Source organism: Wenzhouxiangella indolica, from assembly GCF_042310355.1.
Classification (GTDB): Bacteria; Pseudomonadota; Gammaproteobacteria; order Xanthomonadales; family Wenzhouxiangellaceae; genus Wenzhouxiangella.
In genome coordinates this window covers 115,344-199,743 of the sequence record NZ_JBHJMR010000006.1, presented here as the reverse complement: position 1 = coordinate 199,743, position 84,400 = coordinate 115,344, and the positions used below count along the sequence as shown (strand labels likewise).

Annotated in this window: 71 protein-coding genes and 1 tRNA gene (1 of these 72 running past the window's edge); 28 read left to right on the top strand and 44 right to left on the bottom strand. The window is 62.8% G+C overall.

Annotated features, from left to right (window positions below):
* Positions 1–218 precede the first annotated feature (218 nt).
* The 5 genes from ACDC67_RS09245 to ACDC67_RS09225 all read right to left on the bottom strand — a co-directional run bounded on the left by ACDC67_RS09245 (position 219) and on the right by ACDC67_RS09225 (position 2,439).
* A tRNA-Gln gene (locus tag ACDC67_RS09245) sits at positions 219–292 on the bottom strand.
* A 164-nt stretch (positions 293–456) separates the two neighbouring features.
* On the bottom strand, positions 457–849 hold the full coding sequence (gene rpsI, locus ACDC67_RS09240) for a 30S ribosomal protein S9 (RefSeq protein ID WP_376692515.1): 393 nt from the start codon (positions 847–849) through the stop codon (positions 457–459).
* 22 nt (positions 850–871) lie between these two features.
* Positions 872–1,300, bottom strand: a complete 429-nt coding sequence (gene rplM, locus ACDC67_RS09235; protein WP_376692514.1) for a 50S ribosomal protein L13 — start codon at positions 1,298–1,300, stop codon at positions 872–874.
* A gap of 82 nt (positions 1,301–1,382) precedes the next feature.
* Complete coding sequence (locus ACDC67_RS09230) at positions 1,383–1,721, bottom strand: (2Fe-2S) ferredoxin domain-containing protein (RefSeq protein WP_376692512.1); 339 nt, start codon at positions 1,719–1,721, stop codon at positions 1,383–1,385.
* A 7-nt stretch (positions 1,722–1,728) separates the two neighbouring features.
* Entirely contained in the window at positions 1,729–2,439 is a 711-nt protein-coding gene (locus tag ACDC67_RS09225; RefSeq protein ID WP_376692510.1) for a DUF481 domain-containing protein, read from the bottom strand.
* 159 nt (positions 2,440–2,598) lie between these two features.
* Here ACDC67_RS09225 and coq7 point away from each other — a divergent pair, with 159 nt between their 5' ends.
* On the top strand, positions 2,599–3,237 hold the full coding sequence (gene coq7 / locus ACDC67_RS09220; RefSeq protein WP_376692508.1) for a 2-polyprenyl-3-methyl-6-methoxy-1,4-benzoquinone monooxygenase: 639 nt from the start codon (positions 2,599–2,601) through the stop codon (positions 3,235–3,237).
* Positions 3,238–3,435: 198 nt separating this feature from the next.
* Here the strand turns inward: coq7 and phnE (ACDC67_RS09215) are convergent, their stop codons facing one another.
* The 8 genes from phnE (ACDC67_RS09215) to ACDC67_RS09180 all read right to left on the bottom strand — a co-directional run bounded on the left by phnE (ACDC67_RS09215) (position 3,436) and on the right by ACDC67_RS09180 (position 11,047).
* Positions 3,436–4,221, bottom strand: coding sequence for a phosphonate ABC transporter, permease protein PhnE (phnE, locus tag ACDC67_RS09215; protein WP_376692507.1), 786 nt, complete (start codon positions 4,219–4,221; stop codon positions 3,436–3,438).
* Positions 4,218–4,994 carry a phosphonate ABC transporter, permease protein PhnE gene (gene phnE / locus ACDC67_RS09210; RefSeq protein ID WP_376692506.1) on the bottom strand — a complete coding sequence of 259 codons (777 nt, stop codon included), beginning with the start codon at positions 4,992–4,994 and terminating at the stop codon, positions 4,218–4,220. Before phnE (ACDC67_RS09210) ends, phnE (ACDC67_RS09215) begins: the two co-directional genes overlap by 4 nt.
* Positions 4,995–5,183: 189 nt before the next feature.
* Positions 5,184–5,975 carry a phosphonate ABC transporter ATP-binding protein gene (gene phnC, locus ACDC67_RS09205; RefSeq protein WP_376692504.1) on the bottom strand — a complete coding sequence of 264 codons (792 nt, stop codon included), beginning with the start codon at positions 5,973–5,975 and terminating at the stop codon, positions 5,184–5,186.
* 44 nt (positions 5,976–6,019) lie between these two features.
* Positions 6,020–6,937, bottom strand: a complete 918-nt coding sequence (locus tag ACDC67_RS09200; RefSeq protein WP_376692502.1) for a phosphate/phosphite/phosphonate ABC transporter substrate-binding protein — start codon at positions 6,935–6,937, stop codon at positions 6,020–6,022.
* A 73-nt stretch (positions 6,938–7,010) separates the two neighbouring features.
* Positions 7,011–8,975 (bottom strand): tetratricopeptide repeat protein, encoded by a 1,965-nt coding sequence (locus tag ACDC67_RS09195; protein WP_376692501.1) that lies wholly within the window; start codon positions 8,973–8,975, stop codon positions 7,011–7,013.
* Entirely contained in the window at positions 8,954–9,892 is a 939-nt protein-coding gene (locus tag ACDC67_RS09190) for a YheT family hydrolase (RefSeq protein ID WP_376692499.1), read from the bottom strand. The genes ACDC67_RS09195 and ACDC67_RS09190 overlap by 22 nt, the downstream gene beginning before the upstream one ends.
* Before the next feature lie 49 nt (positions 9,893–9,941).
* On the bottom strand, positions 9,942–10,727 hold the full coding sequence (locus ACDC67_RS09185) for a lysophospholipid acyltransferase family protein (protein ID WP_376692497.1): 786 nt from the start codon (positions 10,725–10,727) through the stop codon (positions 9,942–9,944).
* The gene (locus ACDC67_RS09180) at positions 10,724–11,047 is read right to left on the bottom strand and encodes a putative signal transducing protein (protein WP_376692496.1); all 324 of its coding nucleotides are present in this window, start codon (positions 11,045–11,047) and stop codon (positions 10,724–10,726) included. Before ACDC67_RS09180 ends, ACDC67_RS09185 begins: the two co-directional genes overlap by 4 nt.
* A 118-nt stretch (positions 11,048–11,165) precedes the next feature.
* On the opposite strand from ACDC67_RS09180, the gene ACDC67_RS09175 reads away from it, so the two are divergent.
* Positions 11,166–12,206 carry a CDP-6-deoxy-delta-3,4-glucoseen reductase gene (locus ACDC67_RS09175; protein ID WP_376692495.1) on the top strand — a complete coding sequence of 347 codons (1,041 nt, stop codon included), beginning with the start codon at positions 11,166–11,168 and terminating at the stop codon, positions 12,204–12,206.
* A gap of 55 nt (positions 12,207–12,261) precedes the next feature.
* Here ACDC67_RS09175 and ACDC67_RS09170 read toward each other — a convergent pair whose 3' ends face one another.
* From ACDC67_RS09170 to ACDC67_RS09155, 4 genes are all read right to left on the bottom strand, one after another.
* Positions 12,262–13,161: a DUF6923 family protein gene (locus tag ACDC67_RS09170; protein WP_376692493.1), complete on the bottom strand. Its 900-nt coding sequence runs from the start codon at positions 13,159–13,161 to the stop codon at positions 12,262–12,264.
* Between the two features lie 163 nt (positions 13,162–13,324).
* Positions 13,325–14,152, bottom strand: a complete 828-nt coding sequence (locus ACDC67_RS09165; protein WP_376692491.1) for an SDR family oxidoreductase — start codon at positions 14,150–14,152, stop codon at positions 13,325–13,327.
* 72 nt (positions 14,153–14,224) lie between these two features.
* Positions 14,225–15,550, bottom strand: coding sequence for an MFS transporter (locus ACDC67_RS09160; protein WP_376692490.1), 1,326 nt, complete (start codon positions 15,548–15,550; stop codon positions 14,225–14,227).
* Positions 15,551–15,835: 285 nt separating this feature from the next.
* A complete protein-coding gene (locus tag ACDC67_RS09155; RefSeq protein WP_376692488.1) occupies positions 15,836–16,186 on the bottom strand; it encodes a hypothetical protein in 351 nt (116 codons plus the stop codon).
* Between the two features lie 531 nt (positions 16,187–16,717).
* Here ACDC67_RS09155 and ACDC67_RS09150 point away from each other — a divergent pair.
* Complete coding sequence (locus tag ACDC67_RS09150) at positions 16,718–17,218, top strand: DUF2062 domain-containing protein (RefSeq protein ID WP_376692486.1); 501 nt, start codon at positions 16,718–16,720, stop codon at positions 17,216–17,218.
* Between the two features lie 10 nt (positions 17,219–17,228).
* Here the strand turns inward: ACDC67_RS09150 and ACDC67_RS09145 are convergent, their stop codons facing one another.
* Positions 17,229–19,157 carry a DEAD/DEAH box helicase gene (locus ACDC67_RS09145; protein WP_376692484.1) on the bottom strand — a complete coding sequence of 643 codons (1,929 nt, stop codon included), beginning with the start codon at positions 19,155–19,157 and terminating at the stop codon, positions 17,229–17,231.
* Positions 19,158–19,316: 159 nt separating this feature from the next.
* On the opposite strand from ACDC67_RS09145, the gene ACDC67_RS09140 reads away from it, so the two are divergent.
* Complete coding sequence (locus ACDC67_RS09140) at positions 19,317–21,578, top strand: hypothetical protein (protein WP_376692482.1); 2,262 nt, start codon at positions 19,317–19,319, stop codon at positions 21,576–21,578.
* 76 nt (positions 21,579–21,654) lie between these two features.
* Complete coding sequence (locus ACDC67_RS09135; protein WP_376692481.1) at positions 21,655–22,593, top strand: hypothetical protein; 939 nt, start codon at positions 21,655–21,657, stop codon at positions 22,591–22,593.
* A 32-nt stretch (positions 22,594–22,625) separates the two neighbouring features.
* Here the strand turns inward: ACDC67_RS09135 and ACDC67_RS09130 are convergent, their stop codons facing one another.
* Complete coding sequence (locus tag ACDC67_RS09130; RefSeq protein ID WP_376692479.1) at positions 22,626–23,663, bottom strand: TauD/TfdA dioxygenase family protein; 1,038 nt, start codon at positions 23,661–23,663, stop codon at positions 22,626–22,628.
* Between the two features lie 76 nt (positions 23,664–23,739).
* Positions 23,740–24,381, bottom strand: coding sequence for a methyltransferase (locus tag ACDC67_RS09125; protein WP_376692477.1), 642 nt, complete (start codon positions 24,379–24,381; stop codon positions 23,740–23,742).
* A gap of 187 nt (positions 24,382–24,568) precedes the next feature.
* Here ACDC67_RS09125 and ACDC67_RS09120 point away from each other — a divergent pair, with 187 nt between their 5' ends.
* The 4 genes from ACDC67_RS09120 (at position 24,569) to hflC (ending at position 28,221) form a co-directional block, all read left to right on the top strand.
* Positions 24,569–25,138, top strand: coding sequence for a DUF1415 domain-containing protein (locus ACDC67_RS09120; protein ID WP_376692475.1), 570 nt, complete (start codon positions 24,569–24,571; stop codon positions 25,136–25,138).
* A 91-nt stretch (positions 25,139–25,229) separates the two neighbouring features.
* Complete coding sequence (locus ACDC67_RS09115; RefSeq protein ID WP_376692474.1) at positions 25,230–26,117, top strand: hypothetical protein; 888 nt, start codon at positions 25,230–25,232, stop codon at positions 26,115–26,117.
* Between the two features lie 119 nt (positions 26,118–26,236).
* Positions 26,237–27,283, top strand: a complete 1,047-nt coding sequence (hflK, locus tag ACDC67_RS09110) for an FtsH protease activity modulator HflK (RefSeq protein WP_376692472.1) — start codon at positions 26,237–26,239, stop codon at positions 27,281–27,283.
* Entirely contained in the window at positions 27,280–28,221 is a 942-nt protein-coding gene (gene hflC / locus ACDC67_RS09105) for a protease modulator HflC (RefSeq protein ID WP_376692470.1), read from the top strand. Before hflK ends, hflC begins: the two co-directional genes overlap by 4 nt.
* Before the next feature lie 71 nt (positions 28,222–28,292).
* On the opposite strand, the gene ACDC67_RS09100 is transcribed toward hflC, so the two are convergent.
* Positions 28,293–28,595, bottom strand: coding sequence for a 2OG-Fe(II) oxygenase (locus ACDC67_RS09100; RefSeq protein WP_376692468.1), 303 nt, complete (start codon positions 28,593–28,595; stop codon positions 28,293–28,295).
* Positions 28,596–28,750: 155 nt separating this feature from the next.
* Here ACDC67_RS09100 and ACDC67_RS09095 point away from each other — a divergent pair, with 155 nt between their 5' ends.
* Positions 28,751–30,478 carry a collagen-like triple helix repeat-containing protein gene (locus tag ACDC67_RS09095; protein ID WP_376692467.1) on the top strand — a complete coding sequence of 576 codons (1,728 nt, stop codon included), beginning with the start codon at positions 28,751–28,753 and terminating at the stop codon, positions 30,476–30,478.
* 42 nt (positions 30,479–30,520) lie between these two features.
* Here ACDC67_RS09095 and ACDC67_RS09090 read toward each other — a convergent pair whose 3' ends face one another.
* Positions 30,521–31,015, bottom strand: a complete 495-nt coding sequence (locus tag ACDC67_RS09090) for a hypothetical protein (RefSeq protein WP_376692466.1) — start codon at positions 31,013–31,015, stop codon at positions 30,521–30,523.
* Between the two features lie 150 nt (positions 31,016–31,165).
* On the opposite strand from ACDC67_RS09090, the gene ACDC67_RS09085 reads away from it, so the two are divergent.
* Positions 31,166–32,047 (top strand): hypothetical protein, encoded by an 882-nt coding sequence (locus tag ACDC67_RS09085; protein WP_376692465.1) that lies wholly within the window; start codon positions 31,166–31,168, stop codon positions 32,045–32,047.
* 188 nt (positions 32,048–32,235) lie between these two features.
* On the opposite strand, the gene ACDC67_RS09080 is transcribed toward ACDC67_RS09085, so the two are convergent.
* On the bottom strand, positions 32,236–32,691 hold the full coding sequence (locus tag ACDC67_RS09080; protein WP_376692464.1) for a hypothetical protein: 456 nt from the start codon (positions 32,689–32,691) through the stop codon (positions 32,236–32,238).
* 268 nt (positions 32,692–32,959) lie between these two features.
* Entirely contained in the window at positions 32,960–34,756 is a 1,797-nt protein-coding gene (locus tag ACDC67_RS09075) for an acyl-CoA dehydrogenase (protein WP_376692462.1), read from the bottom strand.
* Positions 34,757–34,926: 170 nt separating this feature from the next.
* On the opposite strand from ACDC67_RS09075, the gene ACDC67_RS09070 reads away from it, so the two are divergent.
* Complete coding sequence (locus ACDC67_RS09070; RefSeq protein ID WP_376692460.1) at positions 34,927–36,297, top strand: hypothetical protein; 1,371 nt, start codon at positions 34,927–34,929, stop codon at positions 36,295–36,297.
* Between the two features lie 282 nt (positions 36,298–36,579).
* Here the strand turns inward: ACDC67_RS09070 and ACDC67_RS09065 are convergent, their stop codons facing one another.
* The 4 genes from ACDC67_RS09065 to ACDC67_RS09050 all read right to left on the bottom strand — a co-directional run bounded on the left by ACDC67_RS09065 (position 36,580) and on the right by ACDC67_RS09050 (position 42,568).
* Positions 36,580–37,734 (bottom strand): ankyrin repeat domain-containing protein, encoded by a 1,155-nt coding sequence (locus tag ACDC67_RS09065; RefSeq protein WP_376692459.1) that lies wholly within the window; start codon positions 37,732–37,734, stop codon positions 36,580–36,582.
* A gap of 254 nt (positions 37,735–37,988) precedes the next feature.
* Positions 37,989–38,870 (bottom strand): hypothetical protein, encoded by an 882-nt coding sequence (locus ACDC67_RS09060; protein WP_376692457.1) that lies wholly within the window; start codon positions 38,868–38,870, stop codon positions 37,989–37,991.
* A 202-nt stretch (positions 38,871–39,072) separates the two neighbouring features.
* On the bottom strand, positions 39,073–41,361 hold the full coding sequence (locus ACDC67_RS09055; protein ID WP_376692455.1) for a choice-of-anchor Q domain-containing protein: 2,289 nt from the start codon (positions 41,359–41,361) through the stop codon (positions 39,073–39,075).
* A 307-nt stretch (positions 41,362–41,668) separates the two neighbouring features.
* Positions 41,669–42,568: an MBL fold metallo-hydrolase gene (locus ACDC67_RS09050; RefSeq protein WP_376692454.1), complete on the bottom strand. Its 900-nt coding sequence runs from the start codon at positions 42,566–42,568 to the stop codon at positions 41,669–41,671.
* Between the two features lie 300 nt (positions 42,569–42,868).
* On the opposite strand from ACDC67_RS09050, the gene ACDC67_RS09045 reads away from it, so the two are divergent.
* On the top strand, positions 42,869–44,548 hold the full coding sequence (locus tag ACDC67_RS09045; RefSeq protein ID WP_376692452.1) for a right-handed parallel beta-helix repeat-containing protein: 1,680 nt from the start codon (positions 42,869–42,871) through the stop codon (positions 44,546–44,548).
* 113 nt (positions 44,549–44,661) lie between these two features.
* Here the strand turns inward: ACDC67_RS09045 and ACDC67_RS09040 are convergent, their stop codons facing one another.
* The 5 genes from ACDC67_RS09040 to ACDC67_RS09020 all read right to left on the bottom strand — a co-directional run bounded on the left by ACDC67_RS09040 (position 44,662) and on the right by ACDC67_RS09020 (position 47,375).
* Complete coding sequence (locus tag ACDC67_RS09040; protein WP_376692450.1) at positions 44,662–45,024, bottom strand: hypothetical protein; 363 nt, start codon at positions 45,022–45,024, stop codon at positions 44,662–44,664.
* 436 nt (positions 45,025–45,460) lie between these two features.
* Positions 45,461–46,225, bottom strand: coding sequence for a S1/P1 nuclease (locus ACDC67_RS09035; protein WP_376692448.1), 765 nt, complete (start codon positions 46,223–46,225; stop codon positions 45,461–45,463).
* Between the two features lie 93 nt (positions 46,226–46,318).
* Positions 46,319–46,813, bottom strand: coding sequence for a DUF2141 domain-containing protein (locus tag ACDC67_RS09030; protein ID WP_376692447.1), 495 nt, complete (start codon positions 46,811–46,813; stop codon positions 46,319–46,321).
* Positions 46,797–47,201: a DUF4112 domain-containing protein gene (locus ACDC67_RS09025; RefSeq protein WP_376692446.1), complete on the bottom strand. Its 405-nt coding sequence runs from the start codon at positions 47,199–47,201 to the stop codon at positions 46,797–46,799. Before ACDC67_RS09025 ends, ACDC67_RS09030 begins: the two co-directional genes overlap by 17 nt.
* A gap of 9 nt (positions 47,202–47,210) precedes the next feature.
* Entirely contained in the window at positions 47,211–47,375 is a 165-nt protein-coding gene (locus tag ACDC67_RS09020; RefSeq protein ID WP_376692524.1) for a YqaE/Pmp3 family membrane protein, read from the bottom strand.
* 577 nt (positions 47,376–47,952) lie between these two features.
* Between ACDC67_RS09020 and ACDC67_RS09015 the strand changes: the two genes are divergently transcribed.
* From ACDC67_RS09015 to ACDC67_RS09000, 4 genes are all read left to right on the top strand, one after another.
* Complete coding sequence (locus ACDC67_RS09015; protein WP_376692444.1) at positions 47,953–48,198, top strand: hypothetical protein; 246 nt, start codon at positions 47,953–47,955, stop codon at positions 48,196–48,198.
* A 382-nt stretch (positions 48,199–48,580) separates the two neighbouring features.
* A complete protein-coding gene (locus tag ACDC67_RS09010) occupies positions 48,581–49,075 on the top strand; it encodes a hypothetical protein (RefSeq protein ID WP_376692522.1) in 495 nt (164 codons plus the stop codon).
* A 357-nt stretch (positions 49,076–49,432) separates the two neighbouring features.
* Positions 49,433–50,707 carry an OmpA family protein gene (locus tag ACDC67_RS09005; RefSeq protein ID WP_376692442.1) on the top strand — a complete coding sequence of 425 codons (1,275 nt, stop codon included), beginning with the start codon at positions 49,433–49,435 and terminating at the stop codon, positions 50,705–50,707.
* A 425-nt stretch (positions 50,708–51,132) separates the two neighbouring features.
* A complete protein-coding gene (locus ACDC67_RS09000) occupies positions 51,133–51,420 on the top strand; it encodes a hypothetical protein (protein ID WP_376692441.1) in 288 nt (95 codons plus the stop codon).
* A gap of 164 nt (positions 51,421–51,584) precedes the next feature.
* Here ACDC67_RS09000 and ACDC67_RS08995 read toward each other — a convergent pair whose 3' ends face one another.
* Positions 51,585–51,968 (bottom strand): PAS domain-containing protein, encoded by a 384-nt coding sequence (locus ACDC67_RS08995; protein ID WP_376692439.1) that lies wholly within the window; start codon positions 51,966–51,968, stop codon positions 51,585–51,587.
* 171 nt (positions 51,969–52,139) lie between these two features.
* The gene (locus tag ACDC67_RS08990; protein WP_376692521.1) at positions 52,140–52,883 is read right to left on the bottom strand and encodes a BCCT family transporter; all 744 of its coding nucleotides are present in this window, start codon (positions 52,881–52,883) and stop codon (positions 52,140–52,142) included.
* A gap of 232 nt (positions 52,884–53,115) precedes the next feature.
* Here ACDC67_RS08990 and fusA point away from each other — a divergent pair, with 232 nt between their 5' ends.
* The gene (fusA, locus tag ACDC67_RS08985; protein WP_376692437.1) at positions 53,116–55,206 is read left to right on the top strand and encodes an elongation factor G; all 2,091 of its coding nucleotides are present in this window, start codon (positions 53,116–53,118) and stop codon (positions 55,204–55,206) included.
* Positions 55,207–55,469: 263 nt separating this feature from the next.
* Here the strand turns inward: fusA and ACDC67_RS08980 are convergent, their stop codons facing one another.
* From ACDC67_RS08980 to ACDC67_RS08970, 3 genes are all read right to left on the bottom strand, one after another.
* Positions 55,470–56,570, bottom strand: a complete 1,101-nt coding sequence (locus ACDC67_RS08980; protein ID WP_376692435.1) for a DUF2855 family protein — start codon at positions 56,568–56,570, stop codon at positions 55,470–55,472.
* Between the two features lie 373 nt (positions 56,571–56,943).
* Complete coding sequence (locus ACDC67_RS08975; RefSeq protein ID WP_376692434.1) at positions 56,944–57,630, bottom strand: LolA family protein; 687 nt, start codon at positions 57,628–57,630, stop codon at positions 56,944–56,946.
* A gap of 113 nt (positions 57,631–57,743) precedes the next feature.
* The gene (locus tag ACDC67_RS08970; protein ID WP_376692432.1) at positions 57,744–58,268 is read right to left on the bottom strand and encodes an RNA polymerase sigma factor; all 525 of its coding nucleotides are present in this window, start codon (positions 58,266–58,268) and stop codon (positions 57,744–57,746) included.
* 297 nt (positions 58,269–58,565) lie between these two features.
* On the opposite strand from ACDC67_RS08970, the gene ACDC67_RS08965 reads away from it, so the two are divergent.
* On the top strand, positions 58,566–59,000 hold the full coding sequence (locus tag ACDC67_RS08965; protein ID WP_376692431.1) for an acyl-CoA thioesterase: 435 nt from the start codon (positions 58,566–58,568) through the stop codon (positions 58,998–59,000).
* Between the two features lie 76 nt (positions 59,001–59,076).
* On the top strand, positions 59,077–60,408 hold the full coding sequence (locus ACDC67_RS08960; RefSeq protein WP_376692429.1) for a hydroxyacid-oxoacid transhydrogenase: 1,332 nt from the start codon (positions 59,077–59,079) through the stop codon (positions 60,406–60,408).
* 148 nt (positions 60,409–60,556) lie between these two features.
* Here ACDC67_RS08960 and ACDC67_RS08955 read toward each other — a convergent pair whose 3' ends face one another.
* The 3 genes from ACDC67_RS08955 to ACDC67_RS08945 form a co-directional block, all read right to left on the bottom strand.
* Positions 60,557–62,353, bottom strand: coding sequence for a right-handed parallel beta-helix repeat-containing protein (locus ACDC67_RS08955; protein WP_376692428.1), 1,797 nt, complete (start codon positions 62,351–62,353; stop codon positions 60,557–60,559).
* A 276-nt stretch (positions 62,354–62,629) separates the two neighbouring features.
* On the bottom strand, positions 62,630–63,874 hold the full coding sequence (locus tag ACDC67_RS08950; protein WP_376692426.1) for a hypothetical protein: 1,245 nt from the start codon (positions 63,872–63,874) through the stop codon (positions 62,630–62,632).
* Between the two features lie 212 nt (positions 63,875–64,086).
* Complete coding sequence (locus ACDC67_RS08945; protein ID WP_376692425.1) at positions 64,087–65,937, bottom strand: winged helix-turn-helix domain-containing tetratricopeptide repeat protein; 1,851 nt, start codon at positions 65,935–65,937, stop codon at positions 64,087–64,089.
* Positions 65,938–66,114: 177 nt separating this feature from the next.
* Between ACDC67_RS08945 and ACDC67_RS08940 the strand changes: the two genes are divergently transcribed.
* On the top strand, positions 66,115–67,569 hold the full coding sequence (locus ACDC67_RS08940; RefSeq protein ID WP_376692424.1) for a hypothetical protein: 1,455 nt from the start codon (positions 66,115–66,117) through the stop codon (positions 67,567–67,569).
* A 190-nt stretch (positions 67,570–67,759) separates the two neighbouring features.
* Here ACDC67_RS08940 and ACDC67_RS08935 read toward each other — a convergent pair whose 3' ends face one another.
* The gene (locus tag ACDC67_RS08935; RefSeq protein WP_376692422.1) at positions 67,760–68,683 is read right to left on the bottom strand and encodes a DUF808 domain-containing protein; all 924 of its coding nucleotides are present in this window, start codon (positions 68,681–68,683) and stop codon (positions 67,760–67,762) included.
* A gap of 274 nt (positions 68,684–68,957) precedes the next feature.
* Here ACDC67_RS08935 and ACDC67_RS08930 point away from each other — a divergent pair, with 274 nt between their 5' ends.
* From ACDC67_RS08930 to ACDC67_RS08915, 4 genes are all read left to right on the top strand, one after another.
* Positions 68,958–73,040 carry a choice-of-anchor Q domain-containing protein gene (locus ACDC67_RS08930; protein ID WP_376692420.1) on the top strand — a complete coding sequence of 1,361 codons (4,083 nt, stop codon included), beginning with the start codon at positions 68,958–68,960 and terminating at the stop codon, positions 73,038–73,040.
* Positions 73,041–73,424: 384 nt separating this feature from the next.
* Positions 73,425–74,105, top strand: coding sequence for an OmpA family protein (locus tag ACDC67_RS08925; protein ID WP_376692418.1), 681 nt, complete (start codon positions 73,425–73,427; stop codon positions 74,103–74,105).
* A 446-nt stretch (positions 74,106–74,551) separates the two neighbouring features.
* The gene (locus ACDC67_RS08920) at positions 74,552–74,737 is read left to right on the top strand and encodes a hypothetical protein (protein WP_376692417.1); all 186 of its coding nucleotides are present in this window, start codon (positions 74,552–74,554) and stop codon (positions 74,735–74,737) included.
* Between the two features lie 23 nt (positions 74,738–74,760).
* A complete protein-coding gene (locus ACDC67_RS08915) occupies positions 74,761–75,261 on the top strand; it encodes a hypothetical protein (RefSeq protein WP_376692415.1) in 501 nt (166 codons plus the stop codon).
* 296 nt (positions 75,262–75,557) lie between these two features.
* On the opposite strand, the gene ACDC67_RS08910 is transcribed toward ACDC67_RS08915, so the two are convergent.
* On the bottom strand, positions 75,558–76,169 hold the full coding sequence (locus ACDC67_RS08910; RefSeq protein WP_376692413.1) for a hypothetical protein: 612 nt from the start codon (positions 76,167–76,169) through the stop codon (positions 75,558–75,560).
* On the bottom strand, positions 76,166–78,025 hold the full coding sequence (locus ACDC67_RS08905; RefSeq protein ID WP_376692411.1) for a Kelch repeat-containing protein: 1,860 nt from the start codon (positions 78,023–78,025) through the stop codon (positions 76,166–76,168). The genes ACDC67_RS08910 and ACDC67_RS08905 overlap by 4 nt, the downstream gene beginning before the upstream one ends.
* Positions 78,026–79,001: 976 nt before the next feature.
* Between ACDC67_RS08905 and ACDC67_RS08900 the strand changes: the two genes are divergently transcribed.
* The 3 genes in view from ACDC67_RS08900 to ACDC67_RS08890 are tightly spaced (at most 33 nt apart) and all read left to right on the top strand, a layout consistent with a single transcriptional unit that may run on beyond the window.
* Positions 79,002–80,108, top strand: a complete 1,107-nt coding sequence (locus tag ACDC67_RS08900) for a tail fiber domain-containing protein (RefSeq protein WP_376692409.1) — start codon at positions 79,002–79,004, stop codon at positions 80,106–80,108.
* Positions 80,044–80,406, top strand: coding sequence for a HipA domain-containing protein (locus ACDC67_RS08895; protein WP_376692407.1), 363 nt, complete (start codon positions 80,044–80,046; stop codon positions 80,404–80,406). The genes ACDC67_RS08900 and ACDC67_RS08895 overlap by 65 nt, the downstream gene beginning before the upstream one ends.
* A gap of 33 nt (positions 80,407–80,439) precedes the next feature.
* A protein-coding gene (locus ACDC67_RS08890; RefSeq protein ID WP_376692405.1) for a vWA domain-containing protein crosses the window boundary here: on the top strand, positions 80,440–84,400 show its 5' portion. It continues 1,370 nt past the right edge of the window; only the first 3,961 of its 5,331 coding nucleotides appear in the window; it begins with the start codon at positions 80,440–80,442; its stop codon lies off the right edge, out of view.

Here is an 84,400-nt window from a genome sequence, read left to right as displayed (position 1 = left end):
CCCCCAGCCATATACGAAAAAACCCGGCCATTGGCCCGGACCAGGGGCCTCGGGATAGGCCAATGATCGCTGAGGACTAACGGGATGGACTGCGCGCCTTCGGCGCTTGCCCTCCGCTCCGCTCCGGGTTGCTACGGCCGCTTTGCGGCCTGCGCATCGATCCCTCTCCCCCAGCCAAACACGAAAAAACCCGGCGCGAGGCCGGGCTTTTTCGTGTTTGGCTGGGGGAGAGGGATTCGAACCCCCGCTGACGGAGTCAGAGTCCGTAGTCCTACCACTAGACGATCCCCCAAGAGACCGTTTGTTGCACCTCCGACCTCGATCGAAGGGATTCGGGACGTGAATTGGTGTCCCAGGTGGTGACGGACAGCGCGCAGAAACCGGAGTGTACTTGATCGTACATGAGGATTTCGAGCACTGCCCGGCGCCGCCTGGGGCGCCAAGGCGCGTTCCGAATCAGCGCTTGGAGTACTGGGTGGCCTTCCGGGCCTTGTGCAGACCAATCTTCTTGCGCTCGACCGCACGGGCGTCGCGAGTGCAGAAGCCGGCCTTGCGCAGCGGGCTGCGAAGTTCTTCGTCGTACTCCATCAGGGCACGCGCCACGCCCAGGCGAATCGCGCCGGCCTGGCCGGTCGTGCCGCCACCGCTGACGGTGACGTTGACGTCGAAGCGGTCCATCAGTTCGACCAGCTCGAGCGGCTGGCGCACGATCATCTGGGCGGTCTTGCGGCCGAAGAATTCCTCGAGCGGCTTGCGATTGACGGTGATCTGACCGTTGCCGCGGCTCAGGAAAACCCGGGCGCTGGAGGTCTTGCGTCGGCCGGTGCCGTAATACTGTTCGGTAGCCATGTCGTTTCGTGATTCCTGTTCGTTACAGTTCCAGCGGCTGCGGCTGCTGCGCGGCGTGCGGATGCTCGGTGCCGGCGTAGACCTTCAGCTTCTTGAACATCGCCCGTCCCAGCGGGCCACGCGGCATCATGCCCTTGACCGCCATCTCGATGACCGTCTGGGGCCGCTTGTCGAGCTGCTTTTCCAGGGTGATCGACTTCATGTTGCCGATGTAGCCGGTGTGGTGGTAATAGATCTTGTCGGACCGCTTGCGGCCGGTGACGTGGATCTTCTCGGCATTGACCACGACGACGTAGTCGCCGGTGTCCACGTGCGGGGTGTATTCCGGCTTGTGCTTGCCTCGCAGGCGGCGGGCCACTTCGGTGGCCAGGCGACCCAGCGTTTTGCCTTCGGCGTCGATCAGGTGCCACTGGCGGCGCACATCTTGTGCCCTGGCGCTGTAGGTTTTCATGATTCCGGTTCGCTCGCAGATATGAACGTTGCAGTAAAGAGCGGGAATTCTACAGCAAGCCTTGGCGGCCTGCAACAGGCTTTCAGGTCCCGTCCGGCGGCTCCGCGGGCAGCATCAGGCGCGTCACGGGCCGGCCCTCGACCAGGTGGGACTGGATGATCTCGTCGAGGTCGGCTTCGTCGATATAGGTGTACCAGACGCCCTCGGGGTAGACCACCAGACAGGGCCCCTCCTCGCAGCGATCCAGGCACCCGGCCGTGTTGGCACGAGCCCCGCCCGCCCCGGCCAGGCCCAGCGCCTTGAGCCGGGATTTGGCGTAGGCGCGCAGGCGGGCCGAGTCGCAGCGCCCGCAGGACGGCCGCTCGGCCCCGTCCGGGCGTTCGTTGGTGCAGAAGAACAGATGATGCTGGTAATAGCTCACGGCCGGATCAATGTTCGCCGAACTTGTAGACCAGGTTGGCGGTCGTCAGCGTATCGGTCTTCTCGACACCCGGATCCACGTCGGTGTTGTGACGCACCGCGCCGGACAACTTCAGCGCGAACCGCGAGTTGATGGCCACATTCAGCGCCAGTTCGTTCTCCGCGAAGGTATTGTCGCTTCCGGCCTCGACCAGCAGGTTGTTCGACAGGCTGGCGGTCTCCGAGATGGTCCAGGCATAGTCGCCGGAAAGGCGACCGATCACATTGGTGTCGGTCGACTGGAGCGGGTCCTTCGGTTCGGTTCGGCGCACACCCGGACCGATTTCGTAGGACAGTTCATGGGCATCCGAATCCAGCACCTGGCGGCCGTAGCCCAGCGACAGGCTGGCCTGGTAGTCGTTGCTGGAGAATTCATCCTGGTCATAGCGCAGCGCGCCGTACAGGTAGGACTTGTCGTTGAAATTGTACCCGGACTTGTAGCCCAGCGTGTAGCGCTCGGCATTGGTCTCCCCGTCGTCGGAGGTCCGCAACGCGCTCATCCGCAGGCTGTTGCGCCATTTTTCGGATTCGCGATCGAACTGCAACCCGAGGTTCAGGGTCTCGGTCTCGGAATTGCCCCGGGCGATCACCAGGCCGAACTCGCCCTTGCCGGACCACTCGGACGCTTCCGCCGGGCAAACCAGCCAGCCGCACATCAGCATCATCGCGAAGGATTGCATGGAAAAGGCTTTATTCTTGTTTTTATGTCTGCACTCGGCAGGGACTGACACTTCGATCACGCCAAAGTTCTCCGGTTCAAGGAATTATTTCAACACGGCGCGCAGTATAGACGGTGTAGCATTTGCAGTTTGTCAAGCACCCAACAGCAAGGCGGAACCATGCGAGAACTCACCTTCATCGACCGCGCCTTCGGCCAGCTCGACGGCGGCCTGCGCGCGGCCTTCGGACCGCCGCCCGGTGGCACCCGTCCCTCGCCGGCCGCTGACCTGGAAGACACGGCGCTCGACGAGACCGAACGCCGCATGGCCGCCGGCCTGATGCGCATCAATCACAGCGGCGAGGTCTGCGCCCAGGCGCTCTACGCCGGGCAGGCCGCCACCGCCCGAACCGACGAGGTGCGCGGGAAAATGGCGGAGGCGGCGCGCGAGGAGGAGGATCACCTGGCCTGGTGCGCCGAAAGGCTCGAGGAACTGTCCAGCCGCCCCAGCCTGCTCAACCCGTTCTGGTACGCCGGCTCATACTCCATCGGCGCCGCCGCCGGCCTGGCCGGCGACCCCTGGAGCCTGGGCTTTGTCGAGGCGACCGAACGCCAGGTCGAGGCCCATCTCGACGAACACCTCGAGCGCCTGCCGCCGCAGGACCAGCGCTCGCGCGCCATCGTGGCCCAGATGAAAGAAGACGAGGCCCGCCACGCCCAGATGGCCCTCGACAACGGCGCGACCATCCTGCCGGCGCCGGTGCAGCGGCTGATGTCGCTGACGGCGGGGATCATGAAGGCGGTGGCGTTTCGGTTCTGACGGGTTCCGGGTTCCGGGTTCCGGGTTCCGGGTTCCGGGTTCCGAGTTCGGGGTTCGGGATTGAGGGTCAACGCTTCGGGTCGCCCGCTCCCCTCGATCATACTTCGGTGGGCACGGCGAAAGGCTTTTCGGCAACACACGCTCAGCCTCTGCAGGCGCTCCTGAAACCTGAAACCTGAAACCTGAACCCTTTCTTTTCTATCCCCTGATAATCCGCCTCCGAATCTCCCCGGAGACCATGTCGATCACCAGCACGATTGCAATCGTGAGCAGCAGCACGGCCGCGGCCTTGTCGAAGTTGCGGTAGCGGAGGGTGTTGAGCAGCACGCCCCCGACCCCGCCGGCGCCGACCACGCCGAGCACCGCCGAGGCGCGGATATTGAGCTCGAAGCGAAACAGCCAGTGGGCGATGATCTCGGGCAGCACCTGGGGCAGGACGGCGAAGCGCAGCGCCAGCACGCGCGAGCCACCGGCGGCCTCGACCGCCTCGATCGGGCCGTAGTCGATGGAATCGACCACCTCCGAGCCCAGCTTGGTGAGCATGCCGATCGATGAAATACCGATCGCCAGCGCACCGGCGAAGGGTCCGAGCCCGACGATGGGCACGAAGTAGATCGCCAGCAGGATCTCGGGAAAGGCGCGCGTGGTCGCCGAGATCAGCTTGACCAGCCGGGCAAATTTGGGAAACAGGGTCCGCGCGCCCAGCAGCGCCAGCGGCAGCGAGAAGATCGCCCCGATGATGGTCCCGATCCAGGCGATCTGGATCGACTCGGCGATGGCCGGCAGCACCTTGTCCCAGCCGTAGGCCATGTCGGCCGGCCAGAAGAAGGAGAGCACCTCGGCCATCTGCGCCGGCAGCTTGCCCAGGCGCTCGGGCGAGAAGCCGATCGCCCACATCGACCAGAAGAACAATGCGGCGATGATGAACGTCGCCCAGGTCGCCCCGCCGATACGATTCTGGCCCTGTAGCGGTTGTGAACTCATGCCAGCCGATTCCTGATCGCCTCGGAAATCTCCTCGATGATCAGCACGGCCACCAGCACGACGAGCACGATCATGGCCACGCGCTCGTACTCGAAATTGGCGCGCTGGGTCTCGAGGATCATGCCGATGCCACCCGCGCCCACCAGGCCGAGCACCATCGAGGCGCGCACGTTCAGCTCGAAGGCGTAGAGCGCATAGGACACGTAGGTCTGCATGGCCTGCGGGATGGCGCCGAACTTGAGCATCTGCAGCCAGGTGCCGCCGACGGCGCGCACCGCCTCGGGCAGGCCCATGTCAATCGACTCGAGCGATTCGGACCACAGCTTGGAGATCACCGCGATGGTGAACACCGACAGCGCCAGCGCCCCGGCCACCGGCCCGAAACCGACCGCGGTGGCGAACAGCATGGCCCAGAACAGGTCGGGCAGCGTGCGCAGCACGTTCATGAAATTGCGGTCGGTGAACCAGATCACCCGGCCGAGGGTGAGGTTGCGCGCGGCCAGCACCGCCACCGGCACCGAAAGGATCCCGCCGATGACCGTACCGACAATGGCAATGTTGAGCGTTTCCATGAACGGCTCGGCCAGGCGCGGCAGGTAACCGAAGTCCGGCGGCCAGGACTCGGCCAGCAGCCGGCCGCCGCCGGCGATGTTGCACATCAGCTCGATCAGGGAAAAACCGATGCCGTGGGCAGACCACCAGGTCATGGCGATAAGGAAGGCCGTGACGCCGCCGATCAAGGGCCAGTTGCGGCCAGGACGATCAGGGAGCACCGATTTGCTCCGGGTTCAGGAATGACCAAGTACCAAATTCCAATTTACAAACAAGGACCGAATGATCAATGACCGAATGACCCAAACAGTCGTGCCACATGGCTACCCGCTGCCATCCGTTTTGGTCATTGAAAATTCGATCATTGGTCCTTGTTTGCAAATTGGTGCTTGGTACTTGGAAATTGACTTTCATGACGACCCTTCTTCCAACAGATCCTCCTCCGTAAACTCCCTCCCGTAGATATCCCGAAAGTCCTCATCCGTCACCGTCTTGGCCGATCCGTCATAGACCAGCTCGCCGTGCTTGAGCCCGATGATGCGGTTGCCGTACTCGCGCGCCAGGTCCAGGAAGTGCAGGTTGACCAGGGTGGTGATGCCCAGTTCGCGGTTGATGCGCACCAGGTCGCGCATGATCTGGTGGGTGGTCACCGGGTCGAGCGAGGCGACCGGCTCGTCGGCCAGGATGATGGCCGGCTCCTGGGCAAGCGCGCGGGCGATTCCGACGCGCTGCTGCTGTCCGCCCGACAGCGAGCTGGCGCGGGTCCAGGCTTTTTCGGGAATGCCCACGCGTTCGAGCGCCTTGATCGCGATATCCCGGTCGTGCTGGGGCCAGAGGTTGAACATGGCGCGCCAGCCGGGCACGTGCGCCAGGCGGCCGATGAGCACGTTGTTGATCACGCTCAGGCGCTTGACCAGTCGAAAATCCTGGAAAATCATGCCCACGCGCTTTCTCAGCGCGCGCAGCTCGCGGCCCTCGCGCTGGGCCACCGCCTGGCCGTCGACCTCGACCGTGCCGGCACTGAGGCGATTGAGCCCGTTGATGGCGCGCAGCAGGGTCGACTTGCCGGCTCCGGACGAACCGACGATGACCACGAACTCGCCCGGCTCGATCTCGAGGTCGAGATTCTTCATCCCGACCGTGCCGTTGGGATAGGTCACGCCGGCATCGACAAAGCGGATGCGCCCGCGCTGCTCAGTCATCGGTCATTCCCTCGTTGGCTTTCGCTTGTCATGGCTCGGTCGGATCATTCGCGCAGCAGTTCGTAGGCATCGCGCACCGGGTCGTAGAGCCCCTCGGTGGCCGGCACGAAACCGTCGATCTCGTAAAGCACCCATAGCACCTTTTCTTCCCGCGGCAGGTCGGCCTGCGTCTCGGTCAGCTTGATGAAGGCCTCGCGAATGGCCTTTTGCAGATCGTCGGGCAGGCCCGGGCGCACCTGTACCCCGTCGTTGGGGATCATTTCGGTATGGGCGAAGGTGATCACCTTCTGCCCGATGTCGGGGTACTGTTCCTCGATGAACATGCGCACGTCGTCGTAGGCCACGGCAAAACGCACGTCGCCGGCGTAGACCGCCACCGCGGCCGAGTCGTGACCGCCGACGAACAGGCCCTCCACGTCCTTCTGGGGGTCGATCCCCCGGTTCATCAGGTGCACGGATGGAAAGAGGTAGCCGGAAGTGCTGTTGGGGTCGGTAAAGGCCACGGTCTCGCCCTCGAGTACGCCGACATCGCCCTCGCAGGTCAGGTAACCGCGCTCGTCCTCGACCACGGGCGTGTCGCAGACCGACGGATCATTGGTCATGAACTGCGAGCGGTAGCCGGTCTCGCCCTCGCGCACCGAGATCAGGATGGTTTCGATGTCGTAGCGACGTTTTCCGAGCATGGCGGCGAACGGCGGCAGCATGCCGATATCAGCCCGCCCGGTGCCCAGCGCCTCGACCAGGCCGGTGTAATCCTGCGGCACGAAACTGGTCACCGGCAGGCCCAGCTCCTCGCTGAGGAAATCGGCCAGCGGCTCGAGGTTGTCGACCATGGCCTCGGCCTCCAGCGAAGGCACCAGGCCCAGCACCAGTTCATTGGGCCAGCCGCGCTCGTCGACCTGGTCGCCCGGGCAGCACCCGGCCAGGACCAGCGCCAGCAGTATCAGGAGTGCATGTCGCAACGGGGCCGCCCCTAGAAGACTGACGTCATGTTAGCGGATTCGCCGAAACCGAACATGACAGCGCTGTTACACCTCAGTCGGCCTTCGCCCCGGCGAAAAGCTTGTCGTAGTGGCGCCAGTGCCCGGTCGGCGGCAAGGCGCGGAACTGGCGATCGATGGCCTCGGCCAGGGCGGAGGCATCCCGCAGTCCCGTCACGCGGGCGAGCTCGGCGGCTACTTCGCTGGCGTCGCGCTCGAGATCACCGCGCGAGAACACCATGAAGTCCAGCGGCAGGCGCTCCAGCAGGGTTTCGAGCAGCGACTGTTCCCGCTCGCACAGGCTGCGCATGGCCTCGATCCCCCGGTAGCCTGCCAGGCGCCAGTCAAGCTCCAGATCGCGCGTATCGGCATCGGCCAGCACGACCGTGGCATTGGGGAAAAGTCGCGCGATGGCCGGCAGCGCCGCAAGCGGCAGCCACATCGGCTCGAGCACCGGGCCGTCGCCACCGACGGCATGGCGCAGGTAGCGCTTGCGGGCCAGGCGCACGCGTCCGTCGTCGAGGGCGTCCAGGTCCTGCGGCCAGGCCGGCAGCCCCAGGATCTCGCGCCGCTGCACCGCCCCTTCACGATCGAGCACTCGGGTATCCCATTGCTCGGCCAGCGCGGCCAGCAACTGATCGCGACCGCTGCCCGGCCAGCCCAGGATGAAAACCGGCTGCACTCGCCCGTCCTCGGGCGGCCGGGTCGGCCAGCCCTCGGCCTGGAAGGAATCCAGCGCCTGGTAAAGCTCGTCCGGCATCTGCGCCTCGGCGGCCTGCAGCAGGGGCGGCAGGCGCCAACCGCTGCGCGGCAGATGCCCGGCCGCTTCCTCGTGCCGCCCGGCCCGGTCGAGCGCCCGGGCCAGCATCCAGTGCACGTAAGGATCGTCGTCACCCTCGGCCGCCAGGGGCTCAAGCGCCTCGATGCAGGGTTGGGGCTGATCGCCGGCCAGGGCCAGGCGGGCGCTCAGAAGCCTCGACTGGCGCCGGATTCGTGCGCTGGTGTCGTCATGCAGGGCAGCCGCCAGCTCGGCGGATCGGGCGCGCTCGCCCTCGAGTTCGGCCAGTTGCGCACGCACCAGCTGCGCGGCTTGCGGCCAATCGCCCTCGATCTGTTCGAGCAATTCCTTGACGCCCCCGACATCGCCGTCAGACAGTCGCAGCTCGGCCAGCATCAGAAGGCTTGCGGCATCGAGTAGCTGGTGTCGAGACAAGGCCTCGAGGCGCCGGCGCGCCTCGGGTAGGTGGCCGAGATGTCGCAGCCCCTGGATTTCGAGCAGGGCCAGGCGATGGTCGCTGGCGCCGCAGCGCCGCGCCTCGGCCGCCGCGGCCAGCGATTCCTCGGCGCGCCCGCGCTGCAGCAGCAGCTGCGCCATGACCCGATGCAGCTCGGCGTTGTTGGGCGCGGCCGAAAGCGCGTTGTTGAGACAGCGCTCGGCGAAATCCGGATGACCGCGCCGCATGAAAACGCGGGCGGCGGCCAGCTGCGCCTCGATGCTGCCCGGTCTCAACTGAATGGCCCGGGTCGACAGTTCATAGGCTTGATCGACCTCACCGGTGTCGAGCAGGCGCTCGGACAGGCCCACCAGGGCCGGCACGCAGTCGGGCTGAGCGCGAAGGGCCGTGCGGTAGTGCGCCTGTGCGCGTTCACCGTCCCCGGCCGCAAGCGCCTGGTGACCCAGCTCCACCCGCGCCAGGGCGTGGTTGGGATCGAGCAGGATCGCCTTATCGAGTGCTTCGGTCGCGCCCTTCTCGTCGCCGGCCTGGCGGCGGGCGCGACCGAGCTGGAACCAGGACTCGGCGCGCGAATCATCCCTGGCAACGGCCTGCTCAAGGGTTTCCAGGGCGTCGTCGTCGCGACCCTGCGCCTGCTGGCACGCACCGACAATCAACATCACGTCGACGCGCTTGTCGGCGGGCAGTTGCTCGAGCAGCTCGCGATAGGCCTGCTCGGCGGCGGCGAAATCGCCCTTCTCGAACAGCTCCCGGGCGTGCCGGATCAGTTCTGCGTCAGTCTGCATAATTCACTCTTCAGTCGTTGTTCGATCCAGCTTTCCAGGCGCCAGTTGGCCAGGAAGCCGCAGTGGCCGCCGCGCTCGAGCACCTCGATGTCCAGCGCCGCCGGCCTGGGCAGCGCCCGGACATCTTCGATCGGGATGATCGGGTCGTCTGCGGCGGTGATGATCAAGGTCGAAGTTTCCAGCCCGGCCAGGTAATCCCCGGCCACCGAGTACCCCTCAAGGTAATGATCCAGGCTCTCGAAGTCCGTGAGGTGGTCGACCAGCCATTCGGTCTGGGCCCGGATCCGGCCCAGCCGGAACCAGGGCTGCAAATTGTACCGCTCGGGGTAGAGCGACTGCTTGTGCTTGAGCGATCGGCGCCACTTGTGCACGAAGTAGCGCTCATAGATCGGCAGGCCGCGCTCCATGGCATCGAGCACGTGGCGCGGCTTGATCACCGGACTGACCGCGATGGCGCGCTCGAGTTCGAGCCCGCGCTTGGGCGCATGGCGGGCGATGCGCAGGGTGAAGTTGCCGCCCAGCGAAAAACCCGCGAGGAAAACCGGGCCATCATACTCGTCGGCTACCGTCGCCACCGCGTCGAGCACCTCCTCGAGCAGGCAGGAATGGAAAAGGCCTTCGTTCAGGTGATGCGAGTCGCCGTGATCGCGGAAATTGAGCCGGAACGTGTCGAAACCGGCCTGGTCGAGGGTGACGGCCGTCGACAGCAGGTAGTTCGAATCGACGCTGCCCTCCCAGCCGTGGAGCATGATCACCAGGGCATCGCGCCGGTCGACCCCGGCCCGGTTGGCGAATCCGAGCAGGCGCGTGCCGTCGCGGGCGGTGATGACGCGCTCCTCGCGCCGGGACAGATACGCCTCCGCACGCTTTCTCACCTTGCGCCGGCGCCACGGGCCGGAGGTAAGGATCGATTGCACGTGCCGGTTCCCAAGCAGGCCAGCGGGCGCGAATTCGTAAGGGGACGATTCAGGCATTGTCATAAAAGTCCTTGACCACGGCGCCGGCCGTCTCGGCCAGGCGGCGACGCCCGTTGTCGTAATCCAGTATCGGCTCGCCGATCATGATGCGCCCGATCAGCGGCGGTTCGGCCATCAGCCGGAAAAAATTGCGTAGAAAGCTCTCGTTGGGGCCGAAGACGAACTCCTCGTGCAGATCGTCTTCGCGCTCGTAGCGAATGGCCACCGGCACCACCGGCATGCGGGTGCGAATCGCCGGGGCGAACAGCGGCGCGTGAAAGCGCCCGACGCCGCGGTCGGGGCGGATGCCGCCTTCGGGAAAAATGCCGACGCGGTCGCCCCGGCGCATCAGCGCAGCCATCCGCCGCGCGATCTTCTGGCGCGACTCGAGCTTGCCGCGCACGATGAACAGCGTGCCGCCGACCTCCGCCAGCCAGCCGATCAGCGGCCAAGCGCGGATCTCGGCCTTGGCCACCAGCCACATCGGCCACAGCGCCTGCAACAGAACGATGTCGAGCCAGCTGATGTGATTGGCCACGATCAGGGCCGGCCCGTCCGGCAGGCGCCCGGAGATGTCCATGCGCACACCGAACAGACGCAGGGTGATGCGCTGCCAGGTCCGGTGCGCGCGCTTTCGAAGCGGCAGGCCGGCAACCGGAATGCGATTGATGCCGGGCAGGAAGCACAACAGGGTCAGCGGCAGGCCGATGAAGACGTGCAGTGCGAACAGGGGTGCGCGCCAGGCCAGGCGCCAGGGCGTTCTGAACGGCGGCTGGTGCTCTACGGGGTCGATCATCCAGCCGCCTCGCGCGCGTGACCGCATTGCCAGCAGGTCGTGAACTGCCCTTCCAGGCGCTCGCCGCAATCCGGGCAGGTCCAGGGCAGCCCGTCGCCGGCCTCGTCGCGCCGGGCCAGAACGCGCCGGGCCGACTGAACGTCGCGCCTGCGCACCCAGAGCGAGGGACGCGCACCCTCCGAGTAGTAGATCTCAACCGCCACGCCCCACAGTTCCATGCCCCGTAGTTGCACCTCGATGCCGGCCGATTCCAGCAGGCCATGCAGAAATCCGGCCTCGATCGGGTCGTCGGCCGTGGTCAATTGGATCCAGTCGGTCAAGTTTCTTTGCCCTCGGCGGGCGGATTCGGTGCGGCCGCAGGTTAGCACAGGGCAAGGCCGCCGATTCACCCGCAATCTGGCATCATGTAGCGCTTGTTGAAAACCAATCCCGTTTACCGTGCCCACCTTGACCAACAACCGTATCCGAATCGCCTCGACCGGCCGCCAGTTCAGCGCGCGAGCGGATGAAACCATCCTGACGGCCGCCCTGCGCCAGGGCATCGTGCTGCCCTACTCCTGCCGCAACGGCACCTGCGCGAGCTGCAAGTGCCGCCTGATCGAGGGCGAGATCCACTACCCCTTCAACCCGCCGACGGCCCTGGCGCAGGCCGAGCTGCACGACGGCCAGATGCTCAGCTGCCAGGCGGTTGCCACTGGCGACGTCGTGATCGAATCGCGCGAGATCGAGCAGGTCGAGGACATCCCGGTGCGCCTGCTGCCGGGTCGCGTCGAAACCATGGACCGCTTCACCGAAGACACCATGCGCCTGCGCCTGAAACTGCCCGCGGCCGCGCGGCTGCAGTTCCTGGCCGGTCAGTACATCGACATTCTGCTGCCCGACGGCAAGCGCCGCGCGTTCTCGATCGCCTCGCCCCCCTCGGAAAGGGATTTCATCGAACTGCACGTCAAGCACGTCGACGGCGGCGGTTTTACCGGCCACGTCTTCGACGGCATGCGGCCGAAGGAGATTGTCCGCTTCGAAGGTCCGCTGGGCACATTCTTCTTTCGCCGCAGTTCCGAACGCCCTGCCGTCCTGGCCGGCGGCGGCACCGGCTTTGCGCCCCTGAAGGCCATGATCGAGGAGCTGATGCACGCCGGCGACGAGCGTCCGCTGGAACTGTTCTGGGGTACGCGAACGGCCGACGATCTCTACGCCGCCGAGCTGATTCGCGATTGGCAGAAGGAGCACCCGGCCCTGAACTTCGTCCCGGTCGTCTCCGAGCCCGACGGATCATGGGACGGCGAAACGGGCTTCGTCCACGAGGCGGTGCTGCGCCACCACCCCGATCTGTCCGGATGGGACGTCTACATGTCCGGACCGCCGGCGATGATCCACGCCGCCCGCCCGGCCTTCATTTCCGCGGGCGTGCCGGAAGACCGGCTGTTCTACGATTCTTTCGACTTCGCGCCCGACGTGCCGCCGGCGAAGGACCAATAAAAAACCCGCCCCGGCGTCATGCCGGGGCGGGTCGATTCGGGTTGAACCGGCGGGATCAGAACCGGCGGACGATGACCAGCCCGAACAGCGCGATCAGCATCATCAGGACCAGCGATGCCGATCCGGAGAATGCCGGAACCGCCAGGGCCGGAGCCTGCGGCGGCTGCCCCCGGAATGCCAGGCCCATCAGGACACGATCCTCGGTTGTACCGATGTTGACGATCGTGCCGTCGGAAGGATCAATCGTCGACAGCGTCCTTTCGCTATTCGACCAATCGTATCCGGCATAGAGCAGGTTCTCCGACGGGTGCCAGGCCAGTCCGGTGAAGGCCCTGTCTTCCGAAAGCGCGATGGACGAGGCGACGGTTCCGTCGGCAATATCCAGGATGTGCAGCTCCTGCGAACTTTCCCAGGCCGGAGAGAAATAGAGCGTACCGTCGGGTGCGAAGGCGATACCGCCCGATACATTATCAAACGATGGATCCCGCCCGATGATGGTGTACTCGGTCGTGGCGAGGTCGATCGTGGCAAGGTAGCCGCCCGAGCCGCCACCGACCCCGCAGCGGGTACCGATGGCGGAGTTGTTGGCCACCATGGCATACAATTCGCCCGTGTTCGGGTGGAAGCTGATGTCCATGAAGGCGCAGCCGTTGCCGCTATCGTCGAACAGATCGCCCACGACGCTGATGAGATCGCCGGTCGCCGGATCGAGTTCCAGCAGCTGCGCGGTATCGACCTCGCCATTGTTGACGCCGGTGACCGCGTAGAGCCGGCCATCGTTGGCGAAGGCGATGCCGGGCATGCCGGTGCCGTTGTACGGTGTCGACAGGACGGTTCCGCTGGCGTCACCGGTATCGACCAGCACGATCGATCCCGCATCGACGGAGCCGCCTCCGCCCCCACCCGTGGAGGCCAGAAGTTCCTGGGCCATGGCGGAGCCGGATACCAGGCTCATGAAGGCAAAACAGCCCGCGATGATCACTCCCGAAGCGTGATCAAGTCCAGTTGATCGCATATTGATTCCCTCTTGCAGAAGACTTCCCCGGAAAGCCACGAGCGGCCTCCTTGTAGCTGGAGATAATACACCATCCGTGCGGACTGAATCGCCTCGCCGCGGCCTAGTCCGGCGCCAGTTCGCCGTACCAATGGGCCGCGGTGACGCCGCCGTCCATGAGGAAATCGCTGCCGGAGATGAACTGGCCTTCCGGGCCCATCAGGAGGGCCCCAACCGAGCCGACTTCATCCGGGGTGCCAGCGCGTCTGGCCGCGCACACCTCGATCATGCGGTCGTATTGCTGCCTGTGCGGGCCACTCAGTTCCCGCCTCGAAAGCGGCGTGACCACGATCCCGGGACTGATGGCATTGACCCGCGCGCCGCGCCGCGCCCACCGAACGGCCTCGGCCTGCACGCGCAGCGAGCTACCCCGTTTCGCGATCTGGTAGGCCCGGAGCGAATCCGTCACGCGATCAGGCTGGAGCATGTCGAGGTCGAGCAGCTCGTCAGCCGGCGTCGTCGCCAATGCCCTGGTCTGCTCCTGCGGCAGCGCTTCGAGACGATGCCCCGCCTGGGAGGAAACGACCAGACCGGATCCGCCACGCGCGATCGCGTCACCGAAAGCCTCGAGCACCACCGCCGTGCCGTAAAGATCCACCTTGAAGATCAGCGCCGGGGAGGCGCTCGAGGGTGAGACGCCGGCGGAATGGATGACCCCGGTGATGTCACCGAGCCCCCTGGCCTCCTGGACCAGCGCTTCGACCGATGCCCGGGAGCTGACGTCGACGGTTGTCGGATGCACCTCGAACCCGGCATCGCCCATCACTTGCGCGACCGATTCGGCGTTGTCACGCTGCAGGTCGGCCAGCAGCACCTTCTTGCCGGCACTCACACGACGGGCGATGGCCTGCCCGATCGATCCCGACCCGATAACGACGATAAGACCCGACATGGGCACTTCCTTCAGGTGTGTAAGCGAGAGGACACCAGTTTCTCGCCCGCGTTGCAAGGGCCCGATCGCACATCACGAGGCCTTGCCTTCCACCGCCTCGGATTCACTGCCCGCTTCCATTTCGGCTTCCGTCTCGACTGCTGCCGCGGCGTAGCTGAACGGCTCGCCTTCCTCGTCGAGGAGCTGGTTGTCGTACGCCGCCTGAAGGCCGGTATCGTCCTCCGGCTCCTCTTCCTCGGCCTCGTGCTCGATATAGCGCGGATAGAAGGGAGACAACAGCGCCACCACGATCCCGATCGCGGCGAACATGGCGAATGCATCGGCATAGCCGAATTCGTCCACCAGCACGCCGACGATCGGCGAGCCGGCCGCCTGCCCCAGCGCGCAGGCCAGAAACGGGAGCACCGGCCCCATCGACAGCCGCCCCGGCAAGAGCCGGATGCCGGTCATCAGGTAAAGCCCCGTCAGACTCATGTAGGCCAGCCCGAAGACCAGGGCGGAAAACGACGCCAGCACGATCTGGCCGGGGCTTGCCGCGAGCAAGGCCAGGCTCGCGGCCAGCATCATCAGCATCAGCGCATGCGTGATGGGCGGATTGTTGCGATCGGCCAGGTCGGCCACCACGGCACCGCCGAGGCCGGCGACACCGACTGCCAGCCACAGCCAACCGGTTGCACCCGGTGGCAGGGCGCCGAGGGTGATGGCCAGATCGGGGGCAAAGATCCAGTACGCCGCGGACACGAAACCCATCGCGAAACCGAACAGGGACAGCCGGAACAGACGCGACCATTGCAACGCGCTGATCGGTGTCGGCGGCGCGGCGCTCGCCGGCACGACGCGCGAGACCGAGGGAATGAAATACCAGGCGGCAACGACACCGATGCCCGCCACCACCGCAAAGGAGCCGTACGCCAAACGCCAGGCGCCGGCCAGGAACAGGACCGTCGGCACGGCGAAGATGACACCGATGCTGGTGCCCGCGTTCATGACCGAACTCACCCGCCCATGCACCGCGCGCCCGACGAGCGCCTGCATGGCGGCCGTCAGCGCGGGCATCATCAAGCCGGTGCAGATTCCGCAGGCGAACACGCCCGCTCCAAGCGAGAGCGGGCCACCGGCCAGGCTGATCAGCGCCAGCCCGAAAACACCGAAACATCCGGAGAGCACCGCCGTGTTGCGCGCACCGAAACGGTCCGCCACGAACGGCGCAACCAGCGTGGCCAGCACGAAACTGATCAGCGGAAGCGCGCCGATCGTCCCGATGACTTGCGGCGTCAGCTCGAGCTCGGCGCGGATGGGGGGCACGAAGAGCCCGAACGCGAAGCGGGCCAGGCCGTAGCTGATCGCGATCAGCGCCGCCCCGAACAGGGCGAACGCCGTGCTGGAAATGGACTTCACGGCGCCATCCGGTCAATGCAAACGAGCGGCTTCAGCCTGGCGTGCGCCCGGCGCATCGGCTGCCGCATGACGACCGCCCGCTGATGCTCGATTGTCGCGCTTGCCATGATTGCCATGCCGCCCTCACGCAAGTGGAAAAGCCCCTGCCCGGCCCTCGGCGGCGGCGTGCTCACCGAGAAGCAAACACTAAGATTTCCACTGCCCGAGTTCAAGCGTTTTCGTGCTCAACACGATTCGCTTCGGGCCAGAAAGAAACGGCTGCGACGCAACGGTCGCGGGGCGAACTCAGCCGGGGCAGTCCAGAATTTCTTCTTCCCCACATTCAATTGCCACGCAGACCCTGGCCTGCCAGCTCGGGCCGCGGGTCCGCAGCCGCAGCAGGCCGGACTGGCCTTCCTCGCAGCGGACACTGGCCATCGGGCCGGAAGCGAGGTTGAGGGCCAGGTCTCCGGAAACGGACCACTCGTGTTGCAGCTCGTCTTCCTCGGCCTCGGATCGGGCCTGGCACAGATGGTAGCCGGGTCGGGCCTCGCATTCGATGGCGGGCGCAATGGCGTCGGACGCGTTCAGGTGGGCCGCCCAGGCGGCGGATAGAGCCATGGTCCAGACCACGGCGATATGGCGGCGCTTGCACATGGCAGACTCCCGTTGCGCAATTCCAGCCCCTTGATCGGATTTCCCACCCGGATGGATGGGTTTTGGATGCGGAGCAAGCTAGTGTGCCCCGTCACTCATTCTGTAACTTAGAGCGAGTCGGAAAGCGTTTAGCTGCAAGGCCTGTCTCGCAGGGAATGGTGGTGCCATTTTCAAGAGACAGAACGCCGCAGATGAATGCTTTCCGGCTCGCCCTTCGGGAGCGCGCCTGAACCGACATTGCGGCGTTGCGCCCCTTGTAAAGGGCCCCACCATTCACTGCGGGTCGCGCCTTGCACTGTCGGCTCAGGCGCACTCCATAAGCTACAGAATGAGTGACGGGGCACACTAGGGCGAGACCGGCCTGGTGTCAAGACAAACGACCCGTCTGACCAAGGCCGCAAGCGATCGGCTCGAGCGCACTTTATAAGTTACAAACCGAGGGACGGGGTACACTAGAACGCTTCGCGTCGCGGTAAGCCGTGTCCCTGGCAGCCAGTGTTCAAGAAATTCCTCCTCAGTCACCGTCGCCAAATGGCCACCGGAGAAGGCCCGGGCCGCACCAGCCGGCGCGTGCGCCAATGGCTGCGACGCTCCGGTTGCCTGACTTTCAAGCGCGAACCCATCGCGCGCGGCATCGGCATCGGCCTGCTGGTCGGCCTGACCCCGACGGTCGGGCTGCAGACGATCATGATGCTGGCCGGCTGCTTGCTGGTGCGCGGCAATTTTCCGGCCGCGTTCGCCATCTCCTGGGTCAGCAACCCCTTCACCCTTCCGCCGATGGTCTTTGCCTACCACGAGCTGGGCGAATGGCTGTTCGGATCCTGGGTGCGGGAGCTGTTCCAGAGCAGCGACCTGGTGGGCGACGCGCTGATCAGGCTGCTGAACACGGCCCTGGGCACGGCCCTGATCGCCCTCCCGATCGCCCTGCTCGGCTATTTCGCGTCGCTGGGCATCTCCGAAGTCTGGCACCGCCGCCGACACCGGGCTCGCGAAAAGCGCCGCGAAGCCGCCCGCCGCGAGCGTGAAGCCTGAGCGGATCCCGCTACGGCTTTTTGCGGGACTTGAACTTGGCCTTGCGTTCGGCGCGCGTCCGGGCCGGTCGCGTCATGCGGGGCCCCGCCGGTGCATCGGCATCGGATCGCGTCGCGCTGCCCTTGTCTTCCTCCTCGCGCGGTTTATTCTTCCCGAAGGTCTTGTGCGCTCCGCCCGACTTGCCCTTTGCCTTCCGGTCGAACTTGTCGAACGAACGCTTCGGCTCCGAAGGGGGTCGCCCCGCCCCTTCCGAACGGGGCGCGGATCCACCGGGCTCGCCGGAATCGAGCCGGATCCGCAGCGGCTGGCTGGCGACCCGCACGCCACGTAGATGCTCGAGCGTCTCCGGGGCGAGGTTGGCGGGAAGGTCGACAATGCTGAAATCGGGGCGAATGTCGATCCGTCCGATCTGGCTGGCATCCAGCCCCGCCTCGTTGGCGACCGCGCCGACGATATTCCCGGGCTTCACGCCGTGGCGGGCGCCGACCTCGATGCGGTAGCTGACCAGGCCGTCGTCGCCGGCCGAGCGTGGCCCGGCGTCGCGGCGCCCGGGCGCCCCGCGGCCGCGGTCCGCGCGCCGTCCCGGATCCGGATCGTCGAAGGTGACGGGCGCGGGGTCTTCACCCGGCTTGTGGGATTTCTCGCGAGCGATCAGCGCCAGCGCGGCCGCCAGGTCTTCGATGGATGCATCCATGGCTTCGAGGCTTTGCTGCACGGTCTCGCGGCCGGAATCCAGCTCGTCGCTTTCCAGCGCGGCCTTGACCCGCGCCTGGAAGCGAACCAGGCGCCGCGCTTCGACGTCGCCGACCGTCGGCAGCGTCATGGCCTCGATCGGCTGGCGCGTGGCGCGTTCGATGGCGCGCAGCATGCCGCGCTCGCGCGGTGCCACGAACAGGATCGCCTGTCCCGAGCGGCCGGCCCGTCCGGTGCGCCCGATGCGGTGAACGTAGGCTTCCGTGTCGTGGGGAATGTCGTAGTTGACGACGTGGCTGATGCGCTCGACGTCGAGACCGCGGGCGGCGACGTCGGTGGCTGCCAGGATGTCGATCTCGCCGCGCTTGAGGCGATCGACGATCTGCTCGCGCTGCTTCTGCGGCACGTCGCCGTTGAGTGCCGCTGCCGAGAAACCGCGCGCCTCCAGGCGCTGCGCGAGCTGCTCGGTGGCGACCCGCGTGCGGGCGAACACGATCATGGCGTCGAATTCCTCGACTTCCAGAATGCGCGTCAGCGCATCGAGCTTGTGCAGGCCGCTGACGACCCAGTAGCGCTGCCGGATATTGGCCGCCGTCGTGGTCTTCGAGCGGATCGTGATGTGCTCGGCATCGCTCATGTGGCGCTCGGCGATGCGCCGGATCGGATTCGGCATGGTTGCCGAAAACAGCGCTTTCTGACAGGTCGCCGGGATTCGCTCCATGACCTCGCGCACGTCATCGATGAAGCCCATGCGCAGCATTTCATCGGCCTCGTCGAGAACCAGGGTCTGCAGCTGGTCGATCCTGAGCGTGCCCTTGCCCAGGTGGTCGATGATGCGTCCCGGCGTGCCGACGACCACATCGGGTCCGCGCTTGAGCCCGTTGAGCTGCGGCGCATAAGCCTGACCCCCGTAGATCGGCAGGACGTGGAAGCCGCGCAATCCGCTGGCGTAACGATGAAAAGCCTCCGCGACCTGGATGGCCAGCTCGCGGGTCGGTGCCAGCACCAGCGCGGCCGGGCGCGCCTCACCGGGCTTCAACCGGGCGAGGATGGGCAGCGCAAAAGCGGCCGTCTTGCCGGTCCCGGTCTGGGCCTGACCGAGCACATCGCGCCCGGACAACAGCGCCGGAATCGTCGCGGCCTGGATCGGCGACGGCGCCTCGTAACCGAGCTCCGAGAGCGTGGCCAGCAGTGCCGCGGGAAGGCCCAGCGCGTCGAAACTATCGGAGTCGTGGGAATCAGACATGGTTCGGAACTCGTCAGTAATTCGCTCATGATACCGGTTTAACTGTCGTCACCCCCACCCGCTCTTCCACATCGCTTGCCGGTCTGTCATCCGGGCAAATTGCCGGGTATCGCGGTTTTTGCCTATACTGATTCGCGGGGACACATACAGATTGCCAACATGCCATCCACTGTCAGACTCATCGCGCTGGCCAGCCTGTTGCTGGCCGGCTGCAGCACCCTGCCGCAGCGACACGATGCCCGGGTATCAAAAGGTGAACATCTCTGGAACGGCCTGACGCCGGCCGCATCGGTCGAGCAGGTTCCCGACGAGGAGATCCACTTGAGCCAGCTGCTCGAGCACGAGGAACCGAACGCGGCGGCCTGCCGAAAGCATCGCGCGGGCCTGGCGCACTACCTCGAACGCGTGCCGGTGGACCTTGGCATGTGGCGCATGGCCGAACACTGCGCCGGCCTGACCGGTGATACGGCCGGGCGGAACCGGGCTCGCGAGAATATCGATGCCCTGGTGGCTTACGCATTTCGCGACGGTCAGAGCACGGAGCCCTGGTGGCCGGCCAGCGTGCTTCACGCCTGGGACATTCCGGAACTGGCCGCGGAGCGAGGCTTCGAGATCAAGTGGATGCGCGTACTCAGCCTCGACAGCCTGCGTCACCTGCTGGTCGAGGCATCCATGGTCGACGCGCAAGGGCGGGAGAACCGCTACTACTTCGACCTGCTCGACGCCATCCTGCGCCTGAGCGTCGACGACCCCGCGCAGGTTTACCCGGCGGATCGGCGCAACCTCGCGTTCGCCGCCCTTGAAGCCGACGCGATCGCCGGCGACCCACTGGCGCTGACCGGCTATCTGTACATGGACCTGGAATCCGGCGAACTCCACCCGGTGCCGGCGCGTCGAGCCCTGCAGCACGCCTGGGAAGGCGGTGAGGCCGGAGGCGGCCTGATGCTCATGGAGATGTGCCTGACCAACGACGAGCTCGCCTGCGACCCGGCACTGATGCAAGCGGTCACCGACGATCTCATCGAGCGCGATATTGCCGAGGGTCACGTGTTCGAGGCCGCCATGCTGATCCGCGCGGGGCGGTCGCACGAGGACTCGGACGTCCTGGCCGCCATGGATCGGGCCGCAGCGCTCAGTGATCGTGGTCGCATGCTGTACTACCTGGCCGACGTGCTGAGCGAGGCGCATGGGCCGCTGCCAGGCGAGCGCGCCGCCCTGGTGAAAGAACTTTTCCAGCACTCGGCCAGCCTCGACAACGGCGCGGCCGCCCTGCGGCTGGCGACGAACGCCATTGCGGCAAGCGCGGACGATACGCCGCTGGACGCGTCGGTCGAAGCCCATCTCGAGCATGCCGCGCGCCAGGGCCTGCCCCTTGCGCTGCACTTGAAGGGCCGCTTGCTCGCCGATGATCCGCAGCAGCGCATGAGCCTGCTTTACCGGGCCGCCGAGCTCGGCCTGCCCGAAGCCCAGTTCCTGCTGGGCCTTTTCCTGGCTTCCGGCGACAACACCGAGCAAGAACAGAAGGCCGAAGCCTGGCTGAACGAAGCCGCCGACGGCGGCTCGCTGATCGCCATGCGCGCCCTGGCGCAGCGCCGCTTGCGCGGCATCGCCGGCGACATCGATCCCGCGGCGGCCGCCGCCTGGCTGTTCAGCGCCTGGAACTTCGGAGATACCGAAGCGGCGGCCTGGATGATCGCCTTGTACGCGCTTCATCCCGAGCTCAACCCCGAATCGGACACGCCCGCCCTCGAACTGGCCGGCCTCGTCGGACCTGAAGTCGATAGAGAGCAGATCGCCATGCAGATCGATCGGGTCTTCCGCCAGGTGCCCCCGTTCGACGATCACCCCGAGACGGCTGGCAGCCTGCTCGAGGGCTTGAGCGCGGAAGGCTGGGCGGCGGCCAGCCTGATCCTGGGCGAGCGCGCGCTGGAAGGGTCGGATGAAGACGAGGGGTTCGAGGAAGCCCGACGCTGGTACCGGCAGGCCATCACCCAGGGGAGCGTGGAAGCCCATTACCAGCTGGCCAACCACCTTCTCCGGGACATCGGTGATGTCCCCGCGGCCATCGAAGCCCTGAGCAACGGCGCCGAGTCCGGTCATGTTTCGGCCGCAAACGACCTGGCTTACCTGTTGTGCACCGGGGAGCAGGGCGCTGAGCGAGACCCGGCCGACGGCCTGACGATCATCGAGCGCCTGTTCGAGCGGACCGATCAGCAGCATCCCTATCACTACAGCACGCTGGCGGCCTGCCAGGCGGCCAACGGTGACTTCGAGGCAGCGCTGCGAAACCACGATATCGCGTTGACACGGACCCGGCAGGAACAGCCCGACGCCGTCGACGTGCACGATCAGATGCGCCACCGCCTGGAGCTCTACCAGGCCGGCCGACCCTACATCTGGAGCGAAATGACCGACGGGTAGCCGGCCCGGACTACCCTATTGACAGGGCAGCGCTTCGGAGCAATGCTTTCCCGCGTCCAATTCGAAATCCCGGCCCATGTACAGTCCGCGCCACCTGTTCCGCATCGCCCGGCGCGGTCTTGCCGACATGCTGCCGGCGCTGCAGCAAGCGTTCAACCAGCGCGACGATGACGACCGCCTCGATCGTGTATTCGGCCCCTGGCCGCGGCTGGCCATTCTGGCCGTCACCACCGTCGGCCTTGTGCTCGGCTACGGGCTGCAGGGCATACTCGAGCGCTTTGCCATCTTCGAATTTGTCAACGTGGCAGCCGTGCTGTTCGGCGCGGGCTACGCACTGGTCTACCGCCAATACCTGTTCAACGATCCAACGGCGAGCCGGGAGGACTTTCCCTGGCTGGCGGCCGCACTGATCCCGCCAGCAACCGCGCTCGTCCTGGTTTCCTTCGCAGGCCGCTGGCTTGACGGGTTCGAGACGCTATCGGGCGCACCGGCATGGACATCGATAGGCGGCATCCTCGATGCGCTGGCCGACTCCCTGGCGGTCGCGGCCGGCCTGGCGATCGCGGTGGCGGCGCTGTGCTATAGCGAAGCCTGGCCCGAAGCGTTCAAGGCGCTGGTTCGACGGCTGGTCGTTTTCAAGATCATGGTCTGGGTCATGGTGCTGGTATTCGTCGAAATCGGCATTATCGGACCGGTACTTGGTGCCTTGGTCGAGCGCTTCCTCGGAATCGATCTGCCCCACTGGCTGGGCGACTTTGTCGACCAGTTGACCTACGCCGCGCTGATGACGACGATCTACCTGGCCATCATCGGCGGTACCTGGACGGCCTGCCGAAGGAGTTTCGGAAAGCTGCTGCGCGATGGAGAAGTCGACGTACTCGAAACCCTGCACGCCATGGCCGAACCACCGGAGAAGCGGCGCCGCGCCGCAAGAAAGGCGCGTCAACAGGCGGCGAAGAATGCGACCGAGGAATCCGGTGGCAGCTCGAGGAACGCCCCGCCGGAGCATCGTTGAACATCAGCCCAAGCCAGCTAAGGAAACTCTGATCAATTCTGCATGGGGATGCCGTCGTCCCATCGGAAACCGATGCCACCCGCCTGCCAGACGCCGTCGCCGAGCGGACTCGGCCCGCGAATATTGAGACGCAGCGGCAAACCAAAGCGCGGACCGAGATCGTTGACGCCGCGGACGGTGCTTCGGTGCATGATCCGCAAGCCCTGTTCCTCGGCGGGCAGATGCGCCTCGGGGGAAGCGCGGTGCGCAACGGCCAGGTTGTCGACAAAAATGCAGTCGTGCTCCTGGTACTCGTAAGCGATGGTGTACCCGTCCTCGAGGCCCGCATTGAGAATATCGTTGTATTCATGGCACAGCTGCTTGAGTTCTGCGGCATCGAGCAGGCGAAAGCCATCCTCGTCACGAAGCTTCTCGATCACCGCACCGGTCATGCCAAGATGCAACCACAGGCTTTCTCGCCCGGAAATCGGGTGTTCGTGCACCGCCGGATGAACGACGCCCGAAGTCGAGTTGACCGAGGACAGACGGCGCCAGAATTCCTGTCGCGGCTTCGGGAGCGCGTCGAAAGCGGCCCCCTGGTGCGCAAACCAGGTTCCGCCACCGCGTTCGGCCGGCCGGATGATGTGATAGCCCGCGTGCGAAAAGGTGTCCGTGTTGAAGCTCCCGTCGTTGTGCCATTGCGGGCCCACGCCGGGAATGCCGTGACGCGGGTCGTTCGACAGACGGAAAATGTGCGGGTTGCCCCCGGGAGTGGCCGGATGGACGCCATGGGTGCTGTGCAGCTCCTTGCCGCCCCACCATCCGCTGGCGCGCAGGAAGTCATCGGGTGTCAACTGCGTCTCGCTCTTGAAGACGAGAAATCCGCGCTGCGCCATTTCCTGCTCGAGCGCGTCGAGAACCTCGGGCGGCGGCGGCGTCTTCGAGGACAGGTCGAGCCCGCGAACCTCGGCGCCAACCGGATCGAGCGGAAGGATCTCGCCGCCGAATTGCTCGACGATGCCCACGCGCACGGGATCGAGGATCGGAACTTTCGGCTGCCGGGCGGTCGATGTATCGCTTCGTTCAGTCATGCGCCCGACCCTAACGCACACGAAATGAATGCGAAAGAAACGGATCCGGACGGCCGGGCATCATCGCGGACCGCGTTCAGTCGAGGCGGGAAAAATACGCGGTCTGGGTTGGATGGCCGAACTCGGCATCTTCTTCCCCAACGCCGTCCATGCTCACGCGGTAACCATTGCGCTGGGCGACACCGCGCGCCCATTGGCCGAAGCGGGCGCGATCCCATTCGAACTTGTGATCGGCTTCGCGCACTTCGCCGGGACGCAGACCGAACAACGGGTTGTATTCGCGGTTGGGCGTGGTCACGAAAACCACTCGCGGGCGCATCTGCCCGAACACGACCCGCTCCATCGCCGAGAGCTGTCCCGGCTTGATGTGTTCGATCGTCTCCACCATGGCGGCGGCATCGAAGCCCTCCAGGGTCGGCTGCGGCTCGGTGTAGGACCCCTTGACCAGGCGTAGCTGGGGAAACGGTGCCCCGGGATGATCGGCAAGCAGCTCCCGGGCCGCTGCCAGGGAACGCGGGCATGTTTCGAGGCCGACCACCTGCTCGAACTGCGGCTCGGTCGCCAGGCGGTGCAACAGAAAGCCCGAACCGCAGCCGAGGTCGACCACACGGCGCGCACCGCTGGCCTTCAGGCGCTGCAATGCCCGATCGAGGCGCTCTTCGTGCAATACCGACAGACCCGCCATCATGGAGGGCGCTGTGGTGGAATCGTCGTACATGCTCAGGGTCAATTCCTGCTGTGGCCGATGCGGCTTCACGGTGCAGCGGAGAAATGAATTCAGGCGGCTTCGCCACGAATTCCCTTAAAAAACGCCCTTCAGCATAAACGTTTCTCTCAGGGGCGGCAGTTGCCCTAACCCGATTGCCCTGGCGGATTGCACTGGTGGATTGCCCTAGAATGCAGTCATGACGATGTCACCGGAGAACGAACGGGTCGCCGAGGCCACGCGCCAGTGGCTCGAGAATATCGTGATCGGGCTGAAACTGTGCCCGTTCGCCGGCTCGCCCTGGCGCCAGGGCCGGGTTCGGATCAGGGTCAGCGAGGCAACCGGCCGCCAACAACTGGCCCGGGACCTGGTCGACGAATTGCTGGCGTTGCAGGCTTCCGATCCGGCCACCTGCGAAACCACGCTGCTGGTTCACCCCCGTGTGCTGGGCGACTTTCTGGACTACAACGACTTCCTCGACCTCGCCGACCGGCTGCTTGAGGAACTCGCCCTGGACGGACAGATCCAGGTTGCCAGTTTCCATCCCGACTACCAGTTCGCCGACAGCGAGCCGGACGACCCGGCCAACTGCAGCAATCGATCGCCCCACCCCATGCTGCACCTGCTGCGCGAAGCGAGCATCGAGGCGGCCACCGCGAACATGCCCGATCCAGGGGTGATTTTCGAGCGCAATATCGAGACGCTGCGGACCCTGGGCATGGACGGCTGGCAGGAACTGATGGCGCGCCCGAGGAAGGACCGGTCGTAATAGAGCACGCGCTTCGCGATTCGCCGGTCGTCTTGCTCCGTTATTGACAACAGGGCGCTACACTCGGGTCCTACTACAAAGGAAATCGCCAATGTTGCGCTGTCGGCCTTCGGCAATCGCGAGCCTGCTCGCCCTGATCGTGCTCGTTTCCGGCTGCGCAAGTTTCCCGCAGCCGCGCGAGAATCTCCGCTTCGACGACGAACTGAGCGCCGAACAGTGGTTCGAGCGCCTGATGCAGGCCCACGGCGGCGATCTGTCGGCGGAGGCGCGCGACTTCAACCTGGCCATGACCGGCCAGTGGTATTCGCTGATCCAGCGCATCCAGCCGCTGGTCAGCGACGCCGACTACCGGGTTTCGGCCGAGGAACGCTACCGCCCGTCGGAGAATCTCTACGTGGTCCGCCACCAGGGTCCGGCGGGCACGAAGACGGTTTGGCGCCAGGGCGCGGATATCAAGGTCTGGTACGACGGCGAGCCCGTCGAAGACCCGGACGTGCTGGCCGCGACCGCGATGACGACCGACGCCTTCGAACTGTTCCACTTCGGCCCCTCCTTCCTGGCCCGCCGCGGCACCGGTATGACACGCCTGAGCGCCGGCCGCGAGGACGGTCGGCCCTATCCGCGGCTGCTGTTTACCATCGAACCCGGTTTCGGTCAGGCCGAGCGCGACCAGGTGGTTGCCTGGATCGACCCCGACAGCCACCGCCTGTTTCGCGTGCACATCACGCTCAACGGCTTCGAAACCACGCGCAACGCCCACGTCGACACCACGTTCTCGGACTACACGGAACACGGCGGCTACTGGTTCCCGAACGCTTTCGAGGAGCGGGTGCGCGGCCCCATCCGCATCGACGCCCACGACTGGCACATCACCGGTCGGGACATCGATCGCGGCTGGACGCGCGAAGACGTCGCGGGACCGGTATTCAGCGGCGCAGCCGAGCCGTCGGCGGCTTCAAAGTCTGCCGAACCGGACTGACCGACATCGCGGACGAATCCGACACCATCAGGCGACGGGCAGCCCGGAGTCGATTCCGAAGCGATTGAAGGGATGAAGCCAGTTACACTGGCGAGATCAGTCTCAGGGAGCAGACCATCATGATTCAATCCGTCAAATCCAGTGGCGGCGGCCAGCAAGGGCCGCCCGATCTGACCGCCATATTGGAAAAGTTCACCGGCGGTGGCGGGCCGTCGGGCAAGATCATAATCGGCATCGCCATCGTGATCGCCTTGATCTGGGGTGCGTTCAGCGCCTTCTACACCGTCCAGCCCGAAGAGCGGGCGGTAATCAAACGCTTCGGCGCGGTCATCGGCATTACCGATCCGGGCCTGCACTTCAAGATCCCCTTCGGCATCGACCAGGTTCAGCGCGTGGCCACCGAGCGCGTGCTCAAGCAGGAGTTCGGTTTCCGCACCCAGGGCACGCGCCAGGGCGGGCGCTCAACATACAGCAGCCAGGATTTCGAGGCCGAATCGCTGATGCTCACCGGCGACTTGAACATGATCGACGTCGAGTGGGTGGTGCAGTACCGGATCGCCGACCCGATCCAGTTTCTCTACGAGATGCGCGAGCCCACGCGCACGCTGCGCGATATTTCCGAGTCGGTGATGCGCCGGATCGTCGGCAACATGCTCGGCTCCGAAGTGCTCACGATCGGGCGCGTCGAGATCCAGCAGAAGGCGCAGGTAGAAATCCAGGAAATCATGGATGGCTATGACTCCGGCATCCGGATCAACACGGTCGAAATGCAGGACGTCGTCCCGCCGCCGGCGGTGCAGCCGGCCTTCAACGAGGTCAACGAAGCCCGGCAGGAACGCGAACGCATGATCAACGAGGCGCAAAAACGCGTCAACCAGGAGATCCCCAACGCCGAGGGCGCGGCGCTTCGTACCGTGGCGGAAGCCGAGGGCTACGCCACCGAGCGCATCAACCGGGCGATGGGCGAAAGCACGCGCTTCTCGGCGGTGTTGAACGAATACCTCCAGGCACCCGAGGTCACCCGTTCCAGGCTGTACCTGGAAACGCTCAACGAGGTACTGCCCAACATCGGACAGGTCCTGGTCGTCCAGGACGGTCAGATCTCACCGCTGCCATTGCTCGATGTCAATCGCGACGCAGCGCGGCGCACCGGAGGTGACCAATGAAGATGATCTTCATCGCGATCGCCGCGATCATCGTGATCGCCGGCAGCAATTTCGTGTTCTACACCGTCGACGAGGCCGAACAGGCCATCATCGTCCAGTTCGGCGAACCCATGGGTGATGTGATCAGCGAGCCGGGGCTGAAGATGAAGCTTCCCTGGCAGAACGTGCGTCGCTTCGACAAACGACTGCTGGTCTGGGACGGCGACGTCACGCAGATTCCGACGCTGGGCCGGGAGTTCATCCTGGTCGACACCACGGCGCGCTGGCGCATCGCCGATCCGCTGCTGTTCTTGACCAGCGTGCGCGACGAAGCCGGCGCCCGGACCCGCCTCGACGATATCGTCGACTCGGTGGTGCGCGACATGGTGTCGTCGACCGAGCTGGAGGAAATCGTGCGCTCCAAGGACTGGGAAGTCGATGTCGACGACCTGGCCGACCCGGCAATGGCCGACCGCGGCGACATCAACCTCGAGAAGCAGCCCAAGCTCGGGCGCGAACTGCTGGAGACCGAGATCCTCGAACGGGCCCGCGATTCCATGCCCACCCTGGGCATCGAACTCGATGACGTGCGCGTCAAACGGGTCAACTACATCAACTCGGTGCGCAAGCAGGTCGAAAACCGGATGATCGCCGAACGCCAGTCGATCGCCGAACGCTTCCGCTCCGAGGGCCAGGGCCGCAGCCAGGAAATCCTCGGCAACATGGAACGCGATCTTCGCCGTATCCGCTCCGAAGCCGAACGCGAGGCCGAGGAGATTCGCGGTGAGGCCGATGCCGAAGCCACCCGGATCTACGGCGAGGCCTTTGGCGCCGAGCCGGAGTTCTACTCGTTCTTCCGTACGCTGGAGAGCTACCGGGCGCTCGGGCCCAACGCGACCATCATGCTAAAAGCCGATTCCGACTTCTTCCGCTATCTCGAAGCGTCACAGGTGCAGTAGGCCGGGTTGCCGCCCCGCCTTCCCCCGCCGCGGGGGAAGGCGAGTGTTTCTCGGGCAGGATTGGCCAACAATCAGTTCGGAGTCAGGGCGAAGCTGAGCAGCCAGCGGCGGCCGCGTTCGATCTTCGAAACCCGGTGCCGGTAGAGGTCGGGGCGAAACAGGATCACTCGCCCGAACAGGTTGAAAATGTTCTTCTCGCAGATGAACTCGCCCCCGTCCCCGGGTTTGACCAGAACGAAGTTGAGCTTGTACAGCCGCCCCTCGGATACCATGTCCACGTGAGGGACAATCTCGTGGCCCGCCGAATAGCGGACCAGGTAGACATTCAGGCGTTTTGACTGGAACAGAATCCGGTTCTTGACCTTTCCAGGCATTGCGTTCGGTTTCGCTCACAAGCAAATGGGCCTCCCATTCTGAACGACAGGCCGGCTGATTTAAAGCTGGCCCACCTGGGAGTTCATCACCACCAGTGCGCAGCGGTCCCGACCGCTTCGGCGCGACCCACACACCAGCAAAAAGGGGAATCCCGATGTTGTTCCGACTTCTGATCGCTGTCGCATTTGCCGCGGCAGCCGGCCTGGCTGCGGCCGCCGGCAGCTTTACCTACCAGGGCCAGCTACAGAATGCCGGCGGTTCCTTCGACGGCGAGGTCGATCTGGAGTTTCGCCTCTATGACGCCTCCAGCGGCGGTAGCCAGGTTGGTGAAACCGAGATCCGAAGCTCCGTCGAAGTCGTCGATGGCCTGTTCCAGGTCACCCTGGATTTCGGCAGCGACGCGTTTTCCGGCGGAGAGCGATTTCTGCAGATCAGCGTTGACGATCAGGACCTGGCGACCCGCCAGCGCGTCACGCCGGCACCGGTGGCCCTCAGTGTTCTGAACCCGCCGGAAGTCGAGCTGATCTGGGGCCAGGTCGGCAACCAGGCCGTTTACCTGGACGGCGCAGTCGGCATCGGCACATCCAGCCCCGAGGACACGCTGCACGTCGCCGGCATCATCCAGGCCGGAGCGGGCCTTCGACTTCCCGACGGCGTGCTGGTGACCGAGATCAACGAGTTGATCGGACCCGAAGGCCCGCAAGGCGCTCCGGGGCCGCAGGGCGATCCCGGGCCGCAGGGCGACGCTGGCCCTCAGGGCGACCCCGGGCCTCAGGGCGACCCCGGGCCTCAGGGCGATGCCGGTCCGCGCGGCCCCGCTGGCTTGATCGACCACCGCGCCCCGCGCGACAACGCCATTCGGCAGATCGATTCCCAGGGCACCTATCCGGTCATCACGGTTGGGCCGGATGGCCATCCGCTCATCGTTTATCACCATCCCGGCGAGGGCCAAGTCAAGCTGGCGGTCTGCGGCGACCCGAACTGTTCTGCCGCGACCGTTTCAACGCTGGCAGCAACCGACGCTACCCGCGATCACGATGTGACCATCGGCGCCGACGGCCTGCCGATCATCGCCTGGGTCAACTCGGCCAACAACACATTGCAAGTAATGATGTGTGCAGATGCCGCGTGTTCGACCGGAGACGTTCAGACGCTTGCCGGGGGCATCGGTAGTGACAACGGCATATCCCTGATCGTCGGCCCTGAAGGCCTGCCGCTCATCAGCCATCGGGGCGGCGGCGAGCTCATCGTGACCTACTGCATCTTCCCGGATTGTTCGGTGGCGAGCAGTTCCAGCATCTACTCTTCAGGCAAGTACTCTTCCATGGTCATCGCCCCCTCGCCCGGTGGCCAGGGCACCCCGCTGATCAGCTTTGTCGACGATAGCGGAGCAATGTTGGTCGCTCGCTGCAACCAACCGGACTGCAGTTCGGTCTCGATCACCGACTTCCTCGCTCTCGGCGATCAGGTGGAGTCGACGAACATCACGCTCAACCGGCTGGGTCAACCCCAGGTTTTTTACACCCGGGGCAATCCGTCTCCAGGTTCATTTCTGCTGACTTGCACGACCAACTGCGCCGGGCAGGAATCCAACGCCACGCTCTCGGGCAGTCGTCTCGACGCTATGGCCATGGGCGCCCGGGCCCTGCCCCAGGTCACGAGCTCGAGCGCCGGCGGGCTGAGCTTGACCCAATGCGACAACACCTCGTGCTCGGAGCGCCATACCATCAACGAGTTCGGCGGCAACCCGGCCCAGTCCAGCGCCATCAGCCTGCGACCGGACGGTCGACCGATCATCGCCTACAGCAACACCGACGATCAGTCGCTCGAGGTTCTCGACTGCGCCAATGCATTGTGCGCGCCCTATTTCCGACGACGTTGAACGGAACGCCGCTCACCCAGGCGCGTCGCCGAAACGCTCGCGCTATAGGCCCGGGAGATGGGCCGGAAGTAGCGGAACGGCCGGCAATGCCGGCCCTTGGGCGGTCTCCGGCTGGACGACCGGCTCGTAGACACTAGCGTCCCAGTCATTCGGATCCAGATCGGAAGCGCGCTGGAGTCGCACTTCGATACGGGATTGGTCGGGGAAGTGGACGACGACGCTAGCATCGCGATCGAGCGGCCCCTGCGTGAGGAAACGGCGGATTTCGCGAACGCGTGGATCGTTCCGGTCCGCAGCCGGGCAACTTTCGACCCCGTCGATCCAGCACCGCATGCGCTGAACCAGCGAAGCGCGATTCCGGGCGGCCGGACTCTCCTCGGGCCCGACCATGTCGAGCGCCGATGGAATCTGCGTCTCCAGCCCGAAGTCGGCTATGTGGACTGTGTCCTGCGGCAATTCGACCGTGTCTTGAGCGGCCAGTAGGGAATACCAGGAACCGATGGAAAGGACAAAAAGCGCCTTGATCAATCGATCCATGCTCGAACTCCCTTCACGAATGGCCGTGCAGATCAAGCTAGCGGCGTTTTCTAGAGCGCTGACTCTAGGGAAAGCAGAAATCCGGTGGCAGATTCTCCGCTTCCCCTACGTTCAGGTGGCCAGTCACCCAATCCACGGAGCCAATTTCATATGCGTTTCATTGCAATCCTGCTGCTGTCGGCCGTCCTCGCACTGCCCGCGAGCGCTTCAGACACGACCATTACCTACCAGGGCCAGCTTCAGAACAACGGCACGCCGCACGATGGTACGGTCAACCTCGACATTCGCCTCTTTGACGATGCCGACGCGGGACAGCAGATCGGCGCCACACAGGAGTTCCTGGGGCATCCCGTGGTTGACGGGCTGTTTCGAGTCGACCTGGATTTCGGACCGGGCGCCTTCGACGGCGGCGAGCGCTGGCTGGAGATCCGGGTCGACGGCACCCCGCTGGACGAACGCCAGCCCGTCGCAACGGCGCCGGTAGCCCAGTTCGCCCTCGACGCGCCGGATGTCCTGACCGAGCTGTCCTGCAATTCCGGGGAAGTGCCCAAGTGGAACGGAACGGACTGGCAGTGCGCGATTGACGAATTCGAACCCGCCGTATGGTCCCTCGACAACTCCGTCGCCGTATTTGCCGGAGACGCGGTCACCGACGGCAACCACGAAGTTACCGGACAGCTTGACGTCGGCGAAGAACTGGCCTTCAACGATCAAACCCCTCAACGGACGGCCGGCCCCATCGCCAAGGGATCGATCAATTCCGACGGCAGCGTCGAAAACGCCGTGAACGTCAGCAACGTGACCTGGAACGAGAACAGTGAGCGCTACGAGATCAGTATCTCAGGAGAGCCTTACTACTTCGACGAGTACGTCACTTCGGTGACGATTACCGAACTCGACGTGGTCCGGACCAGGTTGGGCAGCGGGCTTAATCGAATGTACGTGTACCTCTACGATGAGTCCGGCAATCTGGTTCAGGGAAAGTTTCAGTTCGTGACCTACAAACTGCCGGAAGGGTCCGTGGAGAATTGATGCCTGCGGCCGGCGCGGCTGCTTCGATGAGGGTCAGCGCGGGCGTGTGGATCGACGCATCCAGCTCCGGGGCCTCTCATTCCAGATCACCAACGACGCTCCGGCAGCCCCCTGGCGCAGATGCAGCCCGAAGCAAAGGGCTTCGGGCTGCGGGTTGAGGAGATTATTGAACGGGTACTGCTACGTCGTTACTCGACGACCTGCGTAACCACGACTGCCTCGGATGTACAGGGAGTCAGTGCGGCACCAATCTCGCTTTCGGGTACATACAGGCTGACCCGGTGGCTCTTCGAAAGTCGGCCGAATGCAATCGGACGTCCGTCGATGATGGCAACCTGACCTGCCTGCGGCGCGACCCTGATCTGCTTGACGAAGCGACCGCGATGATCACGCACGTTGAATATCGCCTTCCCCCTGGCACCGAGTCGAACGAACTCGGCAGTGAATCGTGCCCATCGTTCACCATTGACTGAAACGACCTCCTGGCAGGCATTGATCATACGTGCATGATGACGGGCCATCTTCCCGTTCCAGGAAAGCGTTTTACAAGTGTCCGGCGAGACGGTCTCCTCAGGAAACACCTGCGTTGAGTTCTGTGCCAAAACGGCCGTGGCCAGCAACAGTGCCGGCAATGCAGTGAGCATCCTCATTGTCCTGGTGGTGTTCATACGCTTACCTCGCGAACTAGTCTTGGGACGCCAACACGCGCCCACCTCCCGAGACTGCGCCGGTGGCCAGGTAGATTTCTGTTCGCTGACCCACACTCGGAACGAAGGTACGTGGAGCCGTCTGTCAGTTACCGTACATAACGTCGTTTCGACAGGGCAGCACTAAAGATCTCTACGCGGGCTATGCAGGTTCGCACTTGCTCGAGCAAGCGAAGTGGCAATGCCCTCGCCAGCCCAAGGGCATTCAGAACCATTCATCCTTCATGGCAAGACAGGTGTCGTCCATGCGCGCGAGAATCTCGAGGTCGCGGCCGACAACGGGCAGTTCCCAGCCGAAGAAATAGCGGGCCGCCTGCATCTTGCCGAGATAGAAATTGCGATCCGCCTGGCCGATGTCGGCTTCGAGCCGGGCTGCGGCAGCATTCGCCTGCCTGAGCCACATCCAGGCCACCGCGACGTGGCCGAATGCATGCAGATAAACCGAGGCGTTGGCCAGGACCTCATCCGGCCCCTTCTCGCCCAGCGCGCCGCCGAGCCCGCGCGTCACCGCGCCGAGTCGCTCAACGGTTTCATCCAGCGACTGCGCCCATTGCCGGCACTGCGCGTCGGCGGCCGCCGCCATGTCGGCCTTGATCGCGCCCAAGAGCAGTTCGAGCCCCTTTCCCTGCCAGACCTTGCGGCCGAGCAAGTCCAGGGCCTGGATGCCGTTGGTGCCTTCGTGGATGGGGTTGAGGCGATTGTCGCGCCAGCACTGCTCGACCGGATACTCGCGGGTGTAGCCCGCACCCCCGTAGACCTGGATGGCCAGGTCGTTGGCACGTGTGCCGTATTCCGACGGCCAGGCCTTGATGATCGGCGTGAGGAGATCAAGCAGTTGCCGGGCCCGATCGCGTCCATCGGGATCTGGATGGGTCTGGCTGTCGTCGACCAGCCTGGCGCCGTAAAGGCACAGGGCGAGCGCGCCCTCCACCCAGGACTTCTGCGCCAGAAGCATCCGGCGAACGTCGACATGATCGATGAGGGGGACCGGCGCGCTGGCCGGGTCCTTGTTCGAGGGCGGCCGCCCCTGGAGCCGTTCCCGGGCGTAGCCCAGGCTGTGCAGGTAGCCGCGATAGCCGATGGCCGTCGCACCGAAACCGACGCCCAGGCGCGCCTCGTTCATCATCTGGAACATGTACTTCAGGCCCTGGTGCGGCTCTCCCACCAGGTACCCGTGGCACGGCGCATCATCGCCGAAGCTCAGGGCGGTGGACGTGGTTCCGCGGTAGCCGAGCTTGTGAATCAGCCCGGCCAGGGCAATCCCGTTGCGTTCGGCCGGGTTCCCGTCCACGTCGAGGCGGTACTTGGGAACAATGAACATCGAAATGCCCTTCACGCCGGCGGGCGCGCCCTCAATGCGGGCGAGCACCAGGTGGACGATATTGTCGGCCAGCTCGTGTTCACCGCCTGAAATGTAGAGCTTGGCGCCCCGGATCAGGTAGTGCCCGTTCTCGGTGGGCGTGGCCGAGGTGGTCAGGTCGGCCAGCGACGAGCCGGCCTGGGGTTCGGTCAGCGCCATGGTGCCGGTAAACCGGCCCTCGAGCATCGGCGAAAGGTAAGTTGAGCGCTGCGACTCGGACCCGAACAGCCGGATCACGTTGGCCGCCGCCATGGTCAGGAAGGGGTAGCCGGCGGTGCCGGGATTGGCGGCGACGAAAAAGCCGCTGCAGGCGGTCATGACGCTTTCGGGCAACTGCATGCCGCCGAGGGCCTCGTCGTAGCGCCCGGCGATGAAACCGGCCTCGGCATAGGCGTCGATCGCTTCCTTGACCTCGGGCCGCATCTCGACCTGCCCGTCGATAAAGCGCGGCTCCTCGCGGTCGGCCAACGCATTGTGCGGTGCGAACTTCTCGCGCGCGAGGCGATCGGCCGATTCGATCACCGCGTCGAAGGTATCGCGATCGTGCTCGCGGAACCGCTCCCGCTCGCATAGCCCTGCCGTATCCAGCACCTCGTAGAGCTGGAACTCGAGATCCCGCCGGTCGAGCAGCGCTTCGGTCATGAACAATCTCCCGTGTCAGTCATAAAGTCCGGACACTCCCGAAGTGCTCAGTGATGATCAGCACCGACCGTCGGGATGTCAGGGCTCGATCTTACCGGTTTTCCTCGACGCTCATTCTCCGCTATCCTCGGGCCTTCGATTCAAGCGTTCAATCATTCCCGGGGAAGCTCATGAAGCGGTTGCTGCTGTTCATCGTTATTGGCCTGGTCGTGGTGCTCGTCGGCGCCAACTGGTACTACACCGGCCAGATTCGCGACCAGCTCGACCGCATGGCCAGTGGGCTCAGCATGTTCGGCACGCTCTCCTACGACAACGTGCGGCTGTCGCCGGGCGGCGCGATCAACATCAACGACCTGTCATTTCGTCTCCACCAGGGGCGAGGCGGGATCGACGTCGGCCAGATCTCGCTGCAGACCGCCAACCTGCTGGCGCTGCTCACACTCGAGAGCAATCTCGAACGCGGCCAGATTCCCGAAACGCTGAGCCTGCGCGTCGACAACCTGCAGTTCCCGCTCGACGGCGAGCTTGCAACCATGGCCCGCCAGGCCTCGGGCAGCAACTCGCCAATGGGAGCCTCGGGCGTCCTGTTCAACGCCGCGGGCTGCGACGGGCGCACGCAGTTCGACTCGAACGACCTGTTGCAGATGGATTATTTCGACATCCGCGCCGACGTCGAGGCTCGGTACCAATTGCTCGACAACGGCGACCGCCTTCGCCTGTTCGTCAACGCGCGCACTCACGAGGCCAGCGCGATCTTCCTGGAGGCAACCTTCGACCTGCAGTCGGCCTCGCTGACCGCGAGTGAGCTGGCCGGCTCGATGCAAAATACGCGCCTGGGCTCGTTCTCGCTGGAATACGAAGACCTCGGGTTCTACGAGCGCATGCTGGCATTCTGCGCCGACGAAATGTCGATGACCAAACCGGAATACATCGCTCATCACCTCGAAGCCTGGGAGCAGGCATGGTCGCGCTTCAATGCCGAACCCGGCCCGGATACGGTGGCTGCATACGAATCCTTCCTCGAAGATCCACAGCAATTCAGCGTCAGCACCGACGCTGAACACAGCGTGTCCATCGAGCGGATCGAGCACTACGCCATTTCCGAACTGCTCGACCGCATGAAGGTTCGCCTGGTCGTCAACTACGGCGACCCGCAACCACTGGACATCAGCGTTCTCGAACAGTCTTCTGCACCGATCGCCTCCCCGGAGCAGCCGGCCCGTGATGAAGACGAAGCGGCGGCGCCCGAATCAGAAGATGTGCAAACGGCAACCACGACAGACGGCGCCGATGCCGACACACCGGAACAAACGCCGGACCAGCCCCTCCGGCAGTGGATCACTATCGATCCCGGCGCACTCGAGTCGCACCGCGACAAGCGGCTTCGCGTCCGCATGGAGTCCGGCGATCAGCATTCCGGCCGGCTGGCCGATGTCGACCCCGACCACATCCACATTCGCGTCGAGAGCACCGGCGGCTTCTACATCCGGCCGCTCGCGCGTGAGGAAATCCGGGAAGTGGAAGTGTACGAAGGCTCCTGAGGCGGCGACACGAAGGCCCGCCCGGGCTTGCCGGATGCTGATCCGGCCTGCTAGTGGGCCATGCGGCTAATTAGGTAACACTCAGCCGTCGCACAAGCGTTGTGGGCAAGGCGCGCGAGCGCAGGACTGGCCATCGCCAATTCAAGCGAGCGGAACACGGGCAACGGCTGCGCTCGCAAGGCTTCATTCGCTTCGCGAAAGTCGCCGTGCGGCTACGCCTGCCCTGCCACAGCGCTTGTGCGGCGGCTGAGTGTTACCTAATTAGCCGCATGGCCCACTACCTCAATCCCACCAGAGCCCTACGGCGCGATGCTGTAGCAGCCAGCGACCGAGCACTTTCAGGCCGAAATCCTCGTCATCCGGATCGAGTCCGCCAAGCAACTGCTTCATGTCGTCCGGCAGGCCGCGACCCGAACTCTCGAACTGCTCGGCCGCTTCGTTCATCTCTCCGAATCCCTGGTCGACGATGTCGGGGCAGAACTCGTAGATTTCGCGCGCGAAGGGTTCGACATCCTCGTCCAGGCGATCGAACTGGACGGTGAAACTTCCATCCGTGCGGACATCCACCAGGTGGATGCCGAATCGCTCGTCCCACTGCATCAGCCGCTCGACAATGGCGTTGGTGTCGAGATCGTGGTTGGTGCCGTCGACGCCGCACTGGTAAAGAGCCGCGTACTTGGTCTTGGGGCCGCCTTCGCGCGCCTCGGGTGGAATGCCGCCCTGGGCCGGCTCGGCGCCCTGCTCGACCAGCCAGTCGGCAATGTCGTCGTGGCCGGCTTCACGGGCGATGCGCGCGGCGGTCCAGTCGGGCTCCGGCGGCTGGCTGCGATCGAGATCGGCGCCATGGCGCACCAGCAGCCGGACCAGGTCGAATCGGCCCTTGTCGGCGGCCGCCATGAGGCAGCTTGTGCCGTGGTCCTGCACATCGGCGCCGTCGGGCGGCGCGCCGCGTTCAAGCAGCAACTCTGCGACTTCCAAATGGCCTGCCCCCACGGCCGCTCCGAGCGGACACAGCTCCCTGGAGACCGGACTCTGACCGGCTTCCAGCAAGGCTCGAACGCCATCGACGTCGCCCCGGCGCGCCATGTCCCATAGATCGAACACGCCCTGTTGTTCCCTGGAGGCACCGGCCTGTTCGAGAATCTCCCCAATCTCGGCCATCTCCTCGGCTACCACGCGGTCATCGGCTCGCGAAATGCAGGCCAGCCAGGGCGTGCAGCCCCGACCGTCGGGGCGGCTGGCGTCGGCGCCCAGCTCGATCAGGGCACGGACGGCTTCCGGCTCGCCCATGCCCCCGAGGATGGCTTCGGTCAGTGGCGTGCGCCCATCGAAATCCGGCAGTTCGTCATCCAGGTCGACTCCTTCTTCGTGTGCCTGTCGAATCAATTCGACCTGGCCGAAAGCCACGCCCTGAATCACCTTGATTGCGGCATCCATTCGCTTGGGTTTCCTCTCGTTTCTCGGTACAGCCTGCATACTGCCATCGACACAGCATCGATCAACAGTACCGCGCACGTCATCACGGAAAAAGACGCATCATGACCTGCTCCTTGGTTTTAGTTGCTCGATGTTCGGGAATCCGCCCCCGGAGCCGGGGACAGCACCAACGCCGACATCGATGCTACCCGAGGGCGGGACGCGGGCAAGATTTCTCAGAACCCCGTCAGCAGGTCTTGATGACACTGACGTATCTACCAGTTCGTATCTTTGCCTTCGATCGGAATCGCGTTGATGATGTAGTCGTCCGGCTTGCGCAGCACCCACTCCAGGCCGTTCTCCGTACGCCAGCGATAGGCTTCGGGTTCAGGAAATCCGAAGCCCCGTGGGGATGCAACCCTGCGAAGCCGGTCCGTCAGATCCGGCGTCTCCAGGTGTTGTTCCATCATCCCGATCGTCGTATCCATTCCGCGTTCGATCAGCTCCAGGAGTTTGTCGTTGCCCAGGTTCATCCACCCCCTGGCGTAGTGCTCCCGAAACCTTCCGCCTTCCGGCCCTGGCCCGGGCCAGCTGAACTGATAAACCTGCCTCAATCCCGTGTGCTCAACATCCCCATCCTCATCCGGCGCAAACTCAAGCAGAACCAGTCGGACAATCAGGGTCTTGAGATCAGACGTAAAAGTCGTTCCCCCAACAAGGGCCAGCGTGTGCCCGGACCCGGGACGCCAATCCGAGGAGCCTGACCCTTCATTCACCTCGATGGAACCGGAACTGGACAACTGGTGCGCAACCTTGCTTTCGGTGATCCTCTGCGAGAACACTTCACCGAGATCGTGAACCGACATCTGCTCCTGCAAAGGCACGATGGCTTCCCTTGCAGCTGTGGCGTTGGAAACCATGATCGCCTGACCGATGGCCAGTCCGCCAACCCCGAGCAATGAAATCGTGCCCACTGCTTCTCCCAGGCTGTAGCCGCCAGTCTCGACAATCATGTCCGGCTGCTGCATCGTGACCTCGACCACCGCCGTCGAGTGAGGCAGGCTCAGGTCGGAAACCCGCTTTCCCGGAGAAGTTGCACAACCGGACAACGCGAAAAGAAAAGTCAGCGCCGTAGCGCTCGCGAGCGTGGATTTCATGCAACCCCCTACCTACTGTGGATCAAACGGCAGCACTGCCGTACGGAATTTGGCGAGTATAAGTACCCCACTTCCCGATTTCCAGCCGTGCCCTGGGCCGTGCCGGCTTGCCGATTGGTCCCCGAGATCCGTAGTTAATCCTCTGCCACTCGACCGGCGAGGCGCCGGTCAGCAGAGGACTGATTGGAGCAACTATTCCGCCTCAGGGCGTCTCGAAACGATCGCTGAAGATGCCGTCCTGGATTGTTTGCAGTTCGTAGGCGCCGATGTCGAGGCCGTTGTCGTAAACGCGCTGGAAGGGACCGCCGCGCTGGTCGCTCGACGGCGTTCCGGTGCCTTCGGCGCCGGCATCGATGGCCGGACTGCCGGCGGCCAGCCCATGGGTGCGACCGTTCGCGCCACCGTTGTCGGCCAGCGGCAGGATCATCGGATCCTGGTAAAGGATATTGCCGCCGACGTCGTTGAAGAACGAGTCATCTCCCGAAAGCAGCGAGTGCTCGACCGCGCAGGGTGCGATGACGGCCTGCAGATCCTGTTCTTCCGCGCCGTTGGCCCCGGTGTTGGCATGGAACAGGGCGTTGTCAACATCGCAACCGCCGCCCAGGTAGGTGAATACACCGCCTCCGGTTCCATCAGTCGCGTTTTCAACGACGGTCGAGTACTTGACCGACAGCGCGAAGTCGCCGTAGGCGGCCAGGGCGCCGCCGGCCATCGTCGATGTGTTGCCCGAGAGTGTGGAGTTCTCCACGAAGACCTGGCTGTCGCTACCCAGTCTCAGGAAAGCCGCGCCGCCATTGCTGCCGGAGTGATTGTTCGACCACTCGCTGTACTTGATTTCGGCAAGCACGCTCTCGGAGCCGGGTGAGGCAAGATTCAGGCCGCCACCGTCTCCGGCGGCGCTGTTGCCGGAAAACACCGATGCGCCAATCCCGAACTGGTCGAGCGTACCGCTGACCTCCATTCCGCCGCCGGAGGAAGTCGCCGCGGTGTTGTCCATGAATCGCGCGTTGTCGAAAAGGACACTGCCGCCGCCTGCACCGATCGCCATGCCGCCGCCGTAGTCGCCCTGATTGTTGACGACTTCGACGCCCCTGCCCTCTACATCGCCCCCGTTCGCGGCCACGATCAGGAAACCGCCGCCGGCGCCCTCGGCCGAGTTGCCCTCGATCGTGACCTGGCTCATGAGCAGTCCCGAGTCGCCCGACCCGATCAAGGCCGCGCCGCCGTCGCCGTCCCCGGCCGCATTGTCGATGAACTCGGCACCGTAGAGTTCGATCGGCGTGGCATCGCCCACCGATATCTCGGCGCCGCCGCCCGAATAGGCGGCCGTATTACCGATGAACGTAGTGGGATTACCGGAATACGGGCTGACTTCGGTTCGAACATAGTTCACCGGATCGCCGGCCGTGCCGGCGCCGTCGCCCCGGAAGAACGACAGGCCGCCGCCGCTCTCGCCCGCCGAGTTGTTCAGGAAAGCCGTGCCGCGCATTCGCATCTTGCCGAAGCCGTTCTGTCCATAGCCCGCATCCGCGACGGCAATAGCGCCGCCGCGACCGCTCGCCGAGTTGCTCGAGAACTGCGCGTCTCTGGTATTCAACCCCACACCGTAACCGGCGTTGGCGACAATATTGACCGCCCCGCCATCACCGTACTTGGCGGTATTGCCCTGAAAGCTGGTGGAGTTGGCGAGGACCATGGAGCCCGACGAAGTCCGCCAGTCGATTGCCCCGCCGCCGGCCAGGGAAACGTTGTCGTCGAACGTCGAGGTGTAGACCTTCATCGAGTGAAGCGGTGCCACCACGGCAACCGCGCCGCCACCGATGTAGTTCGCGCCCGTCCCGTTGCCTGAAATATCCGATCGAACGATCGACAGGCGCGCAAAAGAGTCGCCAGCGTAGCTATGCCAAATGGCACCGCCAGCATTGGCCGCGGAGTTGTCGGTCAGCGTGCAGTCCTCGAGCCTCAGCTCGCGGCCGCGAACGGCGATGGCTCCGCCGTAGTCGCCGCCACCGCCGCTAATCGCCAGGCCGTGAATCTCGACCTCCTCGGCATGGAATCCGCCGCCGGACTGGTACTGCTGGTAAAAAACCGGCCCATTGCCCGTGCCCTGGATGGTGATTCGTTCGTCGCCGTCGATCACGACCGATTCACCGATCGGCAGGGTCGAGCCGTCGTAGTAGTCCCCGGCATTCGCATCGAGCGCGATCGTGCCGCTCAGCGACGATTCGAACACGATGGTGTCCTGGCCGACTTCCCCGGCCGTGCAGCCGCCACCGACTGCGCCGTTGCCGGTCGACGCGTAAAGGGCGCCGCGCAGGCTGCAATGCCCGGCGTCGATGCTGTCGGTGAGCGTATCCACGGTAATCGTGGCCGCCTGCAGGGAACCGGCTGCAAGCACACCCCCGATCGCGGCAGCAAGCGGGGCAATGGTGGGTCGTGAGCGCTGGCGCAGCTGATACTTGCGCGATTCCTCGTGTATTTGCCTGGTCATGATCCGGGGCTCTCCCTGCAAAAATTGGTGGCGATGACTAACCCTACGCGGAAAATGCCCCGATGAAGCCATGCCAGGAGAAAGAATCCCTGAATAACTCTGCGCGAAGCGCATTCGGTCGGAGAACCACGGATCGTGTGGCGCAACGCAAGTGGCAGTCGCCGCAACTGCAGCCGAACGGCTCAGCATCGCCAACAGACCATGGTCGGGCTCCCGGGAGCAAGAAGGCCGTGGGGAGCGGCAAGAAGCGCGTGCGCGAAATGCGGCTTCTCCCGCAAGGATCCGCGGCGCTCGCGCAAGATGTTCCCTAGAAGCGGTTTGCCGGAATCCTGAAGTAGCTGTGGCCGTCGGCCTCCGGCTCCGGCAAGCGACCGCCGCGCAGGTTGACCTGCAAGGCATGCAGCATGCGATCCGGTAGCGAAAGCTTGGCGTCGCGCTCGTCCCGCAACTTCATGTAATTCTCACGGCTCGTACCACCGCCCACGTGCGGGTTGTCTGCCCTGTGTTCGGACACGGTCGCTTCCCAGGCCGGCGCCTCGCGATCGCCGACCGGCGGATAATCGTGGCCAATAAAAAGCCGTGTAGTATCGGGCAGCGCCAGGATGGCCTGCAGGCTGTCGTAGAGCGCGCTCGACGAGCCACCCGGAAAATCCGCACGCGAAGTGCCGACATCAACGTGCATGAAAGTATCGTGCACAAAAGCGGCGTCATCGCCGACCACGTAAGTAATCGATCCCAGCGTGTGTCCGGGCGACAGCATCACCCGCACATCAAGCTCGCCGAGCTTGAAGGTATCGCCGTCCTCGAACAGGTGGTCGAAGTCCCGATCCGGATCGAAATAGCCGGGCATGTTGTAAAAGCCTTCCCACATTTCGGCGATCTCTCGCACCTTGGCACCGATGGCATTGGGCGCTCCGGTCTGCTCCTTGAGCCAGTTCGAAGCCATGAAATGATCCGCATGGGGATGGGTATCGAGAACCCATTCGACTTCGAGTCCCTCCTGCGCGACATAGTCGAGAATGGCCTGAGCCGACCGGGTCGCGGTTCCTGCGCTACGCGGATCGAAATCCAGGACCACATCAATCAAAGCGGCTTTCTTCGTCCTCTCGTCGACAACGACATACTGGACACTGCCAGTATCGGGCTCGTAGAAACCGGTGACCCGCGGCGACGATTCTCCTTGGCTCGGACTGGTACGACTGTACATGGCGATTCCTTCAGTTCCCTTTCCTTACTTTCACTCCACCTAATGTAACACCGCTGCCTCGTTCCGTGGCGGCCCAGCCTCCTGCACTCTGCACCTGCCCGCAGAACACAAGGGGCCAGAGTATTCCGTTTGGAGTCGAAGGCAACCTGACTGTGGACGCCTACGATGCCATGCGATCCAGCCGCCCCCAGGTGGGAGCCCCGTGGATTTCCGGACTTCCGGGCTTTTCTTGATCTTGACAGAAGGTTGGTAGAGACTGGGTTGCGGATGCTCCTGAAAACAGGGAAAAGGAACCCGGCCATGAAACTCAAAATCACACGCACACTGCTCATCACCACGCTGATGGCGATGGCCGGAACAGCCACACAGGCGGCTACCGTGACCGTCACGCAACTCGACGACATCGATGATTTCGGCGGCTCTCGAATGATCGCGGATCTTCCCGGTCCGGACGGTCTGGTATCGATGCGGGAAGCGGTCGTCGCGGTAAACAACACGTCCGGCGAACACCAGATCGAGTTCGCGATCCCGGTCGATCCGGAAGATCCCTCTGAGACCATGCTTCGGATCGACGGCCCGGCATTCGTTGTGACTCGCGACAACACCACGATCGATTTTCTTTCGCAGGCGGCGTTCATCGGGGAGCCGGATCCGGACGGCCCCGGCTTGGGCATACTCAATACCCACCCGTCATACGTCGGACAACCGGCCATCCTCATCAACGCCAGCGATACCGAAGTCCGCGGCCTCGGCCAGACACAATTCCGTCAATCCATCTCTGTCGTGGGCGGCAGCGGGAATCGATTTGTCCGCAACTTCACCAACTCGATCGAGCTATCCCCTGGATCCGGAAGCACGACCTCCGGCAATATCATCGGCGGGATCGGTGTCGACGATGGCAACGAGATCGATTCGGTCTCGATCACATGCGGGGCCAACGACAATATCGTGATCGGCAAAGTTCTCGAATCTGTCGGTGTGGCCGGCTCGCCATCCTGTGCCGAGGGCACGAGGTTTCCAACCGGCAACTGGATCGGCGGCCCGACCCCTGCGGAACGCAATGTGATCAACGATTTCAGCGGGACGAACGGCGTTGGATGCCCGGAGGGCGTGGGGATCGACATCCAGTGGGCCAGGCAGACCACGATCGAAGGCAACTATATCGGGCTGTCGAGCGACGGGCTGAGCAAACAGAACGCAGGCAGGACGGGAATCAACCTCATTGAGTCGGACGACACGGTGATCCAGGGGAACGTCATCGCGGGAATACGCCGCAGCGGTGTTTCAGGATGCGCCGATCAGCTTTTCGGTACGGCGATCTTCGTCAGCGCATTCAGCCGACCGACCGACGGGCTGATCATCGAGGAGAACATCATCGGGCTCGACGCCAATGGTGAGCAAGCCATCGCGACCCTGGAAGGTATCGAAATCCTTCCTCAGCCCGAACCCGTCCTGAATGTCCTGATCACGAACAACACCATCTCGCAGGCAGACAGGTTTGGCACTCTGCTTGAAGGGTCTGCAGTCAGCGCTGTAGAGATTTCCGAGAACAGTATTTCCGGAAATGGTGAACGCGGGATCGTCATCTCGGGTGGAGCCAATGGCTCACCCAGCATCCCCGGTCTGGACAGCGGTTTTTCATCCACATCGGGTACAACGGTCAGCGGTCAATTGCCCCAGGTTCCCAAGAGCCAGTTCAGAATCGAAGTATTTGCAAACCAAGAGTGCGACGCATCCGGCTTTGGTGAGGGTGAGACCTTTCTCGGTTCGTTCATAGCCGAACCGGACGCTTCAGGCAACGCCGTCCTCAATGAAACCGTACCCGGCCAAACACCTGAAGGGTGGGTTGTCACCGCAACTGCAACGAACCTGTCAACCAATAGCACCTCGGAATTTTCGGCCTGTGCGGCCGTTGACTCGGGCGCGCCCGTGATCTTCACTGACAGATTCAGTCAGCCAACGAAGACGTTGAACCACTAGGAACACGGCAGACCCCAAACGGCGTCCAGATTCTGCCGAAGACGGCCGGCGTACCGCGACGAGCCCGCTGACTTGAGGCTCCAGCGACACACCGGCAACGACTATCGTCGCTTTCATACGCCCGGGCAGAAGATCTCCATCTGCAGTCCGTACTGGCCTTTCAGATCACCGTGAAGATTGAAACTGTAGGCTCCCTGGATGTTGCCGGCCTCGTCCATCTCGAATGGCTCGCCGCCGCGCGAGGGAACGATGGTGTCGCGCTTGCCGCCGAGGATGTCCAGTCGAGTCAGATCAACCACGATGAGCCAGGCCGGCTCCGGAAGTCGATGGTCGTCACGAACCAGGACGTGGCCTTCTTCGCCCAGGTCGATGCGGACTCGTCGGGTATCCGAATCGGCATCGCAGGTGATTTCTGCAATGTCCATCGGCATGACGGTCGGCTCGCTGTCTGATGGCGTCTTGCTGTAGAAGGTCATGCTCGATTTCGAAACGTCCCCTCCATTGTTTGCCTGCGCCTGCGGATCATTGCTGCAGGCACAGAACGTGGCGAGGGCCGATATTGCGACGATGCACTGGCAAACTGATTTCACTGAACGTCTCCCGAAAGTACTGAGTAAGTGCCCGGTCATGCGAGGCAAACGAGAATGGCTCAATACAAGCTACGCGGAAGGCGCGCACTGGAGGACACCCGGAAACTCCCGACACCTACGATCCGGAGCCAATATTCTGAGGGCTTACGCTGCAACTCCCCCGACCGCCCGGCACTTCGGCCGAAGCCAGGATAGTCGACTGGCTCGCTCACGCAGCCCCCTGATCAGTGACGAGAAGTCCGCTCCGAGACGCTCAACCCCATTGAGAGACTCGATTGGCGTGTCGTGCCGACCAGGCGTCGGGCCGGGACCTCGACAATCGCTATTGCGAGAACACGTCGTTCAGGTAGGCCGCTGTACGAACGCCCGCTTTCTTGAGTTGCAGATCGATATCATCGGCCCATTCATAGCTGTAGCTCCAACCCAGATCGTCTTCCTCGGGATAGATTCGCTCCCGCAGCGCTGCGCTTTCTTCAATCCAGACCAGCGGGTCCGGCGTATTCCAGGCGCGGAAATCCTCCGGCGTTATTTCCGCCGCGAGCCATTCCGCCATCTCCGAAAACGACAATTGTCTGCGATCGATCATTTGCGAGTCCCACAGTCGGTGAAGATTCGTGGGCTCACCGAAAAACGTGACGTCGACATCGTTTCCGCCGCGGTCCTCGCCACTGCCGACGTGTAGCGGTTGATGAAGGTCCCCGACAATGTGGATGATGAAACGCAATGCCAGCACACGTTCTTCTGCACTGGATTCGGCGTCGCGCAGCTGGTAGGTGAACCGATCGAGCGCGGACGCCGCATCGCCTTGCTCGGGCGCGCCCACCTCGCGATATTCTTTTCCCGGCGGCACGGTGACGTAGTGCCACGGATTCGCAGTCGACTGCCAAAACTCATCCGGGTCGGCGCGCATGAAATCGGGCCATGTCGATGCTTGCGCCAGCGACTCCACCCCGAGCACGTCCTCGACCGCCAGGCGGGCCTGAGGAGACAGGTACTCCTCCGCAATCTGGCCGGCAACCCGGTGCCCCGTCGCGCCCCAGGCCAGTGCCTGGCCCGAGACCAGCATTCCAATAGTCAAAATGCACATTCTGTTCATTCGTCTGCGTCCACTTATTGCTGACAATACCTGAATGATAGGCGATTCGCGCTCTCGCTATCGCTTACAGAATGAGTGACTGGGTCAGTAGGTTAGACGGATTTTAAGTTCCAGCTGCTTTCCATCGTAGGTAAAGCTGGCGTCCTCGAATGAGGGCGCGCTCATAGAGACCTCCGCACCGGCCGAGAATCCATACCCTTCCGTGGGAACTCCCAGCCAGTTGGTGCCGATCTTGCCGTCCATATTCTCATCGTGAACAACGGCCAACGCGTACGTTCCGGGTTCGATGTTTTGAAAGTCGCAACGGCCCTCGGCCTGTATGATCTTCGTCATCTGGATCCGGCTGGCATGCCGGAGGAATTCTTTAGGGAAACCCTCAGGCGCGTCGAACAGCGCGCAAGCTACTGATCCCGTGCTGTTTCGTATGTCCAGGATCTTGACGTGAATTCCAGGGCACGATGATTGGGCGAGGGATAGAGCGGGAAAAGTCGAAAACGCCAGTAAGGCCGCGACCGTCATGGACCGAGTTACTGCAAAGGCACGGAGCGAGCCAAGCCCGATTTCAGGCGACGCGCTCATGAGGCCTTTCGATGTTATCGGCATCGAGCTGATTTTCCACGTGCGCCATGATGATCTGGACGTTCTTGCTGTTTGCCTTGAAAGCAACATCAAAAGCATCTCCCAACACTGGAACGAGCCCGATGAGCCAGTCTATGAAGATATTCCAGGCCATTCTCAGCCGCTTCCGCCTCGGCACACCGGCTTTTTTCGCAAAACTGTAAATGTAGCCTGATACCGCAACGGTTGCCGTGTCGCCGATAACCGGAATCAGACCAACGACAGAGTCAAGGCCGAATCGAATGCCCGTTCCAGGGATCACGAAAGCCCTGTCCATGAGATTCGAAAGCTGCTGCAGTCTAGCCAACGTTTCGCGGCTTACGTCGTCCGGGCTGCCTGTAGCGACCATGATCTTGTTCTACCGTGAGGCAATGATATAAACGGCATGAATAATGCCAGGAATGAATCCGAGCAAAGTCAGAATGATGTTTATCCAGAAATGCTTTCCAATGCCCACCTCGAGGAATACGCCGAGGGGTGGCAGGATAATTGCCAATATGATTTTGAGCAAATCACCCAGCATTCTGTCTTGTGTGTTGACTACGGCCATTCTGTTCTCCTTGGGAACATTTGAAGCATCGGGCAGATCTCCATATTCGATATCGCCTGCGCGATGCTCGAACTCAAGGGCATGGCGCTTCCAGCCCAGTTCATGATCAGTTGTTTCGAACCACGGCTTCTGTTCGCTACCGAACCGAACCCTAACCTGCCCAGGCGCCGTGCTGTTGGTGGTGGCTCTTAGAGCTCTTGAAATCAGGTGACTGCAGTCGCCCCGCCGGATGAAACTCTTCGTGACGAGGCGCCACTCTCGTAGATCTCGAATTGTGTGGCGCCCGCACTCGGCACTCCAAACGAGTGCGGGCAATATCCCTCGGTCAATTCAAGAGTCAATGATCCTTGGCATGCAGGCGTGGCCCGAATCGCGCCGATCTCGACGATCACACCGTTCGGTATCGAACAGACCCGGCAGCCTGGCGTCACCTACATTGCGTTCATATGCACGGGCAAGGCCGTACCTGTTTGGTCTGCCGAGCCCACCTGCCGCCAAGGCCATAACGCTACCGGATCAGAACCTTGATCGAGAAAGGAGAAGATCGAGCATGAATACGTCAGACACAAGTAACACCGAGAAGAACAGCACCCCTGGGCCAAGAAACGGCACCCGGATCATCAGCGTACTTTTCGCACTACTGTTCGCACTGGGCGGCAGCGCGATCTTGACCGGCTGCGAAGACCAGGGCCCGGCTGAAAAGGCCGGAGAAGAAATTGATGAGGCCATCGACGACGCCGGTGATGCAATCGAAGACGCCGGAGATGATGTCGAGGACGAAGCCGACAACGGCTAACCAACGATAAAAATCACAGCCCCGAGAGCGAGTCAGCTACAACTGATCTATCCTGGCGATTCTGCCCGCATGACTTGAAACGCTCTCGAGTTCCATCTCTTTCCCCAGCCCGGGCAGGCGGAAGCATGCCCTTTCGGGAACCGATTTTCGACCCGGGCAAGAAGAACTCCGGTGCGCCAACGCACAGACGACCAGGTACCGAACCGCCGACCATGACGCCGTGCGTTTGCGTTGGCCGACTGGATTGCCTTTCGCCCCACAACGATCCGCGCGCGGCCGGACGCGGCGCGCTCCCTGACCTCTTTCTGCATCAAGCAAGGAACTTCTCATGATCAAATTCAATACGGCGATAGTGACCACTTGCCTTTTCGGTGTGCTGTCCATGGCGGCGACCGCCCAAACCGCGGAGTTCGGCCCGAGTCACGGCGACAAGGAGCTGTCCATCTCGGGAACCGGCAGCAGCGATCGAGACTTCGATAGCGGCAGCTTCGGCATGACCGGCGATCTCGGCTGGTACCTGAACGACCAGATGGTTGCTGGCATCCGCCAGAGCATCAACTATGCCAGCATCGAAGGCGAAAGCATCAAGGACGACTTCTGGAACGGCTCAACCCGTGGATACTTCAATTATCAGTTCCTCAACGACCGCACGCGGCCGTTCATCGGCGCGAGCCTTGGTGGGGTCTACGGCGATGGAGTCAAGGACAGCACCTTCGCCGGCCTGGAGACCGGTGTAAAGCACTACGTTCAGACGAAGACCTACTTCCTGGCCCGAGTCGAGTACCAGTTCTTCTTCAGCAGCACCAGCGACGCCGACGATGCCTTTCAGGATGACGGATCCTGGGCCTACACGGTCGGACTGGGCTACAACTTCTAGTGCAGAAAGCCCGGCGGCATCGTTGTCGGGCTTCACTCCTGCCGGCTCCCAGAATGCTGCACAAGCATTCTCAGGGAGTAGATCGGGCGTCTGGTGGGCCATGCGGACCGGGCGTACTGCTTCGGAATCGACATCCAGGGCCCGCGGCCGTGCTCGAGACTGGACTCGAGCCGGGGTCAGCCGGTAGCCTGTAGGAAAGATCTGGCTCACTCAGAACCGGCATGAGTCCCACCGCGGCATCGCGATCTCGAGTGAGTCCAAGCGCGCGTATGCCGTGGACACCGCAAGTTTGTGCTTGCCCGGAACTTCGGGACTCCGATCGTGACAGGTCAGAAGATCCTGAAAGGAAGTGTAGTGATGCGAAATCAAATTGGCAGCTTGTTGCTGATCCTGACCATGATCTCCGTGCAGCCTCCGACTTCCGCATCCGAAGACGAGAATGGACCCGGAAAAGCCTACCCCGACGGACATGGCGGTGAGGTATTCTTCCCCATAGGCGCCGCCTCGTTTGCCGATGAAGTGGTTTCGTTCTCGCCCGGCGATCCTGACGGTGGCGATGCCTTTTCCGATCCCTACGCAATCCTGGGGACTCCCGACTACGAAAGCGATGAAGAGGACAGCTTCGTGACACTTGGCTGCGGTGGCCAGTTGGTAGTGCAGTTGACCGACAACGAGTTGATCGATGTAGCCGGACCCGATCTCTACGTATTCGAGATTGGCCCGGACGTCGAGCCGACCGCAATGGCGGTATCCGAAGACGGTGAGGACTGGGTGCGAGTGGGCGTCATTTCCGGCGGCAAGGCCGAGGTGGATATTGCGCCCTACGTATCGGCCGATGATTCGTTTCGCTTCATAAAGCTGGTGGATCTCCGGCAGGCTTGCAACACCCGGACGCCGGGAGCGGATATCGATGCGATCGGCGCCATGGGATCCGCGGCCAAGATCGCGTTGGACGGTTCGGTACTGTTCGATTCCGGCGAGCACCGGCTCAAGGACGGGGGACGGGAAGAACTGAGTCGCGTCATTGCGCAACTCGAAAACACGGAAGGCAGCGCAGTGGAAGTCGCCGGTCATACCGACAGCGTCGGCAGCGCGGAAGACAATCTCGTTTTGTCGAGGAACAGGGCGCAGACCGTTGCACGCTACTTGATGGAGAACGCCGCGTTCCCCGAGGGAGCGGTTACCACCCGGGCGCTTGGCGAAAGCCAGCCCCTGGCGAGCAATGACACCGCCGAGGGTCGTGCGCGCAATCGTCGCGTGGAATTGACCGTTAGAACAACCCCAGAAGCTGGAGAACAGAGTGAACCGCAGGTTGAGATCCTCGGAATCTGGCACTCGGAAGATGCCGGCATCATTGAGTTGGAGCGACGAGGCGATCAGGTCAACGGGCAGTACCGAATGTCCGAAGGTACGCTGACAGGTGAGTTCGTCGATGAGGATCAGTTTGAGGGGTTCTGGATCAAGGACAGATCACGCACTGCATGTGACAGCGAAAAGCAGGGAAGCGAGCACTGGGGAGGCATTCGACTTGAATTCGATTCCCCGGAACTCGATACCTTTACCGGCTATTGGCGCTACTGCAACGAAGATGAAGATCGCGGCAGCTGGAATACGGCCAGGCGATTATTGTAGAACTGTAAAATCAGGACAGCCCGATTTCCCGGGCTGAATCGACCTTTTAATGGGTAGCCAAAGGCCATAGCCGAGCCGCGAGGCGCAGATTCGGTTGGTCGGATCAACCATATGTAAACCCGAAAATGCGTGCGGCAGATCGCGACACGGTCAGGATTTCATCTTGCTCGTCGTGGCGACATAACCGCGCCATGCCCTGTCCACGCAACCAACTGGTCAACGACGAGGAGCCCGGCTTCTTCCACGCATGATGGCATTCAGCAGCCGCTTCTTGCGCCTTCCACACTCGCCGAGCAGGGGAAACGTGTAGACCGTTCATACTGTGGCTCGGTATGATCAAGGAATGACCAATCCAACGGCCACGGCGCGTCGACCATCGCGGGCGCATGCCCCGGCCCCGTCACTGACCGCGTGGGGCCCTGGCCGTGCATGACGGCCATCTGATCGCCGGCGGGCGGTTCGCAACGGCCGGCGGGGTGATAGTCAATCGCCTTGCTCGCTGGGATGATGGTGAGCGGTCGGCCCTGGCGGGCCCGTCGGGGACAGGGGTGGACAGCAATATACTGGATCTGGCGATCAGCGCCAATGGCTCGTTCGCCTTTGCCACTGCACCGGAAGACGGCAGACCCTATGAGATCAGCGTCCTGAACCAACCATCCGATCCAGTCCAGACCTGCGCGGTGACGAACGGCTCAGGCACGCTCTCCGGATAGAACGTGACGGGAATTGAGGTTCAGTGTTCGCCAGATGGTGTTTTTGCGGATCAATTCGAGCAGGAATAGTGATTGCAGGCAATATGTGTCTCAAAAAGCCGGGAACCCCTGTTGCCCTGGGTTTCCCGGCCCTGATGCGCTAACAACTCTGCGCGGGCGCGCCGTCAGACAGCCTCTCGCTGAACGGCGATGTAGTACGTCGCTCCGTCGATATCGACCACGCGTGTAACTTTCCACTCGATATCGAACTCGCTGCCGTCCTTGCGATAGTTGACAGTGCGGCCGTGAAAAACGCGGTCTTCGGAAACCTCCCTTGCCAGCCGCTCGAGCACATTGCGATCGGTCTTCTGCCCCTGCAGCAAGCCGGGCGTCTTTCCCATGACCTCCCCGGCACTGTACCCGGTCAGCTCAGTGAACTGATCATTGACGTAAACGATTTCGGAGGCGCCGTGTTCGTCGGTCGCCCGGGTCACCATGACCGAGCTGAACGCGATCTCGGCCAATGCCTCGAACAGCGGCGATGCGAGTGCCTGTTGCTTCTTGTCCATTGCGGTCACTATCCAGTTGAGTAAGTGGCATCACCTTAGCGCAACGTCTGTCAACTGCTCATCGACGCGGGCCCGCAGCCAGCCCCAGGATTCTTCCTGCTTTTTGCGGCTTCTGGATCTGGACCGACGGTACCGGCGCGACTCAGCGGCCCGAGGACGAGCTGGCGAACATTAGCTCACGCCCTGCTCTCTCGCCATGGCCATGGCGGCTTTCGGGCCTGTCCACAGTGAAGGAAGAATGATCAGCGACACCGGAATCGCCGTGAGCACGATGAACTGTTGCAGCACGCTGATGCTGCCCGACCCCATGTAGAGCAGGATGGCCGCCATCAGCGCCATCGCTCCGCCCCAGAACACGCGGATCCACGGATGGGGCTGGTCATGGCCGGCGCCGACCATGGCGATCGAGTAGCTCATGGAATCGCCGGTGGTGGCCACGAAGATCGTGGTCAGGACCAGAATCGCCGCCGCCATCCAGGTACCGCCCGGAAGCGCCTGTGCCACCGTCAGCGTGGCGACATCGAACCGGAAATTGTTCAACGGCTCGGTCAGGTCGAAGGCACCCTCCATCTGGTAGAAGATGCCGGAACCGCCGAGCAGGTTGAACCACACGGTCGTGGCGATGAGCGCAAGGATCGCCACCGCGGTGATCATTTCACGCACCGTCCGGCCACGGGAAATACGAGCGACAAACACGGCCATCAGCGGGGTGTAGCCGATGAACCAGGCGAAAAAGAAGACCGTCCACCACTTCATCCACCACTCCGGCGCCGTCTGGGATGTCATGGTCGCCATCGAAAAGAACGAGGTGACGTACTCGCCCGCCGCCGCCCGCGGAGACTCCGAATTTGCCGGGAAACCCGTGAGTTTCCTGGACCTTACCCCACTACGCGCTGACTGGCCGGCTGGAAGAATATCCGAAAAAGCTCAGAAATTAGTTGGCTTTTCAGCCATTTTCCTGTATAAAGCGCGCGTGCAAGAAAGCTTTCCCCAACGGCGCCACCCAGCGGTGAGCGTCGTTTCGTGCGTTTTCTGGCTCTAGCGGGGCGACGAGCCCGCCCTACCGCCTTCGGCCAAGGCGGTATCGGAGAGCCTTTGGACACATGGCGGCTTTTCCATAAACCCACCCACTGGCAAGATTTGAATCATGAGTGACCTTTCTCTTTACCGAAACATCGGCATCTTCGCGCACGTTGATGCAGGCAAGACCACCACGACCGAGCGCATCCTGAAGTTGACCGGCAAGACCCACAAGATTGGTGAGGTGCACGACGGCGCTGCCACCACCGATTTCATGGACCAGGAGCAGGAGCGCGGCATCACGATCCAGTCCGCTGCAACCACATGCTTCTGGAAGAACCACCGCCTCAATATCATCGACACGCCCGGGCACGTGGACTTCACCGTTGAAGTCTATCGCTCCCTGAAAGTGCTCGACGGCGGTGTGGGCGTGTTCTGCGGCTCCGGCGGCGTTGAGCCCCAGTCAGAAACCAACTGGCGCTATGCCAACGACTCTGAAGTCGCGCGCATCATCTTCGTCAACAAGCTCGACCGCATTGGTGCTGACTTCTACCGGGTTATCAAGCAGGTCAAGGACGTTCTGGCCGCCACCCCGCTGGTGATGGTGTTGCCGATCGGCACGGAAGGCGAGTTCAAGGGCGTGGTCGACCTGCTCACCCGCAAGGCCTACATCTGGGACGATACTGGCCTGCCCGAGAACTACGAGGTCACCGATGTGCCGGCCGACATGGCCGACGACGTCGAGGCCTACCGTCAGGAACTCATCGAGACCGCGGTCGAGATGGACGATGACCTGATGATGGCTTACATGGACGGCGAAGAGCCCTCCATCGAGGACATCCAACGCTGCATCCGCGAAGGAACCCGCACGCTGAAGTTCTTCCCGACCTACTGCGGTTCGGCATTCAAGAACAAGGGCGTACAGCTGGTTCTGGATGCGGTCGTTGATTACCTGCCGAGCCCTACCGAAGTGGAGCCGCAGGACCTGACCGACGAAGAAGGCAACCCCACTGGCGAGCATGCGCTGGTTTCCCTGGACGAGCCGTTCCGCGCGCTGGCGTTCAAGATCATGGACGACCGCTTCGGTGCCCTGACCTTCATCCGTATTTACTCGGGCAAGATCAAAAAGGGCGACACCATTCTGAACTCGGCGACCGGCAAGACCGAGCGCGTGGGCCGCATGGTGGAAATGCACGCCAATGACCGCAACGAGATCGATTACGCTCATGCCGGTGACATCTTCGCCTGTGTGGGCATGAAGAATGTGCAGACGGGCCACACCCTGTGCGCCACCGACCATCCCTGCACCCTGGAAGCCATGGTCTTCCCGGACCCCGTGATCTCCATTGCAGTTGCACCAAAGGACAAGGCCGGCAGCGAAAAGATGGGCGTGGCCATCGGCAAGATGATTGCCGAGGACCCGTCTTTCCGCGTGGAGACCGACCAGGATTCCGGTGAGACCATCCTCAAGGGCATGGGCGAACTCCACCTGGATATCAAGGTCGACATCCTCAAGCGCACCTACGGCGTGGAGCTGGAAGTGGGTGAGCCCCAGGTGGCCTACCGCGAAACGATCACCCAGGCGGTGGAAGACAGCTACACCCACAAGAAGCAGTCCGGTGGTTCCGGTCAGTTCGGCAAGATCGATTACCGCATCAAGCCCGGCGAACCGGGTACTGGCTTCAAATTCGAGTCCAGCGTCGTCGGCGGCAACGTACCGAAGGAATTCTTTCCCGCGATCGAGAAGGGTTTCGCCGGCATGATGGAGCAGGGCCCGCTGGCCGGCTTCCCCGTGCTGGATGTGGAGATCGAGCTCTTCGACGGCGCCTACCACTCGGTCGACTCCTCGGCCGTGGCGTTCGAACTGGCCGCCAAGGGCGCGTTCCGCCAGTCCATGAAAAAGGCGGGCCCGCAGCTGATCGAACCGTTCATGAAGGTCGACGTGTTCACGCCCGAAGACAACGTGGGTGACGTGATCGGTGACCTCAACCGTCGTCGCGCCATGATCAAGGAGCAGGAACCCAACCCGACCGGCATCCGCATCAAGGCTGAAGCGCCGCTGTCAGAGATGTTCGGCTACATCGGCCACCTGCGCACGATCACCTCCGGCCGCGGTCAGTTCTCCATGGAGTTCTCGCACTACATGCCCTGCCCGCAGCAGTTTGCCGAGAAGGTAATCGAAGCGGAGAAGGAGCGCCAGGCGGCCAAGGCCAGCTAAGCGCCAACTTCAAAGGCTGGAAACAAGGGCCCCGGCGGCGACAGCTGCCGGGGCCTTCTTTTTGTCGCGGAAAACTCCGCACAACCACAGATTGAACGAGAGTTCTGGTTCTTTGCCAAGCCACCGGATCCGTCCACTTTTTCCTGGCCATGTCGTACGCGAAAGATCAAAGGAAATTCGGGACACCCACGATCGAAAGGCAATCGTCGAAATCCTGATTCTGCGCGAGTCCTGGTGTCGGCTCTGGCTCTTTGTTGGCGCGATCACAGATCGATGACGTGACCCACCGATGGATCGGTGCGCCCGTGGACCATGTCCACAATGACCTCGCGCGCGGCGCCCAGGCTGTCTCGGTTGACCAATTCGATCAGCGCGTTGTCGGTGACATAGCCGAAGAACGCCGTGCTGGCCTCTCCAGAGCGCCGGTTGAACTCGCTCGCACCCCAGTCCTTGTAGCGCTTGGCGATCCAGTTCGGTGCGAAAAAGAACTCCGGTGTCGGGCCGGACAGGTCGCGGTCAGGTTGGGGCGGGACCAGCGACTGGGCCGAACCGACGCTGCAGTCATAGACGAGATTCGAGCCGAAACGCTGGTGGACATCGGCCTGTAGCTTCGGGTTGCCAGCGATGTCGATGTAGAGCACGCGCGCATTGGGATCCAGAGTGTCAAGATCGTCATAGGCGATCGCTGCGTCGTAGAGCCCCAGCCGCTCGACGAATTCGCGATTGCGCGCTGAGGTCAAGCCGGCCATCTCGATCTTCGAATGCTGGCGGATGCAGAACGCGGTGGCGTAAGCGGTCTTGCTCGAGGCGCTGGAGACCACCACCCGCTTGGCGCCGAAGAAGTCGTTCTCGGCCAGGAAATCGGCCAGGCAGAACGCGGTGATGAACAGCGGCCGGTAGATGGCATGCAGCGGCTCGGTTCGCGCGTCGTGCAGCGGATCGTCGTCGGTGCGCTGATACCAGTTGTAGATGTCCGGCAGATCGGCGCGGTGGGCTGCATCGTCACGGAAGCTGCGCGCGCCGACCTTGCCCGGCTGCAGCTTCACGTGCGTAGCCGTCGGCCAGTAGCCGTAGTAGCGCTGGCCGGTCTCGATGGCGTCGACGTTGGAATCGACCACATCGGCATAGCCCCACACCGGCAACTGGCCCCAGCCTTCGTGCTCGATCGGGAAGAATTGCCAGTAGCCCAGGGCGTCGCCGAAGGTGGCGTAGGTGATGTTGTTGAACGTCAGCGCGAAGCGGCTGAGCCGGAACACGACCTCGCCGGGCCCGGCGGCGGGATCGGAACCCAGCGGCTCGGTGCGCATGTCGGAGAATTCGCCGCGATTCATCAGCAGGCGGGCAGGTTCGGTTCCGTCCTTCATGTCTGGCTTCACCTTTGCTTTCAGGGCATGACAGTCTACGCAATCAGCCCATCAGTCGCATCCGCTACCCATCTCCGGCCAAGTCCCTATTTCCCATCTTGAGCTCGACGGAATAGACATTCAATGGCGCACATCACCCTACCTGTCGCCGATTGGGACATTCAGGACGGGAAATCCAGGGCGGTTACGATTTGCAGGTGATTTACTGCAAATTTTTGGTGTACCGATTCCCGGGCCCGGATCTCATCGATTGCAGAGAAGAACGAGTCGTGGGTGGGTGAATTCACGGTGTCCTGGTTTCAACGGCTCGTGAGGAAACGGCCCCGGTGGATCACCGGGGCCTCGCGGACGGATTTGAGGAACGCTGGCTCAGTCAGTCGTCGTCAACTTCGGCGCTGAGCGAGTAGCCTTGCGGCACGGCCAGACTGATGCGGTCCGGGTCCAACGGCTGATCGAAGGAGAACCGGATTTCCGTTGTGGCCGCGGCCCCTTCGGGTCCGGTTTCCATCTCGAGCAATACGGGCCGGCCTTGTTCGGTGGCCCACAGGGTCATGTCGACGGCCCGGTCGGTCAAGCGAAAGCCCAGGACCGCTTCATCGTCGATCGTGCGTACTTCCTCGATGAGCCGTGACTGACCCTGGTATTCGCGGATCTCCGCCAGCCAATCGAGCGCCGGGGCCGACGCAGCTGAATCGTCATCCTGAATCGGCACCCGAACAGCAATTTGCTGCGGGTGAAACAACTGCAGCATGACCTGCCGGTTCGGATCGATGATGAAACTGAACTGATCCCCGGAATCCAGGCGCACACGATCTTGCGCATCGACAACGATATCCATGGTGAGTACCACGTCGCCGTTCATTTTCGTCGTCATTCGCGCACTCATGGTGCGGAAATCGTTAAAGTAGGCTTGCACTTCGGCAAACGCGACACTGCCGTTCGAGCTGGGCATCATGACCAGCACCGGCACCATCAGGATCGCCAGTACCCCCGCCGTGGCCCAACGCCGCGCAGTCATGGTTGAACGCGGCGCCCGCCGCGTCTCGTCGAGTCGCGCCACCAAGCGGCGCTGCGCCCGGTCGGACTCATGGGGAGCCGGTTCGTCGCGGCGAACAGCCTCCGTGTAGCGATCGAGGGGGTGACTGATCATGTTCGTGGTGGAAGAAAGGTTCATCACTGGGCCTCCTGTTTTCTGGAACGGGTCGACTCGAGCGCCTCGACGCGGCGGCGTAGCGAGTGCGTCGCCCGGTTGAGTGCCACGCTGACAACGTTGGGCGATACGGCTAGCGATCGGGCAATATCGTCGATTGACTGGCCGTGGAAGAAGCGCAGCGCAAAGCACTCGGCCTGGCGTTTCGGCAAACAACCCAGCGCGCGGCGTAGCCGGCTGGCCCGGGTCGCCTGGTCATGCACGTCCGGCGGCATTGGCTCGGTCGGATCAGCAATCACTCGAAATCGCTCGGCAAGCCGCCGCCAGCGCTGGCGTCGCCTCAGTTCGTCGATCGCGGCGCGCGTAGCCATCGAGCAAAGATAGGCCGCCCAATGATCGACCTGCCGACGGGGTGGCTTCTCGAGCAGGCGAACGAAAACGCCCTGCTGAACGTCCTCGGCCAGACCGGTGTCGCCCAGGACACGGTAGGCGGCCGAGAACACCGCGCGACCATGCGCCTGCGCCAACTGATCGATGTCTGGCGCCATTTCGGCTTCCTGATCAAGGGGAGGGGAATGATTATGAGGGGAATGCGCTTGCATTGTCGTCTCCGTGGGGTTTCATGAGTGGAGACGACCGGGATCACGACTTCTTACGCTGCATTTCATCCGTCGCTGCGAAATCGGGACCTGACAACCCGCAATATCTGTGATGTTGAACTCAATTATCTTGCACCTGGGATCGTCGATCGAGGGTCAGATGTAGGCATCGAGTAGAACCTTGAACGATGAGGCTCGCACGGTGCATCATGCACGAGGACATTCACATCTCGATGGAGCTCTGCCATGGGCAATTCGATCCAGATCGACGCGTTCCCCTACATTGCAAGAATACCAACAAGGTGGCGTGACAACGATGTCTACGGACATGTAAACAATGTCGTTTACTACTCTTTCTTCGACACCGCAGTGAACACCCACCTGATCGAGGAAGGCGGCCTGGACATACACCATGCGCCCGTCATCGGCGTTGTCGTGGAAACCCGGTGCGAATTCAAGAAGGAGCTCACGTTTCCCGGAATGGTGCAAGCGGGCATCCGCGTGACGAAGCTCGGCCGCAGCAGTGTGACTTACCAGATTGCCCTGTTCGCCGAAGACGGGGGCGAACCCGCGGCCATCGGACATTTTGTGCATGTCTATATCGATCGGGAGTCGAGGCGACCCGTACCCATTCCCGACACCATTCGAGTAGCGCTCGAATCCATAATGACGAACGAGTGACCAGGTACATGATGCCCGCCCTCCTCGCGTGTAGAATCCACGGGGTGTCAATGCCAAAGATCTCGGAGGAAAGATCATGGGATGCTGTCAGTATCACACGCTGATTTCGGAGGAAGGCGAAAGCGCCTTTACCATTGATCCGCCAATGGTCACCTTCGGTCCCGGCAGCCTCCGCGAGGTCGGCCCTCGGGCGCGGTCGCTCGGCATGTCCCGTGTCGCCGTCTACACGGACCCGATGGTCGCCGATCTGCCGATGCTGCGCACCGTGCGAGATTCGCTCAAGCAGGCGGGGCTGGACGTCGCGGTATACGACGAGTGCCTGGTCGAACCCACCGATGAGTCGTTCGCGGAAGCTGCGAGATTCGCTCGGGATGGCACGTTCGACGGCTATATTTCGCTGGGCGGGGGCTCGGTTATCGATACCTGCAAAATCGCAAACCTCCTTGCGACCCACCCGCTCGAGCGGGACACCTTGGCGGACGAAATCCTGGGCTATATCAATGCGCCAATCGGCGATGCGGAGCCCATCGAGGGCCCGATCGCACCGCATATCGCCTGCCCCACGACGGCCGGAACGGGTAGCGAAGCGACGGGGATCGCGATCTGCGACATCGTCTCGCTCGATGTGAAGTCCGGAATCGCGTCTGCGCATATTCGACCGTCGCAGGCGCTTGTCGATCCCGATTGCACCGCCCACCTGCCGCGGATGGTGGCTGCGTGCTGTGCCTTCGACGTGCTTTGCCATGCCCTCGAGTCCTATACCGCGCGGCCGTACACCTCGCGTGATCGAGTCGACCACCCCGTTCATCGACCAGCCAGCCAGGGCGCGAACCCATGGAGCGATATGGGGTGTCGCGAAGCACTTCGGTTGCTTGGCAAGTACATGATCCGAGGAGTGAATGACGCCTCGGATGCGGATGCCCGGGCAGAACTGATGTGGGCGTCGACGCTGGCAGGGATCGCCTTCGGCAATTGCGGTGTGCACGTGCCCCACGGGATGTCCTACGCAATCGCCGGTCAGATCGAGGAATGCGCCATCGAGGATTATCCAACGAACAAGCCGCTCGTCCCCCATGGAATGTCAGTGGTCGTATCGGCTCCAGCGGTATTCCGATATACCGCGGCGTCTGCTCCCCAACGACATTTGCAGGCAGCCGGGTTGCTCGGAGCTGAAACCAAAGAGGCTACGCCTGACGATGCCGGCACCATCCTCTCCTCACGCCTTGCCGAACTCATGAGGTCCTGCGGAATGCCCGACGGAATAGGCGCGCTCGGCTTTAGCGAGTCGCACCTCGACGATCTCGTCGAAGGCGCATACGCGCAGCAAAGGCTGTTGGTGAACGCACCAATCGATATGCCCCGCTCCGCGCTCCGGGCGCTATTCCGTGATTCGATGTCGGTATACTGAATGGAATCGCATGTGCAATCCGGTGCGATCCTGGCCGAGGCACATCTCATGGACGTACCACTCCCCGGTCCCGGATCTCATCGATTTCGGAAAAAATCGTGTGTGTCCGGGTCTTTCCGGGTCTTTCCTGGTCTTTCAGTTTTACAGCTCAAGGTGATTGAAATCGATCAGCAAAGATCCGATCGAGCATTTCGTCAGCGCCGATATCAAATGGGGTCGAAACACCAGCGGCGCTATTGGGGATGCCACGGGTCTCGTTGTCCATATCCGCATACTGTGGCTGAGAGACGCTGTCGTCGCAGAAGTCGACAGCCGGTGAGTCGGGGTGAAGGTGGAAATCGCCGTTTTCCGGGTCCAGAAACATTGGATCAGCTACCACGCTCCGCGTTGACTGGCTGACGCTGTCGAGCTCGCTGGCGATAGTACAGTCTAAATCCAACGGGCTGTTGGAACTGGCCAGTTCGGTATCAGGGATCCAGATCAGGGAAGAACGAACATTTGTTGTACTTGCCCCAAAAAACACTGGGAACCTTGGAACATCATCGGGGCGATCGTTGCTTGTTCCATTGATTGTAGACCAGGCCATGTTGACCTCCGAATTCCCACTGGTCCAGAAGAGTGGTTGGCCGTTCAAGTTGACATCCATGACCACGCCTTCAAGCTCCATAGTATGTTGCCCGGTTTGCACATCGAATCCGTCCAATTCAAAAACCGGGATGACAAACGAACTCTGTGGCGTGTAATGTTGGACGAAAGTCTGGGTGATTCTGACGCTGGTGCTCTCACCCTCAACACGAATGAGTCTGCCTGTGTTGTCGCGCAGACGGGAACAGGGGGCCGGGCTGAGTGAAGACTCGTATCGCCGGCAGTCGGTATCGGGGCCTCGCTCGATGACCACTTCGGCACCATCTTCTGCCAGGATAACAAAGCCATCGTGTTGGGCGATATCGGAATCGACTGCCCGAAACCGACTGTCGGAACCAGTAATATAGACCGCACTGATTCCCATGTTGGCATCGTTCCCAATCAGATTGGCCGATGAGAACGGATCTCCGGGCGTGATAAAACCGGGCGCTGTGCCATCCAGGGTCATCTGACTGTTGTTGGTGCCGTACAGGCCGCCACCTCTTGTAGCACTGTTGCCGACGATGCCCTGAAGGAAACCGCCAGCCAGACTGACAAAGGCGCAGTTGCTGGCATAGACACCGCCACCGTTTTCCCCCGCATCGTTGTTGCCGATCAGTCCGGAGTCAAAAATGACAATGTGCTGCGCGCCGCCATCCCCAATACAGGCCATGCCACCGCCATTGTCAGTTGCACTGTTCTGGCCGATCGAGCTTTGATCCAGCATGAGAACGACCGCACCGCTGGTATCGGTTGAATGGGCAACGCGCATACCGCCACCGTTTGAGGCGGTCGCACTTGATCGTATTGAAACGTTGCGTAGAATCACAACCAGGCCACCCCGGATATCAAGACCACCAGCCAGCCCTGATCCCGAACCGTTGCGAATGATCAGGTTTTCCAGTTCGATAGATGTCGAGTCGTTTTGAGACAACAAGGTCAACACGGTTGCGCTGTTGTTGCCGTCCAGTATCGACTGGCCGGAAGGCTGGCTGGAAGAACAGTCCGGGTAGCCGCCGATCAACTCGAGGCTTTTGTCGCCAGCAACGAATGGACCACTATAGCTGCCGCTTTCCAGCCGAATCTCGGCATTTGACTGAGCGGCGGTAAGCGCTGCTCCCAGCGAGCTGAAATCGCAGGCTGCGCCACTGCCCACAGAAAGGATCTCGCTCGGCCCGCCCCGATCAGCCTCCAGCAACGCAGAACTGCGTTCGCGTGCCTTGTTCAGGAGCTCCAGCTCACCCTTGCTCAGTGGCGCCTGTGCGGAAATGGCCTGGCTAGCAAGTGCCGCCAGTAAGGCAATCGTATTGAATCGAATCACGGCTGTTCCCTGCAAATGTGTTGACGACCTTCTTTGTCTATTCGAACCCTGCCCGCAGAAGTGGCCATTCAAGTTGTCGCCGACCGGACAATGTAGTTGACGCCGAACACCGGGCGCCTTGCCGTATGCGAAATCGGGCTCAGGCAACAATCGGACTGATCGATACCCCCGATAGCAGCCTTTCTTGGCCCCAATTTCCGCGGGTTCTGATTTCGGCACGGCAACGGTGAGGTCGATTCAGCCTGGAATTTCGTGGGCATCCTGGTTGTTCAGACTTCACAGCTCAAAGTCGTCAGCAAATAGAATATCCGGACCATCTTCCAGACAATAAAGCCTCGCATTCGGGACATCGCATGAAGAACTCAAACCGGACGACCAGCCACTGCTTGAACGATTCGAATAACCTTGTCTAGCGTTGAACGAGGTTGTGGCATCGCGCCAATCATCGCAGTTGTTCGGCTCGGTCGCACCGATGTCGCTTGTCCCTGTCCAGACCAGATTGTTTCCCAAATAGTCGCCCTGCTCAGTCACCGCGATCCCGGTGTTGCGGGGATTCGTAGTGAGATCCGAAAGGCTCTCGGCGACCAGCACGCCATCCGGACGCACCCATGGACCGTCACCTAGCAGACGTTGGTCGGCGGATTCGCTGGAATCCGATAGCCAGGCTTTGAACAGGCCGGCGTTTTCCAGCCCGGCTGCGCCGGCCAGGTTCCTGCAGATCGAGTCGCCGGCTTCGACGCCGACGGTTCCCGAGTCGGCCTCGGGCCACGAGGCGAGGTCGCCGTTACCGGCAACGGAGGTCACGAACACCAGATTACCTTCGGCCTCAAGGGGAGGCAGCGGCACGCCGCTACCGCGCTCAACGCAGAACAGTTTCCGAACGCCTCCGCAACCCGTACTCCCAAACGACGACCACCCCGTTCCGGTCATATAGACATCGCCAATGCCAATGAATCCGGCGTCATCGCTCGCCCAGTCCTGACAATCTTGTTGGTCATTCTTCAGCTCTCCCCGCCCATCGGTGCCCGTGTAGACCGAGCGAGCAAGCGATTCATCCAGCACCTCGTTTCCGAACTCATCAAACTTTGGCGGCAGAAAGACGTTCTGGGACGGAAGCAGTGCCAAGCCAACTTCGGCCGCGAACGGACTGCCGTCGGTTCGAACCCAGGGACCGGCATCTGATGGCAGTTCGACCTGCCCACAATTGTTGTCACGCTTCCCCGAGAGCGAGTGCAGGCGGCAGTAGGCGTCGTCTTCGCTGTTGGAAAGCCAGGCGATATAGTTGCCGGGGCTCGGCAAATTGGCGGCGGCGGCCCGGCTCTGACAGATGGAATCTCCCGCCGCAATGCCGGTCGCGCCGTTCGCATCAGGCCACGTGCTCAAGTCTGCAGTGCCGCTGACCGAAGTGATGAACACCTTGCGGGGCTCCCCGCCGCCTGCACCGGGATCGACCTGCGCCGAGGCCGATATGGCAAACAGGCACGCAATGAGAGAGCTGATAAGAGGGATGAATCTCGACATCGATGGGGCTCCTTGACGAATCCGGGCTTGCTATCCGTGCCATTCGGGATCCGCCAGAAAAACTGGCCATTTCGTTGGCCTGACATCGAGATGGGGAAGAATCGGGACACCCTCGATCTGTAGGGATTTTCCTGAGGCATGACGGCATTGAGCCTGGCAGATCGTGGGTGTCCTGGTTTCCGGTGCTGGTTTCCTGTTCTGGCACCGGCAATTCAATCGACGCCGTTCATGCCCAACTGCACCTCGATGCGCTCCACGACGCTTCCAAACTCGTCGAGGGAACGCAACGGTTCCAAAATCGGATGATAGCGAACCATCAGAGAGCCCATATCGTCCCATTCCGGCTGCCGCAGCGAATCCACGGCGGCTTCCGGTTTGTCCAGTGCCAGGTTGATCAGGGCCTTTGCCAACCCATCCTCGCTCGCCATGACGTCCGCGGCCAGTGACTCGATCGGGTCACCGGCCCTTGACCGGGCCAGCGCCAGCCAGGCCAGATCGAGCGCTTCGGCGCGGCGTCCCGACAGGGTCAGCGCTTCTTCGAAGGCGTTTGCAGCCGGGCCGACCCGTCCTTGTAGCAGTAGCGCCTGTCCTTTCAGGCTCCAGGAGGCGACATAGGCCGGAGACAGTTCGAGGGCGCGCTCGGCCAGGGCTAGAGCCTCGTCTACATCGCCGGCGCAAAGGGTCAGTATTCCCAGCGAATAGTGCACGCCGGGCGAGAAGGGCGTGCTCTGAATCTGCCGGCGGGTCAGTTCCAGCCCGCGCGGAAGATTGCCGCCAACTGCCTCCATCCAGGCAAGCCATCCGACGGCTGCCCCGGGCTGACGTTCCCAGGCGCTGTGCACGAGCGAAAGGGCCTTTGGGAGATCATGCTCCAGTCGCATGGCAACCAGCCCCTCGACCAGCATCGCAAAGGCCAGTTCCGGATCGAGGGAAAGCGCCCTTTGTGCCATCTGGCGCGCTTCGATCAGCGAGACGTCTTCGGTTTCGTGGCCGTAATAGTGCAGCAAGAACAGGGTCTCGCCGCGTCGCGCCCAGGCGGCCGCGTATTCGGGATCGAGTTCCGTGGCCCGCTGGTAAAGCGAGCCGGCCTGGCGCATGGTGCTCTCGCTGCGCTGCCTGAGCAACGTGTTGGCGCGGACCGTGAGGGCGTAAGCCTCCAGGCTCTGGGTGGGCAATCGGACCAGAGGGGGTTCGGGCGCCAGGGCGGCCTCGACCGATTCGGCGATGTCGTCGATGATTTCAGCCTGCGCCTCGAACAGCCGTGCTGCTGTCAATTCGCCCTCGTAGTTGCGCGCCCAGCGATGGCTATCGCGGGCGGCGTCGATCAACTGCACGCTGACCCGGAAGCGCTCGTCCCATTGCTGGACGGTGCCTTCCACGACCCATTCAACGTCCAGTTCCGCCGCTATCTCGGGAATGCTCTTGTCGGTTTGCCGGTACCGCCGCATCGAGGTGGCCGAGATCACGCGCAGCGCCGGAATGCCCGAAAGGCGTGTGAGCAAGTCCTGGTGGAGCCCCTCGGCCAGCGGAAAACCCGAATCGGGATTTGTAATATTCGTCAGCGGCAGCACGGCCATGCCGGCCGGTGACTGGATTGAGACCGGCGGCGACTGTCCGCTATCGAGCGATAGCCAGGCCGCGAGCCCGAGCCCGGCGATTCCGGCCCACAGCCACCCGGCACGGCGCCAGCGGTTCGCTCGTCGCCGAAACCGGACAGGTGGCTCCGCGCGGTCATGGCTGTCGCTTCGTTCGACCGGTGCTATCAGCCGATACCCGCGCGTGGGAATGGTCTCGATGTAGCGGGGGGAGGCAGCCGAGTCACCGAGCTTGCGACGCAGCTCGGATATGCACCATGTCAGGGCATCGTCGGTGACGACGCGCTCTTGCCAAACCGCGCCGGCGAAATCGTCGCGGCTGACGACTTCGCCGGCATGCTCGGCCAGGCAGCACAGGACGTCCATGGATCGCGTGTTGATCGAGACCGCCCCGTCGGGACCGGTCAGCCGATTGGCCGCAGGCTCGACCTGCCACTCCCCCAGTCGAAACCCCTCAGACGAATTCATCGAACGCTTCCCTCCCGACTGTGGGTCGAGCCCAATAGGCCCATTCTGCCCCATAACGGGGTTTTGCTCAGGAAATTCTCAGGTTCTTCTCAGGAGTGTCGGCAAGGCGCGCGGCAACATCCACTCGTCGGTCGATCCGACGGGCTCCATTTCCGATTCTTCCCAAAGGAGGCTTTCATGCGTGTCATCATTCACTTCAGCTTTTCCCTGTTGTTCCTGGCCGGGATCACCAGTTCCGGTTCCCCACTTCATGCCGCCGATCCCGATCAGGCCGAGCATCTGTTCGGGTTCGAGCGAGACAATATGGTCGAAATCGTGTCGCGCCGCGAGGCCGGCGAGGACGGCGGACACCGCCTGGTTTTCGATTTGTCGCGAACCGAGATACCGGCTGGATGGACCACCCTCAAGCAGGTCAACGAGACCGCCGTGCTGCACTTCGTCTACATGTTTCGTCTGCCGGACGACCAGGCCGACCTGACTGTCGAGGAATACGCCGAGCTCACGCCCAAGGCGTTCCAGGACGCCTGGGACCCGTTCTTTGCCGGCGAAATCGACGTCAACGAGTTCTTCGGCAACCTCGGTGCCGGTCTGCCGGAGTGGTGGGGAGAGGTCGTACCCAGCGGAGGCCCCGGATTTCTCGACGCCGCGCGCACAGGTTGGACGACCCAGTACCTCGAACCGGGCAGCTATATTCTCGAATGCTACGTCATGGACGGCAGCGGCACCTTTCACAACGAGCACGGCATGCTGGCCAAGCTGGTCGTGACCGACGATCCCGGCGATGCTCCGGAACCGAGCGCGGACCTGGCGCTGTCCATCTCCTCGACGTCCGGCATCGTGACTGAAACCGAGGACATTCAACCGGGGCTGCACACCGTTTCGGTGACGTTCGAGGACAATATCGTCTATGGTCACGGTATCGGCCACGACGTCCACCTCATCCGTCTCGACGATGCGACGTCGGTCGAGGACGTCAACACCTGGATCAACTATCTCGATGTCGCAGAAGATGGCTTCTACGCCGATCGCGGTGCGCTCGTATCCACTTTCCAGGATCCGGGGCCGCGCGCTTTCCTGGGCGGCGTGGACACGCTGTTCGCCAACGAAGCCGCCGGGGAAACCTATCCCCTCACGGCCTACATGCATGTCAACCTGACGCCCGGCCGGTATGCATGGGTGGCCGAGGTGCCCAATCCCATGCAGCCGGACCCCGAAAACCCGGACATGACCATGCTGGTCGAGTTCGACGTGGCGTCCCATGCCGATCTGGCAGGCGCATGGTACGAGCCGGATTCAGCCGGGCAGGGCTGGAACTTCCTGGCTACCGCCGACGGCCTGTTCGGCTACTTCTACGGCGCTGGCGACAACGGTGAGCCGTTGTGGCTGGTGACCGAAGCGGGCGCCTCCGGCTTCGCTCGCGGCGAAACCGTTGCGTACGATCTGCTCTACAGCCCATCCGGTTCATTCAACGCGCCAACCGATCCCGAATCCTTTGAGTACTGGGGCGAGCTTCTCCTGACTTTCGACAGCTGCAGCGAGGCCACCGCCGACATCAGCGGGATCCACGGTACCCAGACCCAGGCACTCGAGCGCTTGACCAATCCCCCGGGTTCTGGTCGCTGCGGATTCTGAACTCGACGCCAGCCGCCGCCGGCCGGCCTGGCCGGCGGCATCATGCGCGGCCACTTCGGGCTCGTTCTCAGCAGATTCCGATGCCCCGCCAGTCACGGAGAGGACGATTCAACCGGGAAAATCGTGGGCATCCTGGTTCTTCCGGTTTTTCGCCGGTTCTTCGCCCACAACAGCTGCAGCTCCGAAGAGCTCAGTGCTTGGCTTTCGAATCCTCGCCCTGCCCCATGAGCCTTCCACCGAGCGAGAGGATCGCCACGACAATGGCGCCGATCGTGACGCCGAGAAGTCCGTCGAGCAGCAGCTTCGTGACCGGCTCGAGTGGGCCTGTCAGTGCCGACCAGCCCTTGAAGAGGTGCTCGACCCAGGGGATGTTGTGCGAAAAGATGCCGCCGCCGACCAGAAACATCGCGATAGTGCCCACGATCCCTAGGCTCTTCATCACCAAGGGTGAGGCGTCGATGAGCCACTCGCCGAAGCGACCGATGCCGCCACCGCGCTTCGACAGCCGGATGCCCAGGTCGTCGATCTTTACGATGCCGGCGACCAGTCCGTACACGACCAGGACCACGAGCGCGCTGATTGCGATCAGCACGCCGAGCTGTACGCTCAGCGTCGCCGCGGCGACCGAGCCCAGCGCGATGACGATGATCTCGGCCGACAGGATGAAGTCGGTTCGAATGGCACCCTTGATCTTCTTTTTCTCAAAGGCCACCAGGTCGACCTTGGGATCTCGAAACGCCTTCTTCAGCTTTTCCTTCTCCTGCTTGTCGGCTTCGCTGTGGAAAAGCTTGTGGTGAACCTTATGGGCGCCCTCGTAGCACAAAAAGCCACCGCCGAGCATCAGCAGCGGTACGATCGCCCAAGGGATGAACGCGCTGATGAGCAGCGCCGCCGGGATCAGGATGATCTTGTTGAGCGTCGCCCCCTTGGCGACCGCCCAGATGACAGACAGCTCGCGCCTGGCCGAGATGCCGGTGACCTGCTCGGCATTGACCGCCAGATCGTCCGCAACCAGCGTCGCGGTCTTCTTGGCGGCAACCTTGGTCATCACGGAGACATCATCGAGCAAGGTGGCGATGTCGTCGAGAAGGCTGAGTAAGCTTGCTCCGGCCATGCAATGTCCCGTTCAGCGATTGGAGGACCAGTCTGTCACAATCGGGCCCTACAGTAAGGCATAAGCGCCCTATCCCGCTTGCATATCCCGATGTAGTGGCATGGCCCGGGACTGCCGTCGTTTGCACGGGTCAAGCCCGGACCGGTATACTCCGGCACTCTGTCGCCAGTAGACAGCAGCCATTCTAGACGTTGGCGTCGCTTCTACGGCCCGATTCTGGGCACAAATCGAACACAGCACCAATATCCCATTACATAGGGGGGAGAACATGCGCATGAAATTCAGCAAACTGGGCATCTTACGCATCAGGTTCTCATTGCCCCTGCTACTGGGAATTTGGAGCATGGTGGCTGTGAGCAGCGCCGACGCCGCCACGATTACAGTCACCAATCTCAACGACAGCAACGCGGGCAGTTTGCGCCAGGCCATTGCTGACGCCAGCTCCGGCGACGACATCGACTTCTCTGTCAGTGGCACCATTGGCTTGAACAGTGAGCTGTCTATCGACAAGAACCTGACGATTCAGGGCGGCAATTCCATTACCGTCAGCGGCAACGACACCACGCGAGTTTTCCGGGTCGAATTCGGCAACACTGTCAGCCTCGATGGCCTGAGCATTGTCAACGGCCGCGCGGCTTCCGGCGGCGGCGTCCATAACACGGGCACCTTGACCGTAACCAACAGCACGATTTCGGATAACTCAGCCGACGGAGGCGGCGCCGGCGACGGGGGCGGCGGCATCTTCAGCTCAGGCACGTTGACCGTAACCAACAGCACGATCTCGAATAATATCGCCGACGCACACGGCGGCGGCATCCTGTCAAATACAACCGGTGGTTCTTGTACGGACATGCCACGCACCGTCGTTCAAAGCAGCACCATCAGCAACAACAATACAACCGGCGGGGGTGGAGGTGTTCGCAACACAAACGGCATCATTGAAATCACCCAGAGCACCATCACCGCGAACAGCGCGTCCGAAGGCGGCGGTGTCTGGTCATGGAATGATGGATCAACCTGCACCCGTATTGGCCAGACCATCATTTCCGGGAATAGCAACACGGATGTTTTCGGCTTTTGGGCAGATCAGGGATATTTCAGCCTGGGCCATAACCTGATTGGCACCGCGAACAGCAGCGTGGACTTCAGTCAGGAGTTCAATGAAGCTGGCGATCTGACCAATCAGACCCAACCGGTGCTCGGCGACCTGGCCAATAATGGCGGCCTGACCCGGACCAATGCCTTGTTGCCGGGCAGCCCGGCGATCGATGCCGGGCCCGACACCGATTGCCCTGCCCAGGACCAGCGCGGGGTTGGGCGCCCACAGGAAGGCACTTGCGATATCGGCGCCTTCGAGTCCCGTGGTTTCGACCTGGTACTTTTCTCGGGCGACAACCAATCCACAACCATCGGAACCGACTTTTCCGAAGACCTTGCCGTGGACATCAGCAGTGCGTTTGACGACCCGGTCGATGGCGGCCAGGTCAGCTTCCTTGCGCCGGGTTCCGGCGCCAGCCTGAGCACCGAGGTCAGCACCGTAACGATCGCCGGCGGGCAAGCCAGCATCACGGCAACCGCCAATACCATCGGGGGGAGCTATGTCGTGACTGCTGGCACCACCGGCAGCAATGATACTGCGACCTTCAACCTCACCAACCAGTTCGAGGTGACAGCCTCGGTCGTTGCCGGCACAGGAACAATCTCCCCAGCAAACCAGACCGTTGATTCAGGCGAAGTTGCCGCATTCACGGTCGCCCCCGGAGCCAACTGGAGCGTCGACGAAGTGACCGGCGATACCTGTGCACCTGCTCAGGTAGCCGGCAATACATGGGAGGCGGCCAACATCCAGGACAACTGCGTCGTCGAGGCCGGCTTTGTGATCAACAGCTACGCCGTGACCGCCGGGGTCGGCGCCGGGAACGGTCAGATCACCCCGGCAAGCCAGGATGTGGACCACGGGTCCAGTGCGAGCTTCACCGTCACCCCGGATACCGGCTGGTCGGTGAGCTCGGTTGCCGGTGACAACTGCTCGCCGGCGCTTGATAGTGGCAGCCAATGGATCGCCACCGGCATCACCGGAGCCTGCGCGGTCACAGCCGAATTCAGCGTGAACAGCTACACCATCGGCGGCACGGTTTCGGGTTTCGACGGCAGCGGCCTGGTGCTGCAGAACAACGCCGGGGATGATCTGACCATCGGCGCCAACGGCAGTTTCAGCTTTCCCACGGCCCTGACCCACGGCAGCACCTATCAGGTCACCGTCCTGACCCAGCCGACTGAGCCCAGCCAGACCTGCACCGTCACCAACGGCTCGGGCCAACTCAATGGCGCCGATGTCGACAACGTTGCCGTGAACTGCACCACCGACACCTTCAGTATTGGCGGCACCCTGTCCGGCCTGGCGCAGGGCAGCAGCGTCACCCTTCAGAACAACGGTGGCGATGACCTGGTCCTTAGCGCTGATGGCAGCTTCAGTTTTGCCACGGCCCTCGATGATCTCAGCAACTACTCTGTCACCGTCCTGACGCAGCCCAGCGAGCCCAGCCAGACCTGCACCGTCAGCAACGGCTCGGGGCAACTCGATGGCGCCGATGTCGACAACGTCAACGTGAGCTGCACCACCGACACCTTCAGCGTTGGCGGCACCCTGTCCGGCCTGGCGACTGACAGCAGCATCACCCTGCAGAACAACGGTGGCGATGACCTGGTCCTCAGCGCTGATGGCAGCTTCAGTTTTGCCACGGCCCTCGATGATCTCAGCAACTACTCTGTCACCGTCCTGACCCAGCCAACTGAACCCAGCCAGACCTGCACCGTCAGCAACGGCTCGGGGCAACTCGATGGCGCCGATGTCGACAACGTCAACGTGAGCTGCACCACCGACACCTTCAGTATTGGCGGCACCCTGTCCGGCCTGGCGACTGACAGCAGCATCACCCTGCAGAACAACGGTGGCGATGACCTGGTGCTCAGCGCTGATGGCAACTTCAGCTTCGCCACATCACTCGATGATCTCAGCAACTACGCGGTCACCGTCCTGACCCAGCCAACTGAACCCAGTCAGACCTGCACGGTCAGCAACGGTTCGGGCCAACTCGATGGCGCCGATGTCGACAACGTCAACGTGAGCTGCACCACAGACACCTTCAGCGTTGGCGGCACCCTGTCCGGCCTGGCGCAGGGCAGCAGCGTCACACTTCAGAACAACGGTGGCGATGACCTGGTCCTTAGCGCTGATGGCAGCTTCAGTTTTGCCACGGCCCTCGATGATCTCAGCAACTACTCTGTCACCGTCCTGACGCAGCCCAGCGAGCCCAGCCAGACCTGCACCGTCAGCAACGGCTCGGGGCAACTCGATGGCGCCGATGTCGACAACGTCAACGTGAGCTGCACCACCGACACCTTCAGCGTTGGCGGCACCCTGTCCGGACTGGCGCAGGACAGCAGCGTCACCCTTCAGAACAACGATGGCGATGACCTGGTGCTCAGCGCCAATGGCGACTTCACTTTCGCCACGTCCCTCGATGATCTCAGCGACTACGCGGTCACCGTCCTGACCCAGCCGACTGAGCCCAGCCAGACCTGCACCGTCAGCAACGGTTCGGGCCAAGTCGACGGCACCGATGTCGATAACGTCGACGTAAGTTGCACAACAGATACCTTCAGCATTGGCGGCACCCTGTCCGGGCTGGCGAACGACAGTAGCGTCACGCTTCAGAACAACGACGGCGATGACATCGTCCTCAGCGCCGATGGCGACTTCACTTTCGCCACGGTCCTCGATGATCTCAGCAACTACGAGGTCACGGTGTCCAGCCAGCCAGACGGCCAGCAATGTTCGGTGGCCAACGCCAGCGGCACACTGGACGGCGACGATATCGAAAACGTGGAAGTGAACTGTGCCGATATCGTTCTGGAGCTGAGCGTGACCGATATCGAGTTCACCAATCTCGAGCCAGGTGAGACCGAGGAACAGACGCAAACGCTGACGTTAAGCAATCCCGGCTCGGCTGACCTGGTGATTGAGGAGTTTACCCAACCGGCCGAGCCCTTCGGTTTCGATGCCATGGATTGTGCACCGCTACCGCACACCCTGCCCCCCGGTGAATCCTGCACGGTGGAACTGAGCTTCACGCCAGGGGACCCTGGCGATTTCAGCGATCAGTTGCTGATCGTGTCCAACGGGATGAACTCCCCCGGCCAGGTTGCAATTGCCGGCAGCTACACCCTGCCGGTACTTCCGGTCCCCGCCATGGGCTTGCCGGCACTGCTGACCTTGCTGTTCGGAATGCTCCTGATTGGTATGCGGCAAATGCACCTGAACAGCGCGCGAATCCGGGACACCCACGGTTTGTAGGAGATTTCCTGCCGACCGTCACGACATTCGCCGGATACCAAGGCAACCTGTTCGAGGCCAACATTGGCCCATGGCCTATCCATGCAGTCAGCTGGTCAGCGACGAGGAGCCCGGCTTCTTCCATCGTGTCAGCCGACGCGGGCGCCGGCCCGTGCGTGAATTCGGCCCAAGACCGCCGGCGGGCCGCTCGACGCGGCAAATCGCGGCCAGTTCGAACCCAACGTCAGTAGATTTCGATCTCCGGGCAACCACGCCGAGGCTGATTCAGGCGGGGAAATCGAGGGTGTCCTGGTTGGCTCCAGCGGCCTTGAGCGCGCTATCGCACAGACGGGCAGCCTGGCCCTGGCGTATCGTCACGCCTATTGCATAAACAGGCAGGATCGCATGAATAATTGTTCCGGCAAGATACTCGTCGCCACCGTGCTGGCTACCAGTCTCAGCCTGGCCGGCTGCGCCACTTATACCGGGCAAACGACCGATCCCGATGACCCGAACCGTACCCGCAGCGGCGCCCTCATCGGAGCAGGCATTGGCGCGGTTGCCGGCTTGCTCAGCGGTGGTGACGCCACTGAGCGGCGCCAACGCGCAATGATCGGAGCAGGCGTGGGCGCAATCGCGGGTGGTGCCGTAGGCGTCTATCAGGATCGCCAGGAGGCGGAGTTGCGACGCAGCCTGGTTGGCACCGGCGTGGATGTGGTGCGCGATGGCGACAACATCACGCTATCCATGCCAGGCGCCATCACTTTCGGCTTTGACTCAGCTGAGGTGCAACCGCGGTTTCTCTCAGTGCTCGACACGTTGTCGGACACCCTCAATGAATACAATCAGACCGTTATTGAGATTGCGGGCCACACTGATAGCACCGGCTCGCCAGAATACAACCAAGGCCTTTCCGAACGTCGCGCCGCTGCAGTCGACAGCTACCTCGGCAATCGCGGCGTGCTGCGCGATCGCACCATCGTCGTCGGCGCCGGACAAGCGCATCCCATCGCAAGCAATGCCACCGAAAGTGGTCGCGCGCAGAATCGCCGGGTCGAGATCACCCTGGTGCCGATGCAAGGCTGAGCTATCGATACCAGTCTTGGGGAATCTCTGAACAACACTGCCGGGGCCCTTGCGCCCGAAACCGAGGATCCCGGGATGCCGGCGACACTGTGGGGTCTTCTTCGCAGCGTCTGCTCAAGAACTCGCGCTCAAACGGCTACGGGAGCAGCCACTAGTGCCCGGGTAGCCCTACCCTGAGTCGGCCTTCCGATTGGCCGGATCGGAACGGACGCTAGCTCTTGCCCGAACATTGCCTCAGGCGCCCCCGGACCGCTTGACACACCAAGTCGCGGCCGATTCCGCCAGGAGGGTTGTGGGTGTCCTGGTTTTCTCGCTGGCTCTCTCGTCTCGCAATGAGGCTCAGCGCACCGACACAGTTGCGAAACCCCGTCATTGTGTCTGCGATGGCCCGTAAGCACCTGATGCGGGACTCTGGCCGCTGAAGCTCCAATCAAGAGAAATGCACAATGAAAGTCAACCAACCCAAACTCAGTCGACCGAAGGTCATCACGTTCTGGATCGCTGTCATCATCGTGGTGTTGGGCGTTCTGTCCGCCCTGGGCACGATCCCCGCGCTTGCGGCCTATGCCCTCTGGATGGTCGTGGCCGGATTCGTCCTGCTGGCTCTCGGAAATTTGCTCAAAAACCTTTGAGGAAAACTGCCCTGGCCGTCGCTTTGCTGGCCTGGCTGCCGATCCTGGGTGGCGCCGCGTCAACTCCCGTCGAGTCCGACATTCATCGATGCATCGGCGAAGACGACGTGAAGATCTTCACCGATCGCGCCTGCAGCGCGCTGGGGGTACGCAACCGGGTAGAAGAACCTGTCCGACCAGCAGAACTCAACCCACCCTCGCCGCGTTATGACTGCGCAAGGCAGATCGAAATCTTCCACGCCCAGGTGAGTGCCGCGCTTGATTCAGGCGACGTGAACAAGCTTTCCGGCCTCTACCACTGGATGGAAGACACGCAAAACAGCGCCGACATACTGATGGACGAACTGCAAGTCATCAGCGGCCGGCGCCTGATCGGCGTCGAGGTCGAGTCGATCGAACTCGATGGGGAGGAACAGCCGACCCGGCTCTGGCTGGACCAGTATGTCCCCGAGCGCCTTGGCCGGACCATTCGCACGGATTTCAATCTGGTCATGAACGGCGGCTGCTGGTGGCTGCAACGCTGATAACAGCTCGGCAGCTCAATTGGCGGCCAAGGAATTCGAGGAATTCGGGACACCCAGGTTTTGTAGGAAATATCCTACGGAAGTTCGCGTCACTCTCGGGATTCCACTTTGTTCAGCGTAACGCCATCATTTCGCCATCGCCTATCCGCGCAGCCAACCGGTCAGCGACGAGGAACCCGACTTCTTCCATTGTGTGAGCAGGTGCGTCCGGACTTCACCGAAATCAGTCTCCCAGCAGACCGAGACGAGCTTGATTTAGCCGGAAATTCGCCGCGTCCTGGATTTCCTGCTGATTGTCAGTCGCTAGACGCGGCTGGCTGTTCCACGAAACGGTCACCGAAAACTGCATCCGCGTAAAAGCTCGTGAAATGACTGGACAACTGGCCACCCGCCACGGTAAGCCATCCACCCACATGGAGGGTAGAACCGGACACCTCCAGCGCCCAGACCACGTTGTTCACGCCATTGTCATTGTCCATTTCCAGCGAAGCCCACTGAGCCCCATCCCAGCGCGCCACCCGGTTGGCCGGCTGACCGCCGGCCCCGGTAAATGAGCCTCCCACGTAGACTTCCCCGTTCGCAGCAGTCAAGGCATAGACCTGATCGTTCACGCCAACCGTCTCGCCGCTTCCCAGTGCATTCCACTCATTGCCATCCCAGCGTGCGACTCGATTGGCCGGCTGGCCGTCGGCATTGACGAACGAGCCCGCGGCAAACAGTTCCCCGTCAGAAACAGCCAGGGCCCTGACCCCGCCGAGCCCATTGGAGATAGCGCCCTGCAGCGCGTGCCACTGACTGCCATCCCAGCGTGCAATTCCGTAAGCCGACTGACCACCGGCCATATTGAACGTACCGGCGACATAAACATCGTGACCCGATATGGCGAGAGCATTGACCAGACCGTTCACTCCGTCTTGCCCGTTGCTTGCCAGGGCATGCCATTGACTGCCATCCCAGCGAGCAACATGACTGGACATCTGTCCACCAGCTTCAGTGAACTCCCCCCGACGTAGACATCACTACCCGATACGGCGATAGCCGTGACCTCGCCATCGACCCCATTCTGCCCACCGCTTGCAAGCGGATGCCAGTGACTGCCGTCCCAGCGGGCAATATGGTTGGTCACCTGTCCGCCAGCTTCAGTGAACTCCCCCCCGACGTAGACATCACCACCGGACACAGCCACGGCCCGAACATCGCCGTTGAGTCCATTCTGCACACCGCTTCCCAGCGCTTGCCACTGGCTGCCGTCCCAATGCGCCACATGGTTAGCCAGTCGGTCTCCCGCGAGGTTGAAACGCCCCCCGACATAGACTTCCCGACCCGAGGCTGCCAATGCAAAAACCATTCTGCTGACCCCTTTCTGCGCACCGTTTCCCGGGGCAAGCCACTGGGTGCCATCCCAACGCGCAACACCACTGGCCGGCTGATCGCCGGCTTCAGCGAAGCTGCCTCCGACATAGACAACGCCATCGACCACAGCCATCGTCGTTGCAACGGCCATGGTCGGGTAGTCAAAGACACTGGGGCCGCTGACTCCGTTTCGCCCGTTGTCCGTTAGCGCATGCCACTGATCACCGTCCCAGCGAGCCACGTTCCCGGCGGGCTGGTCGCCGGCTTGCGTGAATTGACCCCCGACAAAAACATTGCCATCCAGGATGACCAGGGACGAGACAGCCTCGCCACTGACGCCAGTCTCGCCACCGCTATCCAGCGCATGCCACCGACTGCCGTCCCAGCGTGCCACCCGGTTTACCTGTTTGCCAGCAACTTGCTCAAACCCGCCTCCGACATAAACACCGTCGTCCGATACGGCCAAGGCTGCAACGTAGCCGCCGCTGACCCCGTTCCGATCACCGCCTTCCAGCGCATGCCACTGTTTGCCATCCCAGCGCGCTACATGATTGGCCAGCTGATCGCCGGCGCCAGTAAAACTACCTCCGACATAGACATCATCACCGGATACGGCCAGAGAAAAAACACCGTGGCGAGTCCCAGTGCCGCTTACCCCGTTCTCACCGCTGCTTTCGAGTGCCTGCCACTGGCCGCCATCCCAGCGCGCTATCTGATTGGCCGGCTCGCCACCAGCTTCCGAGAACTTGCCTCCAACATAGAGGTCGCTACCCGAAACGGCGAATGCATAAACGCCGAGGGAAATGGCAAAACCGCCGACCCCATTTTGATCATCTCTGCCTAGCGAATGCCACTGATTGCCATCCCAACGTGCCACATTGTTGGCCGGCTGATCCCCCGCCTGGATGAAGGAGCCGCCGGCATACACATCCCCTTCGAAGACGGCCAGAGCCGCAACTCGGGCAGCGCTGAGTCCATTGTGCACCCCACTGCCCAAGGACTGGAACGCCTCTGTACTCGGATCATAAGCAACGACGCCATTGGCCATGGCGTCTCCGCAGACGTCAAACTGGCCGCCGAGATACACGACCCCGGAAGCATCGACCACCACAGCATGAACTGGTCCGTTGCAACCAAAACTGACACCCCCGAAGGCCTGCCATTTTCCCGCCACGGCGCCATCACCACCAGCCACGAAGCGCGGCGCACCCTCGGCAGAGGCCTGCATCTTGAACCCGGACGGGTCCAGGCTGCCGACAAAATCAGTGGGAACCGACAACCGCCCTTCTTCGTCGAGGAAGCGCTCCAACGCCTCGGCCTGCCCGAAAGCGGCCATTGGTAGAGAAAACCCCGCCAACAAAAACACAGCGTTCAGCCAGCGCCCGGCCCGCCTGGTCCATCGAATGCCCATCCGCATGATCTCCCTGCCACGATTCGTGTACTGGGTCTGTTGCCCAGTTTCGCCAAGCCAGCCTAACCACTAACCAGCGCCCGAGCAAGCCTTCGAAAGACTCGGCGCATCCCGGGAAACAGCTGGAAGCGCCATTCGGGACACCAACGATTCGTAGGATATTTCCTACGGCAATTCGCGACGTGACCAGCCAGGCGTGGGACCGCATCTACCTACAGGCATGCATCCGCAACAGCCGCCGTCAACCATCTTGACAGCCGTTAATGGACGGATCATGATCCGGAGTGCTTCGGCCACAACTACTACCAAATCCGATTCGAGCCGAAACAATGCGATTCCCGTTTCAGAGGGAGTAATTCAGATGTCTTGCAGTAAAGCCTGCACGGATCATCACCGGACACCGGACACCGCTCCGCGACATGGCATCTGGCGATCGCGGGCGGTAGCGGCTGGGGTCGCTGTGGTACTCCTGTCCGTACCGCAGCTCTCCCTGGCAGTCCTGTGTTCGCCGCCGTCAACGAGCCACCCGACACTGCAGCAGGCTGTGGATGATCCGGCTTGCACCATCATCGAGCTGGCCGCTCAAGCCTATCCCGAACAAATAGAGATCAGGCGGAGCCTCACCCTGACAGGCACCGGCCCGCTGAGCAGCACCGTAGATGGGCCAATCCTGATTCGGGGACCGTCAACCCAGGTTGACATGACGTCGATCGGTATCCGCAACGGCTGCCCGCACCCCGGATTGCGCGTCAGATCCGGCGCGCTGATCAGCCCCGTGAACGTTCGCGTGAGTACTGCAGCCATCGGATGTCCGCCACTACCGGATCTGATTTTCGCAGACCGCTTCGAATGAAGCCTGATACCCCCCGCCCCACAGGCATGAAGGACGCCCACGCTGAAAAGCGGGTGCAGCTGTTTTTGCCGTTCGTGCCGGGCCGTTCCGATAAGCGATCTTTATCTTAAGGAAGGGATAATTATGAAAAGCGCAATTGTTGTGGTCATCACGATTTTCTGGGCTGTACCGTGTTGGTCCCAGCTTGGTTTGGATGTCGACGGTGACGGTTCCATAAGCGGGAATTTGACGACAAACACGTTGACCTCTTCAGGAGCCGTCATTTCCGGATCTGATCCGGTAAGCATTACCAACACCGGTGTGACGGTCCTTCGTTTGAGTGCGGCGAATGATCCCATGATCGAACTCCGCAACAACAGCAACGACTTTCTGGCCTTTCTGCAGATTTTCAACAACGATCTGTATTTGGCCAACCGTCAGCCTGGACGTATGCTGTTCAGAACCAATAATCTGGATCGTATGACAGTCACCGAGACCGGAAATGTCGGCATAGGAACGACAGCCCCGGCGTCTAAACTGACGATTAACGGCACGGAGAATGACGGGATGACTGCCGGCCTGGAGATCCTTTCCGGCTCGCAGAAGTTACTGATGGACGGCAACGAGATCGATGCCAACGCCGGCTTGCACTTCAATTTCAACAGCCAGAACGATGTTCTGTTCCGCACCTCTACCCGAAGGGCCGAGATTACTATGGTTCACGCCAACGGCAGTGGGACCTCAAGTGGCGTTACGATTGAACATCCGGGGGCGAATGATGCCTACTGGACCCTGTATTCCACGAACAGTGATGGAGCCCTGGAATTGTATTACAGAGGTGCTTTCAGGGGAGAGTTCAACTCTGCCACTGGCAACTATTCTAGTCTCTCGGACGGCCGCCTGAAGCAGGGGATTCGCCCCCTTGAAGGAATACTGGAACGGGTAGCCCGGCTGAAACCTTCCTCGTATTCTTTCCGCAGTGACGCCACCAACCAGACTACGCTGGGTTTCATCGCTCAGGAAGTGGAGCCGCTGTTCCCGGAGCTGGTCAGCAAGGGTCAACTGGGTGATTCGCAGGAAGAAGTGTACACGCTGGACAGTTCGGGCTTCGGCGTGATCGCTATTGCCGCTATACAGGAAATGCTGGAACTGAGTAATGCAGAGAATGCCCGGCTAAGAGCCGAGAATGAGGCAATGCAGCAACAGATCAACAGCCTCGCCCAACGACTGGACCAACTGGAGAATAGATAAAGCGCTGGCCGGCCCGCGCAGCCGACCGGATTTGGTCTACTTGGAGTGGTACTGCACGCGCCTCGCCGCGGAGATATTGGGCCCCTCCGCAGTGGCCTGGACCGACCTGTGGAGACGCTGCCTGCGCATTCGACGCTTCGACCGCCAGGTCACCGGGACCGGCATCCGACGCATTCACCAGGAAGGCCTTTGCCAGGCGCTGGGTCGACCACCTACGGCCAATTACGAAATCTTTGACCTCACGCGGGCCTCCCCCACCCCGGCCCGATTTGTCGTGTTTTCGGCCCATAGTCCGTAGTCAGGTGTATTCACATCCCGGTTTTTGCAATCCATGTCGATATCCGCCCGAGTCTTTCTGCTGCCTGCCGTCCTGCTGTTCGCTTGTGCCGCTTCGGCTTCGCCGCGCGCGGTGTTCGACCGCGAGCCCAACGACACGCCCGATGAGGCCGAGACGTTCAGCGACCAGGCACGGCTGATCGGGGCGCTGCCGGAAGGCGATGTCGATCTGTACTGGTGGTCGGTCGACGATGCCGAGTCCGACCGGCTGTGGACGCTGGCGCTGAGCGGTGAGACCGACGGCGAGGTCACGGTCGAGCTCGTCTGGCCGGCCGACGAGGAACCGGAATCGGGCGGTGTACAGACGTTCGGCGCCGCGTCATCCGAATCCTCGGCCGAATCGGCCACGGAAGAAACCGCGCTGTATGAACTGACGATCACGTCACGACAATCGTCGGCGACATCACCGGCGTTGATCGTGCCACCGGGAAAACACCTGATCCGCGTGACCGGAAGCGATGGTGACGGCGACTACCGGTTCGACCTGACCGAAAGCGGCCCGGCGCGAATCCGGGGCACCGCTGGACCCGACGATACCGAGCCGCTGGACGTTTCCCCGACCAGCAGGCCGATGCTCTTCCAGCTCAATACGGATACCCATCGCGTCACGCTGAACCCGGAGGACAGCGACCGACTCTGGCGGGTAACGGTGGCCTCCGAGCTCGGTGCCGAGATCGAGGCGCAGCTCGTGGATTCCGACGATGCGCCGATCGGTAAACCGGTACGTGGTGCGCCGCTGGACCAGAACTGGAGCCGCAGTGCGATCAGCCCCGACGCGGGCCTGCGCCTGTCGCGCGCCGACGGCGAGCCGATCGGTCGTGTCGCCATAGGCCTCGAGGCGGACGGCCAGCGCGCAGAGACCGCTACTGCGGCGGATGATCGTGAAGCCGACGAGGCGATTGCGTCTTCGCCCGGGGCTGCAATATGGATCGAGCCCGACGTGCCGTTCGAGCTGGACCTGCAGCCCGGCAACTCGAGCTGGCTTGCGTTCGAAGTCGACGAATCGATGGCCGGGCGCAGCCTGGATATCGACGTCACGACCGAGGGTCAATCCGGGGTCGACGTCTGTCTTTTGCGGCGCGACAGCGATGATGGCGTTTGCCGCGAGGGCCCGGCGGAGGCGCTGTTTTACGACCTGCAGCTTGATCCGGGCCCCTACCGGCTGAAATTCTGGCTGGATCGCAGCTCAGAGCCGGCTCCGCATACTGTCACTCTGCGGCCGGGCCAGGCGCCGCCTGCCGGTCGCGCCGCCGAGCCCAACGATGAACCGCAATGGGCCGCACCGCTGGATTCGAACCAGCCCGTGGCGGGGCATTTGAAGAGTCAACGCTCTGCGTGGTTCGACTGGAAGGTGACCGGCGAGCCGCAACTTTGGCGGATCGAGGCCGAAGGCGAAGCGGTCGACCGGCTATGGCTTTATCGCGTGGGCTCTCGCGGCGCCATCGGGCAGCAGAGTCGACCCCGCGGTTCGGATGGCAGCGACCCGTTGCGGCTTGATGGGCAATGGCTGCTGCCCGGTGACTACAGGGTGCGGGTGCAGGGTCATGCCGGCGACTACACGCTGGCCGCGACCGCGCTCGGTCAGCCCGATCCGGATTTCGAACTCGAACCGAACAACGACGCGGAGACGGCCAACGCGATGGCCGTCGGCGAAACGAAGCGCGGTCGGCTGCACACGCGCGGCGACGAGGATCATTTCTTCTTTCACTCCCCCGGCCGCAACCGGTTGGTGTTCGAGCTCGATCCGCCGGCCGGCGGCCAGGCCAGCCTGGTCGTTGAATGGCAGGGCCAGCGCGTGTTCCGAGCGACCGAGGTCGACCAGCGCACGCGCTTCTCCGGCGTGGTTCCGGCCGGCGAGTTTCAGGCCGTCGTGACCGGCAGCGGCAACCAGGATGAGCCGTACGCCTTTGGTGTTGACTTTGCGCCGCCGTGGTCGGGACAGGACACCCGACTGGTCATGCCGGCAACGTGGATGGCCGAACCGTTCCCGGCCGATGGCGAGTTCGTCAAACCGGCCGGCAACCTGGGCACGCGCTACGCGTTTCTGGCCCTGCCGGTCACCGACGAACCACGCGATGTGGTGGTTCACGCAACCGCCCGGAGCTTCGACATCGTCGATCCCGGGGGTCAAGCACTGGAGTTGAGCGAGGCCGGGGAAGACGGTGGCCGGACTGCAACGCTGCCCGGAAAGAAGCGTTGGTACCTGAGAATGAGCGGCGAACGGTCGGACCAGACGTACCGGATCGACGATCCGGCGCTGCCGGCGTCGGAGAAGCCCGATGCGACCGCGGCACTGGATTTCGATGCCGGGCCGGTCGCGGCATTCTCGGCCTCGGCCCAGCGAATCCCGGCGCAGGTGACGGTGACCAATCATGAGGACGGGCCGGTCGAGCTCGGTCTGCGAGCGCACCTCAGCCACCACGGCGCGACGGTCGACGGGCTGGATGAGGCGCTCTCGCTGGCCGCCGGCGCAACGCAAACGGTCGACTTCGACGTTGTCGTGCCGGCCGATTTTTCCGATGCCAGTCCGCTGGCCGTTTTTGTCGACGCCGGCGGGGCCGTGGCCTCCGGACAGATCGGCGTCGAGGCCGGCGCCGAGCCGATCGGTCCGGAATCGCCGCAGCGGGAATCGGAACGTTTCCATGGCCTGGTGGACCTGGCCTGGCGTGGTTTGGGCGGGCGCTTCATCAACCCGCAGAACGAGGAGCCGATCGACGATCGGCACAATCGCTACAAGGGCTCCAAGATCTATTCGCAGTATCTCAACGACGGCATGGCGGCCGCCGGCAGCTCGATCTACTGGCGAGAAGACCTGGGTGAGCCGCTGCCGCCGCTGGAACTGGCCGGCGACGGGGGTGAATTGCACGCGTTCGTGTTCAACCAGCGTTCCAACCACCCGACCGACCAGCGCTGGCGCGAGGTCGAGATCCGATGGGGGCAGTCGCCCGACGACCTGCCGCACGCGATGACCGTAGAGCTGGACGTCGGCGACGGCGAGCAGTTCTTCGAGCTCGATGCGCCGTCGGAGGCGCGATTCGTTCAGCTTCGCCCGCTGAACGTCCGGGGTTCGCCGTCGACGACCGGGACCGGCCTGTTCCGCGCGCTCGGCAAGCCGGCCGCGCCGCTGGCCGAAGCCAACCTCGACGTCCTGGACAACGACCGCGGCGGGCACTGGATCTACAGTCGCCCGGACGGCGGTACCGACGTGGACTTTCCGTGGCGGGACGCCCCGAGTCGGGGACTGCGAAGCGAGAAGCGCGAGGTCGATGTTGCGTTCGGTTTTCTGCAGCAGCGAACCGCGCGTCTCGATTACCTGGTCTGGGAGGACGATCCCGATCGCCGCGGTGAGCTGATCGAGCGAGTGCAGGTTCTGACCAGCACCGAGAGCCCGGTCGGGCCCTGGGACGATCACGGCGAATGGCTGCTCGAACGCAATGACGCGATGCGGGCGCATTTCGAGTTCCCCGAGCCGGTGCGGGCGCGCTACCTGCGGCTGATCATCGATGAGCCCGACGGCGAAGGCGTGATCTTCTGGCGGGTGCCGAGACACATCGCCGCGTTCGAAGCCGACGCGCTGGGCAGCGGAACGTCGGCCCTGGCCTACTGGGGCATGGACGACCAGCATGGACCGTGGGAGCCCGAAACCGAGGCCCTGACCGCCGTCGATGACCTCGACAGTTCGCCCGATGCACCCCGGTCGCTGGAGACCCGAGTCACGGCTGAGCTGGCCGAGCCCGGCGATGTGCGAAGCTACCGGGTCCGGCTGGACGCACCCGACAACACGTTGAGCTTCACCCTCGACGAGAACACCTCCGGCCGCCTTCGCGCGCGCCTGGTCGGTGCCGACAACGAACCGATCGAGGTCGAATTCAGCGGTCGCGACGGCCTTCGTGAAGCAAACCTCGTCGATCTTGCGCCCGGCGACTACCGCCTGGATGTCGAGATGCCGCCGCGCT

Bases quoted from the DNA above. Each gene is read 5' to 3' on its own strand.
- ACDC67_RS09080 (WP_376692464.1), bottom strand. From the start codon at position 32,691: ATGCTCACTGCATTGCCGGCACTGTTGCTGGCCACGGCCGTTTTGGCA.
- ACDC67_RS09030 (WP_376692447.1), bottom strand. From the start codon at position 46,813: ATGAGCGCGTCGCCTGAAATCGGGCTTGGCTCGCTCCGTGCCTTTGCA.
- ACDC67_RS09040 (WP_376692450.1), bottom strand. From the start codon at position 45,024: ATGACCTTCTACAGCAAGACGCCATCAGACAGCGAGCCGACCGTCATG.
- ACDC67_RS09090 (WP_376692466.1), bottom strand. From the start codon at position 31,015: ATGGATCGATTGATCAAGGCGCTTTTTGTCCTTTCCATCGGTTCCTGG.
- ACDC67_RS08980 (WP_376692435.1), bottom strand. From the start codon at position 56,570: ATGAAGGACGGAACCGAACCTGCCCGCCTGCTGATGAATCGCGGCGAA.
- ACDC67_RS09115 (WP_376692474.1), top strand. From the start codon at position 25,230: ATGTTGCGCTGTCGGCCTTCGGCAATCGCGAGCCTGCTCGCCCTGATC.
- ACDC67_RS09095 (WP_376692467.1), top strand. From the start codon at position 28,751: ATGTTGTTCCGACTTCTGATCGCTGTCGCATTTGCCGCGGCAGCCGGC.
- ACDC67_RS08925 (WP_376692418.1), top strand. From the start codon at position 73,425: ATGAATAATTGTTCCGGCAAGATACTCGTCGCCACCGTGCTGGCTACC.
- ACDC67_RS08950 (WP_376692426.1), bottom strand. From the start codon at position 63,874: ATGTCGAGATTCATCCCTCTTATCAGCTCTCTCATTGCGTGCCTGTTT.
- ACDC67_RS08945 (WP_376692425.1), bottom strand. From the start codon at position 65,937: ATGAATTCGTCTGAGGGGTTTCGACTGGGGGAGTGGCAGGTCGAGCCT.
- ACDC67_RS09065 (WP_376692459.1), bottom strand. From the start codon at position 37,734: ATGGATGCCGCAATCAAGGTGATTCAGGGCGTGGCTTTCGGCCAGGTC.
- ACDC67_RS09075 (WP_376692462.1), bottom strand. From the start codon at position 34,756: ATGACCGAAGCGCTGCTCGACCGGCGGGATCTCGAGTTCCAGCTCTAC.
- ACDC67_RS09135 (WP_376692481.1), top strand. From the start codon at position 21,655: ATGTACAGTCCGCGCCACCTGTTCCGCATCGCCCGGCGCGGTCTTGCC.
- ACDC67_RS09195 (WP_376692501.1), bottom strand. From the start codon at position 8,975: ATGCAGACTGACGCAGAACTGATCCGGCACGCCCGGGAGCTGTTCGAG.
- ACDC67_RS09010 (WP_376692522.1), top strand. From the start codon at position 48,581: ATGGCGGCGACCGCCCAAACCGCGGAGTTCGGCCCGAGTCACGGCGAC.
- ACDC67_RS08995 (WP_376692439.1), bottom strand. From the start codon at position 51,968: ATGGACAAGAAGCAACAGGCACTCGCATCGCCGCTGTTCGAGGCATTG.
- ACDC67_RS09155 (WP_376692488.1), bottom strand. From the start codon at position 16,186: ATGTGCAAGCGCCGCCATATCGCCGTGGTCTGGACCATGGCTCTATCC.
- hflC (WP_376692470.1), top strand. From the start codon at position 27,280: ATGAAGATGATCTTCATCGCGATCGCCGCGATCATCGTGATCGCCGGC.
- coq7 (WP_376692508.1), top strand. From the start codon at position 2,599: ATGCGAGAACTCACCTTCATCGACCGCGCCTTCGGCCAGCTCGACGGC.
- ACDC67_RS08970 (WP_376692432.1), bottom strand. From the start codon at position 58,268: ATGGCGCCAGACATCGATCAGTTGGCGCAGGCGCATGGTCGCGCGGTG.
- ACDC67_RS08895 (WP_376692407.1), top strand. From the start codon at position 80,044: ATGAGGCAATGCAGCAACAGATCAACAGCCTCGCCCAACGACTGGACC.
- ACDC67_RS08935 (WP_376692422.1), bottom strand. From the start codon at position 68,683: ATGGCCGGAGCAAGCTTACTCAGCCTTCTCGACGACATCGCCACCTTG.
- ACDC67_RS09185 (WP_376692497.1), bottom strand. From the start codon at position 10,727: ATGATCGACCCCGTAGAGCACCAGCCGCCGTTCAGAACGCCCTGGCGC.
- ACDC67_RS09140 (WP_376692482.1), top strand. From the start codon at position 19,317: ATGCCATCCACTGTCAGACTCATCGCGCTGGCCAGCCTGTTGCTGGCC.
- ACDC67_RS09035 (WP_376692448.1), bottom strand. From the start codon at position 46,225: ATGTGCATTTTGACTATTGGAATGCTGGTCTCGGGCCAGGCACTGGCC.
- ACDC67_RS09150 (WP_376692486.1), top strand. From the start codon at position 16,718: ATGGCCACCGGAGAAGGCCCGGGCCGCACCAGCCGGCGCGTGCGCCAA.
- rpsI (WP_376692515.1), bottom strand. From the start codon at position 849: ATGGCTACCGAACAGTATTACGGCACCGGCCGACGCAAGACCTCCAGC.
- ACDC67_RS09025 (WP_376692446.1), bottom strand. From the start codon at position 47,201: ATGGTCGCTACAGGCAGCCCGGACGACGTAAGCCGCGAAACGTTGGCT.
- ACDC67_RS09005 (WP_376692442.1), top strand. From the start codon at position 49,433: ATGCGAAATCAAATTGGCAGCTTGTTGCTGATCCTGACCATGATCTCC.
- ACDC67_RS08920 (WP_376692417.1), top strand. From the start codon at position 74,552: ATGAAAGTCAACCAACCCAAACTCAGTCGACCGAAGGTCATCACGTTC.
- ACDC67_RS09055 (WP_376692455.1), bottom strand. From the start codon at position 41,361: ATGACCAGGCAAATACACGAGGAATCGCGCAAGTATCAGCTGCGCCAG.
- ACDC67_RS08905 (WP_376692411.1), bottom strand. From the start codon at position 78,025: ATGGGCATTCGATGGACCAGGCGGGCCGGGCGCTGGCTGAACGCTGTG.
- ACDC67_RS09225 (WP_376692510.1), bottom strand. From the start codon at position 2,439: ATGCAATCCTTCGCGATGATGCTGATGTGCGGCTGGCTGGTTTGCCCG.
- hflK (WP_376692472.1), top strand. From the start codon at position 26,237: ATGATTCAATCCGTCAAATCCAGTGGCGGCGGCCAGCAAGGGCCGCCC.
- ACDC67_RS09170 (WP_376692493.1), bottom strand. From the start codon at position 13,161: ATGAGCCTGGTATCCGGCTCCGCCATGGCCCAGGAACTTCTGGCCTCC.
- ACDC67_RS08965 (WP_376692431.1), top strand. From the start codon at position 58,566: ATGGGCAATTCGATCCAGATCGACGCGTTCCCCTACATTGCAAGAATA.
- ACDC67_RS08930 (WP_376692420.1), top strand. From the start codon at position 68,958: ATGAAATTCAGCAAACTGGGCATCTTACGCATCAGGTTCTCATTGCCC.
- ACDC67_RS08940 (WP_376692424.1), top strand. From the start codon at position 66,115: ATGCGTGTCATCATTCACTTCAGCTTTTCCCTGTTGTTCCTGGCCGGG.
- ACDC67_RS09045 (WP_376692452.1), top strand. From the start codon at position 42,869: ATGAAACTCAAAATCACACGCACACTGCTCATCACCACGCTGATGGCG.
- ACDC67_RS09070 (WP_376692460.1), top strand. From the start codon at position 34,927: ATGAAGCGGTTGCTGCTGTTCATCGTTATTGGCCTGGTCGTGGTGCTC.
- ACDC67_RS09120 (WP_376692475.1), top strand. From the start codon at position 24,569: ATGACGATGTCACCGGAGAACGAACGGGTCGCCGAGGCCACGCGCCAG.
- ACDC67_RS09165 (WP_376692491.1), bottom strand. From the start codon at position 14,152: ATGTCGGGTCTTATCGTCGTTATCGGGTCGGGATCGATCGGGCAGGCC.
- ACDC67_RS09145 (WP_376692484.1), bottom strand. From the start codon at position 19,157: ATGTCTGATTCCCACGACTCCGATAGTTTCGACGCGCTGGGCCTTCCC.
- ACDC67_RS09015 (WP_376692444.1), top strand. From the start codon at position 47,953: ATGAATACGTCAGACACAAGTAACACCGAGAAGAACAGCACCCCTGGG.
- ACDC67_RS09050 (WP_376692454.1), bottom strand. From the start codon at position 42,568: ATGTACAGTCGTACCAGTCCGAGCCAAGGAGAATCGTCGCCGCGGGTC.
- phnE (WP_376692507.1), bottom strand. From the start codon at position 4,221: ATGAGTTCACAACCGCTACAGGGCCAGAATCGTATCGGCGGGGCGACC.
- ACDC67_RS09060 (WP_376692457.1), bottom strand. From the start codon at position 38,870: ATGAAATCCACGCTCGCGAGCGCTACGGCGCTGACTTTTCTTTTCGCG.
- ACDC67_RS09125 (WP_376692477.1), bottom strand. From the start codon at position 24,381: ATGTACGACGATTCCACCACAGCGCCCTCCATGATGGCGGGTCTGTCG.
- ACDC67_RS09100 (WP_376692468.1), bottom strand. From the start codon at position 28,595: ATGCCTGGAAAGGTCAAGAACCGGATTCTGTTCCAGTCAAAACGCCTG.
- rplM (WP_376692514.1), bottom strand. From the start codon at position 1,300: ATGAAAACCTACAGCGCCAGGGCACAAGATGTGCGCCGCCAGTGGCAC.
- ACDC67_RS09020 (WP_376692524.1), bottom strand. From the start codon at position 47,375: ATGCTGGGTGATTTGCTCAAAATCATATTGGCAATTATCCTGCCACCC.
- ACDC67_RS09085 (WP_376692465.1), top strand. From the start codon at position 31,166: ATGCGTTTCATTGCAATCCTGCTGCTGTCGGCCGTCCTCGCACTGCCC.
- ACDC67_RS09130 (WP_376692479.1), bottom strand. From the start codon at position 23,663: ATGACTGAACGAAGCGATACATCGACCGCCCGGCAGCCGAAAGTTCCG.
- ACDC67_RS08960 (WP_376692429.1), top strand. From the start codon at position 59,077: ATGGGATGCTGTCAGTATCACACGCTGATTTCGGAGGAAGGCGAAAGC.
- ACDC67_RS08900 (WP_376692409.1), top strand. From the start codon at position 79,002: ATGAAAAGCGCAATTGTTGTGGTCATCACGATTTTCTGGGCTGTACCG.
- phnC (WP_376692504.1), bottom strand. From the start codon at position 5,975: ATGACTGAGCAGCGCGGGCGCATCCGCTTTGTCGATGCCGGCGTGACC.
- fusA (WP_376692437.1), top strand. From the start codon at position 53,116: ATGAGTGACCTTTCTCTTTACCGAAACATCGGCATCTTCGCGCACGTT.